This is a genomic window from Arthrobacter sp. 35W (assembly GCF_000482545.1).
Lineage (GTDB): Bacteria > Actinomycetota > Actinomycetes > Actinomycetales > Micrococcaceae > Specibacter.
Genome location: NZ_KI519455.1, coordinates 1,286,553 through 1,400,782 on the forward strand (window position 1 = coordinate 1,286,553; position 114,230 = coordinate 1,400,782).

General features: G+C 66.4%; 107 protein-coding genes (2 of these 107 cut by a window edge). 67 read left to right on the top strand and 40 right to left on the bottom strand.

What is annotated here, in order from left to right:
- A protein-coding gene (locus tag K254_RS0117940; RefSeq protein WP_035750319.1) for an NAD(P)-binding domain-containing protein crosses the window boundary here: on the top strand, nt 1–1,004 show its 3' portion. The gene continues 397 nt to the left of window position 1, outside the view; 1,004 of the gene's 1,401 nt are visible here — the last part of the coding sequence; its start codon lies off the left edge, out of view; it ends in the stop codon at nt 1,002–1,004.
- Nucleotides 1,005–1,147: 143 nt separating this feature from the next.
- Here K254_RS0117940 and K254_RS0117945 read toward each other — a convergent pair whose 3' ends face one another.
- Nucleotides 1,148–2,455 carry a helix-turn-helix transcriptional regulator gene (locus K254_RS0117945; protein ID WP_196811004.1) on the bottom strand — a complete coding sequence of 436 codons (1,308 nt, stop codon included), beginning with the start codon at nt 2,453–2,455 and terminating at the stop codon, nt 1,148–1,150.
- 166 nt (nt 2,456–2,621) lie between these two features.
- On the opposite strand from K254_RS0117945, the gene tkt reads away from it, so the two are divergent.
- From tkt to fbaA, 5 genes are all read left to right on the top strand, one after another.
- Complete coding sequence (tkt, locus tag K254_RS0117950) at nt 2,622–4,778, top strand: transketolase (protein WP_442853061.1); 2,157 nt, start codon at nt 2,622–2,624, stop codon at nt 4,776–4,778.
- A 101-nt stretch (nt 4,779–4,879) separates the two neighbouring features.
- On the top strand, nt 4,880–6,001 hold the full coding sequence (gene tal / locus K254_RS0117955; RefSeq protein ID WP_026556523.1) for a transaldolase: 1,122 nt from the start codon (nt 4,880–4,882) through the stop codon (nt 5,999–6,001).
- A 228-nt stretch (nt 6,002–6,229) separates the two neighbouring features.
- Nucleotides 6,230–6,949, top strand: a complete 720-nt coding sequence (gene rpe / locus K254_RS0117960) for a ribulose-phosphate 3-epimerase (RefSeq protein WP_026556524.1) — start codon at nt 6,230–6,232, stop codon at nt 6,947–6,949.
- Nucleotides 6,950–6,959: 10 nt separating this feature from the next.
- Nucleotides 6,960–7,433 carry a ribose-5-phosphate isomerase gene (locus K254_RS0117965; RefSeq protein ID WP_026556525.1) on the top strand — a complete coding sequence of 158 codons (474 nt, stop codon included), beginning with the start codon at nt 6,960–6,962 and terminating at the stop codon, nt 7,431–7,433.
- A gap of 182 nt (nt 7,434–7,615) precedes the next feature.
- The gene (gene fbaA, locus K254_RS0117970) at nt 7,616–8,653 is read left to right on the top strand and encodes a class II fructose-bisphosphate aldolase (protein ID WP_269209044.1); all 1,038 of its coding nucleotides are present in this window, start codon (nt 7,616–7,618) and stop codon (nt 8,651–8,653) included.
- A 214-nt stretch (nt 8,654–8,867) separates the two neighbouring features.
- Here fbaA and K254_RS0117975 read toward each other — a convergent pair whose 3' ends face one another.
- The 3 genes from K254_RS0117975 to K254_RS0117985 all read right to left on the bottom strand — a co-directional run bounded on the left by K254_RS0117975 (nt 8,868) and on the right by K254_RS0117985 (nt 11,984).
- The gene (locus K254_RS0117975; RefSeq protein WP_026556527.1) at nt 8,868–9,893 is read right to left on the bottom strand and encodes a 6-phosphofructokinase; all 1,026 of its coding nucleotides are present in this window, start codon (nt 9,891–9,893) and stop codon (nt 8,868–8,870) included.
- Between the two features lie 153 nt (nt 9,894–10,046).
- Nucleotides 10,047–10,409 (bottom strand): cupin domain-containing protein, encoded by a 363-nt coding sequence (locus K254_RS0117980; RefSeq protein WP_026556528.1) that lies wholly within the window; start codon nt 10,407–10,409, stop codon nt 10,047–10,049.
- Between the two features lie 87 nt (nt 10,410–10,496).
- A complete protein-coding gene (locus K254_RS0117985; RefSeq protein ID WP_081710337.1) occupies nt 10,497–11,984 on the bottom strand; it encodes a glyceraldehyde-3-phosphate dehydrogenase in 1,488 nt (495 codons plus the stop codon).
- Nucleotides 11,985–12,364: 380 nt separating this feature from the next.
- Between K254_RS0117985 and K254_RS0117990 the strand changes: the two genes are divergently transcribed.
- Nucleotides 12,365–13,354, top strand: coding sequence for an HAD-IIA family hydrolase (locus K254_RS0117990; protein WP_026556530.1), 990 nt, complete (start codon nt 12,365–12,367; stop codon nt 13,352–13,354).
- A gap of 15 nt (nt 13,355–13,369) precedes the next feature.
- Here K254_RS0117990 and K254_RS0117995 read toward each other — a convergent pair whose 3' ends face one another.
- A complete protein-coding gene (locus K254_RS0117995) occupies nt 13,370–14,113 on the bottom strand; it encodes an IclR family transcriptional regulator (RefSeq protein ID WP_026556531.1) in 744 nt (247 codons plus the stop codon).
- Nucleotides 14,110–15,582, bottom strand: coding sequence for an APC family permease (locus K254_RS0118000; protein ID WP_231391900.1), 1,473 nt, complete (start codon nt 15,580–15,582; stop codon nt 14,110–14,112). The genes K254_RS0117995 and K254_RS0118000 overlap by 4 nt, the downstream gene beginning before the upstream one ends.
- A gap of 630 nt (nt 15,583–16,212) precedes the next feature.
- On the opposite strand from K254_RS0118000, the gene K254_RS0118010 reads away from it, so the two are divergent.
- From K254_RS0118010 to K254_RS0118020, 3 genes are all read left to right on the top strand, one after another.
- Nucleotides 16,213–18,150, top strand: a complete 1,938-nt coding sequence (locus K254_RS0118010; protein WP_026556533.1) for a primary-amine oxidase — start codon at nt 16,213–16,215, stop codon at nt 18,148–18,150.
- Between the two features lie 301 nt (nt 18,151–18,451).
- The gene (locus tag K254_RS0118015) at nt 18,452–19,939 is read left to right on the top strand and encodes an APC family permease (protein WP_026556534.1); all 1,488 of its coding nucleotides are present in this window, start codon (nt 18,452–18,454) and stop codon (nt 19,937–19,939) included.
- 91 nt (nt 19,940–20,030) lie between these two features.
- Entirely contained in the window at nt 20,031–20,699 is a 669-nt protein-coding gene (locus K254_RS0118020; protein WP_155848617.1) for a DUF5134 domain-containing protein, read from the top strand.
- Nucleotides 20,700–20,823: 124 nt separating this feature from the next.
- Here K254_RS0118020 and K254_RS24015 read toward each other — a convergent pair whose 3' ends face one another.
- Complete coding sequence (locus tag K254_RS24015; protein ID WP_035750326.1) at nt 20,824–21,504, bottom strand: HAD-IA family hydrolase; 681 nt, start codon at nt 21,502–21,504, stop codon at nt 20,824–20,826.
- Between the two features lie 122 nt (nt 21,505–21,626).
- Nucleotides 21,627–22,016 (bottom strand): DUF5997 family protein, encoded by a 390-nt coding sequence (locus tag K254_RS0118030; protein WP_035750329.1) that lies wholly within the window; start codon nt 22,014–22,016, stop codon nt 21,627–21,629.
- 42 nt (nt 22,017–22,058) lie between these two features.
- Here K254_RS0118030 and K254_RS24020 point away from each other — a divergent pair, with 42 nt between their 5' ends.
- Entirely contained in the window at nt 22,059–22,886 is an 828-nt protein-coding gene (locus K254_RS24020) for a substrate-binding domain-containing protein (RefSeq protein ID WP_155848618.1), read from the top strand.
- 13 nt (nt 22,887–22,899) lie between these two features.
- On the opposite strand, the gene K254_RS0118040 is transcribed toward K254_RS24020, so the two are convergent.
- Nucleotides 22,900–23,358, bottom strand: coding sequence for a hypothetical protein (locus K254_RS0118040; RefSeq protein WP_026556537.1), 459 nt, complete (start codon nt 23,356–23,358; stop codon nt 22,900–22,902).
- 60 nt (nt 23,359–23,418) lie between these two features.
- The gene (locus K254_RS0118045; RefSeq protein ID WP_051389365.1) at nt 23,419–23,895 is read right to left on the bottom strand and encodes a MarR family winged helix-turn-helix transcriptional regulator; all 477 of its coding nucleotides are present in this window, start codon (nt 23,893–23,895) and stop codon (nt 23,419–23,421) included.
- Nucleotides 23,896–23,982: 87 nt separating this feature from the next.
- Here K254_RS0118045 and K254_RS24025 point away from each other — a divergent pair, with 87 nt between their 5' ends.
- The gene (locus K254_RS24025) at nt 23,983–26,220 is read left to right on the top strand and encodes an MMPL family transporter (RefSeq protein WP_081710228.1); all 2,238 of its coding nucleotides are present in this window, start codon (nt 23,983–23,985) and stop codon (nt 26,218–26,220) included.
- Here the strand turns inward: K254_RS24025 and K254_RS0118055 are convergent, their stop codons facing one another.
- The 3 genes from K254_RS0118055 to K254_RS0118065 form a co-directional block, all read right to left on the bottom strand.
- Entirely contained in the window at nt 26,221–26,670 is a 450-nt protein-coding gene (locus K254_RS0118055; RefSeq protein WP_026556539.1) for a Dps family protein, read from the bottom strand. It lies immediately after the preceding gene.
- Nucleotides 26,671–26,711: 41 nt separating this feature from the next.
- A complete protein-coding gene (locus K254_RS0118060) occupies nt 26,712–27,830 on the bottom strand; it encodes a GTP pyrophosphokinase (protein ID WP_026556540.1) in 1,119 nt (372 codons plus the stop codon).
- Between the two features lie 132 nt (nt 27,831–27,962).
- The gene (locus K254_RS0118065) at nt 27,963–29,123 is read right to left on the bottom strand and encodes an ROK family transcriptional regulator (protein WP_026556541.1); all 1,161 of its coding nucleotides are present in this window, start codon (nt 29,121–29,123) and stop codon (nt 27,963–27,965) included.
- A gap of 101 nt (nt 29,124–29,224) precedes the next feature.
- On the opposite strand from K254_RS0118065, the gene K254_RS0118070 reads away from it, so the two are divergent.
- The 7 genes from K254_RS0118070 to K254_RS24985 all read left to right on the top strand — a co-directional run bounded on the left by K254_RS0118070 (nt 29,225) and on the right by K254_RS24985 (nt 35,278).
- The gene (locus K254_RS0118070; protein WP_026556542.1) at nt 29,225–30,016 is read left to right on the top strand and encodes an alpha/beta hydrolase family protein; all 792 of its coding nucleotides are present in this window, start codon (nt 29,225–29,227) and stop codon (nt 30,014–30,016) included.
- A gap of 4 nt (nt 30,017–30,020) precedes the next feature.
- Nucleotides 30,021–31,067 (top strand): carbohydrate kinase family protein, encoded by a 1,047-nt coding sequence (locus K254_RS0118075; protein WP_026556543.1) that lies wholly within the window; start codon nt 30,021–30,023, stop codon nt 31,065–31,067.
- A 43-nt stretch (nt 31,068–31,110) separates the two neighbouring features.
- Nucleotides 31,111–31,635: a YbhB/YbcL family Raf kinase inhibitor-like protein gene (locus K254_RS0118080; RefSeq protein ID WP_026556544.1), complete on the top strand. Its 525-nt coding sequence runs from the start codon at nt 31,111–31,113 to the stop codon at nt 31,633–31,635.
- A gap of 22 nt (nt 31,636–31,657) precedes the next feature.
- Entirely contained in the window at nt 31,658–32,470 is an 813-nt protein-coding gene (locus K254_RS0118085) for an HAD family hydrolase (protein WP_026556545.1), read from the top strand.
- Between the two features lie 37 nt (nt 32,471–32,507).
- Nucleotides 32,508–33,275: a glycerophosphodiester phosphodiesterase gene (locus tag K254_RS0118090; RefSeq protein ID WP_196811005.1), complete on the top strand. Its 768-nt coding sequence runs from the start codon at nt 32,508–32,510 to the stop codon at nt 33,273–33,275.
- A 24-nt stretch (nt 33,276–33,299) separates the two neighbouring features.
- On the top strand, nt 33,300–34,409 hold the full coding sequence (locus K254_RS0118095) for a glycerate kinase (RefSeq protein WP_026556547.1): 1,110 nt from the start codon (nt 33,300–33,302) through the stop codon (nt 34,407–34,409).
- Nucleotides 34,410–34,510: 101 nt separating this feature from the next.
- Nucleotides 34,511–35,278 (top strand): VOC family protein, encoded by a 768-nt coding sequence (locus K254_RS24985; protein ID WP_051389366.1) that lies wholly within the window; start codon nt 34,511–34,513, stop codon nt 35,276–35,278.
- 108 nt (nt 35,279–35,386) lie between these two features.
- On the opposite strand, the gene K254_RS0118105 is transcribed toward K254_RS24985, so the two are convergent.
- Nucleotides 35,387–35,863, bottom strand: a complete 477-nt coding sequence (locus K254_RS0118105; RefSeq protein WP_026556548.1) for a MarR family winged helix-turn-helix transcriptional regulator — start codon at nt 35,861–35,863, stop codon at nt 35,387–35,389.
- A 132-nt stretch (nt 35,864–35,995) separates the two neighbouring features.
- Here K254_RS0118105 and K254_RS0118110 point away from each other — a divergent pair, with 132 nt between their 5' ends.
- The 4 genes from K254_RS0118110 to K254_RS0118125 all read left to right on the top strand — a co-directional run bounded on the left by K254_RS0118110 (nt 35,996) and on the right by K254_RS0118125 (nt 39,197).
- Nucleotides 35,996–36,931, top strand: coding sequence for an SDR family NAD(P)-dependent oxidoreductase (locus K254_RS0118110; RefSeq protein ID WP_026556549.1), 936 nt, complete (start codon nt 35,996–35,998; stop codon nt 36,929–36,931).
- A 61-nt stretch (nt 36,932–36,992) separates the two neighbouring features.
- A complete protein-coding gene (locus K254_RS0118115; protein ID WP_051389501.1) occupies nt 36,993–37,829 on the top strand; it encodes an amidohydrolase family protein in 837 nt (278 codons plus the stop codon).
- Nucleotides 37,830–37,912: 83 nt separating this feature from the next.
- The gene (locus K254_RS0118120) at nt 37,913–38,368 is read left to right on the top strand and encodes a MaoC family dehydratase (protein WP_026556551.1); all 456 of its coding nucleotides are present in this window, start codon (nt 37,913–37,915) and stop codon (nt 38,366–38,368) included.
- 70 nt (nt 38,369–38,438) lie between these two features.
- A complete protein-coding gene (locus tag K254_RS0118125; RefSeq protein ID WP_035750336.1) occupies nt 38,439–39,197 on the top strand; it encodes an SDR family NAD(P)-dependent oxidoreductase in 759 nt (252 codons plus the stop codon).
- Nucleotides 39,198–39,409: 212 nt separating this feature from the next.
- Here K254_RS0118125 and K254_RS24035 read toward each other — a convergent pair whose 3' ends face one another.
- Nucleotides 39,410–40,429, bottom strand: coding sequence for a PaaX family transcriptional regulator (locus tag K254_RS24035; protein ID WP_051389367.1), 1,020 nt, complete (start codon nt 40,427–40,429; stop codon nt 39,410–39,412).
- A 378-nt stretch (nt 40,430–40,807) separates the two neighbouring features.
- Here K254_RS24035 and K254_RS0118135 point away from each other — a divergent pair, with 378 nt between their 5' ends.
- The 14 genes from K254_RS0118135 to K254_RS0118200 all read left to right on the top strand — a co-directional run bounded on the left by K254_RS0118135 (nt 40,808) and on the right by K254_RS0118200 (nt 56,334).
- Nucleotides 40,808–42,349 (top strand): ABC transporter substrate-binding protein, encoded by a 1,542-nt coding sequence (locus K254_RS0118135; protein WP_081710229.1) that lies wholly within the window; start codon nt 40,808–40,810, stop codon nt 42,347–42,349.
- 117 nt (nt 42,350–42,466) lie between these two features.
- Complete coding sequence (locus K254_RS0118140) at nt 42,467–43,501, top strand: ABC transporter permease (protein ID WP_155848620.1); 1,035 nt, start codon at nt 42,467–42,469, stop codon at nt 43,499–43,501.
- Between the two features lie 8 nt (nt 43,502–43,509).
- Nucleotides 43,510–44,385, top strand: coding sequence for an ABC transporter permease (locus K254_RS0118145; protein WP_026556555.1), 876 nt, complete (start codon nt 43,510–43,512; stop codon nt 44,383–44,385).
- Entirely contained in the window at nt 44,382–45,380 is a 999-nt protein-coding gene (locus K254_RS0118150; RefSeq protein ID WP_026556556.1) for an ABC transporter ATP-binding protein, read from the top strand. The genes K254_RS0118145 and K254_RS0118150 overlap by 4 nt, the downstream gene beginning before the upstream one ends.
- Nucleotides 45,377–46,510 (top strand): ABC transporter ATP-binding protein, encoded by a 1,134-nt coding sequence (locus K254_RS24040; RefSeq protein ID WP_081710230.1) that lies wholly within the window; start codon nt 45,377–45,379, stop codon nt 46,508–46,510. Before K254_RS0118150 ends, K254_RS24040 begins: the two co-directional genes overlap by 4 nt.
- On the top strand, nt 46,507–47,808 hold the full coding sequence (locus K254_RS24990) for a 2-hydroxyacyl-CoA dehydratase family protein (protein ID WP_026556557.1): 1,302 nt from the start codon (nt 46,507–46,509) through the stop codon (nt 47,806–47,808). Before K254_RS24040 ends, K254_RS24990 begins: the two co-directional genes overlap by 4 nt.
- Nucleotides 47,809–47,845: 37 nt before the next feature.
- Entirely contained in the window at nt 47,846–49,030 is a 1,185-nt protein-coding gene (locus K254_RS0118165; protein ID WP_026556558.1) for a 2-hydroxyacyl-CoA dehydratase family protein, read from the top strand.
- On the top strand, nt 49,027–50,265 hold the full coding sequence (locus tag K254_RS0118170) for a CaiB/BaiF CoA transferase family protein (protein ID WP_081710232.1): 1,239 nt from the start codon (nt 49,027–49,029) through the stop codon (nt 50,263–50,265). Before K254_RS0118165 ends, K254_RS0118170 begins: the two co-directional genes overlap by 4 nt.
- The gene (locus K254_RS0118175) at nt 50,255–51,505 is read left to right on the top strand and encodes a CaiB/BaiF CoA transferase family protein (protein WP_196811007.1); all 1,251 of its coding nucleotides are present in this window, start codon (nt 50,255–50,257) and stop codon (nt 51,503–51,505) included. Before K254_RS0118170 ends, K254_RS0118175 begins: the two co-directional genes overlap by 11 nt.
- A 40-nt stretch (nt 51,506–51,545) precedes the next feature.
- Nucleotides 51,546–52,352 carry an SDR family NAD(P)-dependent oxidoreductase gene (locus tag K254_RS0118180; protein WP_026556561.1) on the top strand — a complete coding sequence of 269 codons (807 nt, stop codon included), beginning with the start codon at nt 51,546–51,548 and terminating at the stop codon, nt 52,350–52,352.
- Nucleotides 52,353–52,407: 55 nt separating this feature from the next.
- Nucleotides 52,408–53,187, top strand: coding sequence for an SDR family NAD(P)-dependent oxidoreductase (locus K254_RS0118185; protein ID WP_026556562.1), 780 nt, complete (start codon nt 52,408–52,410; stop codon nt 53,185–53,187).
- 31 nt (nt 53,188–53,218) lie between these two features.
- Nucleotides 53,219–53,518: a hypothetical protein gene (locus K254_RS0118190; RefSeq protein ID WP_026556563.1), complete on the top strand. Its 300-nt coding sequence runs from the start codon at nt 53,219–53,221 to the stop codon at nt 53,516–53,518.
- 5 nt (nt 53,519–53,523) lie between these two features.
- Nucleotides 53,524–55,029, top strand: a complete 1,506-nt coding sequence (locus tag K254_RS0118195; RefSeq protein ID WP_026556564.1) for a class I adenylate-forming enzyme family protein — start codon at nt 53,524–53,526, stop codon at nt 55,027–55,029.
- A gap of 60 nt (nt 55,030–55,089) precedes the next feature.
- Nucleotides 55,090–56,334, top strand: coding sequence for an MFS transporter (locus K254_RS0118200; protein WP_081710234.1), 1,245 nt, complete (start codon nt 55,090–55,092; stop codon nt 56,332–56,334).
- 96 nt (nt 56,335–56,430) lie between these two features.
- On the opposite strand, the gene K254_RS0118205 is transcribed toward K254_RS0118200, so the two are convergent.
- Nucleotides 56,431–57,282: an alpha/beta fold hydrolase gene (locus tag K254_RS0118205; RefSeq protein ID WP_026556566.1), complete on the bottom strand. Its 852-nt coding sequence runs from the start codon at nt 57,280–57,282 to the stop codon at nt 56,431–56,433.
- 176 nt (nt 57,283–57,458) lie between these two features.
- Here K254_RS0118205 and K254_RS24050 point away from each other — a divergent pair, with 176 nt between their 5' ends.
- Genes K254_RS24050 through K254_RS0118220 form a run of 3 tightly spaced genes read left to right on the top strand, consistent with a single transcriptional unit; the run spans nt 57,459 to nt 61,074 of the window.
- On the top strand, nt 57,459–58,451 hold the full coding sequence (locus tag K254_RS24050) for an enoyl-CoA hydratase/isomerase family protein (protein ID WP_081710235.1): 993 nt from the start codon (nt 57,459–57,461) through the stop codon (nt 58,449–58,451).
- On the top strand, nt 58,448–59,695 hold the full coding sequence (locus K254_RS24055) for a CoA transferase (protein ID WP_051389370.1): 1,248 nt from the start codon (nt 58,448–58,450) through the stop codon (nt 59,693–59,695). Before K254_RS24050 ends, K254_RS24055 begins: the two co-directional genes overlap by 4 nt.
- Nucleotides 59,692–61,074, top strand: coding sequence for an amidohydrolase family protein (locus K254_RS0118220; protein WP_026556567.1), 1,383 nt, complete (start codon nt 59,692–59,694; stop codon nt 61,072–61,074). The genes K254_RS24055 and K254_RS0118220 overlap by 4 nt, the downstream gene beginning before the upstream one ends.
- Here K254_RS0118220 and K254_RS25495 read toward each other — a convergent pair.
- The 9 genes from K254_RS25495 to K254_RS24070 form a co-directional block, all read right to left on the bottom strand.
- A complete protein-coding gene (locus K254_RS25495; protein ID WP_081710237.1) occupies nt 61,043–61,999 on the bottom strand; it encodes a PaaX family transcriptional regulator in 957 nt (318 codons plus the stop codon). The genes K254_RS0118220 and K254_RS25495 overlap by 32 nt on opposite strands.
- Before the next feature lie 191 nt (nt 62,000–62,190).
- Nucleotides 62,191–63,672, bottom strand: a complete 1,482-nt coding sequence (locus tag K254_RS0118230) for an NAD-dependent succinate-semialdehyde dehydrogenase (RefSeq protein WP_026556568.1) — start codon at nt 63,670–63,672, stop codon at nt 62,191–62,193.
- A 41-nt stretch (nt 63,673–63,713) separates the two neighbouring features.
- On the bottom strand, nt 63,714–64,529 hold the full coding sequence (locus K254_RS0118235; RefSeq protein ID WP_026556569.1) for an aldolase/citrate lyase family protein: 816 nt from the start codon (nt 64,527–64,529) through the stop codon (nt 63,714–63,716).
- Nucleotides 64,514–65,299, bottom strand: coding sequence for a 2-oxo-hept-4-ene-1,7-dioate hydratase (gene hpaH / locus K254_RS0118240; protein WP_026556570.1), 786 nt, complete (start codon nt 65,297–65,299; stop codon nt 64,514–64,516). Before hpaH ends, K254_RS0118235 begins: the two co-directional genes overlap by 16 nt.
- 60 nt (nt 65,300–65,359) lie before the next feature.
- Complete coding sequence (gene hpaD, locus K254_RS0118245; protein WP_026556571.1) at nt 65,360–66,433, bottom strand: 3,4-dihydroxyphenylacetate 2,3-dioxygenase; 1,074 nt, start codon at nt 66,431–66,433, stop codon at nt 65,360–65,362.
- 35 nt (nt 66,434–66,468) lie between these two features.
- On the bottom strand, nt 66,469–67,974 hold the full coding sequence (gene hpaE, locus K254_RS0118250; RefSeq protein ID WP_155848621.1) for a 5-carboxymethyl-2-hydroxymuconate semialdehyde dehydrogenase: 1,506 nt from the start codon (nt 67,972–67,974) through the stop codon (nt 66,469–66,471).
- A gap of 47 nt (nt 67,975–68,021) precedes the next feature.
- A complete protein-coding gene (locus tag K254_RS0118255) occupies nt 68,022–68,708 on the bottom strand; it encodes a GntR family transcriptional regulator (protein ID WP_026556573.1) in 687 nt (228 codons plus the stop codon).
- Entirely contained in the window at nt 68,705–70,261 is a 1,557-nt protein-coding gene (locus tag K254_RS24065; protein WP_051389372.1) for a fumarylacetoacetate hydrolase family protein, read from the bottom strand. Before K254_RS24065 ends, K254_RS0118255 begins: the two co-directional genes overlap by 4 nt.
- A gap of 64 nt (nt 70,262–70,325) precedes the next feature.
- Nucleotides 70,326–71,765 (bottom strand): glycosyltransferase 87 family protein, encoded by a 1,440-nt coding sequence (locus K254_RS24070; protein ID WP_196811009.1) that lies wholly within the window; start codon nt 71,763–71,765, stop codon nt 70,326–70,328.
- 112 nt (nt 71,766–71,877) lie between these two features.
- On the opposite strand from K254_RS24070, the gene K254_RS0118270 reads away from it, so the two are divergent.
- Together K254_RS0118270 and K254_RS25000 are read left to right on the top strand one after the other, a co-directional pair.
- Nucleotides 71,878–73,113, top strand: a complete 1,236-nt coding sequence (locus K254_RS0118270) for a molybdopterin-dependent oxidoreductase (RefSeq protein ID WP_231391902.1) — start codon at nt 71,878–71,880, stop codon at nt 73,111–73,113.
- A complete protein-coding gene (locus K254_RS25000; protein WP_155848622.1) occupies nt 73,113–73,634 on the top strand; it encodes a hypothetical protein in 522 nt (173 codons plus the stop codon). The genes K254_RS0118270 and K254_RS25000 overlap by 1 nt, the downstream gene beginning before the upstream one ends.
- Here the strand turns inward: K254_RS25000 and K254_RS0118280 are convergent.
- Genes K254_RS0118280 through K254_RS24080 form a run of 3 tightly spaced genes read right to left on the bottom strand, consistent with a single transcriptional unit; the run spans nt 73,595 to nt 75,806 of the window.
- Complete coding sequence (locus K254_RS0118280; RefSeq protein ID WP_051389375.1) at nt 73,595–74,308, bottom strand: class I SAM-dependent methyltransferase; 714 nt, start codon at nt 74,306–74,308, stop codon at nt 73,595–73,597. The two genes, K254_RS25000 and K254_RS0118280, sit on opposite strands and share 40 nt — an antisense overlap.
- Complete coding sequence (locus K254_RS0118285) at nt 74,305–74,994, bottom strand: TIGR04282 family arsenosugar biosynthesis glycosyltransferase (protein ID WP_026556576.1); 690 nt, start codon at nt 74,992–74,994, stop codon at nt 74,305–74,307. Before K254_RS0118285 ends, K254_RS0118280 begins: the two co-directional genes overlap by 4 nt.
- The gene (locus K254_RS24080; RefSeq protein WP_442853062.1) at nt 74,991–75,806 is read right to left on the bottom strand and encodes a glycosyltransferase family 2 protein; all 816 of its coding nucleotides are present in this window, start codon (nt 75,804–75,806) and stop codon (nt 74,991–74,993) included. Before K254_RS24080 ends, K254_RS0118285 begins: the two co-directional genes overlap by 4 nt.
- Nucleotides 75,807–75,928: 122 nt before the next feature.
- Here K254_RS24080 and K254_RS24085 point away from each other — a divergent pair, with 122 nt between their 5' ends.
- Together K254_RS24085 and K254_RS24090 are read left to right on the top strand one after the other, a co-directional pair.
- Entirely contained in the window at nt 75,929–76,669 is a 741-nt protein-coding gene (locus K254_RS24085) for a response regulator transcription factor (RefSeq protein WP_035750343.1), read from the top strand.
- Nucleotides 76,662–77,801, top strand: coding sequence for a sensor histidine kinase (locus K254_RS24090; RefSeq protein ID WP_035750345.1), 1,140 nt, complete (start codon nt 76,662–76,664; stop codon nt 77,799–77,801). The genes K254_RS24085 and K254_RS24090 overlap by 8 nt, the downstream gene beginning before the upstream one ends.
- A 5-nt stretch (nt 77,802–77,806) precedes the next feature.
- Here the strand turns inward: K254_RS24090 and K254_RS0118305 are convergent, their stop codons facing one another.
- Both K254_RS0118305 and K254_RS24095 read right to left on the bottom strand, forming a co-directional pair.
- On the bottom strand, nt 77,807–78,871 hold the full coding sequence (locus K254_RS0118305) for an NAD-dependent epimerase/dehydratase family protein (protein WP_026556577.1): 1,065 nt from the start codon (nt 78,869–78,871) through the stop codon (nt 77,807–77,809).
- The gene (locus K254_RS24095; protein WP_051389377.1) at nt 78,868–79,821 is read right to left on the bottom strand and encodes an MTAP family purine nucleoside phosphorylase; all 954 of its coding nucleotides are present in this window, start codon (nt 79,819–79,821) and stop codon (nt 78,868–78,870) included. Before K254_RS24095 ends, K254_RS0118305 begins: the two co-directional genes overlap by 4 nt.
- A gap of 298 nt (nt 79,822–80,119) precedes the next feature.
- Here K254_RS24095 and K254_RS0118315 point away from each other — a divergent pair, with 298 nt between their 5' ends.
- Complete coding sequence (locus K254_RS0118315) at nt 80,120–82,042, top strand: FAD-binding monooxygenase (RefSeq protein ID WP_026556578.1); 1,923 nt, start codon at nt 80,120–80,122, stop codon at nt 82,040–82,042.
- A 36-nt stretch (nt 82,043–82,078) separates the two neighbouring features.
- Here the strand turns inward: K254_RS0118315 and K254_RS0118320 are convergent, their stop codons facing one another.
- On the bottom strand, nt 82,079–82,975 hold the full coding sequence (locus tag K254_RS0118320) for an EamA family transporter (RefSeq protein WP_026556579.1): 897 nt from the start codon (nt 82,973–82,975) through the stop codon (nt 82,079–82,081).
- A gap of 45 nt (nt 82,976–83,020) precedes the next feature.
- Here K254_RS0118320 and K254_RS0118325 point away from each other — a divergent pair, with 45 nt between their 5' ends.
- Nucleotides 83,021–83,521: a MarR family winged helix-turn-helix transcriptional regulator gene (locus K254_RS0118325; protein ID WP_026556580.1), complete on the top strand. Its 501-nt coding sequence runs from the start codon at nt 83,021–83,023 to the stop codon at nt 83,519–83,521.
- 47 nt (nt 83,522–83,568) lie between these two features.
- Here the strand turns inward: K254_RS0118325 and K254_RS24100 are convergent, their stop codons facing one another.
- Nucleotides 83,569–84,873, bottom strand: a complete 1,305-nt coding sequence (locus K254_RS24100) for a uracil-xanthine permease family protein (protein ID WP_051389378.1) — start codon at nt 84,871–84,873, stop codon at nt 83,569–83,571.
- Nucleotides 84,874–85,108: 235 nt separating this feature from the next.
- On the opposite strand from K254_RS24100, the gene K254_RS0118335 reads away from it, so the two are divergent.
- Nucleotides 85,109–86,272 carry an ATP-binding protein gene (locus K254_RS0118335; protein ID WP_026556581.1) on the top strand — a complete coding sequence of 388 codons (1,164 nt, stop codon included), beginning with the start codon at nt 85,109–85,111 and terminating at the stop codon, nt 86,270–86,272.
- A gap of 13 nt (nt 86,273–86,285) precedes the next feature.
- Here K254_RS0118335 and K254_RS0118340 read toward each other — a convergent pair whose 3' ends face one another.
- Entirely contained in the window at nt 86,286–86,594 is a 309-nt protein-coding gene (locus K254_RS0118340) for an ArsR/SmtB family transcription factor (protein WP_026556582.1), read from the bottom strand.
- 53 nt (nt 86,595–86,647) lie between these two features.
- On the opposite strand from K254_RS0118340, the gene K254_RS0118345 reads away from it, so the two are divergent.
- Complete coding sequence (locus K254_RS0118345) at nt 86,648–87,574, top strand: cation diffusion facilitator family transporter (RefSeq protein ID WP_026556583.1); 927 nt, start codon at nt 86,648–86,650, stop codon at nt 87,572–87,574.
- 98 nt (nt 87,575–87,672) lie between these two features.
- Here the strand turns inward: K254_RS0118345 and pgm are convergent, their stop codons facing one another.
- Complete coding sequence (pgm, locus tag K254_RS0118350; protein WP_026556584.1) at nt 87,673–89,334, bottom strand: phosphoglucomutase (alpha-D-glucose-1,6-bisphosphate-dependent); 1,662 nt, start codon at nt 89,332–89,334, stop codon at nt 87,673–87,675.
- Nucleotides 89,335–89,532: 198 nt separating this feature from the next.
- On the opposite strand from pgm, the gene K254_RS25005 reads away from it, so the two are divergent.
- Complete coding sequence (locus K254_RS25005; protein ID WP_051389379.1) at nt 89,533–90,243, top strand: DUF4190 domain-containing protein; 711 nt, start codon at nt 89,533–89,535, stop codon at nt 90,241–90,243.
- 125 nt (nt 90,244–90,368) lie between these two features.
- On the opposite strand, the gene K254_RS0118360 is transcribed toward K254_RS25005, so the two are convergent.
- Complete coding sequence (locus K254_RS0118360) at nt 90,369–91,835, bottom strand: peptide MFS transporter (protein WP_231391903.1); 1,467 nt, start codon at nt 91,833–91,835, stop codon at nt 90,369–90,371.
- Nucleotides 91,836–91,938: 103 nt separating this feature from the next.
- On the opposite strand from K254_RS0118360, the gene K254_RS0118365 reads away from it, so the two are divergent.
- Together K254_RS0118365 and K254_RS25825 are read left to right on the top strand one after the other, a co-directional pair.
- Nucleotides 91,939–92,265, top strand: a complete 327-nt coding sequence (locus tag K254_RS0118365; RefSeq protein ID WP_026556586.1) for a rhodanese-like domain-containing protein — start codon at nt 91,939–91,941, stop codon at nt 92,263–92,265.
- A 154-nt stretch (nt 92,266–92,419) separates the two neighbouring features.
- On the top strand, nt 92,420–92,590 hold the full coding sequence (locus tag K254_RS25825; protein ID WP_155848623.1) for a hypothetical protein: 171 nt from the start codon (nt 92,420–92,422) through the stop codon (nt 92,588–92,590).
- 9 nt (nt 92,591–92,599) lie between these two features.
- On the opposite strand, the gene K254_RS0118375 is transcribed toward K254_RS25825, so the two are convergent.
- Nucleotides 92,600–93,661 carry a diacylglycerol/lipid kinase family protein gene (locus tag K254_RS0118375; protein ID WP_026556587.1) on the bottom strand — a complete coding sequence of 354 codons (1,062 nt, stop codon included), beginning with the start codon at nt 93,659–93,661 and terminating at the stop codon, nt 92,600–92,602.
- 51 nt (nt 93,662–93,712) lie between these two features.
- Between K254_RS0118375 and serS the strand changes: the two genes are divergently transcribed.
- Nucleotides 93,713–95,005 (top strand): serine--tRNA ligase, encoded by a 1,293-nt coding sequence (gene serS / locus K254_RS0118380; protein WP_026556588.1) that lies wholly within the window; start codon nt 93,713–93,715, stop codon nt 95,003–95,005.
- Between the two features lie 89 nt (nt 95,006–95,094).
- On the opposite strand, the gene K254_RS25830 is transcribed toward serS, so the two are convergent.
- Nucleotides 95,095–96,087, bottom strand: a complete 993-nt coding sequence (locus K254_RS25830; protein WP_155848624.1) for a hypothetical protein — start codon at nt 96,085–96,087, stop codon at nt 95,095–95,097.
- A 267-nt stretch (nt 96,088–96,354) separates the two neighbouring features.
- Here K254_RS25830 and K254_RS0118390 point away from each other — a divergent pair, with 267 nt between their 5' ends.
- A complete protein-coding gene (locus K254_RS0118390) occupies nt 96,355–97,206 on the top strand; it encodes an HAD family hydrolase (RefSeq protein ID WP_026556589.1) in 852 nt (283 codons plus the stop codon).
- Nucleotides 97,207–97,278: 72 nt separating this feature from the next.
- On the opposite strand, the gene K254_RS0118395 is transcribed toward K254_RS0118390, so the two are convergent.
- Nucleotides 97,279–97,767, bottom strand: a complete 489-nt coding sequence (locus K254_RS0118395) for an inorganic diphosphatase (protein ID WP_026556590.1) — start codon at nt 97,765–97,767, stop codon at nt 97,279–97,281.
- Between the two features lie 240 nt (nt 97,768–98,007).
- On the opposite strand from K254_RS0118395, the gene dacB reads away from it, so the two are divergent.
- From dacB to panC, 14 genes are all read left to right on the top strand, one after another.
- Nucleotides 98,008–99,426 carry a D-alanyl-D-alanine carboxypeptidase/D-alanyl-D-alanine endopeptidase gene (gene dacB, locus K254_RS24115; protein WP_035750349.1) on the top strand — a complete coding sequence of 473 codons (1,419 nt, stop codon included), beginning with the start codon at nt 98,008–98,010 and terminating at the stop codon, nt 99,424–99,426.
- 87 nt (nt 99,427–99,513) lie between these two features.
- A complete protein-coding gene (locus tag K254_RS0118405) occupies nt 99,514–100,635 on the top strand; it encodes a zinc-dependent metalloprotease (protein ID WP_231391904.1) in 1,122 nt (373 codons plus the stop codon).
- Between the two features lie 129 nt (nt 100,636–100,764).
- Entirely contained in the window at nt 100,765–101,865 is a 1,101-nt protein-coding gene (gene tilS, locus K254_RS24120) for a tRNA lysidine(34) synthetase TilS (RefSeq protein ID WP_081710339.1), read from the top strand.
- Nucleotides 101,866–101,933: 68 nt separating this feature from the next.
- The gene (hpt, locus tag K254_RS0118415) at nt 101,934–102,485 is read left to right on the top strand and encodes a hypoxanthine phosphoribosyltransferase (RefSeq protein WP_026556592.1); all 552 of its coding nucleotides are present in this window, start codon (nt 101,934–101,936) and stop codon (nt 102,483–102,485) included.
- Nucleotides 102,486–102,760: 275 nt separating this feature from the next.
- Nucleotides 102,761–104,845, top strand: a complete 2,085-nt coding sequence (gene ftsH / locus K254_RS0118420; protein ID WP_026556593.1) for an ATP-dependent zinc metalloprotease FtsH — start codon at nt 102,761–102,763, stop codon at nt 104,843–104,845.
- Nucleotides 104,846–104,855: 10 nt separating this feature from the next.
- Nucleotides 104,856–105,479, top strand: a complete 624-nt coding sequence (gene folE / locus K254_RS0118425) for a GTP cyclohydrolase I FolE (RefSeq protein WP_026556594.1) — start codon at nt 104,856–104,858, stop codon at nt 105,477–105,479.
- 9 nt (nt 105,480–105,488) lie between these two features.
- Nucleotides 105,489–106,484, top strand: a complete 996-nt coding sequence (gene folP / locus K254_RS24125) for a dihydropteroate synthase (protein ID WP_081710240.1) — start codon at nt 105,489–105,491, stop codon at nt 106,482–106,484.
- Entirely contained in the window at nt 106,481–106,852 is a 372-nt protein-coding gene (gene folB, locus K254_RS0118435; protein ID WP_026556595.1) for a dihydroneopterin aldolase, read from the top strand. Before folP ends, folB begins: the two co-directional genes overlap by 4 nt.
- Nucleotides 106,849–107,367 (top strand): 2-amino-4-hydroxy-6-hydroxymethyldihydropteridine diphosphokinase, encoded by a 519-nt coding sequence (gene folK / locus K254_RS0118440; RefSeq protein ID WP_026556596.1) that lies wholly within the window; start codon nt 106,849–106,851, stop codon nt 107,365–107,367. The genes folB and folK overlap by 4 nt, the downstream gene beginning before the upstream one ends.
- Nucleotides 107,368–107,442: 75 nt before the next feature.
- Nucleotides 107,443–107,955 carry a DUF3180 domain-containing protein gene (locus K254_RS0118445; RefSeq protein ID WP_035750351.1) on the top strand — a complete coding sequence of 171 codons (513 nt, stop codon included), beginning with the start codon at nt 107,443–107,445 and terminating at the stop codon, nt 107,953–107,955.
- Entirely contained in the window at nt 107,948–108,457 is a 510-nt protein-coding gene (locus tag K254_RS0118450) for a PH domain-containing protein (protein WP_026556598.1), read from the top strand. The genes K254_RS0118445 and K254_RS0118450 overlap by 8 nt, the downstream gene beginning before the upstream one ends.
- Nucleotides 108,454–110,022 (top strand): PH domain-containing protein, encoded by a 1,569-nt coding sequence (locus K254_RS24130; RefSeq protein ID WP_081710241.1) that lies wholly within the window; start codon nt 108,454–108,456, stop codon nt 110,020–110,022. Before K254_RS0118450 ends, K254_RS24130 begins: the two co-directional genes overlap by 4 nt.
- A 141-nt stretch (nt 110,023–110,163) precedes the next feature.
- A complete protein-coding gene (locus K254_RS24135) occupies nt 110,164–111,132 on the top strand; it encodes a Rossmann-like and DUF2520 domain-containing protein (RefSeq protein ID WP_231391905.1) in 969 nt (322 codons plus the stop codon).
- A 16-nt stretch (nt 111,133–111,148) separates the two neighbouring features.
- Nucleotides 111,149–112,039 carry a pantoate--beta-alanine ligase gene (panC, locus tag K254_RS0118465; RefSeq protein WP_026556599.1) on the top strand — a complete coding sequence of 297 codons (891 nt, stop codon included), beginning with the start codon at nt 111,149–111,151 and terminating at the stop codon, nt 112,037–112,039.
- Between the two features lie 106 nt (nt 112,040–112,145).
- Here panC and K254_RS0118470 read toward each other — a convergent pair whose 3' ends face one another.
- Together K254_RS0118470 and uriT are read right to left on the bottom strand one after the other, a co-directional pair.
- Complete coding sequence (locus K254_RS0118470; protein ID WP_026556600.1) at nt 112,146–113,093, bottom strand: ribokinase; 948 nt, start codon at nt 113,091–113,093, stop codon at nt 112,146–112,148.
- A 1-nt stretch (nt 113,094) separates the two neighbouring features.
- Nucleotides 113,095–114,230, bottom strand: the 3' portion of a protein-coding gene (uriT, locus tag K254_RS0118475) for a uridine transporter UriT (RefSeq protein WP_051389502.1). Its footprint extends 235 nt past the window's final position; only the last 1,136 of its 1,371 coding nucleotides appear in the window; its start codon lies beyond the right edge, outside the window; its stop codon occupies nt 113,095–113,097.

A 114,230-nucleotide genomic window follows, 5' to 3' on the forward strand; every position in this document is an offset into this window, starting at 1 on the left:
AGGACACGCAGGAGTTCACGCTGACGGTTGAAAACCTCAAAACGAACATCACCGAGACCCATGTGTTCGACAAGCTCGTGGTCTCCACCGGCCATTTCTCCGTCCCTTCGGTCCCCGAGTTCAAGGGCATCAAAACCTTCCCGGGCGAGGTCATGCACGCCCACGATTTCCGCGGAGCCGAGCGCTTTGACGGCAGGAAGCTGCTCATGATCGGAAGCAGCTATTCCGCTGAGGACATTGGCATGCAGGCCCACAAGATGGGCGCCGAGTCAATCACCTTCAGCTACCGCACCGCCCCGATGGGCTATGAGTGGCCGGCGAACACGGTGGAGCGCCCGCTTGTCACCCACTTCCAGGGCCGCACCGCGTACTTCAGCGATGGCACGCAGGATGACTTTGACGTCGTCGTGCTGTGCACCGGATACCAGCACAAGTACCCGTTCCTGCCCAGCGGACTGTCGCTGAAGTCGCCGAACGTGCTGTACCCGGGCAACCTTTACAAGGGCGTGGTGTGGCAGCAGAACACCAACCTCTTCTACCTGGGCGCCCAGGACCAGTACTACACATTCAACATGTTTGATGCGCAGGCGTGGTTTGCCCGCGACGTGATGACCGGAGTGATTGACCTGCCGTCCCTTGCCGAGCGCGAGGCGGACATTTCGCTCTGGCTCGAGCGCCTGGCTGCGCTCTCGAACCACGATGCGGAGGCCGATTTCCAGTCGGACTACCTGCGGGAGCTCATTGACGCCACGGACTACCCCTCATTCGACCTGGACGCCGTCTCCCAGTTGTTCAAGGACTGGATGCACCACAAGGAGACCGACATCCTGGGGTACCGCGACATGGTCCACCGCTCCGTGGTGACAGGCACCATGGCGGCCAAACACCACACCCGCTGGCTCTACGCCATGGATGACTCCATGGAACGGTACCTGAACGGTCCGTCACAGGAGGTGGACGCCGAGGTGTTTGCCGAGGCCTCCGGCGCCGTGGCCGCCAGGTAGTTCCATCCCCAGAGTTCCGTGGCCTGTCGTCCACGGGAACTGATTAAGAGCTGAAAGGGCGCTCCGAGCCGGAAGAACAGTGGTTGTTGAGACCGCTGTTCCACCGGGCGATGGAGCGCCCTTTCAGCTGTTAAGGCTGCCTGTCACCGGAGTCCGTGGCTGTGTGCCAGGGCGATGGCCTCGGTGCGCGAGCCGACCCCGAGCTTCTTGAACAGGTTCCGCACGTGGAACTTGACCGTGTTCTCGCTGATGCCCATCGTTGAGGCGATGGTGCGGTTGCGGTGGCCGCCGGCAAGGTGCTGGAGCACTTCGAGTTCCCGGGCGGCAAGGTTCCATCCGGCGACATCCCCGGCAGGGCGTGTCGGCAGGTCCAGGGGGAGTGAGACGAAGATGTCGGCCCCCCAGCCTGCCATTACATCCATCCGCAGGTGCCCGGTGAGCGCCTGGACCCGGCGCTCAAGGCCGCTGATGCTCGGCGTATCGGCGGAGAGTGCGCCGCGGCCGTCGTCTCGGACGTTGATCAGCAGGTTTTCGCCGTCGCAGTCCCACTGTGTCCGGATTCTGCTGACGTCTGGTTGTTCCATCATGACCAGCACAAGCCCGCGGACGATGGCCCGTGCCGCGTGGGCGACTTCGCCGGGGAGGTCCCGTCCATTCAGCGGCGGTTCGATGAACTCGACCTCAATGCCGCTGAACCGGGTGAGCGGCCGCAGGTCCTCCCGCAGGCGTTCGAAGGCCTTGGCGACGGGCTCTTTCGCCAGGTCCGTTGTGCGGTCGCTCAGGGTGCGGAGCCCGACCAAGGCCTTGGCGGCGAGGTCGGTGACGGTTGTGCGGGCCGCTGCATCCGCCAAGGAGGACGAGCGCAGGGCCGCCAGGAGGGTCTCCAGGGTCGTGGAGTGCAGATCGGTCAATTCCGCAGTCACGCGGATGCGTTCGGCCGAGGCCGCCCGGGATTCCAGCAGGTACGACGGCGGTGCATCGGTCACCTTCTCCTGGATCCGCCGGGCAGCAAGGCGCCACAAATACGTCACCATGTCCAGCCCATCGTTGTGCCCCGGGCCGGCCGGGCGGGGATCCGTGAGGACGAGGAGGGCATTGCTGGGGGCATACTTCAGGGCCAACACCTGGCGTTGCCGGCCTGCAATCTCGGCCTCCCCGAACCACGGAGTCTCGTCCGCCAGGGCAGCTCGAAGATTGTCCAGCTCGGCGATGGAGACCCGGGAAATGATCTCTTCCTCGCCCGCCTTCTTCTGCGGCCGGCCCGTGCAGTCTTCGGTGAAGATGACCAGCGCGCTGCTTCCCAGATAGGGGAGCGAGGCGTTGCGCAGCTGCTCCGCAATATGGGTCAAGGGCGCGTCGGCCAAAGCTGCTACTGACTGCAAAAGCGGCCAGTGCGGGTCAGGACTAGGCACGGTGGATTCCTGCAGCGATCGGTGGGTGGCTGAGCTCATCGAGGCAGTCTACCGGCGGCGGCCGCATCCGACCAGTCCGAAAGGGTAGTAAGAACCGTCAGAAAACAGTGTTACACCTACCCATTCGTTTCGCGAGGATGGGTATCAGCCAGAAAACATCCGTGCGGCCACTACCGGCCGATGACCGAATCGAAGGGGATTAATCGTGAACCCGACAGCTACCTTGGTGAACGCCTTGTCAGATCCTAATTCAGCAACACTCGACTGGACGCCCGAAGACCAGCGCGCGGTGGACACCGCACGGGTTCTGGCCGCAGATGCGGTCGAGAAGGTCGGCAACGGCCACCCCGGTACGGCCATGAGCCTGGCCCCTGCCGCATATCTGCTCTTCCAGAAGCTGATGCGCCACGACCCCCGCAACCCGGATTGGCTGGGCCGCGACCGGTTCATCCTTTCCCCCGGCCACTCCTCGCTGACGCTGTACATCCAGCTGTTCCTCTCCGGCTACGGCCTGGAGCTGGAGGACCTGCAGGCGCTGCGCACCTGGGGCTCGCTGACCCCCGGCCACCCGGAGTACAAGCACACCAAGGGTGTCGAGATCACCACCGGCCCGCTGGGCCAGGGCCTGGCCTCCTCCGTGGGCTTCGCCTACTCCCAGCGCCGGATGCGCGGCCTGTTCGACGCCGATGCTCCCGCCGGCGAAAGCCCGTTTGACCACACCATCTGGGTCATCGCCTCCGACGGCGACATCCAGGAGGGCGTCACCTCCGAGGCCTCCTCCCTGGCCGGCCACCAGGAACTGGGCAACCTCGTAGTGGTCTACGACGAGAACCACATCTCCATCGAAGATGACACCGACATCGCCTTCACCGAAGACGTCCTCGGCCGCTACGAGTCCTATGGCTGGCACACCCAGCGCGTGGACTGGACCAAGACCGGCGATTACGTCGAAGACGTCGCCGAGCTGTACACGGCGCTGCTGAAGGCCAAGGCCGAGACCTCCAAGCCCTCGATCATCTCGCTGCGCACCATCATCGGCTACCCGGCCCCCAAGAAGCAGAACACCGGCAAGATCCACGGTTCAGCGCTCGGTGCCGACGAAGTCGCAGGCCTGAAGGAGGTCTTGGGCTTCGACCCCGCCAAGTCCTTCGAAGTTGACCCGGCCGTTCTGGCCCACGCCCGCTCCGTCGTCGACCGCGGTGCCGACGCGCGCAGCGCATGGGACGAGTCCTTCACCGCCTGGCAGTCGGCCAACCCCGAGGGTGCCGCCCTGCTGGAGCGGATCGAAGCCAAGAAGCTTCCGGCCGGACTCGATGCCGCCCTGCCCTCCTTCGAAGCGGGCAAGGACGTCTCCACCCGTGCCGCCTCCGGCAAGGTCCTCAATGCGATCGGCCCGGTTCTGCCGGAGCTGTGGGGCGGCTCCTGCGACCTCGCGGAGTCCAACAACACCACGATCGAGGGTTCGCCGTCGTTCATTCCGGCCTCCCGCTCCACGGAATCGTGGAAGGGCAACCCGTACGGCCGTGTGCTGCACTTCGGCATCCGTGAGCACGCCGCGGCCTCCATCGTGAACGGCATCCACCTGGCCGGCCCGACCCGGGCGTTCTCCGGCACGTTCATGATCTTCTCCGACTACCAGCGCCCGGCGATCCGCCTCTCCGCCTTGATGGGCGTTCCGTCCATCTATGTGTGGTCGCACGACTCCATCGGCCTGGGCGAAGACGGCCCCACCCACCAGCCGGTGGAGCAGCTCTCCTCGCTGCGCGCCATCCCGGGTCTGGACGTGGTCCGCCCCGGCGATGCCAACGAGGTGCCCCAGGCGTGGAAGCAGATCCTGGAGAACACCTCCAACCCGGCCGGCATCGTGCTGACCCGCCAGAACATCCCCACGTACGCCCGGTCCGAGGGTGCCGCCACGGCGGAGCTCTTCGGCTCCGCCGCCGGTGTGGCCAAGGGCGGCTACGTGCTGGCCGAGTCCACCGCCGACGGTGCCATCGTTGCACCGCAGGTGTTGCTGATCGCCACCGGTTCCGAGGTCCAGCTGGCCGTCGAGGCCCGCGAGGCCCTGCAGGCCGAGGGCATCGCCACCCGCGTCATCTCGATGCCGTGCGTGGAGTGGTTCAACGCCCAGTCCGCCGAGTACAAGGAATCCGTCCTCCCGGCCGCCGTCAAGGCCCGCGTCTCCGTTGAGGCCGGCCTGGCCCTGGGCTGGCGCGAGTTCGTCGGCGACGCCGGCCGTTCCATCTCCCTGGAGCACTTCGGCGCCTCGGCAGACTACAAGCGCCTCTTCCAGGAGTTCGGCATCACCACCGAGGCCGTCACGGCCGCGGCCAAGGATTCCCTCTCCGCCGCAGGCAACTAACCTCAACCCACTGCACTGCGGCCGGCGCCGCGGGACGGCCCACGGCCGTCCCGCGGCATCGGCGCCAACCGTCATCATTTTCGTAGGAAGAAGCAGAAGCCATGACCAACGCAACACCCACCGCACAGCTTTCCGACGCCGGTGTCTCCATCTGGCTGGACGACCTCTCCCGTGAACGCCTCTCCAGCGGCAGCCTGCAGAGGCTCATCGACGAGAAGAACGTCGTCGGCGTCACCACCAACCCGTCCATCTTCCAGGCCGCGATCACCTCCGGCACGGACTACGACGCGAAGATCGCCGACCTTGCCGCGCAGGGTGCCAGCCTCGAGGAGACGATCTTCGAGATCACCACCGCCGACGTCGCCGACGCTTGCGACCTCTTCGCCTCCATCGCCAAGTCCACCAACGGTGTCGACGGCCGCGTCTCCATCGAGGTGGACCCCCGCAAAGCCTGGGACACCAAGGGCACCATCGCCGAGGCCAAGCAGCTCTACAAGAAGGTCAACAAGGACAATGTCCACATCAAGATCCCTGCGACCCTGGAAGGCCTGGCTGCCATCGCAGAAACCCTGGGCGAAGGCATCAGTGTCAATGTCACGCTGATCTTCTCGCTGGAGCGCTACCGGGCCGTCATCAACGCCTTCCAGACGGGTCTGAAACTGGCCAAGGACAACGGCCACGACCTCTCCACCATCCACTCGGTGGCATCGTTCTTCGTCTCCCGCGTGGACACCGAGATCGACAAGCGTCTGGACGCCATTGGCACCGATGAAGCCAAGGCTCTCAAGGGCAAGGCGGGCGTGGCCAACGCCCGCCTCGCCTACCAGGTCTATGAAGAGCTCTTCTCCACCGAGCGCTGGGCCGTGCTGGCCGCAGCCGGCGCCCGGCCGCAGCGTCCCCTGTGGGCCTCCACCGGTGTGAAGGATCCGGCCCTGCCGGACACCCTGTACGTGACCGGGCTGGCAGCTGCCGACGTCGTGAACACCATGCCGGAAAAGACGCTGGATGCCACCTTCGACCACGGCGTGGTCACCGGTGACACCATCACCGGCACCTACGCCGAGGCACGCGGCGTGCTCAACGCCCTGGAAGGAATCGGCGTCTCCTACGACGACGTCGTTGCACTTCTGGAATCCGAAGGCCTGGAGAAGTTCGTGGCCAGCTGGAAGGAACTGCTGGCCGACGTCGACGGCGCCCTTGCCGCTGCACGGAAGGCAGCCTGACCCACCGAGCCCTCCCTGCTGCGGAGCCATCAATGCTTCGCAGCAGGGAGCACCACCAAGGGTTTTCGCAAAGGACCACACCCTGTGGGTTCCGGTGCTGAATCCGCCATACGTCCCGGCTGCGTGGATACGACCTTGGGGGTCTCCACGCAGCCGGGGTCACCGAGCAGCCGGCGCAGTTCCAGGCCCTGTTCCGCCAGATCCGACCGATACCGAAAGGCAGACACCATGCCCAGTGTGCCCCCGAAGTGCTGCATCAACCCCAGCATCCTCTCGGCCGATTTCGTCAACCTCGAGGCCGAGCTGGCCCGCATCAGCAATGCCGATGCCGTGCATGTGGATGTCATGGACAACCACTTCGTGCCGAACCTGACCATCGGCCTGCCCGTCGTGGAACGGCTGCAAAAGGTCAGCCCCGTGCCGTTGGACGCCCATCTGATGATTTCCAATGTGGACCGCTGGGCGCCGCAGTTCGCCGACGCCGGCCTGAGCTCGGTGACGTTCCACGTGGAGGCGTCCGAGGCCCCGATCAAGCTTGCCCGCGAACTTCGCGCCCGGGGGGCCAAGGCCGGCATGGCGCTGCGCCCGGCGACCCCGGTGGAACCGTACCTGGACATGCTCTCCGAGCTGGACATGCTGTTGATCATGACGGTGGAGCCGGGCTTTGGCGGCCAGGCGTTCCTGGACGTCATGCTGCCCAAGATCCGCCGCGCCCGCGCTGCGGTCGATGGCTCCGGAGTGGACGTGGCCATCCAAGTCGACGGCGGGATCACTGAGGAAACCATCATCCGCGCAGCGGAGGCAGGCGCCAACGTGTTCGTGGCCGGATCGGCCGTGTATGGCAAGCCATCGCCCGCGGACGCCATCGAGTCGCTCCGGGCGAACAGCCAGCTCGCCTTCGCCCCGACGACACTGCAGTTCAATGACATCGCACTCCAACAAGCCTGAAGGACCACTCATGCGCGTTCACATTGCCACCGACCATGCCGGCCTCGAGCTCAGCGCCCACCTCATCACCGCGCTGAGCGCCAAGGGCTACGAGATGGTCGACCACGGGCCCACCGAGTACGACGCCGAGGACGACTACCCGAGCTTCTGCATCAACGCCGCATCCGCCGTCGTGGCTGACCAGGCCGCCGGTGTGGATGCGCTGGGCATCGTGCTGGGCGGCTCCGGCAACGGCGAGCAGATCGCCGCGAACAAGGTGGTTGGCGTCCGTGCAGCCCTGGCCTGGAACCTGAGCACCGCCACCCTGGCCCGCGAGCACAACGATGCGAACGTGGTGGCCGTGGGCGGGCGCCAGCACAGCGTGGAGGAGGCCACCGAAATCATCGAGGCCTTCCTGGCCGAGCCCTTCAGCAACGCCGAGCGCCACGAGCGCCGCATTGGCAAGATCGCCACGTACGAAACCACCGGCGAGGTCGCCGGATAGCCTGGCGCTCCACCAACGGCGTCGGCACGGCCGCCGCCGCAGAGCCACCTACGGTCAAAACCCGTGCCTTATTAACACTATTAACTATTAACACTGCGAAGAAGCCGCCTACCCGTTGGGTGAAACCCAACGGGTAGGCGGAGCATGCCCTGACCGGCTGGGAGGGGCCATGGACAAACCTCATACAAGGAGTCAGCGTGCCCATTGCAACCCCGGAAATCTATGCCGAGATGATCGACCGTGCCAAGGCCGGCGGCTTCGCCTACCCCGCGGTCAACGTCACCTCCTCCCAGACGCTGAGCGCTGCCCTGCGCGGGTTTGCCGATGCCGGGTCCGATGGCATCATCCAGGTCACCACGGGTGGGTCGGCCTACTGGTCCGGTTCCTCGGTGAAGAACATGGTCACCGGTTCCCTGGCGTTCGCGGCGTATGCCCGCGAGGTGGCCAAGCACTATGACATCAACGTGGCCCTGCACACGGACCACTGTCCCAAGGGCCACCTGGCCGACTTCGTCCTGCCCCTGCTGGCGGAGTCCGAGGCTGCGGTCAAGCGTGGTGAGAACCCGATCTTCCAGTCGCACATGTGGGACGGTTCGGCCGAGACGCTGGAGGAGAACCTGCGCATCGCCCGCGAGATGCTGGACCGTGCCGCGGCGGCGAAGATCATCCTGGAGATCGAGATCGGCGCCGTGGGCGGCGAGGAGGATGGGGTGGAGAACGCGATCAACGACAAGCTGTACTCCACGGTGGCCGATGGCATGGCCACGGTTGAGGCCCTGGGTTCGGGGGAGAACGGCCGCTACATCACTGCGCTGACGTTCGGCAATGTGCATGGCGTGTACAAGCCGGGCAATGTGAAGCTGCGTCCGGAGATCCTCAAGGACATCCAGGCCCAGGTGAGTGCGAAGGTGGGCAAGGCGAACCCGTTCGACCTGGTCTTCCATGGCGGCTCGGGCTCGACCGAGCAGGAGATCAAGGATGCGGTGTCCTATGGTGTGATCAAGATGAACATTGACACGGACACGCAGTACGCGTTCACCCGTCCGGTGGCCGGGCACATGCTGGCCAACTACGACGGCGTCCTGAAGGTCGACGGCGAGGTGGGCAACAAGAAGACGTACGACCCGCGCGTGTGGGGTGCCCTGGCCGAGGCCGGCATGGCGGCCCGTGTGGGTGTTGCGGCGCAGGAGCTCGGCTCCGCGGGCAAGACGTTCAAGTAACCACGAGCGGCGGATGGGCCCACGCTTGCCAGGTTCCCGAACAATCGCTGGCGCGATTCTCCGGGAACCTGGCAAGTGGATGGGCCCACGCTTGCCAGGTTCCCGAACAATCGCTGGCGCGATTCTCCGGGAACCTGGCAAGTGGATGGGCCCACAGCTGCGAGGGGCCCGCGGCTGGGGACTTGCGGTCGGACGGGCCGGCAAGTGAGGCCGGTCAGCCGAAGAGGATGGCGGCCTCGTCGTAGCGGTGCTGGGGGACGGTTTTGAGGTTGCCCAGGGCCTCTTCGAAGGGGACGTGTTCGATCTCGGTGCCGTTCAGGGAGACCATGGTGCCCCAGCGCTGTTCCACGACGGAGTCGATGGCGGCCATGCCCAGGCGGGTGGCCAGGACGCGGTCGAAGGCGCTGGGCACGCCGCCGCGCTGGATGTGGCCCAGCACCGTGGCGCGGGTTTCGATGCCGGTCATGGCCTCGATCTGCGGGGCGAGCTGTTCGCCGATGCCGCCCAGGCGGGGGCGGCCGAAGGCGTCCAGGCCGCGTTCGGAGTGCGGGGAGTCCTGGTGGTCCGGGACGAAGCCCTCGGCGACGACGACCAGGGGTGCGCGGCCGCGTTCGTGGGCCTCGTTGACCCAGGTGGCGATCTGTTCCAGGGAGGTGGCCTGTTCGGGGATCAGGATGGCGTGGGCGCCGGTGGCCATGCCGGCGTGCAGGGCGATCCAGCCGACGTGGCGGCCCATGACCTCGGCGACCATGCAGCGGTGGTGGGATTCGCCGGTGGTGCGCAGGCGGTCGATGGCCTCGGTGGCGATCTGCACGGCGGTGTCGAAGCCGAAGGTGTAGTCGGTGGCGTCCAGGTCGTTGTCCACGGTTTTGGGCACGCCGACGATGTTCAGGCCGGCGTCGGTGAGGCGGCGTGCGGCGGCCAGGGTGCCTTCGCCGCCGATGGCGATGATGGCGTCGATGCCGAGGCGGTCCATGTGGGCCTTGATGACTTCGGGGCCGCCGTTGCCTTCGAAGGGGTTGGTGCGGGAGGTGCCCAGGATGGTGCCGCCCTGTTTGGAGATGCCGCGGACGCTTTGGCGGGGCAGGTCCATGATGTCGCCCTCCACCACGCCGCGCCAGCCGTCGCGGAATCCGACGAATTCCTGGCCGTAGACCTTGATGCCCTTCAAGACGGCGCCGCGGATGACGGCGTTGAGTCCGGGGCAGTCGCCGCCGCTGGTGAGAATTCCAAACTTCATGTGTCGGCTCGAATCGTCGAAAGAGGGGTGGTGGGTTCGGCGCGGGTGGGGCTCGACGCCACGGCAGGATGCGTGCCGGACGGGCCCACCCATGCCCGCAACCTGTCAGGCCCGGGGTCCACCCCGGGCCTGACAGGTTGAGCGCATTCGTGGCTAGGCAGCGAAGATCACGAAGAACTTCCTGATCCGTTCCTGGATCTCCCAGGTTCCCTGCCACCCGATGGGGAAGAAGCCGGCGGTTCCAGCCTCCAGAGTGACAGGCTTGCCGCCGTCTTCGGTGACCACCATGCGGCCCTCAAGCACGTGGATCACCTCGCCGCGCTCCAAAAACTCCCACCGGGAGAGGCCGGGTTCGGCCTCCCAGACTCCGGAGAGGATGCGGGAGTCGTCGCTGGTGAAGGGTATGGAGATCCGCGTTTGAATCTCCTCGCCCAGTACTTCGGCGAGGGGAGGGCCGAGCAGGGATTCGTCTAGCTTGCCCTCGAAGAGTTCGGTGGGCTGGAAGGTTTTACTCATTGGATGTACCTTTCTTCGGCTGCCCGCCGGCAAGGTCGCCGGCGGGCTGGTGGTGATGGCCGCGGCTCGACTAAGCAGCGGTTGGACTTATCCCAGGGAGGCAAGCACCGACATCGCCTCTTCGACGACATTCGTGGCGGGGAAGGACGGCCGTTTCACGTTGGCCATCTCTTCCATGACACGGACCACCTGGCAGCTGTAGCCAAACTCGTTGTCGTACCAGACGTAGAGGACCAGCTGGGTGTCATTGGAAATGGTGGCGAGGGCGTCAACGATGCCCGTTCGGCGTGAACCGACGAAGTCCGTGGAGACCACCTCGGGCGAATCGACGAAGTCGATCTGCCTGCGCAGATTCGAGTGCAGCGACATTTCGCGGAGGAAGTTGTTGACCTCGTCCCTGGTGGTTCCGCTGTGGAGGGTGAGGTTCAGGATGGCCAGTGAAACGTCAGGGGTGGGAACGCGGATGGAGCTGCCGCTGAGCTTGCCCAGCAATTCGGGCAGCGCCTTGGCCACTGCCTTCGCGGCCCCGGTCTCGGTGATGACCATGTTCAGTGCTGCGGAGCGGCCGCGCCGGTCGCCCTGGTGGAAGTTGTCGGTCAGGTTCTGGTCATTGGTGAAGGAATGGACGGTCTCCACGTGGCCGTGGACCAGGCCGAACCTGTCATTGATGGCTTTCAGCACCGGGGTGATGGCGTTCGTGGTGCAGGACGCTGCGGAAATGATCCGGTCCGCGCTGGTGATGTCGCCGTGGTTGATGCCGTGCACAATGTTCTTCAACTCGCCCTTGCCGGGTGCCGTCAGCAGCACCCGGGCCACGCCCTTGCTCAACAGGTGCTGGGAGAGGCCCTCCTCGTCACGCCACTTGCCCGTGTTGTCCACCACGAGGGCGTCCTTGATGCCGTAGGCCGTGTAGTCGATGGTGGCGGGGTTGTCCGAATAGATGACCTGGATCTGGACGCCGTTGGCCGTGATGGTGTTGGCGTGCTGGTCCACCTTGATGGTGCCTTCGAAGGGGCCGTGCACCGAGTCGCGGCGCAGGAGGCTGGCACGTTTGGTGAGGTCGTTCTCGGATCCGCGCCGGACCACGATGGCGCGCAGCCGAAGGTCCTGCCCGCCGCCTGTCTTTTCGACCAGGAGGCGGGCCAGGAGCCGGCCGATCCTGCCGAAACCGTAGAGCACGACGTCGGTGCTGGCGCGGCCATCGCCGCCGCGCTTACCCACGAGCTCGGCGAGTTCCGCGCGGAGGAATTGCTCCAAGGTGGCGTTGCCGTCCCTTTCCTTGAATTTTTGGTTCAGGACGGCGATGTCGATTGCGGCCGGACCGAGTTGCAGCCGAGCCAAGGTGTCCAGCAGCGGGGCAGTCTCCTCCAGAAGCAGCTCGTCCATGCTGACGCGGCGGGCAAAGCGGTGCGCCTTCAGGATGCCCATGGGGGACTTGCTGACCAGGTTGCGTCCGTGGATGGAGATGACCACGTTGTTTTCACGGAACAGCCGGCCGATCACCGGAATCATGGCTTCAGCGAGGGCCTCGCGGCCCATCCACGTAGCGAGACAAGAATCTGGGGTTTGTTGCATCGGACTGCCTTTCCAAAACGAGGTGAGCATGGCATCCATCCTCCTGCCCCTTTTGGATAGGGGGAACGCTAATTCAGGATGGTTGTGGCTACCCATTTGAATAGGCTGCTGCGTGGGTGGTCCCGAATGCGGGCACTTAAGCATGGGTGTGCATCGTTTCTTGCGCTGCTGCGGTGGCCTCGGTTCACCTGATTAGGACATCGCCAACGCGGTGTCCTAGGGTGTCACCAACATGAACGTCGGCACAGACGCTCCGCCCGGCACACCAAAGCGCCACCACATGGCGCCAGGGGGTGGCCCGTCTCCTGCTGGCTCCGACGAAGGCACGGTTTCCACAAAAATGCGGACCGGCCAGCACGACCAGCGAAGGTGGGATATCGATGGCTAGACGGCTCATTGACGGTTTTGACGGAGTGCTCGCTGACCTTGACGGTGTCGTGTACACCGGATCGAAGGCGATCGACGGTGCCACCGATGCCCTCGACAGGCTTCAGGGGGAGGGCAAGAGCCTGGCCTACGTCACCAACAACGCGTCGCGCTCTTCCGAGGAGGTTGCCGCCCATCTGCGGGAACTAGGCGCACCTGCCACCGCTGGGCAGGTTTTCGGATCCGCGCTGGCCGGTGCAGAGCTGCTGGCCGGCGAGGTGGCCGCAGGCGCGGCAGTGCTCGTCGTCGGCAGCCAGGTTCTCGCGGACGCCGTCAGGGCGCAGGGGCTCGTCGTCGTTCCCAGCTCGGACAGCCGGCCAGACGCTGTCATTCAAGGGTTTTCCCCTGCCCTCGGCTGGAAGGATCTGGCAGAGGCCGCCTACGCAATCACAGCGGGTGCCACCTGGGTGGCGACGAATCTGGACATGACCCTTCCACAGGAACGGGGGTTTGCCCCCGGCAACGGATCACTGGTGGCAGCGGTTGCCTCTGCCACCGGCAAGTCGCCCCTGGTGGCAGGAAAACCAGAACCAGCCCTCTTTGAGACGGCGGCCCGCCACTGTGGCGTGGAGCGCGCCCTCGTCGTTGGCGACCGACTGGACACCGACATCCTGGGCGGGAATCGCGCGGGCATGGCTACTGTCCTCGTCCTCACGGGCGTGGACTCGGTCCAGACGGCCCTGGCCGCCCATTTGGACGAGCGTCCAAACTACATGGTCCGTTCCCTGGGCGGACTCTACGAGGAGTACCCCGAGATCACGGCCAACGAGGGAGCCTACACCTGTGGTGGCGCCGTGGCCCGGGTGTCGGGGTCGACGGTGAGCGTCAGCGGCCGTGAAGACGACCTTGACAGCTGGCGCGCTGCCTGTGCTGCCTGGTGGGCAGCACACCCGGACATGGCCCCTGAGGCTGCGCCGGAGATCGAGTTCGCGACGGCTGGATAGGGGCCGGGTTCCCCATCAGAACAGGAACGGGGCCAGCCCGGACGCCAGCTGCCGGGCCTCTTCCGCATGTTCACAGACGGTGTCGAACCGTTCAGAGGGGCCCGAGAGGCAGAGGGCTGCGCCCACAGACCCGTTGGGCCGTCTCACGGGAAGGGCCAGTCTGGCTGATCCCTGCTCCAACTCGTTGATCTCCGAGGCCTCGCCCTTAATCCGGATCTCCGCGAGCACCTCTTCCAGCCGCCGCTTGTCGACGATCGTGTGCTCCGTCAGCTTCATCAACGGCCCTTTCGGGAGAGCTGAGGCCGAATCGCCAAGCTCGGCGAGCATCAGTTTCCCTGCGGCGGACGCGTGCGGATACCGCAGCATTTCGGATGCTGATTGGAGCGGGTAGTCCGGATCCTCATCGGCAATTCTGAGGGCGGCGTTGCGGAACATGATCAGGTGCACGGCGAAACGGTTTCCACTCCTGAACGCGTCTATGACGGCGCGGGCGGCGGCGGGAACGGTTGGCGGGGCCGCAGCCGCAATCAGACCCGAAATAGCATGTCCGAGTGCGAATCCACGCAGGTCGGAGGTGCGGGCCAGATACTCGTCCCCGACGAGTGCGTTCAGCACCCGGTAGGCGGTTGCCGGGGGCATCTGCAGAGCGTCGGAGACCTCTTTCGCCGTCGTCCCAGTGCCCAACCTGGCCACGACCTCCAAAATCCTGAGCGGGTTTGACGTGGTGCTGGGACCCCGGTTTTCGTACCTGTAGTTCATGGAATCGGCTCGCCTTGAAACAGGTCCAATTGCCGAGTCTCATCGTAGATGCCCACGGACGCCAAACGCTCGGGCAACCGGAGGCGAAGGTACGTGGCGAAAATGACGCTGGCGAGGAGGACACCGCCGTAGATGAGTGTCTGCAGGTTGCCTGTGTGCAGCGATACCGCCGCAGCTGTCCAGAGCACCGCACCGAGGGCCAGGGAGGTTGCCGCCCCCAGTATCCAGCTGGCATAAGTGTCCTCTCCGATCCTGCGCAGGAAGAACGGCATGGATGCGCTGGCAAAGATATAGGACCCAAGGTAGCCATACGCGCCCAGCGTGAAGAGGTTCGCGAGGCCCTGCACAGGGCTGGTGCCGGAGATGACCATCACGATGGGAACCAGGGCAACAACAGGCATCACGGCCAGGATCGCCGTCGAAGGTGTCCCAAAGGCGGGATGTGTCCGGCCGACAGTTCGTGGGGCAACGCCTTCCCTGCCCATGCAGAAGAATATCCGGGCAAGGGCGTTGACAGATGCAATCGCGCACGCAAACCACGACGCTGCGATTCCCAGGTCAAGGACTGCGGCGAACATGGGGGATGTCTGGGAAAACAGGTCAGACAACGGTGTTGAGCTCCCCGTTATGTCCAACGGCGCCTCTTTGAGGGCTACGTCCTGGGCGGTCGCGGCAAGAAGATAGAGCACGCCCGCGAGGATGGGAGTCCACGTGATGGCCCGTGGAACGCTGACGAAGGGTTTCTGCGCCTCGCCTCCCAGCGTGGTTGGGCTTTCGAAGCCGACAAAGGCGCTGATGGCCACGACGATTCCGATCGATAACAAATCAAAATCTCCGTTCCAGGCAAACACGCTGCCGAGGCCCACCGTCGGCGGGTTGACGGCGAAGTAGACGATCATCAGGACGGCGAGGATTCCAATTGAAATGGATTCCATCAGCAGCGTGGACCACGCGGATACCCGGATCCCCCTGATCATGAGGAAACAGGCGGCACCCGCGGCAGCAAGAATGACGAGGACCGTGAAAATCCTGGGATCCGCGAAGGCGACGCCCAGATTGATCAACAGCTGAACGACATAGGTGCCAACCGCCAGCAGACTGGCCATGGCCACCAGGCCGTACCCAAAGATGGCCGACCAGCCGGCGGTAATTGCTGTCCGTTGGCCAAGTCCCTTGGCTGTGTAGCTGTAGAGGCCGCTGACGGCCGCCATGCGCTTGGCCATCGGTCGCAGGCAGAAGGAAACAAGGATCACGACCGCCATGGCTGCGCCGAATGTCAGCGCAAGGTTCGGCCTGGCGGATCCCAAGACAAGTCCCGGAAAGATCAGGGCCGGAATGACGGACATGGCACCGGCGGGCGCCACGTTGGCTACTGCCTGCGCGACGACCGGCAAGAAGGAAAGCTTCCGGCGGCGAAGGCCCTCCACCGGAGAGTGGGGGGTGATGAAGCGATCACCGTGGGCAGACACTGCGTACCAACTTTCCCTCCGGTGGGCAGGCTCGCCTTGCTTATGAGTGACGCAAGTCATCGACCCGAAGTGCCAAACATTAGCATTCCCGCGGCCGGCGGCGGCATCCGTGAACATGTTTCCGAATGTTTCCAACATGTTAACTGCAATGGGAAAATACGGCGCCGAATTTCTCACGGAAATTTTCAAGAAGCGCTCGCCTAAATGAATTCGCTGACGTAATTTGGTTACATGAAAGGGATGCATGTGATCGGCATCACGTCAGCAGAACTCGGGGACGAGCCCTGCTGACCCTCTAGAAATAGAGGATGTTGAGGTTGCGGACGATCCCCCTGGGACCCACACCCGGGGTTGCCAAGGGGATTTCCAGCGAATTTTCATATGCACCAAAATTGAGCAGTTCCGACAAAGATGAGAATTCCTGGAAATCCAAAGCCCCTTTGTCTTATTGGTCCCGCAACAGCAATGCCGCCCGCCGGACCGAGCACGAGATCCCAGGCTGGGCGTGTGTAGTGCAGCAACCCTTCTGCCTACTCCGTGGCGCCGCGATCCGCTTCTTCAAAGCCGGTTTCCGGAACACTTCGGCTGCCAGGCCAAAGTCACCCCGAATAAAGAACTAAGGAGTAAACCATGACGATCAATACTGAAACCCACACCGTGGTAGGGACAGCACACCCCCTGGATCCGCTCTCCCGCGCCGAGATCTCCCGGGCGGCCGCGATCCTTAAGGACGGCCCGGCCGCGGCGGAGTCCTTCCGCTTCATCAGCGTGGAGCTGCGCGAGCCCGAGAAGGAGTTGCTGCGCACCGGTGCCGCGACGGCGCGTGAAGCAGACGCCGTGCTGGTCAACCGTGCCGAGGGACGCGCCTATGAGGCCGTCGTCGATCTTGATGCGGGCCTCGTGTCGAAGTGGACGCAACTGGCCGCGAACGTCCACCCGCCCTTTATGCTGGACGAGTTTGCCGAGGGTGAAGCGACCTGCCGGCAGAACCCCGAGGTCCAGGCGGCCCTGGCCAAGCGGGGCATCACGGATATGGACCTGGTCTGTTTCGAACCGTGGTCCGTGGGCTACTTCGGTGAAGACAACGAGGGCCGGCGCCTGATGCGCGCCCTGGTCTTTGTCCGTGACGAGGCCGACGACAGCCCGTACGCGCACCCGATCGAGAACTTCATCGTCATCGTGGACCTGAACTCCGGGGAGGTCGTCAAGGTCGAGGACGACCAGGCGATCCCGGTTCCCAGCGCTAGCGGCAACTACCTGCCCAAGTACGTTGGAGAGGCCCGGACCGATCTGAAGCCGATCTCCATCACCCAGCCCGAAGGGGCGTCCTTCACGGTCACCGGCAACCACGTCCAGTGGGCCGACTGGTCCTTCCGTGTCGGCTTCACCCCCCGCGAGGGCCTGGTCCTGCACCAGCTGCGCTTCCGCAACAAGGACACCGAGCGTCCCGTGATCAACCGGGCCTCCCTGTCGGAAATGGTCGTCCCGTACGGAGACACCGCCCCGGTCCAGGCGAAGAAGAACGCCTTCGACTCCGGTGAGTACAACATCGGCAACATGGCCAACTCCCTGACCCTGGGCTGCGACTGCACCGGGGAGATCAAGTACTTCGACGGCATCACCACCGACAGCCACGGCAACCCGATGACCATCGAAAACGCGATCTGCATGCACGAGGAGGACGACAGCATCCTGTGGAAGCACTTCGACTTCCGCGAGGGCACCACCGAGACCCGCCGCAGCCGCAAGCTCGTGATCTCCTTCATCGCCACCGTCGCGAACTACGAGTACGCCTTCTACTGGCACCTGTTCCTGGACGGCAGCATCGAGTTCCTGGTCAAGGCCACCGGCATCCTCTCCACCGCCGGCCAGAAGCCCGGTGAGAAGAGCCCGTACGGGCAGACCCTGAACAACGACGGCCTCTACGCCCCGATCCACCAGCACATGTTCAACGTCCGCATGGACTTTGAAATCGACGGCCCGCGCAACGCCGTCTATGAAGTGGACATGGAAATCCCCGAACACAACCCGACCCACACCGCCTTCATGGCCGTGGACCGGCTGCTGGAAACCGAACAGGCCGCCATCCGCAAGACCGACTCCTCCAAGCACCGCTTCTGGAAGATCGCCAACCGCGACAGCCGCAACATCGTGGACGAACCCGTCGCCTACCGGCTGATCCCCACCGATGGCATCCAGCTGGCCGCCGGAGACGAGTCCTACGTGAGCAAGCGGGCACAGTTCGCCCGCAACAACCTCTGGGTCACCGCCTACGACCGCAGCGAACGCTTCGCTGCCGGCGAGTTCCCCAACCAGGCCACCGGCGCCGATGACGGACTGCACATCTGGACCCAGAAGGACCGCAACATCGTCGATCAGGACCTCGTGGTCTGGTACACGTTCGGCATGCACCACGTCGTGCGTCTGGAGGACTGGCCCATCATGCCCCGCCAGAACATCGGCTTCATGCTCGAGCCCCACGGCTTCTTCGACCAGAACCCGACCCTGAACCTCCCGGCCAGGATCGAAGCCACCACCACCACCGACACCTGCTGCACCAACAACTGACAGTCCTTGGCTGAGGTCACGGGAGCGCCACTGCTCGCTCACGGCGCTCCCGTGACCTCATCGTGAGGTGCAAGTCTGCCCTCGGGGCCATCTGCCTCGACCGGTTCAACAAATGCCCGCGTGGACCAAGACAGCGGCGGGCGGCCCAGGCATGACTTTGGCATCTGCAAACCAGGAAACCCAATTGCACCTCCCTGCGTGCTTGGACGTTCACTTCGGGGTTCCGGCTCATACTCGCCGGCCGCCAGCGGCCTTGGCGCAGTAGAGATCACACGACGTTCAGTTCATCAAAGGAGATGTTATGAGTGAAAAAAATTCGGATGGCGCCGATCACCTGAAAAGGTCGATCGACTGGAAGCAGGGCATGGCCATTGCATTGGGGGTGCCCATGCTGATTCTGCCATCATTGGGCTATCTTCCGATGTATGTTTCCGCCGCAGCAATCGTTGTCTGGGGGCTGTCTGTCCTTCAAGGGTTTATGCAGAACGCTGCCTATGCTGAAATGGCCACCACCTTTCCCAAGGCCTCTGGTCTGCCGGGTTTCGCGCAGCATGTATTCCAGACCGAAAACTACCGGGGCAAGTATGACAAGAGCAAGCTGCTGGGCGGCTTCACCGCCTGGAGCTACTGGTTTGGTTGGAATCCGATCCTGGCGATCTTCGCCATCACGGCCGGCAGCTACCTGCATGGGCTGTTTCCGGTGCTGGGCGAGGCATTTACCGAGTATCAGCTAGCGCTAATCTCAGGTCTGGTGATTTTCGGCGGATTGTTCGTGGTCAACTGGTTCGGCCTCAAGGATGGCGCCAAACTGGGTTACATCCTGGCTGCCATATCTCTGATACCGCTGGTCATCCTGGCCGTGGCGCCGTTTGCCACCGGACACGTAGACCTGGTCAACATCACCGGCAACTGGTGGCCGACCGACTGGGCCTGGGATCTGCACCATATCCTGATGCTCTTTGGCATCTTTGGGATTGCCCAGTGGAGTGCCTGCGCCTGGGAAACGGCGGCCATCTACGGCCCTGAATACAAGAACCCGTCCAAGGATGTCCCCAAGGCTCTGCTTGCCTGCGGCATCATCTGCTTCCTCCTGTACGCACTGCTGCAAGCTGCAGTGATCGGCGTGCTTGGTGTTGAGGGCGTACAGGCCCAGGCCGTGTCGCCCCTGATTCCAGTCGCCCAGGCTGTCTTTGGCCAAGCCGGTTCAATCATCACCATCATCATGTTGATCGCCGCCATGGTCCTCATCATCCAGACGGCTTACCTTGGTGCTTCCCGCGCCATGCACTCCATGGCGACGGAAGGCAACCTTCCCCGCGTTTTCGGTAAAACCAACCGCCAGGGAACCCCCTTTGTTGCCATGCTGGTGATCGGTGCCTTCAACCTGGTGTTGATTTCCATGGGAAACGCCGCGGCAATTCTTGCAGCCTCGGCGATCGGTTACACCTGTGCCAACGGCATCAGCCTGTTTGCCTATGTCAAGGCCAAGAACCACCCGGCCTTTGCTGCTCTGGAAAGGCCCTTCAAAGCCCCCAGGGGCTGGAAAAGGGTCGCCATGGCTTTTGGCCTGTTCAACGTGCCGCTGTGCCTGATCGGCGTTGTCTACCTGAACAGCCTGGAGATCGGCTGGACCTCCACCTGGGTTGGCTTCCTCGTCTTGGCACTCTACCTACCCATCTGGCTGTATTCCCAGCGTGAATCACGGCGTGCCGGCGCCAAAGCAGCCGCTGCCCACTCGTCAGGCCACGTTGTCGAAGATCGGGAAAAGCTTCTGGATCCCACTCGGTAACGTCTGGTCGCCACCAGTTGGTCCCCGGTGCTGCTGTTCACAGCAGCACCGGGGACCATTCCCACACCCACCCCAAAACCCACCAGGGAGCGTGACAGGCGTGTTCAACATCCCCGCAATAACCTGGGCCCTCACGGCCGTGCTGCTGCTCGGCACAGGCCACCACGCCCTGGCGGCAGCACGGTCCCGCCACCTCACCGACACCGTCAACAACAGCCTCCACGCCCTCATGAACGCCCTGATGGCCGCCATGCTGTGGAACCTCGCCGCCTCCACCACCCTGGCCCAGGTCATCCTCCTGGCCGGCGCCGCCCTGTGGTTCATCATCCAGGCCGTCGCCCGCCCCGAATTCACCATCCTGTGCGCCGGCAGCCAGGGCCGGCTCAAATGCGGCTACCACGCCCTCACCATGGCCGGCGCCGCCCTCATGGTCGCCATGATGGCCCACCTGGGCACCCCCGGGGCCGGCGCCCCGGCCGGCGGGGCACCCATGGCCCACACCCACCACGCCATGGCCGCCGCACCCCCCACCACGGGCGGAGGTGCCGCACCCCTGGCCGGGTCCCCGGCCCTGGCCATCGCACTGACGGTCCTCTTCGGCGCCGCAGCACTGCTGTTCGCCATCCTGCTCCTGCGGCCCCGGGCGCCGAAAACCACCGGGCATGCGGGAGCCCGGAAGCGCTCCGTCCGCGCAGGCCATGCACTGGAGGCCCTGGGCGCCGCGGCCATGGCCGCCATGTTCGCCACCATGGCCACCTGAACCCACCGGGCCCACCCCCTGCACGGGAACCGGAAAGCCTTCCACACACAAACCGCGTCCGCCCCCACCCCTTTGACAGGGCGGGAACGGACGCGGTTTTCGTTGGGCCGCGGGGTGGGCGGTGCTAGAGGCGGATGGAAATGGTCCTGGCTCCGGTGGCGTCCGTTTCCACCGTGGCCTGGACGGAGCTGTAGTCGTCGATGCGCAATACGCCCTCGGGCAGCGGGCCGGTGTTCGCACCGACAGCCACCGTGCGGATGCCCGCAGCCAGGGCTGCCGCGATCCCGGCAGGAGCGTCCTCGAAGACCAGGGCGTCCGCAGGATCCACACTCAGCAGTTCGGCCGCCAGCAGATACCCCTCTGGATGCGGTTTGCCGCGGGTGATCAGGTCGGCCGTGACGGCTGTCGCGGGCATGGCCAGCCCGGCGGCGTCCATTCGGAGGTCCGCCAGGACCCGGTCGGCCGACGTCACCAGGGCAACGGCGTCGCCGGGAAGGCTGCGCAGAAGATCGCCGGCCCCGGGCAGTGGCATGATCCCCTCTGTCCGGGCACGTTCCATGGCCCCGAGTTCGGCCGCAAGGGCCAGGACGTCGGCGCCTGCCGGGGCGAACCGGCGGACTGTGTCAAGCGCCTGGACGCCATGGGACGTACGTAGGATTTCGGCATAGTCCAGGTCGTAACGGAGCGCGAACTCGCTCCAGACCTGTTCCACGACGGGTGTGGAATCGACAAGTGTGCCGTCCATGTCGAAGAAGACAGCACGGCAGATATGCGTGCGGGGAACAGCGTATGCAGAGGTGTCCATGCATCCATCATGGCCTGATGCGCCAATGGGCCGGCGAGTGTGACGACGCTCCGCCCCCAACTATGGGGGCGGAGCGTCCTGGGGGCCGCCGCCATCCGGCTGTCCGCGTTGGGCGGCGCGCCTTAGCTCTTGGGGCGGCGTGCGGCCTCGCGGGTCTTGGCCAGCTGGGCCTCGGTGCGGGCCTTGGCGAGGGAAGCGCGGGCCTCCACCAGCCAGGCCGGCTTGGCTTCCAGCAGTGCGGTGATCTCCGCCGAGGTCAGAGCCTCGGTGATGCCGGCACGGGTCAGGCCGGCGATGGAGACGTTCAGCTTCTGGGCGACAACGGGGCGCGGGTGCGGTCCGTTGCGGCGCAGCTCCTCCAGCCAGGCCGGGGGGTTTTCGGTCAGAGTCTTGAACTCTTCGCGGGAGATCGCCTTCTCCTGGAACTCCGCGGGGGCGGCCGGAAGGTAGATGCCCAGCTTCTTGGCGGCGGTGGCGGACTTCATGGTTTGTGCGAAAGGTTCGGTGCTCATACTTCAAGGGTACCGGCAGGGTGGGTGCGCTAGGGTTGTGAGGTGTCAGAACCCCGTGTGCTCAAGATTTCCTTTGTCCCCGGCGTCACCCCCGGCAAGTGGATGCGCCGCTGGGAGGAACGCATGCGTTCGGTGCCGCTCGAGGTGGTCAAGGTGGACGAGCCCGGGCAGCTGGACGCCCTGCGCGCGCTCGAGGTGGATCTGGCGTTTGTGCGCCTGCCCGTGGACAAATCCGGGCTGAATGTGATCCCGCTGTACACCGAGGTCCCCGTGGTGGTGGCACCCAAGGACCATGAAATCGCCGTCTTCGACGAGGTCCCCGTGGTGGAACTGGCCGCCGAGTACCTGCTCCAGGACCCGGAGCTGTTCCCCGAGTGGCGCGACATCTCGGATGAAATCCGCGAAGGGACCCGCAAGCCGCTGCCGCCGATGGCCACTGTGGAGGAAGCGTTGGATCTGGTGGCGGCCGGATTGGGCATTCTGATCCTGCCGATGTCGGTGGCACGGCACTACAACCGCAAGGACCTGCGCTACCGCCCGGTGACTGGTGTGGCCGAATCCCAGGTGGGGGTTGCCTGGCTGCGGCCCGACGGCCCCATGGCCGACGGCGACGGTGATCCGGTCATCGAGGAGTTCATCGGCGTGGTCCGCGGCCGCAGCGCCCAGAGCTCGCGCCAGCCCTCCATCCAGGCCAAGCAGGATGCGGCCCCGAAGAAGGGCCGCGCCCCCAAGGCGCCCGCCACCGGTGGTGGCAAGGGTGCCGCCAAGGGAGGGCGTCCGACGTCGGGCCGTCCCGGTGGTGCCAAGGGCCGCGGCGGCGCCCCCAAGGGCAAGGGCGGGAAGGGCTCCGGGGGCAAGGGCCGCCGCTAGTCCCTATGCCCCGTTAGTTCTTTACCCTTCTGGCGTGTGCGGGCGCGTACGTCTTCGCCAGCCGGGCCAGAGCGACGGCGGCCACCAGCAGGCCGACATCGCGCAGTGCCACATCGAAGAAGCCCGGGTAGCTGAGCAGGTTGATGATGATCCCCGCCAGCCACAGGGCCACCACATAGGCGGCGATGCGGGGGCTCAGGGCGACCATCACGCCCGCGCCCACCTCCACGACGCCGATGACCAGCATCATGGTGTGGGCGCTGAAGGGTGACACACTGACCATCCAGGGGGCCAGGTAGGCCTCCCAGTTGGTGAGGACGTTGAAGAATTTGTCCAGCCCAAAGATGAGCGGGATGAGGATGAATCCGACCCACAACATCAGGTACGCGCCGTACGCCGGCTCCACCCGGGCCCGGTGCAGGGCCTGGCTGGCGAAGTGCGGCGCCGAAGCTGGTGCAGCATTGGCGGACATGGTGGCCTCCTTCTAAAAACGTAGATTATGTTTTTAGAATCCGCCCGCGCTGGTTCGATGTCAAGGGGCTGGCGCCGGCGGGATGTCGGCACGTGCGGCCGCCGTCGCCGCCAGCATGTCGGTGAGAAAGCGCTGCGCCAGCTCCAGCTCCGCCTCGGTGTAGCCCTCCATGGCGGCGCCCAGATGGCTTGCCAGCGGGGCAAACAGCGTGCGGCCCACGGCGCGCGCGTGGTCCGTCATGGCCAGGTGGACCTGCCGGCGGTCCGTTCCGCTGCGCTCGCGGGTCACGTGTCCCGCCCGGTCCAGACGGTCCACGAGCGCCGTCGTCGCCGGCGAACTGAGGTTCAGGGCCTCGCCCAGCCGCCCCGGTGTAACTGCCGCATGGCCGAAGCCGGCCTGCACCAGGAAGGCCAGGGCGTTCATGTCAGTGCGGTGCAGTCCGTGCGTGCTGCTGATCTGCTCCACATAGCGGTCCGTCTCCACGGTGAATTCCCGCAGCAGTGCCAGGAGTGCGGCATGTGGCATCTGTGCTGTCATGGGATCAATCTTCCGCTATTTGGTCCGTTCGGGCATCAATTTTATCTCCGCACTGGAATATCTCCATGATCGAAGTATTATGGGGCCATGGAGACCAAGGACTGGATGCCCCAACGCTGGCTTCGCATCATGCTGCCTACCCTGCTGATCCTTCTCTGGCTGGCGGTGGCCGGTCTGGGTGGGCCAACCTTCGGCAAGATCTCCTCCGTCTCCAGCAACGACCAAGCCAGCTTCCTGCCGGCCAGTGCCGAATCGACGCTGGCGCGCCAATGGCAGCAGAAGTTCCTTGACTCCAAGAGCATTCCGGCCATCGTGCTGCTGGTCTCCGAGTCGAAGATCGACGACGCCGGGCTCGGGGCCTATGCGTCCCTGGCCGGCACGCTGGGGGCCGTCCCCGGCGTGGAAGCCCCCGTGCCGCCGGCTCCCAGCAGCATTGCCGGACCCATCCCCTCCGAAGACCGCAAGGCCGTGGAGTTCATCGTGCCGATCTCCGACACGGGGAACGTGAAGACGGTGGTCGCGGACCTGCGGGAGGCTGTGGCAGCCAACCTGCCTCCGGGCGCCACCGCCTACGTCACGGGCCCCGCGGGGCTGACGGCGGATCTCGTCAATGCCTTTGGCGGCATTGACGGCATCCTGCTGCTGGTGGCCCTCGTGGCGGTGTTTGTGATCCTGCTGGTGGTCTACCGCTCCGTGGTGCTCCCCGTGCTGGTGCTCCTGACCTCCGTCTTTGCCCTCTGCGCCTCCATTCTGGTTGTATATGCCCTGGCGAGCATGGATTGGATCACGCTCAGCGGCCAGAGCCAGGGCATCCTGAGCATCCTGGTGATTGGCGCGGCCACCGACTACTCACTGCTGCTGGTGGCCCGGTACCGGGAGGCCCTGCACGCCGTGGATTCAAAATGGGCCGCTCTGGGGCGGGCGCTGCGCGGCGCCTGGGAGCCGATTGCCGCCTCGGGGGCCACGGTGATCATCGCCCTGCTGTGCCTGCTGGTTTCGGACCTGAACTCGAACCGCAGTCTGGGGCCGATCGCCGCCATCGGCATCGCGTTCTCGCTGCTCTCCGCCCTGACGTTCCTGCCGGCCCTGCTGGTGCTTTTCGGCCGCGGCGCCTTCTGGCCTTTCCGCCCCAAAGTGGTCAAACTGCACCGCCACAGTTCCTCTGGTGACGCCGGCGCCCCTGCCGGTCTGGCGGGCATCACTGGACTGTGGCGCCGGGTGGGCCTGCTGATTGCCGCCCGGCCGCGCACCACCTGGATTGCCACCCTGATCCTCCTGGCTGCCGCCAGCACCGGCGTGCTCCAGCTGCAGGCCAACGGCGTCTCGCAGACCCAGATCATCCTGGCGCCGAGCAACGCCGTCGACGGCCAGAAGGCGTTGGGTGAGCATTTCGACGCCGGCAGCGGCAGCCCGGTGGTGGTCATCGCCACCGAGGACCGGGCCGCAGCGGTGCGGGAGGCTGTCGCCGCCCAGCCGGGCGTCTCCGACGTCGCCCTCTACTCGGGGAGCGGCCGTCCGGTTCCCGGGGCGCCCGCCGTCGTGGAGGATGGGCGCGTGCTGATCAACGCCACGCTGGTGGAGCCGGCTGACTCGCAGGCCGCCGAACAGGTGGTGCGGGAGCTGCGGGCGGCACTGCCCGCCGTGGATGCGGACGTGCTGGTGGGTGGCGTGACGGCCATTGCGCTGGACACCAATGAGACTGCCCAGCGGGACCTGTGGAAGATTGTGCCGCTGGTGCTGGTGGTCATTCTGCTGGTGTTGATGGTGCTGCTGCGCTCGGTGGTGGCCCCACTGGTCCTGATGGGATCGGTGGTGCTCTCGTACACGGCGGCCATGGGCGTCTCGGCGCTGGTGTTCAACCACGTATTCGGCTTCCCGGGGGCCGATGCCACGGTGCCGCTGTTTGGCTTCGTGTTCCTGGTGGCGTTGGGCGTGGACTACAACATCTTCCTGATGACGCGCGTGCGGGAGGAATCGGCGCTGATCGGCACCCGGCCGGGCGTGCTCCGGGGGCTGGGAGTGACAGGCGGCGTGATCACCTCCGCCGGTGTGGTGCTGGCGGCAACCTTCGCTGCACTCGGTGTCATTCCGCTGCTGTTCCTGGCCCAGCTGGCCTTCATTGTGGCGTTCGGCGTGCTGCTGGACACCGTGGTGGTGCGCTCGCTGCTGGTGCCGGCGCTCGTCTACGACCTCGGCAAGGTGGTGTGGTGGCCGTCCCGGCTGTGGCGCGACGGGTCTTCTTCGGGCTCCGCCCACGGGGTTTCGGCAGGCTCAACCACCGTGGCGGCCGAGCCCGCAAGGACGGGCCCAGCCGCGCGCAGGTGATCAGGCCTTTTGGTTCTCCGCACCGATCATCCAGGCGAACTGCTCGAGCTTTTCAATGAACGCGTGCAGCAGATCCGCGGTGGTGGGATCCTCCTCATCCACGGCGTCGTGGACATCGCGCATGGTGGCCACGGCCTCCTTCAGCCGCACGACCACCAGATCCACGGCGTCCTTGGTGTTGACCAGGCCGTCCGGGAACTGTGTCAGCGTGGTCTTGGACGTGACGGTGCTGCTGCGGCCGTCCGGGACGGCCTCCAGGGCGCGCATGCGCTCGGCGGTGACGTCGGAGAACTCGCGGACGGCGTCCACCACCTCATCCAACTGAAGGTGCAGATCGCGGAAGTTGGGCCCAACAATGTTCCAATGCGCCTGCTTGCCCTGCAGATGGAGCTCGATCAAATCAACAAGCACTGCCTGCAGGTTGGCTGTCAGCGTGGGTGATGCCTTCATGGTGTCCTCCGAGCGTTGTGATCCGTGCCAGTTCCCTTGGTCTAGGAACCGGCCTGTTTCTGGTTCGCTTCGCGGTACCGGCGCATCTGCTGGTATCGGCGCTGCAAACTCTCCCGCCGCGGCTTGCTGTCTTCCGACGCAGCCTCGGCGGTGAGGTCTATGTGCGACTGTCCGTAGTTCCAGAGCAGGAGGTCGTCCAGCAGCCGGTCCGGGCCCGGCGAGTACCTGTGGTCCAGAGCCTTGCGCACGTCGCTGATGGCGGAGGATTGGAGCAGTTCCGCCAATTGGATGGTCTTGGTCAACCCATGCGCCGCCAGCAGCTCCGCCGCCCAGCCCCAGTCGTCGTCGGACTTCCTGTCCACATGGGGGAGCAGGGTCTGCCAGATCTCCTTGATCCGGTTCGGCGTCAGCGCCTCGGCGCCCTCGCCGTCCGCGTCCCAGAAGTTGGTGACGGTTTCGTAGCGCTCGTGCAGCTCGGAGAAGGCAGATTCCACCGTTTCCAGCATGGCCGCCGTCGCGGTGAATTGGCGGTCGAAGTAGGGGCTCCAGGCGCGGCGGTCCTGGGACTTGAAGCGGATGTCGTGCTCGATCTCGCTCCAGGCATGGGCAAAGATGGTGCGGATCTGGCATTCGAAGAAGTAGCTGCCATTGGGCTTGGTGGCCGGATCCAGCACCTCCTGGTACTCCTTGACGACGTCGTTCTGGATGCTGCGCAGAATCAGATGCCGGCTGGAATAGCCGTAGGTGCCGGACTCGATGGAGCCGATGTCCTTTTCCCTGTCGCCGCGGCAGTCGAAGATGCTGCGCTGGCGCTTGATCAGGTTGGCTGCGACGGCGTTCTCGCCGGGGAGGGTGGTGATGACCCGCACGCCCACCATGTCCGTCAGGTTCCGCAGCGGGTCCGGGAACTGCAGGGCCGGCGCGGCGCCGGGAAGCTGTTCCACCATGCGGGAGGCCTTTTCGCGGAAGGATTCCACCGTCTTGGTGCGGCTGGTGACGAAGAGCGGCTGCGTTTCCGCATCGGCAAAGATGTCCCGGATCCGGCGTTCCATTTCCGCCGTGACCCGCTCCAGGGCAGGGCGGACGCGCTCGTACTCGGCCACGCTTGCGGCCACAACCGGCCGCAAAGAATCGTCGAGTCGGTCCCAGTGAAGGCTCATGGTCCGAGCCTAGACGGAGCCACTGACGTTCGTCGAGCGGACCACGCCAGCCCCGCCCCCTCAACCCAAGTAGGTGACAGTTATCGCACACTCCGGGCAGGATTTTGTGGGATAACTGTCACCCAGTTGGGGCTAGAAGAGGTCGGGGGCGGCGAGGAGGTCCCGGAAGACGAGTTCGCCGGCGCCGGCCAGGATCAGGTCCGAGCCCATGGGGGCGCTTTGGATGCGCAGCTCCGTGGGGCTGACGGTGAAGGACTCCGCGGTCAGCGTCTGGATCTCCTCCTCGCTGAGCGAGGCAAACATGGCGCCGATGAAGCCGCCGAGCAGCACCTGGGAGGGGTTGAAGATGTTCACCAAGGTCCGCAGCGCCAGGGCCACCCACTCCATCTGGCGCAGCGCCTCCTCGTGCAGCGCCGTGTTCCTGGTGTCCGCGAGGGCAAGCTCCAGGGCCCGCGCGTCGTGGCTTTCAAGACCGGCCCGGCGCAGCAGCCGCACGGCCTGGACCTCGGTTTCCAGGCAGCCGCGGGCCCCGCAGGCGCAGCGGTGGCCCAGCGGCGCAACGGGGATATGCCCCAGCTCCGTGGCATAGCCGGTGGCGCCGTTGAGCAGGTGGCCGCCGGTGACGACGCCGCCGCCGATGCCGGAGGAGCCGCCGTAGACATAGACGACGTCGTCCCCGCCCAGGCCGCCGCCAAAGGTGGTGGCAGCGGTGATGCCCAGCGTCGCATCGTTGCCCACCCAGGTGGGCAGCCCAGTGGCTTCGGCCACCAGGGTGCCCAGCGGAGCATCGCGCCAGCCCAGGTTTGCCGCATGGCCCACAATGCCGCGTTCCTTGCCCACCTGGCCGGGGACGCCAATGCCGATGCCCACGAGCCGGAAACCGTCGGGAGCCTGGGCGCGCAGCTCCGCCAGCAGCGAGGCGATGATGCCGCTGGCCTCCTCGGGGGTCGGGACGCTGTCCAGCTCGCGGTGTGCCGCCGGTCCGGTGCGCTGCCCCAGGCCCAGCAGGCAGGCCTCGATGCGGTTGGCCTCGATGCTGACGGCCATCGCCGCCACATCATCGGAGGCGGTGATGTGCGACACCGGGCGGCCGGGGCCCACCGCCTTGTGTCCGGCGGACTCCCGGATCAGCCCCAACTTGTCCAGCTCGGCGGCCAGCATGCCCACCGTGGCGCGGGAGAGCCCGGTGGCTGCCGCCAGCTCAAACCGGGTGGCCGGACCATGGCTGTGCACATGGCCCAGCACCGCGCTCAAATTCTGCCGCCTGATGCGGTCGTTGGCTGATCCCTGCATGCTCAAGAAAATCCTGCTCCGTTTCGGTAGTCACGATGAATATACCCGCCCCTTCAATAGGTGGGTCGTCCCATCTACACTCTGGGTGGCACACTCGATCCATGACCGTCCCGAACACGCCCGCACCCCAGTCCTACGCCTACGGACGCCATGCCGACCAGTGGGCGCAGCTGCACCTGCCCGCGGAGGCCACGCACCGGGGCGTGGTGGTGGTCATCCACGGGGGATATTGGCGTTCGACGTACGGCGCCGAGCTGGGCGATCCACTGGCCCGGGATCTGGCCGCCCACGGCATCGCTGCCTGGAATCTGGAGTACCGCCGGGCGGGAAACGGCGGCGGCTGGCCGGAGACCTTCCAGGACGTGGCAGACGGCATCGACGCCCTGGCCTCAGCGGCGGCGGAGCACGGCCTGGATCTGGAGCATGTGGTGGCGCTGGGCCATTCGGCGGGCGGACATCTGGCGGTCTGGGCGGCGGGACGGGCGCAGCTGCCGGACGGCGCCCCGGGTGCCCATCCCGCGGTGGAGCTGTCCGGCGTCGTGAGCCAGTCGGGACTGCTGGACCTGGCCGAGGCCGCCCGGCTGGGCCTGAGCAACCACGCCGTGGCCAATCTGCTGGGTGCCGCACGGGACGTGGAACCGGGCCGCTACGCGCTTGCGGATCCGATGGCCGCCGTCCCGCTGTCCGTCCCCGTCTACGCCGTCCAGGCCGAGCACGACGACGACGTTCCGCCCACCCAATCGCGGGTCTACGTGGACGCCGCCCGGGCGGCCGGCGCCGAGGCCCATCTGGTGATGGTGCCGGGGGACCACTACGGGCTGATCGATGTGCGTCATCGGGCGTACCGCAGCTGCCGGGATCTGGTTGCCGGGCTGCTGCCGGCCGTAGGCTGAGAGCATGTTGACTGTCATTGGCGAGGCCCTGATTGATGAGGTGGTGCACCCGGGTGCGCAGCCCGTTCCCCACGTGGGCGGCAGCCCCCTGAACGTGGCCGTCGGCCTCGCGCGGCTGGGCCATCCGGTGCAGTTCCTGGGCCGCTACGGGCAGGATGCCTATGGGGTGCTGGTCTCCTCGCATCTGCATGACAACCACGTGCTGGTGCCGCTGGCCCCGGATGCCAAGCCCACCTCGGTGGCCCGTGCCGTGCTCGACGGCGACGGCGCCGCCAGCTACGAGTTCGCCCTGGACTGGGAGCTTCCGGCGCTCGCCGCCGACGCTGGTGCAGCCTCCGGCACGGCCGGCGCAGCCGGCAGTGCAACAGCCGCACGGCCGCATTTCATGCTGGCCTCCAGCACCCTTGTGCACACGGGATCCATCGCCGCCATGCTGGCACCGGGTGCCGACCAGGTGCTCGCCGCCGTCCGGGCGGCCCATCCGCACGCCACCATCTCCTACGATCCCAATGCCCGCCCGAGCATCATCACGGACGTGGACTACGCCCGGGAGCAGGCCGAGAAATTCGTCCGGCTGGCCGATGTGGTCAAGGCTTCCGATGAGGACCTCGCCTGGCTGTACCCGGGAGTGGACCCGCTGGATTCCGCCCGGCGCTGGCTGGACATCAATGGCGCACCCTCCGCCGGCTCCTCCCGCCCCGGCACCGTCCGGGACACGGGCCGCGCCGGCGGACCCGCCGTCGTCGTCGTCACCCGGGGCAGCGGCGGTCCCTGGGCCGTCTGCGCGGCGGGGGAGGTGCAGTGCCAGGTGCCGGCCACCGAGGTGGTGGACACCGTGGGGGCGGGGGATTCCTTCATGGCCGCGCTGCTGTCTGCGGTGGTGGACCGGGAGCTGGACGGTGCCCAGCGCCGCGAGGAGCTGCGCGCCATCAGTGCCGAAGAACTTGGCACCGTGCTGCGGTACGCCGCCCGCGCCGCCGCCATCACCGTCTCCCGCGCCGGGGCCAACCCGCCCTCGCGCACCGAACTGCACACCGCACCCACGTCATAGGCGCGCCCGCCGCCGGGCACGCCGCGAGCAGCCAGGAGCAGCCATGGCCAGCGATCCGTTCGACATCGGCCCCGCGGTGCCCGCATTTGAGCTCGCCAGCACCTCCTTCGCGCCAGGGGGCACGCTGCCGCAGGCGCAGCTGGGGTCCGGTGCCGGCGGCCGGGACCTTTCCCCGCAGTTGTCCTGGCACGGGCAGCCGGCCGCCACGCGCAGCTTCGCCGTGACCATGTTCGACCCCGACGCCCCGGGACCGCACGGCTTTTGGCACTGGGCGGTCGCCAACATCCCCGCCTCCATGGGGTCGCTGCCGGAGGGTGCGGCAACGGCCGGCTCCTGGCCGGGGCTGCCGGCGGACGCCGTCGTGCTGAAGAACGACGGCGGCTTCCGCGGCTACATGGGCGCGGCACCGCCGCGGGGGCACGGCCGGCACCGCTACCTGGTGGTGGTCCACGCCGTCGATGTTGAGGATCTGGGAGTCCCGGCGGATGCCACGCCCGCGGCCCTCGCCGCCGCGCTGAACGCCCACACCCTGGCCCGCGGCCGGCTGGTGGGCGTCTACGAGCGGTAGCCGGCACGCGATAGCCTTGGGTATGCGCCTCATTGCCAGTGACATCGACGGAACCATCCTGGGCCACGACGGGACCATCAGCCCCCGCACCGTGGCCGCCTTCGCCGCCGCCGCACGCGCCGGGGTGGACATCGTCTTCGTCACGGGCCGCCCGCCGCGCTGGCTCGAGCCGCTGCGCCGCCAGATCGGCCACACTGGCACGGTGATCTGCTCCAACGGCGCCGTGGTCTACGATCTGGCCACCGAAAGCGTCGTCTCCTCCCACCTTCTGCCCTGGGAAACCGTGGCCGGCGCCCGCAAGATCATCCGCTCCCTGGTGCCGGAGTCGCACTTCGCCGCCGAGAGCCTGGACGGCTTCCACCTGGAGCCGGGCTTCCTGAGGCCCGGCGGGGCCCCTGCCCTGGACGGCATCGTCCCGGCCCCGCTGGAGGAGACGGTCAAGGACGGTGCGGGGATCGTGAAGTTCCTGGCCATTGCCCACACCGGCACCGCCGATGCCTTCCTGGCCGCCGTCCGGCCGGGGCTGGAGGGGCTGCTCTCTGTCACGCACTCCGCTCCGGACATGGCCCTGCTGGAAATGGGTCCGTTCGGCGTCAACAAGGCCGTGACCCTGGCGGAGTACGCGGCCTCCCGCGGCATTGACGCGGCGGATGTGGTGGCCTTCGGCGACATGCCCAACGACATCGAGATGCTGCGCTGGGCCGGTTCGGGCTATGCCATGGCGTCCGGCCACGCCGAGGCGCGCTCCGCCACGGATCTGCAGGCGCCGCACTTTGACGACGACGGCGTTGCCCAGGTGATCGAAGAACGGCTGGCCGCGCTCCGGGGCAGCTAGACGCCCGCGCGCCACGCCGATCCAGTACCGTGGAGCCGTGACGCAGCTGCCGTACCTCGACTCACCGGTGCCACTGGCCTTTGCCCACCGGGGGTTCTCCCGCACCGGGCTGGAAAACTCGCTGCCGGCCTTTGCCGCCGCGGCCCAGCTGGGCTTCACGCATGTGGAAACCGACGTCCACACCACCTCCGACGGCGTGGTGGTCATCTTCCATGACTCCACCCTGGACCGGGTGAGTACAGGAGCGGGGCGGATCAACGAGCTGCCCGCCGCCGTCGTCGGCCGGGCCCTGATCGGCGGCACCGAACCCATTCCCACGCTGGCCGCCCTGGTGGAGGCGTTCCCGGACCTGCGCTTCAATCTGGACGTCAAGGACGAGGCCTCCGTGGCACCGCTGGCGGCCCTGATCGAGGAGCACGGGCTGCACGACCGCGTCTGCGTGGCCTCCTTCTCCGACAAGCGCCGCCGGGCCGTGCTGAAACGGCTCACCCGGCGCACAGCGAGCTCCGCCGGCGTGCGGACCATCGCTCTCTTCACGTTCCTGGGCTGGCTGCCGGATCCGCTGCTGCGCCGCCTCCTGCGGGGAACGGACGTGTTGCAGATCCCCGTCCGCATGTACGGCCTGGCACTGGTCACGGCACGCTCCGTGGCCCGGGCGCACCGGCTCGGTTTGACGATGCATGTGTGGACCATCGACGATCCGGCACAGATGCACGAACTCTTTGATCTGGGCGTGGACGGCATCATGACGGACCGGGCGGATCTGCTGGCCGACGTCATGCAGCTACGCGGCTATTGGCCCTGAGCCGCCAACTGGCAGGATGGAGCCATGCGAATTCTGATTGCTCCGGACAAGTTCAAGGGCACGCTGACGGCTGTCGAGGCGGCCGCGGCCATGGCCGAAGGCGCGCTGCGTGTGTACCCCGAGGCCGTGGTGACGGCCTTCCCCATCGCCGACGGCGGCGAGGGCACCCTGGAGGCGGCCGTTGCCGCCGGCTATGAGGAGCGGATCAACGCCGTTGTTGGCCCCATCCTCAAGCCCGTGGGCGCCGCCTGGGCCATCAAGGGCACGACGGCGGTGGTGGAGACGGCGCAGGCCAGCGGCTATCTGCTGTGCGAGCCGACCAGTGAGAACTCCCTGCGCGCGCACTCCTATGGCTCCGGCCAGCTCATCCAGGCCGCACTGAACGCCGGCGCCACCGAAATCATGGTGGGCCTGGGCGGCTCGGCCATGACCGACGGCGGCACCGGCGCCCTGCGTGCGCTGGGCCTGAAGCTGCTCGACGCCGAGGGCAATCTGGTGCCCCTGGGCGGCGGATCGCTGGTGGATGTGGTGTCCATCGACGCCTCCGAGCTGGACCCGCGCCTCGCCGGGGTGGCCATCCGACTGGCCGTGGACGTGGACAACCCGCTGTACGGGCCCAACGGCGCCGCCCACATCTTCGGACCGCAGAAGGGCGCGACCGACGCCGATGTTGCGCAGTTGGATGCCGGCCTGAAGAACCTGGCCGCCGTGGTGCAGGCGGCCACGGGCGTGGACATCGACGTCCCCGGCGCCGGTGCTGCCGGCGGCTTCCCGTCCATCTTCCTGGCCTATGCCAAGGCCCGCATTGAGCGTGGCTTCGATCTGGTGGCCGAGCTGACGGACCTTCACGGCGCCCTTGCGGCTGCGGATCTCGTCATCACCGGCGAGGGGTCCATGGACTCCCAGTCGCTCTCCGGCAAGGCCCCCATCGGTGTCGCCGACGCCGCGCACGCCCTCGGGCTGCCCGTCGTCGTCGTCGCCGGGCGCATCGCCGTCAGCGAGGCGGAGCTGGCCGCCCACGGCGTGGTGTCTGCCGTCAGTGCTGCCGACGTCGCGCGCTCCCCAGAGGCCGCCATGGCCGAGGCCGCCAGGTACGTCACGATGGCCACCTCCGAGGCCCTCAACGGCATCTGATCCGCGTTGAGATGGACGTTCTTTTCACTTAGACGCGTTCTAAATGAAAAGAACGTCCATCTCAGCGTGCAGGATTTCCCTCCGCACGAAGGAGCAGTCGCATGATCTACGAACTCAACCACTTTGGCATCTTGGTCGAAGACATCGAAGCGTCCCTGGACTTCTACCAGAAGCTGGATGCCAAGATCGTCTTCGACCACACCATTGACGGTCTACAGGTCCGGATTGTCTACCTCCAGCTCGCCGGCGGCATGATCGAACTCATTTTCGTTCCCGTCCCCAGCGAGGCGACCAGGTTTGGCATCGACCATCTGGCGTTCATGACGGACGACCTGGAAGGCGACTACGAGCGTCTGGTCAGGGCCGGCTGCTCGGGCGACCAAGCCCCGAAGAAGGCCGGCACCGGAAACGGGACGCTGGCGTTCCTGCGGCGTCCCGATGGTGCCCGGTTGGAACTCCTGGAACGGGACGTCGATTTCCGCGTCCCCGATGCCGGGACGGGCCTCGTCACGAGGTTTGACCACTATGCGTACCGGGTGGATGACCTTGCGGAAGCCCACGAATTCTTCACCAAGACCATCGGCATGGCGGCGCTTGAGGACATGTCGACGGCGGAGGGGTCCTTTTACAACATCGGCTACGACGTCCTCAGCCTGCGGACCTCGGCGGAGGAGCCCGATGCCTTTGAGCACTTTGGGCTTCGCGTCGACGACGTCGACAGGGCACTGGCGACGCTCGCCGAACGGGGCGTACAGCCCATCGCGCCGGCCGCGGAGACACCATCCGGCCACGGCCGGAACGCATTCCTCGCCGACCCCGACGGCGTCCGGATTGAACTGCTCGAGCGGCCCGAATCCAGCCACCCCTAGCAATCGGGCCGCGATGGCCCCACGAAGGAGGCGCCATCGACGGAAATGGCACTGTTTCGCCCACGGCAAATGCAGCAAGAGCGCAGAGTGGCGGCGACGGTCTGAGGTTTAGCCAATTCCGGCACCCCACAACGCTTTTCGGAGGAGCGCCTGGAGAGTCGCAGCTTCGTCCTGTTCGAGGGCATCCAGTGCCACGGACTCGGCCCGAAGTGCCGCTTGCCGGGCAGTTGCGAAAAGTCGGGACCCCTCGGCAGTCGTCGTAACCGTCTTGGCCCGCCGGTCCTGCTGGCCGGGAACCCGGGTCACGAGTCCGCGTTTTTCAAGTTCATCGATGAGGGCGACAATCTGGCTGGGATCCAGACTCAGGAACTCTGCCATCTCGCGCTGGGTGGGCTCCAACCCGCTGTGGGCAAGAGCCAGCACCGAGTATGAGCGTTCCTTGAGGTCGAATTCGGCCAGGGCCCGGTTGTTCACAATCGAACTGGCAGCGTGCAGCTTGGCCAGCAGGAAACCTATGTCCCGGCTGATTGAAGCGGCGACGAGCTTCCCCACCGCCTCGGTCAGCTGCTCACCATGGTTTTCCATGCGTCATCCCATTTCAAAATAGTTGCCAGAATATATCATTGACAATTACAACAATCTATATTCTCATGAATACAGAACAGCATCCCATGCCGGACGGCGGGATGTACAAGTTCAGCTAGCAAAGGAGCAGCCATGAGCCTGTCAGGAAAAGTAGCAATCGTTACCGGGAGCGGCCGGGGCCTCGGCCTGGCCTACGCTCGGGAACTCGCCCGCCAGGGCGCCGCCGTCGTGATCAACGACGTCGACGCCGAGGTGGCCGCTGACGCGGTCCGAACCATTGAGGCCGACGGCGGCCGCGCCGTCGCAGTAGTCGCCCCGGTGGGCAGCGCCGAATCCGCCCAGCAACTGGTGCGGACAGCCGTGGAGGTCTTCGGCCGGCTGGACATTCTGGTCACCAACGCCGGTATCCTGCGGGACAAGTCCCTGTTGAAGATGACGGATGAGGACTTCGACCTGGTCATCAACGTCCACCTCCGCGGCACCTTTACCTGTGCCCGCGAAGTGTTCGCGTACTTCAAGGAGAGCGGCATCGCCGGGCGCATCATCACGATCGGCTCGCCCACCGGGCAGCGCGGCAACTTCGGCCAGAGCAACTACGCTGCGGCCAAGGCCGGAATTGTCGGCATGGTGCGCACCTGGGCCCTGGAAATGAAGAAGGCCGGCGTCACTGCCAACGCCGTCATCCCTGTGGCCGCCACCGCCATGACCAAGACTGTCCCCTACTTCCAGAAGGCCGTTGAAGCGGACGAGCGCGGCGAGGCCATGCCGGCATTCTTCCGGCATGAGCTGGGCTTCGGCACCGCTGGCGACGTCGCAGGGCTCATCGCCTTCCTCGCCTCCGACGCCGCCGCCGGGATCACCGGCCAGGCCATCGGCGCCGGCGGGGACCGCCTGCAGCTCTGGACCCATCCCGAGGCCGCCGCCACTGAATACCGCGAGGGTGGCTGGTGCTATGCGGACCTCGTGGAGAACTTCGGCCAGCTCTTCGGTGACAAGCTCCAAAGCGTCGGCGAGGAATTCCTCCCGCTGCCCGAAGACCTCAAGCCCGAACCGGCAGAGGTCCGCTGACGTGGCCGCCCCCCAGCGCTACGAACTTGGCATCGACGCCGCGACGATCGATGCGATCGACATGCACGTCCACCTCGAAGTAGACGGCCACGGCCACGAATCTCTGCCGCCGGCCCTGACCGAGGCCTCCGCGAAGTACTTCAAGGCCGAGGACCGCACCCCGTCGCTGGACCGCATCGCCGAGGTCTACCGGGAACTGAACATGGCCGCCGTCGTGTTCACCGTGGACGCCCGGACCCAGCTCAAGCACGAGCCGAACAGCATCGAGGACCTCATCGCCGGGGCGGCCCGGAACAACGACGTGCTGATCCCGTTCGGCAGCGTCGACCCCCGGACCGGTACGGACGCCATCGCCGATGCCAGGCGTCAGGCCGTGCAGCTGGGCGCGCGCGGGTTCAAATTCCACCCGTCCCTGCAGGGCTTCGACCCGTCCAGCGAGCAGTTCTACCCGCTCTGGGAAGCCCTCCAAGAACTGGGCCTGCCGGCCATCTTCCACACCGGGCAGAACGGCATGGGCGCCGGCCTGCCCGGCGGGTACGGCATCAAACTGGCGTACTCCAACCCGCTGCTGCTGGACGCCGTCGCGGCGGACTTCCCCGGGCTGCAGATCATCATGGCCCACCCCTCGGTGCCGTGGCAGGACGAGGCCAACTCCATCGCCACCCACAAGTCCAACGTGTTCATCGACCTCTCCGGCTGGTCCCCGAAGTACTTCCCGGAGTCCCTCGTGAAGATGTCCAACTCGGCGCTGCAGGACAAGGTGCTCTTCGGCACCGACTTCCCGCTCATCACGCCGCAGAAGTGGCTGGCCGCCTTCGCGGACCTCCCGCTCAAGGACGAAGTCCGGCCCAAGATCCTCAAGGGCAATGCCGTCCGGCTGCTCGGACTGGACCGCTAGGAGGGCTCCGAGCACATCTCGACACCTATGGGGCACCCACCGCTCCGCCTGCCCACAGCAGAACACCAACTCAGGAGACAAAGATGCCCAACCTCGTCGTCGATTTCGACAAACTGCTGACCCTCGCCGGCACCGATCTCGGACTCACGGAATATCGTGAAATAACCCAGGAACAGATCAACAAGTTTGCCGATGCCACCGGCGACGACCAGTGGATCCACGTTGACCCGGAACGTGCCAAGGACGGCCCGTTCGGTGCACCGATCGCCCACGGCTTCCTCACCCTCTCGCTCATCATCCCGTTCTGGAGCGAACTGTTCGACGTCGATGGCGTCGCCACCAAGGTGAATTACGGGCTCGACAAGGTCCGCTTCACTTCCCCGGTCAAGGTCGGCTCCCGCATCCGCATGCAGTCCACCATCGCCGAAGTCACCGAGGTCAAGGGTGGCGCCCAAATTAAGGTGGCCAACACCATCGAGATCGAGGGGCAGGAACGCCCTGCCGTCGTCGCCGAATTCCTCGCCCGTTTCTACAAGTAATGGAAAGCGCGGCGGTAGGCCGAGGCCGAAACTGGACTCGGCCTGCCCTTCGAAGAAGGAATTGAAGAATATGGACCTTGGACTTGAAGGACGTGTTGCTCTCGTTACTGGTGCTGGCAGCGGAATAGGTCGCGCGGTGGCCGTCGGGCTCGCTCGTGAGGGTGCGGATGTCATTGTCGTAGACATCGACCCAGCGCGCTCGGACGATACCGCGCAAGCGATCGAGGAGGCGGGAGGAACTGCTCGCGCGATTGCCTGTGACACAACGAGCGAAGAGCAGGTCATGGCGTGCGCCCGCGAGGCTGCGGAATGGCGCGGGCCGGTCACAGCATTGTGTCTTGCGGCGGGTATCGGAGCGAGCGGCTCCATTGAGGATATGGACCTCACAACGTGGCGCAAGGTCATGTCGGTCAACCTGGACGGGCATTTTCTCACCCTCAAACACTTTGTCCGGCCCATGGTGGATGCTGGCGGAGGGTCGATTGTGACGATCGGATCGACCGGTGCACTCATTTCGCGGCATCCAGATTCGGCGGCAGTCTACGGCGCTTCCAAGGCAGGTTTGGTCCAGTTCACTCGCCACGTCGCGGCGCGTTATGGCAGCCAAGGTGTGCGCGCCAACTGCGTCCATCCCGGATCGACGATGACGAATTTCGGTGACAGCATATTGGGAGTGAAGGCGATGGGGCATCAGCCGGTCACCGCACCGCTCGGGCGCCGCGCAGATCCAGACGAGATCGCTGGCCCCGTCATTTTCTTGCTCTCCGGAAGGGCATCCTTCATTACCGGGCAGGCCATCGCCGTCGATGGTGGTCTTACAGCAGTCTGAGCCGGAATAGACCTGTGACAGCTGCAACCGGAGGCCAGCGCGCTCAGGGGTTGGGAAGAGCAACCCAAGAGGCGGGTCTATCCTGGCAGAACTGGGCTGGAAACGTTCGTGCGCACCCGTGAATCAGCGTATGAGCGGCGGTGGATAAGCGCGCCGAACCTGCCGTCATCCATCGCCACGGTCTCGGCGAACTCCACCGTCAGTTGGTGTGTTCATTCGTTCAATGCCGCCACTGGCGGCTCTTCCTCGTCCCACCCAGCGTTGGCCCATTCGTCGAAGTGGACGCAATTCCGGCAGGTGCGGACGCACTGGTCGCTCTCCTCAAAATTTGCTGTGGTGTGAGTGTGTACGAAGCCGGCGAGCTCCATGGACAGTTCTCCCACGACCTGTCGAACCCGCAGCGCCGCCAGCGCCGCCAGGCCGTCATACGACGACCTGAACAGTTCCCGTACACGCGCCCTTGGCCACGCTCCTGGCAGCACTTCATTGGGCAGGCCGGGATCGAGCTTGAGGAAGCGGCGATAGCTATCCGTCATGAGTGTCCGGACCCTAAAGGCGTCCTTGGGGGAAATCAGGCCGCCCTCCAGCACCTCGGGCACCCATGACCATTCACGGAGAAAATGATCATAGTTCTCCCGCAGTTCATCGAGCTTCCACGCAGAGCTGATTCCGGCGCGGCCAGCCGTCTGATGTTCCACGGAGGTAAACACGGAACCGTCATCCACCTCCAGTTCTTCCAAGACCGAAGCGGCACTCTCGATCTGCTCAAGTGGGGAGGCCCAGACGCCGTCGTACACCGGGGCGAAACCCAGCATCTTGAGGCGCATCCGCACGCGGTTGCGGGTTTCCCGCCGGCTTTCCGGCAACGAAAACATGCATAGGGTCCATTGGCCAGACCAGGGACGCTCTGCCCCGAACGCCATAATTGCAGAACCAACGTCCACCGCGTCGCGGGCCACCGGGTCGGCGAGGCGGTAATACGTACGCCGTCCTTGCTTCCTTGACGTCGTGACGCCTCGGCGCGTAAGGCGCCTAAGGGAGGCCCGCGCACTCGGCACACTCACGTCAAGATCCTCCAGCAGGCGGATCAGGGCCGAGGAGGGCAGGAACTCCGGCCGTGCAAGCCAGAAGTCCCCCAAGATTGTCACGATCAGATGCTGGGGATTCCGTCCCGACTGCCACCTGGGGAATCCGGGGGACTGGCCGGCAGGCTCGTCTGTGGACAATTGCATGGTCAAGTACTCCAGCGTCTGTGATGAGTGGGGGCAGGCACTGCCTTGTTTCAGTCGAGTGTAGCTTGAAAGAAATACAAATTTATGAGCGATCTATGCAGAAATGCATTACTAAAAGAAGCGGCCCCTTCCCCCGTCGCCCGCCAATGGACGTAGTCGTCGCCCCATGGCCCTTCGCGGTTCAGCTATTTGTAGGCGTTTGCTGGCAAGGAAGCCTTCGTGCGAGCCGGCTCCAGAGGATCAGGCCTCTATGGAGGGGGTGACGCGGGGCACTTGACGTGATTTACGCAACATGCGACAGTTAGCTAAGCGATCGTCTCAAATGAGTCGACATGGGTGTGACTCCGGTCGCCAGGAAGCCAATCACGAAGGAGTGAAATGAGAGCTCGCATGTTGCTCGGCGGCGCAGCAGGGATCACGGCAGTATTGCTGGCCGGTTGCAGCGCTTCGCCAGTGGACTCCGCGTCCCCCGATGCTCAGGTAAATCGCGATGCCACCATCAAAGTCGGCGTCACCAACCTGCAGTCATCGTGGGACGTGGCCAAGACCGCCGGATCGCTGGAAGTCCCGATCCAGAAGATGGTCTATGACGGACTCACGGGCCTGGATGAAAAGAACAACGTCATTCCGTCCCTTGCTGAATCCTGGAGCACTCCCGACGGCGGCAAGACTTACGACTTTGCACTTCGCGCAGGTGTCACGTTCAGCAACGGTGACGCCTTCGATGCGACCAGTGCCAAAGCAACCATCGACCACTACCTCACGGCTCCAGGCTCGACGGTTGCTGGCCAATTGTCCAACGTCCAGGAGGTGGACATTGTCAGCCCCACTCAGCTCCGGTTCGTCCAGAAGCAAGTGGATGTTTCGCTCCCTGCCGTCCTGAGCGACCGTGCCGGCATCATGATGGATGCCAAGGTTATTGGCGCCGGCGACTTTACGAAGCCGGTGGGCACCGGCCCGTTCACGCTCGAGAGCGCCCAGCCGGGCGTGTCCATCACCCTCTCCGCACAGCCGAAATACTGGATGCCCGACGCGGTGCGCGTCGCCGGCGTCACGATCACCCAGATCCAGGACCCGGTTGCCATGGCGAACGCGATCCGATCAGGCAGCGTTGACATGGGCATTGTTGGTGCGGCGCAGGCCGTGGATCTTAAGTCCGCTGCTGACATCCTCAGCACCTACCCCATCAAGGGGCGGCAGCTCAGCGGCATCACCTGGAACCCGGACCTGTACAAGCCCCTTGCCGACCAGCGGGTCCGCGACGCCCTGAATATGGCGATCGACCGTGAGGGCATCGTCAAGGGCGTGTTCCTTGGCCAGGGCGAGGCCGCTTCCCAGTTCCGCCTCGACGGCCTGCCCGGATTCAGCAGCACGGCGAAGCCGATTTCCTATGACCCTGAGAAGGCCAAGAAGCTCCTCGCCGAGGCAGGCTACGCGGACGGACTGTCCTTTACCTTCGTTGCTCCGGTGAAATTTGCCAAGGAAGCAGAGGCGATCCAGGCCAACTGGGCCACGATCGGCGTCAAGATCCAAGTCGTCAACCCTCCGGGCTCAGGACCCGCCGAAGCCCTGTGGTACAAGCCCAGCGCCGCCGCCGGGCTCTGGTCATTCGACGGGAAAAACGACCTGTCCAACGCCTACCAGCAGATGCTGCTTCCGACCGCAGCCTACAACCCGGGCAAGGTTGTTGACCCGAAGGTCACCGACCTGATCCAGCAGTCGGCGGGCACCGCGGATCCGGCCGCACGTGCGAAGGTTTTTGACCAGCTCGCCGAGATCACCTCGACATCGACCCAGGCGAACACGCCCGTCGCATGGGTCTACCAAGTAGTGGCCTACTCCAAATCCCTGGTGGGCGTGAAGCCGTGGGCGAGCGGATTCCCCATTCTCACCGGTGTGGGCGTAGCAGCGAGTAAGTAACGGCAGCCGGCCCGGGGAAGCACATTCGAAACGCGTGTTCCGAGCGGTCCCGGGCCGACAAACCGCATCCATGAAGAGAGATTGCCGTGATCAAGATCGAGAAGTGGTGCTGACGCCATGACGCCGACAACAGACCTATCCGTAAGCCCGGCCCTACGGGAGCCGAAAAAGCAGCCAACACCTGCCAAGCGCCGCATACCCGTTGCGGGCCTGCTGCGCAGCCTGGGTTCCCGCCTCCTGCGGTCGTTGCTCCTGTTTGGCGCTGTCACGCTTACCGTGTTCGGATTGTCTGCCCTTATCCCGGGCGACCCGGCCGTTTCCCTCGCCGGAGAAGGCGCGACGCCGGAATCGATCGCGGCCATCCGTGAGCAGCTGGGGCTCAGCAAGCCCTGGTTCGAACAGTATTTCTCTTGGATGAACGGAGTGGTTCACGGCGATCTCGGAACCTCGTTCTTTTACCACACGCCGGTCTCCGGGCTTTTGATGGGCAGACTCCCCGTGACCCTGTCCCTCGCGCTCTTCGCCATCATCGCCGCTGTCCTCTTCGGCATCCTTGCCGGAATGTTGGCGGCCACCCGGCGCGGCAGGCTCGCTGATAAGATCACCACCGTTTTGTCGACGGTGGGGATCGCAACGCCAAACTTCTGGGTCGGAATGATCCTGCTGATCCTCTTCTCCCTGAACTGGCGCGTATTTCCGGCGGTCGGCTACACGCCGATCACCACCAACGCCGTTGCATGGTTTATGCATCTGGTCCTTCCGGGTGTGGCGCTGGCTGCGGCCGCCGGCGCCGAGCTGCAGCGCCAGACTCGGAGCAGCGTCTCGGAAATCCTCTCGCAGGACTACATCCGCACGGCCAGAGCGCAAGGCCTGACCCGGCGGAGGGTCCTCTGGCAGAGGGCACTGAAGAACGGCGCGCCTCCGTTGGCCACCGTGGTTGGTCTTCAGGCGGCAGTCCTCCTCGGCGGAAGCGTGGTGGTGGAGAAAGTATTCAGCATCCCGGGCCTCGGAACGTTGGCCATCGATTCGGTCACGCTGAAGGACCTGCCCGTTCTCCAGGGCGTGGTACTCCTCAACGCCTGCTTCGTGATCATCATCAACTTTGCGACGGACATCATATACACCGTCCTCAACCCAAAGGTGCGTGTCTAGTGAGCGTCATGGCGCAAAGTGCAGTGCGGAAGTCGCCGCGCCGCGTGAACCCCAACCGCTTCTCAGCCCGCCTGAAGAAGCAGCCGATCGCGATGGCCGGCCTGGTGGCCCTGTGCATCCTGGCCACGGTCGCCCTCATCGCCCCGTGGGTCACTCCGTACGATCCCTACGCCCCGGACCTCAACGCGGTGCTGCTTCCCCCCGGATCGCCAGGGCATCTGTTCGGAACCGATGAACTGGGCCGCGACGTGGCCAGCCGCCTCCTCATAGGTGGGCGGGTGTCCTTGATCGCAGCACTCCAAGGCACCGGTATTGCCTTGGTCGTTGGCGTGCCGCTGGGTCTGGTGGCCGGTTTCTTTGGCGCCTGGATCGATAAAGTCATCATGTTTTTCACCGACGCCGTCATGAGCTTCCCGGCCCTGTTGCTCGCCATGGCGATTGCGGGAATCCTCGGCCCAAACCTGACGAACGCGATGGTGGCCATCGGCCTCAGCACCGCACCAAGGGCCATCCGGTTGGTGCGCGGATCGGTGCTCAGCATCCGCGAAGAGACCTACATTGAAGCCGCGCGGAGCATCGGCACTCCGTCATATCAGATTGTTTTCCGCCACATCATGCCCAATGTCCTGGCACCACTGGTGGTCTTCGCCGCCATCCTCGCCGGCACTGTCATGTTGATCGAAGCCGGACTGAGCTTCATCGGTCTGGGAGTCCAGCCTCCGGAGGCAAGCTGGGGTGCGATGCTGGGCAGCGCCTTCAATTACATTTCCCAGTCGCCTTGGTTGGCGGTCTTCCCCGGTGTCTGCATCGCGATTAGCGTTCTGGCACTGAATGTCCTGGGCGATGGTGTCCGGGATTCGATTGGAAAGAAGGTACGTCGATGACCGACGCAAAGGACGCGCTGCTGAGCGTCGAGAACCTCCGGCTTGAAATCGACTTCAACGGCGCATGGACGCCCGTGGTTGACAACGTCTCCTTCTCGGTCCGGCCCGGGGAGACCCTGGGCCTCGTCGGTGAATCCGGCTCCGGGAAAAGCGTATCGGCCATGTCGCTCATGGGATTTCTGGGGCGGCAGCGTGGCCAGCGCGTTTCCGGCACGGCGATGTTCCAGGGGAGGGATCTCCTCCGCCTCACCGACCGCCAACTGGAAAGCATGCGCGGGAACGACATCGCAATGGTGTTCCAGGAACCCATGACCAGCCTCGACCCTGCTTTCAAAGTGGGCCACCAGATTGCGGCCGGCATCCGCGTCCACCAGGATGTGACTGCTGCGCAGGCCAAGGAACTGGCCATCGAGGCCATGGACAAGGTGCGGATCCCCAACGCACGCGTCCGGGCTGAAAGCTACCCGCATGAATTCTCCGGCGGCATGCGCCAGCGCGTCTTGATCGCCATGGCCATAGCAAACAACCCGTCGATGCTCATTGCCGACGAGCCCACCACAGCCCTCGACGTCAGCGTTCAGGCGCAAATCCTGGCCCTTCTGACCGAGATGAAGGAGGACCTGGGGCTTGCGATGATCTTCATTACCCACAACATGGGCGTGGTTGCCGATGTCTGTGATCGCCTGGCCGTGATGTATGCAGGGCAGATCGTCGAAGAAGGGGATGTCTTCGAGACTTTTGCGGCCCCCCAGCACCCCTACACCAACCGCCTGTTGGCAGCCATGCCGAGCATCACCAGCCGGCGAGGGAGCCTCGAATGGATCCCGGGGTCTCCGCCACGGCCCACGGATTTCGTTACCGGGTGCAGGTTTGCACCGCGCTGCCGGCACCGCCTCGAGTCGTGCGAACTGCCGACAACCCTGCTGGAGATCTCACCGGGGCGTTCGAATCGTTGTTTGCGGGGAAATACCTGGATGCAGGAGAACGAATCATGAGCACGGACAAAATAGTGTTGCAGGCCGAAGACCTCAAGGTCTCCTTCCCGGTCCGCCGGGCCGGCCACTCCACCACAGTGCAGGCGGTCCGCGGGGTGGACATTAGACTTCGCGCCGGTGAGACGCTCGGCCTGGTGGGGGAGTCGGGCTCCGGAAAATCGACGCTGGCACGCGCCCTGATGCGGCTCATCCCGTCAGAAGGGACCGTGAAGTTCGATGGCCTGGACGTCTCGCACCTGAAGTCCGGCGCATTCCGCAAGGAGCGCAAGCGGATCCAGATGGTGTTCCAGGACCCCTATTCATCGCTCAACCCTTCGCTGACGGTGGGGGCGAGCATCGCCGAACCGCTGAAGGTCCACACGAAGTTGAGCAGCGCGGAGCGTGCCCAACGGATCAGTGAGGTGCTCACCCTGGTGGGCCTGAACGCCGATTACGCAGACCGCTACCCGGACGAGTTCTCCGGAGGCCAACGGCAGAGAATAGCCATCGCCCGGGCGATTGTGCTCAATCCCGAGGTGTTGGTGTGCGACGAAGCAGTCAGCGCCCTAGACGTATCGACCCAGAACCAGGTCATCAACCTGCTGGAGGAACTCCGGGACAAGATCGGTTTGTCCTACCTGTTCATCTCGCACGATCTGGCAGTCGTTCGCCACATTTCGGACTACGTCGCTGTCATGTACCTCGGCGAGATCGTGGAGGAAGGACCGGTGGATCGAATCTTTGAAGCCGCTGCTCACCCCTATACGCAGGTCCTGCTGAACGCTGTTCCCGTACCGGATCCCGTGGCGCAGCGGGCGACGACGAAGCTCCTCCTGCGAGGCGACATTCCCGATCCCACAAACCCGCCCAGCGGATGTGCCTTCCACCAGCGGTGCCCGTTCGCCATGGCCATCTGCGCACAGACGGCGCCGCCGAAGGTGGAGATCCCCGGCGGCGGCGCCGCCAAGTGCCACCTGCATACCAGCGGGCCGGTCCTGGCCGGCCGGCCGATCAATTCCTTGACGGAGGCCGAGATAACAGCTGAAACTGCCACCGGGAAAGATGGTTCGGCGGGGGAATCCCTGGCAGCAGCCAGTATGCCCGCGCCCAGCCGCGTGACGGTGCCGGGCCGCCCGGAGTCGTCGCTGTGACCGGCCTGCAGTCGGTTCCCCTCGCCGAGGCGAAGGCCGCCCCGGCATGGAAGGGTGCGCGCAGCAAGAAGCGACTCGCGTCCTCGGCCGAGGCCACGGCCCTGAACCGGGCGTACACCGCCCGGATGTGGCAGGACATCGCCAACGGTGAGTCGTTTGTCTTCGGCTACGGTCCCATGGAGCTGTTCAATGCGATGGACCTCTATCTGGTGCTGCCCGTCCAATATGGATCGGTCATGGCAGCCAAGCAGCTTTTTGAGCACTACCAGGGAGCCATCGATGACCGGGGCTACTTCCGGTCCCTCGCCAACTACGAGAGCCTGCCGCTGGGCTACTGCTTCAATCCTGATCCTGAGACCGCACCCTACGGCGGACTGCCCAAGCCTTCTGCCATCGTGGGCGGCTACATGACCGAGCCGGCTATCTACGAGCTGTACGCGCGGGAATTCGGCTCGCCCATTTACCTGATGGATGACCCGCACCGCCAAGCTTCGGTTCCTCCGCGGTGGTGGGAGGGCCGCGACTGGCGCAATGAGGACATGATCAACTTCAACGTGCGCGAGTTTGAAGGCTGCGTCCGGTTCCTCGAGTCGGTCACGGGCAAGCCCTACAGCGAGACGCGCCTGCGTGAATACCTCCGGCGCGCCGACGAGATGGCCGAGTACTACTGGAAAATCACGGACCTTGCCTACAAATCGGCTGGCCCGGCGCCGTTCACCGCATCCGAGGCCTATACGGAGGTGGGCATCTTCGAGACCCACTTCGGACACGAGTGGGCACTGGACCACGTCAAGGGCATGTACCGGGAGGTCAAGGATAAGGTCGAGAATCGCGAGGCAGCCGTCGAGGGAGAGCGGATTCGTCTCCTCTGGGGCGGAACCCCGCTCTGGTTCAACCTGGGTTTCTACAACGCCTGGGAGGAAAGCCACGGCGCGATTTTCGTCGAAACGATGTACCTTCCCCGGGCGCAGCGCATGATGCAGCCGGACCGCAGCAATGCCCTCCGCGCGGCATACCTGCGCCGCCACATGAAGTACACCGGCCCGAGCCCAAAGTCAGCGGCAGAGCTCGTGGTGGCCCAATCGCGCGATTACCGCATCGACGGCGTCGTGCTCCCCGCCAGGGGCGCTACCCGCGAAAGTTCAGCGAGTTCGCGATTCATGGCCGAGGCCCTCCGCCGTGAGGGCATCCCCGCCCTGTTCTTGGACTACTCGCCGTTCGACAATGCGGCCTGGGACGAGGAAGCGATGCGCGCCCAGGTCACCGAATTCATTGAGCAGATCGAGGGGTCCCGATGAAAAAGGCCGTTGCCCTCCCAGAATTGGAGCTGATTCCGTGACTGTCCTCAGTCTTTTCCGGCAGGTCGTGGAGAACCGGTTTGATCCGGACGCGCTCGATTCACTGGTCTCTTTCGGGGGCCGTCCGGTGATCGGCTTCCTTGACACCGGCTTCCCCGAAGAGCTGGCCATCGCGGCCGGCTTCCAGCCCATGCTGCTGACCGGCGACCCCCGGTCGGGCACTGGCACCGCCGATCCCTACCTTGACCTCTCGGCCCCGGACCGCGTGCGCCACCTCATCGAGGCGATGGTCACCGGCCGCTACGACTCCGTCGATGTGCTCTGCGTGACAGGTGGCGACCGCTGGCTGGCGAACACGCACGGGTTCCTTGAGGCTTACCGGCAGATCTCCGCCACCCCGGACTTTGGCGACGTGTACTACCTCGAGCGTGTGCGCGGCACCTACCGGGAGCACCGAGACTACAACCTGCACCTCCAGCGGGAGTTCCGGTCCTATCTCCAGGACCGCTCAGGCGCTGCGATCGACGACGACGCCCTCGCGGCTGCGATCACACTCACCAACGAGACCCGGTCGCTGCTGCGTGCGGTCTCCGCGCTTCGCAAGCAGGACGCCCCCCGGATCTCCGGCACGGACGCGCACACCATCACCGTGGCGTCGATGCTCATGCCGAAGCCGGACTTCAACGATGCGCTCCGGCAGTTCCTGGCCAGCGAGGTGCCCACGGCCGCGGCGCAGTCCCCGGGCTTGAAGCGGGTCTTCCTGTCTGGCAGCTCGCTGGACCACGGAAGGCTCCACGAAATCGTGGAGGCGCTGCCTGCCGTCGTGGTGGGCGAGGACACCGAGTTCGGCGACCGCTACGCCCAGGCGCCGGTGGACCCGTCCATCGATCCGATGGAGGCGATCGCGGACCGCTACACCTTCAAATTCCCTGAGCCGTGGGCCTTTGGGGTGAAGCGGAGGGTCGGATTCAGGACCGATGCTGCAGTTGCCGCACGCGCCGACTGCGAGGTCTTCCTGCACTTGGCGAACGACACGTCGGTCGGGTGGGACTTCCCCGACCAACGGCGGGCACTCCAGGAACGGGGCATCCCCGTTCTTGCCCTGGCCGATCAGGACTATGCGTTCGCCGACGCGCAGGCCATCTCCGAAAAGGTCGCGGAGTTCCTCTCCCGGCTCCACGGAGAACACAACACCATGAGGAAGGCAGAGGCAGAGGCATGAATAAGGGACTTCTGAGCGGAGCCCGGGCTCTTGATTTGACGGATGAGACTGGTTTCATCTGCGGCAAGGTTCTTGGCGAGCTTGGCATTGATGTGGTCAAGGTTGAGCGGCCCGGAGGTGACGCCTCCCGGTTGATCCCGCCGTTCCACCAGGATGTGCCCGGGGTGGAGCGCAGTCTTTATTGGAAGGCGTTCAACACCGGCAAGCGCGGCATCACGCTCGACATCGAGAACCCCAAGGGGGCGGAAGTTTTCCGCGAGCTGGTGAGCCGGGTCGACTTTGTCATTGAGTCCTTCGAACCCGGCTACCTCCAGCGGATAGGCCTCGGCTACGAAGCACTCCGCGCCATCAATCCGAAGATCGTGATTGTCTCCATCACACCCTTCGGCCAGAAGGGTCCCTACAGTCACTACAGGAGCTCTGAACTGATCGCGATCGCAATGAGCGGGGTCCTGAACAACACCGGAGACCCCGACCGGCCCCCGGTGAAGGAATCGCTGGACTCGGGCCTCTTCCACGCTGGGGTCTCGGGAGCGTTGGGGGGCGTGATGGCGTATTACCATTCGATGATCGCCGGCGAGGGGCAGCAGGTCGATGTCTCCGTCCAGGAGGTGGCCGCCAGCCGTCTGACGTCCTCGATTCTGGCCTGGGACCTTGAACGGGTATCCCTGGCTCGTGATGGCCACAAGTCGCAGATGGGCCCGACCTCGACCGACTGGTTCTGGGCATGCAAGGACGGCCACCTGTTCTGGCACATGCTCGGCGGGGCGTTCGGCGCCCCCGCGAACCAGGCGCTCTCGGACTGGATGGACGAGTACCTTGACGAGAATCCGCTGCGCGAGGTCCGGGACTGGATGAAGTTCGACAAGGCCGGCATTGCGCAGGAGCAGTGGAACCGCTTCGCTTCCGCGATCGGACCATTCTTCCTGAGATTCACCAAGGACGAGATCCGTGAACAGAACCTGAAGCGTGGCACGAACGCCACCGTGGCCAACGACCCCCACGATCTGCTCGAGAGCGAGCAGCTGCGCGGACGCGGCTACTGGACCCACCTGGACGACCCGGTGCTCGGCGACCTGAAGTTCCCGAAATACTTCTTCCAGTCCCGCGACACCGAGAACTTTAGCCTCACGGCGGCCCCCCAGCTTGGGGCGGACAACGAGGAAATCTACCGGAACGAACTCGGCCTGACGTCCGAGCAGATCGATGAACTAAGGAATGCACATGCCATCTGAACCCACTTCTCAGGCACCGTCGGCCATGGGAGCGCTTGCTGGAGTCAAGGTGCTCGACTTCGGCTGGGCGATCGTGGGATCGCTGACTGGCAAGTTCCTGGCCGATCACGGGGCCGAGGTGATCCGCGTTGAGTCCGCCTCCCGCCCTGACATGACCCGTGTGGACCGCCGCTACTCGAAATCTTCACAATCCAGCCTCGATGACAAGCCGTGGTTCGCGCACTTCAACACCTCCAAGCACAGCCTGTCGCTGGACCTGAAGAACCCCCGCTCGCGTGAGCTGCTCGACCGCCTGATCGCCTGGGCCGACGTCGTGAACGAGAACTTCACTCCGGGAACTTTGCAACGGCTCGGACTGGACTATGACTACATGAAGACCATAAACCCGGACATCATCTTCATCAGCGGCAGCCTCTTCGGCCAGACCGGCCCGCTCGCGGAGGAGTGGGGCATCGACGGCACCGGTGCGGCCATTTCGGGACGCCTCAACCTGACCGGCTGGCCGGACCGCGTGCCCGTCACCCCGAGCTCGGGCATCTATGGCGACTACGTTGTGCCGCTGATGAACGCCACGGCGGTGGTCGCGGCGCTGGCGCACCGTGAGAAGACGGGGTTGGGCCAGTATATGGAAGCGAGCATGTTCGAAGTCACGGCACAGGAGATCACACCCGCCGTGCTCGACTGGCAGTCCAACGGCCGCCTCGCGGGGCGCACCGGCAACCGCGTGTCGAACGCGTCCCCACACGGCGTGTTCCCTTGCGCCGGCGATGACCGTTGGTGTGCGATCGCTGTGTTCTCAGACCAGGACTGGAACGATTTCGTGGCCGCCATCGGCGGCCCGGACTGGGCCGCAGACAGCCGGTTCGCCACATTCGAGGCCCGGAAGGCAAACGAGGACGAGCTCGAGCGCCTTGTTGCGGAATGGACCTCCCCCCGCGACCCCCACGAGGTGATGGCGTACCTGCAGGAGCGCGGTGTCCGCGCCGCCGCTGTCCAAGGCCCGGCAGACATTATCGACAACGACCCGCAACTGCGGGAGCGGGGATTCCTGCAGACCGTCGAACATTCGGTCCTGGGGCCATTCGGCCACCAGATGCCCCCGTTCAGGCTCAGCGCGACGCCGGCCCAGCTGCGCCCGGCCCCGAACATGGGCGAGCACAACGAGTACATCTGCACCGAACTGCTCGGCATGTCCGACCCCGAGTACATCGAGCTGCTGCTTGAGGACGTGTTCCGCTGACGCGGAGCCCACAAATTTCGTTGATGAAGGGAAACAAGACATGGATCGTCTAACTGGCAAAACCAGTATCGTGACCGGCGCCGGGGAGGGCATCGGGCGCGCAATCGCCCGGATGTTCGCACGCGAAGGAGCTCAAGTTGTCGTCGCCAACCGCAACGAGGCGAATGGCAAAGAGACCGTCGAACTCATCAAGGACGAGGGCGGTGAAGCCACCTTCATCCGCACGGATGTCACCGACACCGATGATGTGAAGCGGCTGGTCGAACAGACCGTGGCCGTCTATGGCAAGCTCGACGTGCTCTGCAACAACCACGGTGTCTATGGCCTGGACACACGCGAGATCAGTGACCTGCCCGAAGAGGACTGGGACCTGATGATGGACACCAACGCCAAGGGCGTATTCCTCACCACCAAGTACGCCGTCCCGGCGATGCGCGAGGCAGGTGGAGGCTCCATTATCAACATCTCCTCGATTGCGGCCCTCGCCAAGTCCGCGCAGCCGGCCTATGCAGCTTCCAAGGGAGCGGTGAATGCCTTCACCAAGGGCGTCGCCACGCAGGTGGCCGAGTTCAATATCCGTGCGAATGTGATCTCGCCGAGCTCCATCGAGACCGACCGCCGCACGGAGGTGGCCGACTCCGCCAAGTACAAAAACGATTTCCAGGCCCATACCTCCGAGGACGAAGCGGCCGGGCACGTTGAGATCATCAACCGCGTGCTGCCCGGCTTCGGCGAGCCGGATGACATCGCCTACGCCGCGGTGTACCTCGCGTCGGACGAGTCCTCCTATGTCACCGCCACCGTCATCCCCGTCGACGGCGGCACCACCCGGACCCGCACGGACTAGTGCGGCGGCAGGTTTGTCCAAGTTTGTGCAGCAACAGAGCTAAGTGAGGGATTGAATGAACAGGCTCCAGGGAAAAGTCAGCATCATCACCGGCGCCGGCAGCGGCATTGGTCGTGGCATCGCGCAGAAATTCGCCGAGGAGGGCTCCGCCGTCGTCGTCGCGGATGCGTCGCCCGCCGGCGGGGAAGAGACCGTCGAACTCATCCGGGAAGCCGGCGGCACTGCCAACTTCCAGCAGGTGGACGTCACCAATGCCGAGGATGTGGAGCGCCTCGCCCAGGACACGATCGGGCGCTACGGGGAGATTTCGGTGTTGGTGAACAATGCCGGCATCTCCGCAGGGGACACCCTGCGGATCCACGAGGTCACCGAGGAGGTCTGGGACCGCATCATGAATGTGAACCTCAAGGGCGTCTTCTTCTGCTGCAAGTACGTGCTCCCGGCCATGCTGGAGCGCGGCGGCGGCTCGATCGTCAACATCGCCTCGGCGGCGGCGCTTGGAATGGGCCCCCGCGCTGCATACGCGGCGTCCAAGGGCGGCGTGGCTTCGCTGACCCGCAGCATCGCCTTCCAATACGGCGAATACAACATCCGTGCCAACGCCATCTGCCCCGGCCCAGTGGATACCCCCATGAGCCGTGCAGCGCGCGCAAATGGCACTTACAAGCAGGCGCCGATCGTCGACCTCGCGATTGACCGCAGGGGCCAGCCCGAGGATATCGCCTACGCTGCCCTGTACCTGGCATCGGATGAGTCAAAGTACGTCACCTCGGACATGATCCTCGTCGACGGCGGCGCCATGCGCCTCCGCGCCGAGCAGTTCCGCAACAACTGAATCCCCTACCAAGAATTGAGCAAGGAAAATCATGTCCACCATCAGCATCACCCCCGGACAGCGGCTGTACAGCGCCGTTTCGACGGCAGAGATCATCGTTGTCAAGGCCGCGTCAGTTGAGCTTGCCTGCACGGGCGAGTCCATGCTCGCTGCCCGGCCAGAGTCAACAACCTCGGCAGAGTCCGATGTTGCTGTCCAGCTCGGCAAACGATACTCCGACGAGGAGAGCGGTTTGCTGGTGTTGTGCACCAAGGGAGGTCCCGGTCCGTTGACGGCCGACGGGCGCGTGATGAACGAACTCCAGACCGCGGCCCTTCCCTCCTCGGACTGACGACCATGAACATTTCCGTCCTTCTCTCCATCGTTGCCGAAACCGTGCCCGACCGGGTGGCCGTGCGGGATGTCAACACCCAGCTGAGGTACGGCCAGCTGAACCGTGCCTCGTCGGCCCTGGGGGCGCAGCTTAAGGCCTCGGGCTTCGAGAACGTGTCCATGATCGATACCAACTCGGCAGCCTTCCCGCTGCTGTTCTTCGCGGCAGCCAAGGCGGGCATTCCGTTCGTCCCCTTGAACTACCGTCTCGCCGACGAGCAGTTGCGCCGCCAGGTGGAACGCCTTGACAACACGCTGGTGGTGACGGATCCGGTCGGCGCGGCGCGTCTGGCGGGGCTCACCAATGCGACGATCCGCCTGCGCAGCGAGCTCCTGAAGTCCGCGCTGGAGCCCGCCACCGACGTCGTCGTCGACAGTGATGATGACCAGAGCGGCACGGCCGCAGCCTGGCTCTTCACGAGCGGCACCACAGGGGAGCCTAAAATCGTGGTTCTCAAACACGATAGCCTGGCTTCGTACGTGCTCGGCACCGTGGATGCCGTCTCGGCCAGCGAAGCTGAAGCCGTTCTCGTCAGCGTCCCGCCGTACCATATCGCCGGCATGGCATCTGTGCTTACCTCGATGTTCGCTGGCCGCAAGATGGTCTACCTCGAGTCCTTCGACGCGGATACCTGGGTTGATGCCGCGGCCTGTGATGGCGTCACCCAGGCGATGGTGGTTCCAACGATGCTCCAGCGCATTCTCTCCGTTCTTGCGCAGCGGGGCGAGGCCCTTCCCCAGCTGCGCAACCTCTCCTACGGAGGAGGACGCATGCCGATCGAGCTGATCGAGGCTGCGATGGCGCAAATACCGCACGTCGGATTCACCAATGCCTATGGGCTCACCGAGACCAGCTCCACCATCACCTTGCTTGGTCCGGACGACCACCGTGCCGCGCTGGCGAGCAGCGATCCCGCTGTGCGGGCCAGGCTCGGCTCGGTGGGCCGTCCGATTCCGGGCCTCGAACTTGAGGTCCGCGACGCCGAAGGAGCTCCAGCGGGTACCCGCGTCCAAGGCGAGATTTGGGTGCGCGGCCCCCAGATCTCCGGCGAATACAAGGGTAAGGGCTCGCAGCTGCAGGACGGATGGTTCTGCACCCGCGACGAAGGCTGGCTCGACGAGGAGGGCTACCTGTTCCTGCTGGGACGGGTCGACGACGTGATCGTTAGGGGAGGGGAGAACATCTCGCCCGGAGAGATCGAGGATGTGCTCCGCACCGACCCCGGTGTTGCCGACGTCGCCGTCGTCGCCGACCCGGACGATACCTGGGGGGAGGTTCCCGTAGCGGTGATCGTCACGGCGGAGGGGGCCACGCCCGATCACGAGGCGCTCAAGACCCTGGTACGCAGCAAGCTCCGCTCTTCGCGGGTGCCCGCACGCATTATCGAAGTGGACCAGCTGCCTTACAGCGAGATCGGCAAACTGCTGAGGATCTCCGTACGGGAATTGCTGCGGGAGCCTACGTCCTGAGAATCACACAAGCACAGGATGCACAGGGGCGCACTGCTTTTTGGGCAGGTGTGAGCGCCAATGAAGGCACCCTGGGGCGTTGTCCGGTTCCTCGGCAATGAGGGACCGGACATGATTCCAGAAAATGCGGCCGGGCCCGCACGGATTTGGACGCGGCAATTCGTCTTGGCGAGCGCCGTGTCCTTTTTCGCGGGCCTGGTTTTTTACCTATCGCTGACGATGATGTCCGTCTATGCCGTCGAACGGTTTCGGGCGAGCGACGCAACGGCGGGGTTCGCAGCCAGCTCCTTCATCCTCAGCGCGGTGGGTGCCAGGTTCGGCAGTGGGCCCCTGATCAGCGCCTTCGGGCGGCGTCGCATTGTGCTCACCGGCGTGGTCATCTACGTCGTGGTGTCGGCGCTGTATCTCGCCGCGGACGATATTGCCCTGCTGATCTCGCTGCGCTTCGTCCATGGGTTCGCCTTTGGCGCGGTGACGACCACCATTACGTCCGGTGTGATGACAATTTTGCCCGTGAACCGGCGGGGAGAGGGGGTCGGGTACTACGGGATATCGTCGACATTGGGCACCGCTGTCGGTCCAATGCTCGCCGTCCTCCTTGTCGGCGCCTGGGGTTTCGACGCGCTCTTCATAGGTTGCGTGGCCTCGTCCAGCGCAGCATTCTTCGCTGCGCTCTTCCTGCGCCTTCCGGAAGGAAGAGCTGTGCGCGGCAAGCGACCCGGGCCGCGTCGGGCGAAGCTGACTGACGTCTTCGACGTGGCGGTGCTGCCCGTCGCTGCCGTCGTCGGCTTGGCGGGAATCGCCTACGCAGGGGTTCTCGCCTATCTCGCCCCCTACGCGCAGCAATTAGGGGCTGGTTGGAGCGTCGGCGTGTTCTACGTCGTGTACTCCATCGTCGTCCTTGCCGGGCGCTTGACGCTGGGTCGGGTGCAGGATGCCCGTGGCGACAACGCGATCATGTACCCGGTGCTCGCGGTGTTTGCGCTCGGCTTGGTCTTGCTTGGCTGCGCCAGATCCGGGCCGATGGTCGTGCTGAGCGCTATTTTTGTCGGCTTTGGTTTCGGCATGCTCATGCCGACCATGCAGGTCATCGCCGTCAACCTCGTACCGTCGGCCCGCATCAACACCGCGGTGGCCACCGTCTACATCCTCCTCGACGCGGGCACGGGACTGGCGCCGCTTCTGCTCGGGTTCTTGATTCTGGTGGCCGGGTACTCGGGCATGTACCTGATCTTGGCAGGTGTGCTGCTGCTCGCGCTGTTGCTCTATGCCCTCGTGCATGGACGTCACCGCGGTCGATGCTGATGCATTTCCAGGGAACCAGCATGTGGTTTCCCGGCAAGAGCCTGCGCGGGAGGGCCGGGGTCCGGCAGGCGCTGGATGCGCCGCCTGGGCACGCAGCTACACGGCAGTAAGGGCCAAAAGCCGGTCTGCGACCCAGGCCGCAGCGTCCGTGTGCACATTGTGGCCGCTCTTGGGGGCGATTTCGACAGTGGCGTGGGGGGCGTACCGCAGGAATTCGCGGGTCATTTCATCAGTGACGAGCCTTGAGCGCTCGCCCCGGATCAGTGTGATGGGTAGGTCAAGTGAAGCCAAAGCGCTCCATACCTCAGGCTTTTCAGCGCCCCGCAGGCGGGCGGAGCCGCGGAATTTTGGATCCCACCGCCATTCCATCAGACCGTCGCTGCGCTCCCGCACGTTCATGGAGACTCCACGGATCAGGGACTTCCGGTCCCGGTGCGGGACCCTCACATGTACGGCGTCCACCAGTTCGTCGAAGGTTCCAACCTGGCGCACCTCAGGGTCCCCCGCCGACCCGCCAAGTCCGTGGGGCGTCGCATCCAGCAGCACCAGCCGATCCACCGGCACCCCGTGGCGGGCAGCGAGGACAACGGACACCATCGCACCCAGCGAGTGTCCCACCAGCGTGAAGTCCTGCTGTACGTCAAGGCGGACTGCTTGTGCAATGAGCCCAGCCATGTTGGAAATGGTGTAGCCATCCGGTGCAAGACGCGGGGAACGCCCGTGGCCCGGAAGATCATATGCGACTGCAGGTTTGCCGAGCCGAAGCAGGACGCCGTTCCAGGTGTGGGCGTTCAAGGAAGCGCCATGCAGAAAAACGAAGCGGGGGTCGGTTCCCCAGTGAAGGGCGCTGAGACTGTCCGCGTTCCCGGGCTGGGGCCGCCTTTCAACCGCGGGCATGGCGAGCCCCAGTGCATGCGCGTGATCGGTGACATGGGAGATTTCATTCATGAACCAACCGCCTGAGTTCTCGTGCCATGTCCGCCATTGATGGAAGACAATTATCTATTCGAGAGTATCAATGTTCGTCAAGTACATACGGTGTATTGCCCGTTTGGCCCTCAATGGTCGAGTGCCACCAAGAATAAACCTAGACACTTTGCCAAACGAACCATATTATTTATGTCATGGATGTGTCTGAGGTTCCCGTGCTCGATCTTCGAACTCTGTTGTGCCACGACGCCGTGGGAGAGCTGCGGAACATCGGACCCATTGTTGAAATCCGCTCTGGCCCGGACGCAGAGACGACGGAACCTGTGGCAGTCAGGGAACTCGAGGCGCTGAGGCACTTGCCGCTGATCACCATGATGGTTGAACCGGATCCCTCGCTCCCAAAATCGTCTCTCCACGAATCCATGGACCTTCTGGTGCCGGCGGAATTGCGCGGACAGGTCATTGCACGGGTGATGGAGAATCCCCAGGCAGCCATGGTCCTGGCCCGGCTGCTTCGGGCAACTGAGTTCCTGCCCGTACTGAACGCCATAGAGTTGGAGTCCTTTGCGTATGCAACTCTTCAGTCAGGATCCGAGTTTTCCCGGTGGCTGTCCACGCGGGCTGTGCGCCAGCAGGCGCCGCCAAGCAGGGCGCCGCTTGCCGTCACGGACGCTGGCGCAAACGTTACGTTGACACTGAACCGGCCGGAGTCTGCCAATGCCCTCAATGCCGTGCTGCGGGCCGAGTTGGTCTCGTCACTGTCAGCATTGGCTCTGACAGACTCTGCGATCGAACTCGCAGGCAGGGGGCCGCACTTTTGCGCCGGCGGCGATCTTCGGGAGTTTGGCTTGGCGGAGAATCCCGCCATGGCGCATATGACCCGCATGCGGCAGAACCTGCCGGCAGCCATGGCGCGTGTGTCCACCAGGCTTACTGCCCGGGTGCATGGATCCTGCGTAGGAGCGGGGATGGAGATGGCTTCGTTTGCCGGGCGGGTCGTGGCGGCACCCGGTACGACGTGGCGCTTGCCGGAAGTGTCCATGGGTTTGCTGCCAGGCTGCGGCGGCACTGTGAGCATTCCGCGGCGGATAGGCCGCCAGCGCACTCTGCTGCTCGCGCTCGCTGACCTGAAAATTGGGGTCCACACCGCGCTCAGCTGGGGGTTGATCGATGCGGTGGATGGATGAACCCCAGACCGAGCGTTCCGGCAGCCAGCCCAGCCGACCTCCTGCACCGCGTCGGCTGGGACGAATTGGCCGATGGCTGCCTTGAATCGCTGGAGAACCGTGACCAACTGCACCTGACAGCAGCGGACCGCTGGGCCCGGAGCGGCGCCCAGCGGCTCACGGCATTTCAGGGGCGCCCGCCCGGTGACGTCGCAGGACGGATGTCAGCAGCCGCGTTGGCGTTGGAGACGATTACCAAACACCACGCGCGCACCATAGCACTGGATGGAGCAGGGTTGCTCGGCGAACGTGCAGCTCTATCCGACGGCAGGTACCAACCCCATCCGGGGCGTACACTCCGCGGCGCGGGCTTGATGCTGAGAACCATCGACGGCTGGATCGCGGCGAACCTTCCCCGCGACTGCGACCGGATGATGATTCCAGCGCTGACCGACGGGGACGTGGCGGAAGGGGACATCACGGGTCTTTCGCACTGGACGAAGACCCGGCGGATCGAGCCTGTTTTGGAGCGCGCCCGGCTCCTTGGCGTGGCCCTGGCCGAAGTCTCCAGACCAAGCCGGGCCCCGAACCTTCCCGTGGCGCCGTGGAGCACATCGAATTTGTTGCGACGTGCGCCACGACCTTTCGCCGAGACCACGGTCCTTGACCTGTCGGGCCTGTGGGCGGGCCCGCTGGCAGCGTCCCTCCTCGGCGAAGCGGGTGCCAGCGTGGTGAGGCTCGACAGCGAATCCCGCCCGGCGCCGAACCCTCCACCGGATGAAGAATTCGACCGGCTGCTGAACGGGCGGAAGGAAAATCTCCGGATCGACTTCGACGATCGGGAACTGCTGCATGCAACTGTGGCCCAGGCCGACGTCGTCATCATGTCTTCGCGCCGGAGGGCGATCGAAAATCTGGGGCTCCGTCCCAGGGCCGGCCAACTGTGGCTGTCCATTACCGCGCACGGCAACCAGGGAACTGCTGCCGAACGCATCGGCTTCGGCGACGACGCCGCCGCGTCGGCCGGCGCAGTCTTCTGGCACGAGGGGAAGCCGAATTATTGCGGGGACGCCTTGGCAGATCCGATTACCGGACTGCTGGCTTCCGTCGCGTGCGCAGGGCTCCTGGCGCGAGGGGTCAGCGGCCAAATCGAGATCTCCCTGGCGGGCGCTTCCCGATGGGCAATCGCCGATGTGGCCGATTCACCGGCCGCCGGAACCGAGCCGGCGTCGCCGCCCCGCGCCCGCAACAGGGCGTGGCCGTGACGTCCATAGCCATTGTGAATGCCAGCGTCGGGCTCCATGACGACCAAACCGTGCTCATAGACCGCGGTGTCGTAGTGGGCATCTTCGATGGCCACATTCTTCCGAAGGCAACCACAACGATCGACGCGCTAGGGGGAGCGGTCCTTCCCGGACTATGGGACCATCACGTCCACCTCCACGCTTCGGCTGCGAGGAAGCGTTCCGTAGACGTCAGTGGTGTTCGCGACATCCGGGATTTCGCTGAGGTCCTGTTAAAGGCAGCGGGCGAGGTACGCCCCGGCGAATGGGTGCGCGTTGTTGGCTACAACGATGGAAAGTTGGGGGAGCTAGAATCCCGGCGCCTCCACGAACTGGTCCCGACTGAGATTCCGATGCGTGTCCAACATCGGGGAGGCCACCAGTGGGTGCTCAACCCCGCCGGGGCAAGGGTGCTGGCCGAAGCTGCGGGACGCGAGGTCCCGGCGGACGGCGTCTTGTGGGAGGACGACACATTGCTGCACCTGTTGGCAGGATCCCGTCCTTCGGCCGCGGAGTTGAAGGCGGAGGTGCGACACTTGGTCCAACAGGGATGCGTAGGCGCAACGGACATGACCGCCACTACCGGCTCCGAGGCAGCAGAGGCCCTTCTGTGCGCAGCGCAAGACGTTCTCAATTTGCAGTTGTTTGGTTCCCCGGATCCTGAGGGCTGGCGCAGCAAGGCTCCAGCGTGGCTGAACGGGGCCAAGATTGTCATCTCTGACCACAAGTTGCCTCCACCCGAAGGCCTGCAGAACCAGATCCTGGCCAGTCGTCCTCTACCCGTTGCCGTGCATGCCGTGACTGCCTCTGCCCTCGCCCTCGCGGCGTGGGCATTTAGCGGAGAAGTGCGCGTCGGGGACAGAATCGAGCACGCATTCTTGGCGTCAAGCGGACTGATCGGAGAATTGGCGCAGCGTGGACTTTTCATCGGCGCCCATCCAGGTTTCATTTGGTCACAAGGGGACCGCCTCCTGCAGCAACTTGAAGAAGACGAAATTCCCGACTACCAGAAATTACGGACCTGGCATCGGGCTGGGACGCGTCTGCTGGGCGGCACTGACATGCCATTCGCCACGGAGAACCTGTGGCGTGCGATGCAAAGCGCCGTCGATCGGCGCACTTCCGGCGGCCGGCTCATCAACGCCCAAGAGGCCCTGTCCCCGGAGGAGGCTTTCGCCATGTTCACAAAGGACGGGCTCCATGGCCGCGCCAAGGCCCCGGTGCTCGGCCTTGGCGATGTCGCGGACCTCTGCGTGATCGACAGGCCATGGCGTCAGGCGAGAAAGGACCTCGCTACGGTCCGGGCGAAGGCTACGATCCACTCCGGCGTCATACGCTGGCGGTCCAGCGGTTGGGACTAATCTGTCCGAGTTCGCTGAAGGGAGTGGCCGTGATCTTTCCCATTCGCTCCGCGAGTTCAGGGTCATAGCGGTGCAGCACCTGCCTGACCCTGATCGAGGCAACCGCTGCCATCTCATCGAAGGCCCGAACAAACGCCTTCCTTGCCTCAATCCGGGGCCAGCCATCAGGCATCATATCCATCGGCAGTTCGGGATCAAGACGCACTACCCTGCGGAAGCTGACCAACAGTTCCGTCCGTTGCCGAAGCGCCGAAACAGGATTCAGGTCCCCACGCATAGCAAGTTCGTAGAGGAGGTCCGACCGGTCCTTGAGTTCGGCGTATCGGTGGCCCACCGGCTCCAAATTCCAAGCGTCCAAAGGTTTTCGGCCCGCAATGACCATGCCGGTGTCGGGCATGGTGAAGACCGCAGCATTGTCGACGCCGAGGGCTCGTATCTCCCCCAAAATTCCATCTGCGCGGCGACCAGGTGCTATCCACATCGCATCGTAAAACGGGGCGAAACCCTCAAACCGCAGCCGTGTCCGAAAAGTAGTGCGAATTTCGCGGTGCTCTTCGGGTATGGAAAACGCCACGATGGTCCAATGGCCATCCCAAGTATCAGAAGCGCCGAAGGACAACACTCGGCGGGTACCGGACTCAACGCGAGCAACTGTCTGGTCGCTAATACGGTATGAGGTATTGCGTCCGGACTTGCTCAGTTCCAGGAGTCCGTCTTTTGTCATACGGCTTAGGGTTGCCCTAGCATTTGCGGAGCCGATGCCGAAACCATCCATCAATTCCACCAGCGCCCCAGAAGGCAAGTAGGAATCTTGGTTCCGCCACACAAATCCAAACATCGTGACCATAAGATCACGCGCAGTATGGGCAGAATCTGCGTCATCCAACTTGGAGGGCGCGTTCTGGACGGAACCCGGAATCACCATGCTCTACACATTACCTCCCTACGACTGTCGAGTCTGTCACGAAACGTTGGACGCCTCATGGGCCCGCATACGGAAACGTCGCTCTGCACTGGGCGCTGCTGTTGCCAAGAACTGCGACGGCACTGCCCCCGCAGTTGATGGCTGGACAGGCCTCGGGATAAGAACGCTGCCAACGGCATTCAATGGAGAGCCTAGACCTCGTACGGGTCGGCGATGCCGATGTACTGGGTGGTGGTGTACTCCGCGATGCCCTCGGCGCCGCCCTCGCGGCCCAGGCCGGAGTGCTTGACGCCGCCAAAGGGCGCCGCGGCGTTGGAGATGACGCCGGCGTTGAAGCCCACCATGCCAAACTCCAGCTTCTCGCTCATGCGCAGGAGCCTGGAGAAGTCGCGGCTGTACAGGTAGGAAGCCAGGCCGTATTCGGTGGCATTGGCGATGCGGGCGGCGTCGTCCTCGTCGGTGAAGGTGGTGACAGGGGCGACGGGCCCGAAGATCTCCTGGCCAAGGATGTCGGCGTCGTTGGGCACATTGGCCAGCACCGTGGGCTGGTAGAACCAGCCCGGACCCTCCACCGGTGCGCCGCCGGCCAGCACCGTGGCGCCGGCGTCGACGGCGGCGGTGACCAGCGTGTGGATGCCGGCCCGGGCCTTCTCGTCGATCATCGGACCCACCTGGGCGCCGGCCTCGGTGCCGCGGCCGGTGGCCAGGGCGCCCATCTTCACGGCAAATTTCGCGGTGAATTCGGCCGCGATGGACTCCTGCACCAGGAAGCGGTTGGCCGCGGTGCAGGCCTCGCCCATGTTGCGCATCTTGGCGGCCATGGCGCCGTCGACGGCCTTGTCCAGGTCCGCGTCGGCAAAGACGATGAACGGGGCGTTGCCGCCGAGCTCCATGGAGGTGCGCAGCACGTTGTCCGTGGCATCCTTCATCAGGCGCTTGCCCACCTCGGTGGAGCCGGTGAAGGAGACCTTGCGCAGCCGGGAATCGGCCAGGATCGGAGCGGAAATGGCGGCGGCGCTGGAGCCGGAGACCACGTTGAGCACGCCGGCGGGCAGCCCGGCCTCCATCATGGTCGCGGCGAAGAGCTGGGAGGTCAGCGGGGTCAGCTTGGCGGGCTTGAGCACCATGGTGCAGCCGGCGGCAATGGCCGGGCCCACCTTGCGCGTGGCCATCGCCAGCGGGAAGTTCCAAGGTGTGATCAGCAGGCACGGGCCCACCGGCTTGCGCTGGACCAGGATCTTGTTCTTGCCCTCGGGGCTGGTCAGGTACCGGCCGTAGTCGCGGACGGTCTCCTCCGAGTACCAGCGCAGGAACTCGGCGCCGTAGGCCACCTCGCCGCGGGCCTCGGCCAGCGGCTTGCCCATTTCCAGCGTCATCAGCAGGGCGAAGTCCTCGGCCCGGGCGGTCACCAGCTCGAAGGCCTTGCGTAGGATTTCGGCCCGCACCCGTGGGGCCGTGCGGGCCCAGCCGGCCTGTGCGGCGGCCGCGGAATCCAGGGCGGCCAGCGCGTCCTCGCTGCCGCCGTCGGCGATGGAGAGCAGCACCTCGCCCGTGGCGGGGTCGTGGACCTCCATGGTCCGGCCGCTAGCGGCATCGCGCCACTGCCCGTTGATCAGCAGTCCGGTGGGGACGGAGGCCAGCAACGCTGCTTCGCGCTCGGGGGAAATGGTCATGAATGTACTCCTTGTGATGTGGGGCTCCGAGCGGCCGGGGACTAATAGCTGGCGGGGGTGCCGGGGCGGGTGGATGGAACGGGAAGGTAGGTGGCGGCCAGGGCTTCGCTGCCGCGGGCCAGCAGTGCGACGTCGGCCCCCACCAGGATGAAATCGACGCCGGCATCGAGATAGCGGCGCGCGGTGGCCTCGGCGAAGGCATTGACGCCCACGGGTTTTCCGGCCGCCTTGACCGCACAGATGGTCCGCTCGACGGCGGCGACGACGTCGGGGTGGTCCTGCTGACCGAGCAGCCCCATCGAGGCGGCCAGGTCCGAGGGGCCGACGAAGACGGCGTCGATGCCCGCCGTGCCGGCGATGGCCGCGGCGTTCGCCACGGCCTCCACCGATTCGATCTGCACCATCACGGTGATGGTCTCCGAGGCCCGCGCCAGGTAGTCCGGGATGCGGTTCCACCGGGCGGAGCGGGCCAGGGCCGAGCCCACGCCGCGGACCCCGAGCGGCGGGTAGTGCGCCGCGGCCACGGCGGCAGCGGCGTCGGAGGCCGTGTGGACCATGGGGATGAGCAGCGACTGCACGCCCAGGTCCAGGTACTGCTTGATCAGCACGGCGTCGTTCACCGGCGGACGGACGACGGCGGTGGCCGGGTAGCCACGGACGGCCTGCAGCTGGGCCAGGATGGACTCGAGCCCGTTGGGGCTGTGTTCGGCGTCGATCAGCAGCCAGTCCAGGCCCGCGCCGGCGCAGATCTCGGCCACCAGCGGGCTCGCGGAGCAGACCCACATGCCGGCCAGCGGCCGGTCCGCCGCGGCCAGGGCGTCCTTGAACGAGGGGTCCGGATCTACTCGAAACGGCATGTGATGGTCCCCAGCTTTCCGTAGTCGGCAAACACCGTGTCCCCGGGATTGACCCACATGGGCCGGGTGAAGGAGCCTGCCAGGATGATCTCCCCGGCCTTGAGGATGTCCCCGTGCGGGGCGATCTTGTTGGCCAGCCAGTGGACGCCGGCGGCGGGGTGGTTCAGCACCCCGGCCGCTACTCCGGTTTCCTCCACCACCTGGTTCTTGTAGAGGATGGCGGCCACCCAGCGCAGGTCGATGTCATCGGGGCGGACGGGGTTGCCGCCCACCACCATGGCGCCCATCGCGGCGTTGTCCGCAATGGTGTCCACGATGGTGCGGCCCTCCATCTCGATCCGCGAATCCAGGATCTCCAGCGCGGGCGTGACGTATTCGGTGGCTCGCAGGACGTCGAAGAGCGTGGCGCCGGGTCCGGCGATGTCCTCCTTGAGCAGGAAGGCCAGCTCCACCTCGACCCGCGGATGAGTGTACCGATCCCACTGGAGCGTGGCGCCGTTCTCCAGAATCATGTCCTCGAAGATGAGCCCGTAGTCCGGCTCCGTGATGCCCGTGGCATACTGCATCGCCTTGGACGTCAGCCCGATCTTGCGCCCCGCCAGCCGCCGCCCCTCCGCCTCGCAGCGCTGCCGCCAGAGGTTCTGCACGCGGTAGGAATCCTCCACCGTCATCTCCGGATACCGCGCCGTGAGCCGCTTCACCGGCGTCCGGGTCTGACCCGCCTCCACCAGCTCGTCGGCAATGCTTTCAATGGTCTTCGGGTCCAGCATCGTTGTCCTCCTGTAAGTCCTTTGCCGTGAGCCGGTGCGGCGATGGCGGGTATGCGGGTCTTAGAGCTGGTTGCCCATCTTGAAGCCGCGCTCCTCGCCCGGCTCGCGGGTGTAGGAGAAGCCGTCGGCGCCCACGGTCACTGCCATCTCGGACGATTCGGTGCGCTTGATGACGGGCTGGGGGTTGCCGTCCAGGTCCAGGACCAGGGAGGCCTCGGTGTACCAGGACGGGACAACGGGGTTGCCCCACCAGTCACGGCGCTGGTTGTCGTGCACGTCCCAGGTGATGATGGGGTTGTCCGGGTCGCCGGTGTAGTAGTCCTGGGTGTAGATCTCCACGCGGTGGTTGTCCGGGTCCAGGATGTACAGGTAGAACGCGTTGGAGACGCCGTGGCGGCCGGGGCCGCGCTCGATCCGGTCGGAGATGCGCAGGGCGCCCATCTTGTCGCAGATCTGGATGATGTTGTGCTTCTCGTGCGTGGCAAAGGCGACGTGGTGCATGCGGGGTCCGTCGCCGCCGGTCAGGGCGGTGTCGTGCACGGTCTGCTTGCGGTGCATCCAGGCGGCGTAGGTGACGCCGTCGGAGTCCTTGATGTCCTCCGAGACGCGGAAGCCCAGGTCCTCCAGGTACTTCCGGCCCTTGGGCACGTCGGGGGTGACCTGGTTGAAGTGGTCCAGGCGGACCAGCTCGCCGGCGTTGTAGAGGTCGTAGCGCTGGGTCAGGCGCTCCACGTGCTCGGTCTCGTAGAAGAATTCGTAGGGGAAGCCCAGCGGGTCCTCCACGCGCACGGCATCGCCGATGCCCTTGACGAAGCCGTCCTTGCGGCGCTCGGTGCGGCAGCCCAGCTCCTTGTAGTAGGCCTCGGCGGCGTCCACCTCGGCCGGGGATTTCACGCGAAACGCGGCGACGGCGACGGCGGCCACGGGGCCCTTGCGCAGCACCAGGTTGTGGTGGATGAACTCCTCCAGGGAGCGCAGGTAGATGGTGTCCCCGTCCTCCTCGGTGACATGCAGGCCGAGGACATCCACGTAGAACTCGCGGGAATTGGACAGGTCGGTGACCACCAGCTCCATGTAGGCGCAGCGGACGATGTCCGGTGCCGGAACGGTGGGGGTGGGGATGAAGTTGGTCATGGTGGGGTTCTCCTTCAACGGTGAAGTGATGTCAGCTAGCGGGTGGCGGAGGCGCCGAATTTGGGGGTGTGCACGGTGCCCAGGGTGATGTGGACGGCCTGCTGGTCGGTGTAGAAATCGATGGAGCGGTAGCCGCCCTCGTGGCCCAGCCCGGAGGCCTTGACGCCGCCGAAGGGCGTGCGCAGGTCGCGGACGTTGTGGCTGTTCAGCCAGACCATGCCGGCCTCGACGTCCTGGGCGAAGTTGTGCGCGCGGGTCAGGTCCTGGGTCCAGATGTAGGCGGCCAGGCCGTACTTGACGCCGTTGGCCAGGGCCAGCGCCTCCTCATCGGAGTCGAAGGGGGTGATCGCGACGACGGGGCCGAAGATCTCCTCCTGGAAGATCCGCGCGTCGGGCTTCACATCGGCAAACACGGTGGGGGCGACGTAGTTGCCGGTCTCCAGCCCCTCCGGGCGCCCGCCGCCGGCCAGCAGCCGGCCCTCGGACTTGCCGATCTCCACGTAGGACATCACCTTGTCGTAGTGCTCCGGGTGGACCAGCGCACCCACCTCGGTGGCCGGGTCGTGGGGATCGCCGACAATGATGTTCTTCGCCCGGGCGGCGTACTTCTCGCAGAATTCGTCGTAGATGCCGCGCTCCACCAGGATCCGGGAGCCCGCGGTGCAGCGCTCGCCGTTGAGCGAGAAAACGCCGAACAGGGCCGAGTCGATGGCGGCGTCCAGATCGGCGTCGGCGAACACGACGCAGGGGCTCTTGCCGCCGAGCTCCATGGACAGGCCCTTGAGGTTGGCCGCGGCGTTGCGGAAGATGGTCTGCCCCGTGGTGGTCTCGCCGGTGAAGGAGATCAGCGGCACGTCGGGGTGCTTGACCAGGGCGTCGCCGGCCTCCTCACCCAGGCCGTTGACCAGGTTGAAGACGCCGTCGGGCAGGCCGGCCTCCTTGAAGATGGTGGCCCAGAGGGAGGCCGAGAGCGGGGTGAACTCGGCGGGCTTGAGCACCACGGTGTTGCCGGTAGCCAGCGCCGGGGCCAGCTTCCAGGATTCCAGCATGAACGGAGTGTTCCACGGCGTGATCAGGCCGGCGACGCCGATCGGCTTGCGGTTGACGTAGTTGATCTGCGCGCCGGGGACCTTCATGGCGTCGTCGAACTGGGCCACGATCAGGTCCGCGAAGAAGCGGAAGTTCTCCGCCGCGCGCAGCGCCTGGCCGCGGGCCTGGGTGATCGGCAGGCCGGAATCGAAGGTCTCCAGCTCGGCCAGCCGCGCCTCCTGGGCCTCGACGGCGTCGGCGATCCTGTTCAGCACGCGGGCCCGTTCGCGCGGCTTCATCCGCGGCCAGGGGCCCTTGGTGAAGGCCTCGCGGGCGGCGGCCACGGCGAGGTCGATGTCCTCTTTCTGGCCGGCGGCCGCGGTGGCATAGGTGGTGTTGGAGACCGGATCCAGCACGTCGAAGGTTTTGCCGCTGACGGAATCGACAAACTTGCCGTTGATGTAGTGCTGGATCCGGGTGGGGAGGTTTTCGGGAATGTAATGCTCAGCCATGGAAGAAGTCCTTTGCATCGAAAGCGGAAGGGAATCGTGGGAGGGGTCTAGTTGAGTCCGGCCAGGGAGGCCGGGGCGTCGTGGCGGCTGTGCGCCAGATAGGCCTCGAGGGTGGCGGCGCGGTGGGCACGGGCGGCGCGTTCTACGTCGTCGGCCGGGGCGTGGTTTTCCAGCAGGACCAGCAGCGCCTCGTGTTCGGCCACCGATTCCCTGGCCCGGCCGGGCACATAGGAGAAGGTGGAGGAGCGCAGGGCCTTGAGCCGGTTCCAGCCGCGGTGCACCAGGTCCAGGATGTGCGGGTTGGGGCAGCTTTCGAAGAGCACGCTGTGGAACGCCGCGTTGAGTTCGGTGAACCGGACGGGGTCGAAGTCCACCAGGCACTCGCGCATCCGGGTGTTGATGGCCCGGGCCCGCTCGATGTCTGCCGCGCCGATCAACGGGGCAGCCAGCGCCGTCGCGGCGCCCTCCACAATGCTCAACGTCTGCATGGTGTAGAGGTACTCGGTGGGGTCGATGCCTGCCACTGTGGCGCCCACATTGCGCTCGAAGGTGACAAAGCTTTCGGCCTCCAGCCGGCGGATGGCCTCGCGGACCGGCACCACGCTGAAGCCCAGGTCATCGGCCAGTTTGGCCAGCACCAGGCGGTAGCCGGGGGAGTAGTCCCCGTTGAGGATCTTGTCCTTGATGGCCGCGTAGGCCTGCTCGGACTTGCTGGCGGCGCCTTGGATGCTCATGGCCGGGCCTCTTCCGCAGGGTCGTTTGCGTAGTCGGGCAGCGGGTGGATGGTGGCCCACTCCCTGTACTTCTCGGCCCAGGCGGCGTTCATCGGGTAGAGCCCGTCCACGCTGTGCCCGGCGGCCACCATCTCGGCGATGTACGTTTCCTCATGCTCCTGGGCGATGGAATCGTTGGCCAGCTCGTCCGCCATGGCCGGCGGGATCACGAGGATGCCGTCGGCGTCGGCCACGATGATGTCCCCGGGTTGGACGGTGGTGCCGCCGCAGGCGATGGTCAGGTCCACGTCCCAGGGGATGTGGCGCCGGCCCAGCACGGCGGGGTGGGCGTTGGCGAAGTAGGTGGGCATCTCCAGGCCGGCGACGGCGGTGAGGTCGCGGACGCCGCCGTCGGTGATGATCGCCGCCGCACCCTTGACCTGGGCGCGCAGGGCGAGGATATCGCCCACGGTGCCGGTTCCCTTTTCGCCGCGGGCCTCCATCACCAGGATCTCGCCCTCGTTCAGCGAGTCGATGGCGCGCTTTTGGGCGTTGAAGCCGCCGCCGCGGGTCTTGAACAGGTCCTCGCGGTTGGGCACATAGCGCAGGGTGCGGGCCAGGCCCACCACGGAGCGGTCCGGGCGGGTGGACTGCAGGCCGTCGATGCTGACGTTGTCCAGGCCGCGCTTGCGCAGCTGGGCGCTGAGCGTGGCGGTGGCGACGCCGGCCAGCCTGGCCTTCAGGGCAGGGTCCAGGGTGCCGTCGGCCGTCAGCCACTGCGCCTGCGGCGCTGCCGGGGCCAAGACGCCGTTGTTCAGTGCACCTGCGGCGCGCGCAACCTCCTCGGAACCGTAGGCATCCACGACGTCGGCCTCGGTGGAGCGGGGGACGTTGCCGAACTCCGCCATCTCGATGGTGCCCTGCGTGACGGTGGTCCGCAGCCGTCCGGTGGCCAGGCCCGCGGCCGGGGAATCCACCTCGACCTCGACAACGTCGCCGGGGACGGCCACGGAGGATCCGGCCGGGGTGCCGGTGAGGATGACGTCGCCGGGTTCCAGGGTCATCAGCTGGGACAGGTCCGCAATGATCTGGGCGAACGGAAAGATCAGGCCACCGGTGGTGTCGTCCTGGACCAGCGAGCCATTGATCCAGGTCCGCACGCGCAGGGCATCCGGGGCCACCTGGGCGGCCGGGATCAGGGCCGGGCCCAGGGGGGTGAAGCCGTCGCCGCCCTTGGACCGGACGTTTGAGCCCTTGTCCGCGTACTTGAGGTCGTAGACGCCCAAGTCATTGCTGGCGGTCACGAAGCCCACATAGCTCCAGGCATCCTCCGGGCTGACCCGGCGGGCGGCGGTGCCGATCACCAGGGCCACCTCGCCCTCGAAGGCCAGCAGCTCGCAGCCGGCCGGCCGTTCCACGGTTCCACCGCTCAGGCTCAAGGAGGAGGAGGGCTTGAGGAAGTAGGAGGGCAGAGCGGGCGTGCGGCCGCGCTGGTCGGCCCGGCTCCAGTAGGCCACGTGGACGGCCAGGACCTTGCCGGCGGCGCCGATGGTGCCTTCATCAACCTGTTGCATGCGTCTCTCCTGAATCACGTACGAAATCGTATACGATCAGTATGTGAGCTGACGCACTGGGGTGTCAAGGGGTCCCCGGCCGGGCCCAACCCGGGGTGCTCCGCCGTCGGAAGATCGCGGCAAAAGCTATGAGCACGACGGCGGCGCCCAGACCCAGCCGCGCCACCAGCTGACCGTACGGCTCGGCGCCGGTGAAGTACATCATGGCCAGCACCGGGGCGATGGCGGTGAACTCATAGCGCCGGCCCAGCACCACGAACGGCAGGAGCAGCAGGGCATACCAGGGGTAGCTGGGTGAGACGATCAGCAGCGTCCCGCCAACCATCAGCACCTGCCCGTCCCAAGGCCGGGCGGCGTCGGTGGTCCGCCAAACGTACAGGGCCAGGCAGAGCAGCAGCACCACTGCCGCCGGTGCCGCCCAGCTGGTGGGGAGCACCAGTTTCAGCAGCGTGAACCGCGGGCTGTCAGCGCCGTCGTACCCCTCCGACTTGAGATACGTCGGCAGATAGCCCAGCACGGCCCAGCCACTGGCCAGGACGTACGGAACATACGACACGGCAAAGGTGGCCACGGCCGCAGCCACAAAGCGGACGGGCCGGCGGTGCAGCAGGGCCGGGGCGCTGATCACTGGGATCAGTTTGGTGGCCACCGCGGCACCGAACGCCATCCCGGACACGAGCACCCGGCCTTGGACCAGCAGCAGTGCCGCGGCCAGCGCCAGAGCCGCTCCCAGGGCGTCCACATGGGCGCCGTTGATGGCTTCAAGGGCCACCAGCGGAGACCATGCCCACCACACTGCCTGGTGTGCCGGCCGCCCGGTGCGGCGCAGGAACGCCAGCAGTGCCACAGTGACGGCCAGACTCAGCAGCAGCCCGGCCAACTGGAAGGCGATGAACCCCACGTCGGCACCGGAGAGCAGACGGACGGCCAGGAAGTAGAGCTCCGCCACGGCCGGGTAGACCGTGGGCACGGTGGGCCTGTTGATGGCCGTGCACAGGGTGCCGCCGCCGCGCATGTTGGTGGTGGCCTCGGTGCCGGTAGGGAAGGGATTGGTGTTGCAGGTGCCGTCCGCCCCCGCATCCTGGAACAGCCACGCCGGCCGCAGCTGCCGCAGCGCCTCGTCCGCCGGAACGTGGGCGTAGGGGGAAATGCCTGCCTTCTGCACGATGCCGTCCCATGCATAGCGGGCGGAGTCGTTGCTGGTTGCGGGAGGAGCCGAGATGGCCGCGGTTCCCAGCAGCAGCGAGCCCAGCAGTACGACGGCGGCCGCATGCCGGGCAGGAATCCTCCGCGCCGCCAGCGCCGCGGGGAGGAAGAGGGCCCAGGCGGCAAGTGTTCCGATGGGGGAGATCCACTCCGCCGACGGATCGTTGGAGACCATCCACCAGATGACACCCGCCAGCACTGCCACAAGGGCCAGCGCCGACACCGTGGCTGCGCCACCCCCGTGCTCCGGCCCGGGCAGCCTGCGTCGATGCGCGGGGTCTGGTGTTGAATCGCTCACCCCTTGATCCTGCACCAGAAGACCGGCCCTGGGGGCGGAAAATCCTGGATGGTTCACCTTTCGTAAGGTCTGGCCCGGGACTGCGCGCACGCCCAGGTGGTCTGATCTGGGTATGGACAGATTGACCATTCTTCTCCAACAGCAGATGGACTCGGTGAGTGAGCGTTTCGCCTCGCCACTGCGCAGCAAACGGTTGACGGTGGTGCTGGGCCGCTGGCTCGCCCTTGCCTTCACGGTGTGCTTCGCCACGGGGCTGTTCAGCCACCTTTTGCAGGATCCGCCCGGGTGGATGCTGTTCCTTACGCGCCCCGAATGGCTGTATGGAGCCACGCAGGGCATCCACGTCACCACCGGGATTGCGTCCATCCCGCTCCTGGCAGCCAAGCTGTGGTCCGTGTTCCCCGAACTGCTGCGCTGGCCGCCGTTGAAATCCGTGGTGCACGGCTTGGAGCGGGCCTCGATCGCACTCTTTGTGGCCGCCTCCCTGGTGGAGGTAGCCATCGGACTGCTCAACACCTTCCAGTGGTATCCGTGGACCTTTGGTTTCAAAGATGTCCACTATTGGCTGGCCTGGGTCGTCATTGGCTCGTTGGCGCTGCACATTGCCGTCAAACTGCCCCTGATCGCGGCGCATTGGAGCCGCAGGCAGGAAGCTGCCACCGCGGGCACCGCCAACGCGGGCACGGCCGCCCCGGGCGAAACGGCAGTGGACGGCGCAACGGTTTCGGCTGCCGTGCAGTCTCCACTGGGGCGTGGCTGGAGCCGCCGGGGCTTCCTGGCCGCGCTCGCCGCCGGCACTGGCGTCGTCGTGCTGACCATGGCCGGGCAGTCCTTCAACTGGCTGGCAGGCCTGAACCTCTTCGCCCCCCGCCGCATGGACACCGGTCCGCAGGGTGTGCCTGTCAATAGGACGGCAGCCCAGGCCGGTGTGGCGCAGGCCGCGATGGACCCGGACTGGGTGCTGACAGTGGCCTCGGGAGCGGTGCAGAAGACGTTCACGCTGGCGCAGCTGGCCGCATTGCCCCAGTTCAGCTATGGGCTGCCCATCGCCTGTGTGGAGGGGTGGAGCCAGGGCGCCCAGTGGCGCGGTGTCCGGATCCGGGACCTGATGGCCACGGTGGGTGCACCGGCGGACGCCGAACTGCAGATTTCCAGCCTGGAGAAGGGCGGCGTCTACGGCCGATCCTTCATGCCGGCCGCGTACAGCCAAGACGATCAAACACTGCTGGCGCTGGAACTCAACGGGGCGCCGTTGGACCTTGACCACGGCTTTCCGGCACGGATCATCGCGCCCGGCCGCCCGGGCGTGCTGCAGACCAAATGGGTGCACAAAGTGGAGGTCATCTGATGCGATTGCCAGTGATGCTCCCGCCGGCGACGGCGGAGCGTGGAACCATGTGGTGGGTGCGGGCGGCCCTGGGGGCCTCGGGCACGGCCGCCCTTGGCTATGCGGTGTTTGGGTTCCTGGTCCACGTGCCCCTCGTCCAATTGCTAGGCCTGGCGGCCTGGCTTGCCGCGGCGCTGGTGGTCCACGACGGCGTGCTGGTGCCGTTGACAACGCTGGCCGGTGGCGGATTGTCGCGGCTGACGTACGGCCTGCGCCCCCTCCAGCAATGGATTGTGCGTGCATCGCTCCTGATCGGGGCGCTGATGACCCTGGTGGCGGCACCACTGATCCGGGCCCAGCAGGTGCTCCAGCCGGACGGCCCGGAGAGCGGGCCCAACGACACCGTCCTGCAGGGAGGCTATGCGCAGGCCCTGGGCATTTTTTGGCTCGTTCTGGTGGTGGCGGCCGCTGTGGCCGTGGCCGCCGTGGCCGCCGTCGGGCTCTACGCCCGGCGTTCCAGCGTCAGAAAAACCCGGCCCTGAACCCTGCGCGTGGCGACGGCGGCAAGATCCGCCCGGGCTGCGTGGGCAGCCAGGGCCGCTGCACCTGCACGGGCCCAGGGAAAGGCGTCGCTGCGGTGTCCGGAGGAATCCTCCAGGACGGCCAGGTAGGCCACATCGAGGAAGTCGGGTGTTTCGGCCTCCGCAAGCAAACGTCCGCCCGGTGCCAGCAGTGACGCGACACGCTCCAGCAACACCCGGATGTTGCCACCGATGCCGATGTTGCCGTCCAGCAGAAGTGCGGAGCCCCAGCCGCCCTCGTGCGGGAGCGGATCAAAGATGGAGCCGTGGATGGCCGTGCCGCCACGGCCGACGGCCAGCCGCACGGCAGGTGCGCTCGTGTCGACGCCCAGCGAAGCCAATCCCAGGTCCCGGGCCGCGGCCAGCATCCGGCCTGGGCCGCAGCCCACATCAAGAACCGGCCCACGCAGGGTGCCCAGGAGCCCGCGCTCAACGGCGGTGGCCGGGGCGGAGAAGCCGAGCATGTTGAAATGGACGGGCCCGATGTCGTCAGGCCCGACGGCATCCGGCCGCAGCGTCAGGCGCCCCAGACCGTGGGACAGGCTGCCGGCGTATGGCTCGTGCCTGCCTTGGCCAAACAAGGCAACTGTGCCGTCTGCCCGGACTGTGCCGGATGGGGCCGTCTGGATGCTCACCGCCGGACCTCCCGCCGTGTGGACGCCGCATCAGACCGGGCCCAGGCAGGCATGCCGCCCGCGGCCAGGGCATCCACCGCGCGGGCAAACGGCGTCCCGGTGCACTCCCGGGCGGCGGCCAGCGCATCGGCAAAGTGGTCCACATCCGTCAGGATGGGCAGCAGCCCCACGGACAGGCCGGCGGCGGACAACCTGAGGAACTGGTCGCCTCCGGTCCGCGGGGTGGACATTTCCACGCCGCGGACCAGCCTGCCATCGGGGCTGTGCAGGGCCAGGGCCCAAAAGCCGCCGTCCGACGCCGGGCCGAGCCAGGCGCCGTGTCGCGGCCCGGGAGAGGACCAGTCCGCCAGCAGCGGAGCCAGCAGGCCCGGGGACAGCTGGGGCGTATCCATACCGAGGATCAGCAGCGGGCCGTCCACCAGCGGACAAATGGCTGCCAGCCGTTCATCCAGCCCGCCGGCACTCTGGGCAACCACCTCAAAGCCCGCGGCATCCCGGCTGTGCGGCACCCCGTCGAACACCAGCAAACGCCTGGCCGCCGGAAGGGACCGCACCGTCCCCAGCGTCTGGCTGAGGCTGGTTTGGGCCAGGTCTGCGGCCTGCGCCGGAGTGAGCGGCGGGGTGAGGCGGGTCTTGGCTCGGCCCGGAAGGCACTCCTTGGCGATGACGGCGATGGTGAGGTTCATTGTGCTGCCCCGCGTGCCTGGGATCCGGTTCCGGCCGCCGCCCCATCGGACCCTGCCTTCGGCGCCCAGCGGGAGGCGGCGTCCAACTGCGCCCGCATGTCCTTCACCGCGGTGAGGGTGCCGCGCAGCGTGCCCGTCACCTTGGACTTCCCCACGCGTGGTGCATAGGCCACAGGGATCTCTGCCACGCGCCAGCCGGCACGGTGGGCCTTGAGGAACATTTCCAGTGGATAGCCGCTGCGCCGGTCGGTGAGGTCCAGACCCAGCAGTGCGCTGCGCCGGGCCAGCCGGAGCGGGCCAAGGTCGGTGACGGGGATCCCCGTCAGGCGGCGCAGCCGCCAGCCCAGGACGGTGTTGGCCAGCCGTGCGTGGAGCGGCCAGGCGCCGCGCACGGGGCGCCTGGCACCGAGCACCAGATCGGCACTCCCGCTGCGGACCAGCTTCAGCATCGGGGCCAGCCCGGCCGGGTCCAGCGACCCATCGCAATCGCAGAAGGCCACATACTCCGCCGTGGCGGCCAGCAGCCCTGCATGGGCAGCCGCGCCAAAGCCGCGCCTCGGTTCAAGGACGACGACGGCGCCCAGGGCGGCCGCCAGCGGGCCGGAGCCGTCGGTGGATCCGTTGTCCACCACAATCGCGCGGTATCCCGGCGGCAGGGATGCCAGCACCTGGGGCAGCGCCGCACGCTCATTGAGGCAGGGCAGGACTACATCCACCAGCATGGCCGGCGCGCCAGCGGCGTCGCCGGGCGGTGGGCTGCGGCGCTTGGCCGTCCCGGATCCTGGATGCGAATTGCTCGGCTGTTTCTCCACCCTTCGACGGTAGAATCCCCGGGGGCGCAGCGGCAGGCGGAAATCCTTACGGAACCAGGACGCTTGCCCTGCGGGACCCCGCAACCGGCCCACGGCGGCGCGCGCGAACCTATGCTGGGAGCGTGAACAATGTCCATCCCGACGCTGACGCCGGGGAGATTGGCAACAGGCGCATCCTGCTTGTTGAAGACGAGGCAACCATCGCCCAGGTGGTGCATGACTATCTGGTGCTGGCAGGCTTCCAAGTGGACCTCGCTGGGGATGGTTTCAGTGCCCTGCATCTGGCCCAGACGCACAACCCCGACCTGATCATCCTGGACCGCATGCTGCCCGGGCTGGACGGCGTAGAGGTGTGCCGGAGGATCCGCCTGACGCAGACCATGCCCATCATCATGCTCACCGCACTGGGCACCGAGGACGACCGCATCCTTGGTCTGGAAATGGGAGCCGACGACTACGTCACCAAACCCTTTTCGCCCCGCGAACTGGTGCTGCGGGTGAAGTCGGTGCTGCGCCGCAGCATCAAGGAGTACACCCCGGAGCAGCCGGTGGAGCTGGCCGGTTTCTTCCTCAACCCGGCCTCGCGCATCGTTCGGTACCGCGGTGGGAACCTCACGCTGACGGCGCGGGAATTCGACCTGCTGGCGTTCTTTCTGCGCCGCCCCAACCAGGTCTTCAGCCGCGACGTCCTGATCAAGGCCGTCTGGGGCTGGGACTTTGGCGACCTTTCCACCGTGACGGTGCACGTGCGCAGGTTGCGCGAGAAGATCGAGGACAACCCCACCACACCCCTGCTGTTGAAAACGGTGTGGGGCGTGGGCTACAGATTCGACGACGGAACGGGGGTGGCCGGCCATGACTAGCGGCGATCTGGCCACCATTGCCGCCGTCGTGCTGGCCTGGGCGCTGGCCATCGGTGCAGTGACGGTGGTGCTGCAGCGCCTGCTCCGCTCGGCGTCGATCGTCGTGCAGATCCTGCTTGTTGTGCTGGCGACCATGGCCATTCTGGTCGCTGGGGTGGTGAGTGCCTTCAACGCCATGTTCATCACCGCGGAGGACCTCCAAGTGATGTGGTTCATCCTGGCGATTGCCTCGGTCCTGGCCGTGGTGGTCGCCGTGCTGCTGGGCCTCGGCCTGGCCAGAAACACGAAGCGGTTGGCAGGCGACGCGGCCAGGATCGGCCGCGGCGAGAGCCTGGCCCCGCAACGGAAAATGACCTCTGAGCTCTCCGCCCTCGCCGCGGAATTGGCCGCCACCAGCCGCAATCTGGAGGAATCCAGGCAGCGGGAGCTGGCGGTGGAGAATGCGAGGCGCGAACTGGTGGCCTGGGTGTCCCACGACCTGCGCACTCCGCTGGCCAGCATGCGCGCCATGGCCGAGGCGCTGGAGGACGGCGTTGCCGAGGACGTGTCCGCCTACCACCAACGCATCATCACCCAGGCAGACCAGATGGCCGTGCTGGTCAATGACCTGTTGGAGTTGTCCAAGATCCAGGCCGGCACCATGGTGTTGAAGAGTCAGCAGCTGGACCTTTACGACGTCGTCAGCGACGCGATTGCCGATCTTGCCCCCGTCGCCGCCAGCCGGGCCATAGCCATCAATGGTGGCGCCGTCGCCCCGACCATGGTGGCGGCCGATGGAGCCTCATTGTCGCGGGCCATCCGCAATGTTGTCCTCAACGGCATCTTGTACAGCGCACAGGGCAGCACTGTGTCCATTGCTGTGACGTCTACGGCCAGCGAGGCGGTGGTGGAGGTGAGCGATGGCTGCGGCGGCATCCCGGAAGAGGATCTGCCCCGTATGCTCACTGCGGGCTGGCAGAAGGACTCCGGCCGGACCAAATCTCGCTACAGCGGTGCCGGCATCGGCCTGAGCATGGTCCACGGCATCATCCAAGCCCACCACGGCACCCTGGAAGTTGCCAACATCGAGGGCGGCTGCCGGTTCCGTCTGCGGATTCCTGCCGGAGCGGAGAACCTGCGGCCGGTGGTCTGAGCCCCTTAGTCCACGGCTCCGCGCAGTGGCGCAGTGGCGAATTCACGCATGCCGTCGTCGAAGCTGTGCCGGGGCGCCCAGCCTAGTTCCGCCTGGATCCGGGCCGAGCTGGCCGTGATGTGGCGGACGTCGCCGAGGCGGAATTCACCGGTGACCACAGGCTCCGGGCCTCCGCTCTGGGCGCTCAGGACCGCCGCCATGTGTCCAATGGTGTGGACCTCGCCAGCGCCCACGTTGTAGGCGCGGAATCCTCCGGGGTGGAGGGAGCCGCCGGACAGGGCCTCGGCGCTGCGCAGATTGGCCTGGGCCACATCTGCCACATGGATGAAGCTGCGTCGTTGGCCGCCGTCCTCAAAGACCCGTGGCGCCTCACCACGGGCCAGGGCCGAACGGAACAGGCTGGCCACACCTGCGTAGGGGGTGTTCCGGGGCATCCCGGGCCCGTAGACGTTGTGGTAGCGCAGCGCAACAGCCATGCCGCCCGTGGAGCGTGCCCATGCCGATGCCAGATTCTCCTGGGCCAGCTTGGAGGCGGCGTAGACGTTCCGGGGATCCAGCGCCGCGTCTTCGGTGACCAGCGCGGGCAGCAGGATCCGGCCGGTGGCCGGGTCCCGTGGATCGAAAATTCCGTTCTGCAGATCCTCCACACGGCGCGGTCCGGGGCGCACCAGCCGGCCGGCCGGGTCAGTGTAGGCGCCCTCGCCATAGACCACCATGGAGGAGGCCAGCACCAGCCTGTCCGTACCGGCCGCGGCCATGCCCGCCAGCAGCACGGCCGTGCCGAGGTCGTTGTTGCGGATGTAGTCGGGCGCATCGGAGAAGTCCACGCCCAGCCCCACCTTGGCGCTCTGGTGTACGACGACGTCGATCCCGGCCAGCGCCGCGGCGACGGCTCCGGCGTCGCAGACATCGCCCACCAGCAGTCCGGCGGCCTGATTGGTCCGCGGCGGGCCGGGGTGGATCCCAGGGTCCAGCGAATCCAGGATCCGGACCTCCCAGCCGCGCGCCAGTGCGGCCTCGACGATGTGGCCGCCAATGAACCCGGCGCCGCCCGTGACCAGGATCCTCACGGTGCCGCACCCTCGCGGCGCGGCGCGGCACCCATCACGGCGGCCACGGCGGCGGCCGGCATCGGCCCGGCCCCCGCGGCTCCTGTGCCCACGGCCCCGGTGTCGACGCTGCCGCCGTCGCCGCTGGACGGACGCGAGGAGGCCAGCCACTGCGCCGCCAGGCCGACGGCGGTGGACAGCGCTGCCAGGATGCGCGGCTGCGCGGCCGCCAACCGGCCGAGCACCAGCTCCGCCGTCACGGGCTCGGATCCGTCGTGGCCGGTGTCGGCATCGGTGATGAACGCCAGTGCAGCGAACGCCATGTTCAGCTCCGCCGCCAGCACCGGCTCGGGGTATTGGGTCATGCTGACCAGATGGGCCCCAGCCTGGACCAGAGCGGCGGATTCGGCTCTGGTGGAGAACCGGGGACCCCTGATGACTGCCACGGTGGCCGCAGGCTGGAAGGACTCGCCGCGCTCGTGGAGTGCTGCTGCCAGCAGGGCACGGAGCGCAGGGCTGAACGGCTCGGCGGCGGGCAGATGCTGCACACCCGTGGGCAGCGATCCGTCGTAAAAGGTGTCCGCCCGGCCCCAGGTCTTGTCCAGCACCTGGTCCGGCACGGCAAAGGTGCCCGTGGCATGCCCTGGCACCAGGGAGCCGACGGCGGCTGACGAGAGGACTGCGGCGACCCCCAGGCTCTTGAGTGCCCAGAGGTTGGCACGGTAGTTGATCTGCTGCGGCGCCACGTCGTGGCCGCGGCCGTGCCGGCTGAGGAATGCAACGGCGGCACCGTCCGCCACCCCGCCGCCGTCCGCCGCGGCCAGCCGGGCAATCGTGATGGGACTGGAGGGCGGGCCGAATGGCGTGGCCACATCCAGCGTCTGCAGAACGGTGGCGCCCGGCAGCCGGTACAGGCCAGTGCCGCCAATGACGCCGATGCGCGGTTCCAGCAATGGTTCGGAGGAGGTCATGCACCCATCATGCCAACGGCAGCCCCGGCGCCGCGGGCGGAATCCTTACGAGTCCCGAACGCACCCCGGGATGGACGATTCGTCCTTTGTCTGCACACCCCTCCCCATCGAGTATGGAATCGTATACGATGCTCGTGAAATGGAAACCGGGAGGTGCCAACCCTTGGCGAGGGGGACCTTTCCATGCATCTATGGCGCGCACCGCAGCTGCTCGCCAGTATTGAATCAACGATCCATCGCTGCCATCGGCAATACGCCGGTGGCGGCGGGCCACGACACAACGAAGTGAGGACAGCCCGTGCAGTTCCACCACCACGGTTACGTATCCGGTGACCCGCGCGTCCAGCCGGCCGCCGGCGTCGGCATCGACCGGCCCGCGGAGCTCCCCGACGAGGTTGACGTGCTCATTGTGGGCACCGGGCCGGCCGGGATGCTCACGGCGGCGCAGCTGTCCCAATTCCCCAACGTCACCACGCGGATTGTCGAGCGCCGCGGCGGGCGGCTCGCCATCGGCCAGGCCGATGGCATCCAGGCCCGCAGTGTGGAGACCTTCCAAGCTTTTGGTTTCGCCGAAAGGATCATCGCCGAGGCGTACCGCATCACCGAGATGGCCTTCTGGAAGCCGGACCACCAGGACCACACCCGCATTGTCCGCGCCGCCCGCCCCGTGGATGATCCGACAGGCATCAGCGAGTTTCCGCACCTCATCGTGAACCAGGCGCGGGTGCTGGACTACTTCGCAGAATTCATGGCGGATGCGCCCACCCGCATGTCGCCCGACTACGGCCTGGAGTTCCACTCGCTTGAGGTCGACGGCGAGGGGGAGCACCCCGTCACCGTGACCCTCCTGCACACCGCCGGCCCCGATGAGGGCCAGCTGCGCACGGTCCGGGCGAAGTATGTGGTGGGGGCCGACGGCGCCCGGAGCAAGGTGCGCGAGGCCATTGGCTGCACAATGGCCGGAGACCAGGCCAACCATGCCTGGGGGGTCATGGATGTCCTCGCCGTCACGGACTTCCCCGACATCCGCACGAAGTGCGCCATCCAGTCCGGCGAAGGCGGCAGCATCCTGTTGATCCCGCGCGAGGGCGGCCACCTTTTCCGCATGTATGTCGACCTGGGCGAGGTCGACCCGCAGAACCATCATGCCGTGCGCAGCACCACCCTCGAGGAGATCATCGACAAGGCGAACAAGATCATGCATCCCTACACGCTTGACGTGCGCAACGTCCCCTGGCATAGCGTGTACGAGGTGGGGCACCGTCTCACCGACAGGTTCGACGACGTCCGCCCCGAAGAGCTGGGCATCCGGACACCGCGCGTCTTCATCGCAGGCGATGCCTGCCACACTCACAGTGCCAAGGCCGGCCAGGGCATGAACGTCTCCATGCAGGATGGCTTCAATCTGGGCTGGAAGCTGGGGCATGTGCTCGAGGGCCGCAGTCCGGAGAGCCTGCTCTCGACGTATTCGGCCGAGCGGCAGGTGGTCGCGAAGAACCTCATCGATTTCGACAAGGAGTGGTCGACGATGATGGCGAAGAAGCCGGAGGAATTCAACAGCCCCTCCGAGCTGGAGGACTTCTACGTCAGCACCGCTGAGTTCCCGGCCGGATTCATGACCCAGTACGCCCCATCCATGATCATCGCCGGGCCCACGCACCAGGATCTGGCCACCGGCTTCCCGATCGGCAAGCGCTTCAAGTCAGCGCCTGTCGTGCGGGTGTGCGACGCCAACCCGGTCCATCTGGGCCACCATGCGACGGCGGATGGCCGCTGGCGCATCTATGTATTCGCCGACGGGGCGGCGCCTGCAACTGCGCAGCCCCAGACCGTGCAGCCCCAAGCGCCGTCGGCCGTTGAAGAACTTGCCGAGTGGCTCGCCGCCGCACCGGATTCGCCCCTCGCCGCAACTCCCGAGGGGATCGATCCGAATGCGTGGTTCGACGTGTTGGTCATCTACCAGCAGGACCACACGAACATCGACATCGGGGCCGTCTCCGCCGTGTTCAAACCGCAGGTCGGCCCGTTCCAGCTCACCGACTACGAGCGGGTCTACGCCATGGACCCGGCGGCGGACATCTTCGACCTGCGCGGACTGGACCGCGGCGGCGTCGTCGTCGTTGTCCGGCCGGACCAGTACGTGGCCAATGTGCTGCCACTGGCCGCGACGGCGGAGCTCGGCGCGTTTTTCGCGGGCCTGCTGAACGGCAGCGGGCACTAGCGGGCGCTGCCGCCGGCCCAACCGGGGCTGGTGGAATCACGTGCGGCCCGCGGCCTGCGGCTCCTTCGCTGGGGCCCTCTGGCGCTGGGGCGCGAGCACTGAGGCCAGCGCCCCAAGGATGATGGCAGCCCCGAGCACTTGGCTCCATGAGAGCGCCTGTCCGAGCGCGGCCCAGCCGAGCAGCACCGCAACGAGCGGGCTGAGCAGGCCCAGGAACGACGTCGAGCCGACGGGCAGCAGGGCGATCCCGCGGAACCACAGGGCGTAGGCCAGGGCCGTGCCGACGACGGCGAGGTAGGCGAAGCCTGCAAGGTTGGCTAGTGTGGGCGGCTCGGCGGGCAGTCCCTCGACCAGCAGGAGCGCGGGCAGCAGCAGGATCCCGCCACTGGTCAGCTGCCATGCGGTCAGGGCCAGCGGCGACTCCGGCCGCCCCCATTTCTTGCTCAGCACCACGCCCGCTGCCATCGATGCCGCGCCGCCCAGTGCGGCCAGCACCCCCATCGCATCCAGGCGGGCCTGGGCCCCGAGCACGAGGATGCCGACGCCGGCCACGCCCGCAGCCCCCGCCAGAATCTGCCGGCTGCGCAGCCGCTCGCCCAGGAACCGGCTGGCCAGCACCGTGAGGATCAATGGCTGCACGGCGCCCACGGTGGCGGCCACCCCGCCGGGCAGCAGGTAGGCGGCCACGAAGAGCAGGGCGAAGAAGGCTCCGATGTTCAGCAGGCCCAACACGGCCGATTTCCACCACCATGCCCCATGCGGCAGCTTCCGGGTGATGGCCAGCAGGATCAGTCCGGCGGGAAGGGCGCGGGCCGCGGCGTCGAGCAGGGGCGTGCCGGGTGGCAGGAATTGGCTGGTGACGATGTAGGTCGATCCCCAGGTGATGGGCGCGACGGCGGTTGCTGCGAGGATGAGGACTCTTTTGCTAAGCACTTAGCGATAATAGCTAAGTGCTTAGCAAATTGCTAGAGTGGCACCATGACCGATGCAGTCGATAGGATTCTTGGCCAGTGGCACCGCGAGCGGCCCGATCTGGATGTTTCGCCCATGGCCATCATTGGCCGGATGACCCGCACCATGAACGCTGCGGAGGCGCAGCTGGCCGGCACCTTCGCCCGGCATGGGCTCGACTCCGGATCGTTCGATGTGCTGGCCACGCTGCTGCGCTCGGGCAGCCCCTATGCGCTGAACCCGGCGGCCCTGGCGTCGTCGGCGATGGTCACCTCCAGCGCCATCGCCCAGCGGCTGAACAAGCTGGCCGACCGCGGCCTGGTGGCCCGGTCCAAGGACCCCGGTGACAAGCGCGGCACGGTGGTGACCCTGACGGCCGAGGGCAAAGCTCTGGTGGAGCGTGTTCTTCCGGACCATTTGGCCACGGAGCGGTCCCTCATTGCGGGGCTGGATGCCACGGAACAGGAGCAGTTCATTGAGCTGCTGGGCCGCATCGAGGCCAACGCAACCAACGCAACCAACGCCTAGGCCGCGCGTTCGCCCTTAAACGCCGGTTGGGATCGACATGGGCGGAGCTAGTGCGCGGCGGGTTCGGTTTCCGGCACCTCGGCGCCGACGGCGGTGCCGCGCCACTTCGCCAGGGCGTTCATGCCGTGGTAGATCACCAGGGCCGCGGCGGTGCCCAGGGCGATGCCGGCAAACTGCAGCTGGCCGATGGTCCAGGTGTAGTCGGCGATGCCGATGATCAGTGCGACGGCGGCGGTGGTCAGGTTGACCTGGTTGGAGAAGCTGACCTTGTTCTGCACCCAGATGCGCACACCCAGCACGCCGATCATGCCGTAGAGCAGCGTTGCGGCGCCGCCCAGCACGCCCGGCGGCACGGTGGCGATCAGCGCACCGAACTTGGGGGAGAAGCTCAGCACCAGGGCTGCGATGGCTGCCACCCAGTAGGCGGCGGTGGAGTAGACCTTGGTGGCGGCCATGACGCCGATGTTCTCCGCGTAGGTGGTGGTGCCGGAGCCGCCGCCAAACCCGGCCAGCGTGGTGGCAATGCCGTCGGAGATGAGGGCGCGGCCGGCGTACGGGTCAAGGTTCTTGCCGGTCATCAGCGCCACGGACTTCACGTGGCCGATGTTTTCTGCGACAAGCACCAGCACTACAGGGACAAAGAGGCCGACGACGGCGATGTGGAACGTGGGCGTCTGGAACTGCGGCAAGCCGATCCATGCGGCGGCGTCAATGGTGGAGAAGTCCACCTCGCCGCGCAGCAGGGCCACCAGGTAGCCCACCACGACGCCCACCAGGATGGACAACCGGCCCAGAATGCCGCGGAACAGCACGCTGACCAGGATGATGACCACCAGCGTGATGGCCGCCGTCACGGGCGCCGCTACAAAGTTGTTCTTGGCCGCCGGCGCCAGGTTCAGGCCGATGAGGGCCACGATGGTGCCGGTGACGGCCGGGGGCATGAGCTTGTTGATCCAGCCCGCGCCGAACTTCTGCACCACCAGGCCGATGATGGCCAGGACGACGCCGGCCATCACCACGCCGCCGAGGGCGCCGCTGACGCCGAACTCCTGCTGCGAGGCCATGATGGGGGCGATGAAGGCGAAGCTGGAGCCCAGGTAGCTGGGGACCTTGCCGCGCGTCAGCACCAGGAACAGGAGGGTGCCGATGCCGGAGAAGAACAAGGTGGTGGCCGGCGGCATGCCGGTGATGATCGGCACCAGGAAGGTGGCGCCGAACATGGCCACCACATGCTGCAGGCCGATGCCGATGGTGCGCGGCCAGCTCAGGCGCTCGCCGGGGGAGACCACTTCGCCGGGGTGGATGGTTTTGCCGTCCCCGTGGACGGTCCAATTGGTTCCCAACAAGCTCATATGTCTCTGCCTCTCATGTGCCGCGCAAGGTGCAGGGCCACGGACAAGAATATCGGTCGTCAGATGTTCGATAGGCGGCAACTGCGGGCAGCCAAGCGCGCGGGACTGCCGATGGCACGTCCCGACATGGTCCGGGAACGCTGGAGAAATCACTCCTGTTGCAATGTCTACAGAAATCTAAGTATATGTAGTAAATTGCTATACCCAGGCAGATTTTGCTAGATCAGGAGGCCCGATGGATCCCGTGCACAACCCATATTCGCCAGGGGCAGGCCGCAAGCCCGCTGCACTCGTCGGGCGAGACCAGCCCCGGGCGAATTGGAAGGTTGCCCTGGACAGGGTGGAAATTGGCAAGTCGGCCCAGCCGTTCGTGCTGTACGGACTCCGGGGTGTCGGCAAGACGGTGCTGTTGTCCGATTTCCGAAGGGCAGCAACCCGACGCGATTGGATTGTCGCGCAAGTTGAGGCGGGAGCGGGGAAGTCGCTGCGGGAGGCGCTCGGCGAAGCCCTGCACGCTTCGCTGGCCGACCTTGCGCGCCCATCCGCGGGGCGGCGTCTTATGAAGGCGCTCAAGACGGCGGTCAGTTTCAAAGCATCCTACGATTCGACTGGAACCTGGAACTTCGGTGTCGACCTGGCAGGTGCCTCCGGCGGGGGTGCGGACACCGGAGTTCTTGAGACTGACCTTCGCAAACTCATCCACGACTTGGCCGCGGCGGCCCAGGAGGAAGGGGTTGGCCTGGCCATCCTGATCGATGAAGCACAAGACCTCAACCACTCGGAATTGGTGGCCATTTGTGCAATCGCGCACGCTGCGGCCCAGGACGAATGGAGCGTGCTCTTTGCCCTCGCCGGCCTGCCGAGCCTGCCCCGGGTGCTTGCGGAAGCAAAGTCCTACGCCGAGCGGTTCAACTACGAAAAGATCGAAGAGCTCCGCGGCGCCGTCGCCTCAGAGGCGTTGACCAAGCCTGCGGCCGAAGAGGATGTCATCTGGGACGATGCGGCCGTGGGGCTCATCGTCAAGGAAAGTGCAGGGTATCCGTATTTCTTGCAGCAATATGGCCAGGATGCGTGGAATGCTGCTGCCGGCTCCAAAATAACCTATGACGATGCTCGGGTCGGTGCGGCCAGCGGTAGGGCAGCGTTGGATAGTGGGTTCTTTCGAGCCCGCTGGGACCGCGCCACAAGAGCCGAACAGAGCTATCTTCGCGCGATGGCCGAAGACGGTGACGCTGGGAGTTCCTCGGGGGAAATCGCCGCGCGGCTTGGTCGGAGCTCGGCCAGTTTTGGTCCTGCACGTGCCAACCTGATTGCCAAAGGCCTTGTCTACGCGCCCGAGCATGGGGTTATCGCCTTCACAGTGCCTGGGATGGCGGGATTCATCACGCGGCAGAGCTGAACATTTCCTGCCGTCAGTGCGGCTGGTGGCCCTCGCTGGCCTGCAGTGCCAAGCCCAGCAGATCGTGCAATGCGTGCGCCAGGCCGGGGTGGGCCAGCTCGTAGCGCGAGCGGCGCCCCTCCGGAGCCACGCAGACCAGGCCGCAGTCGCGCAGGCAGGCCAAGTGGTTGGACATGCTCTGGCGTGAGACGGCGAACTTCTCCGCAAGCGCGGCCGGGTAGTTGGGGGCCTCGGCAAGATCGATCAGGATCTGGGCCCGCGTCGGATCCGACAGGGCGTAGCCAAAGCGGGCCAGCACGGCGGCGTTGCTAATGGTCTCCATTCTCAATATGGTACACCTGTCGCTGGATTCAGCTTTGGATGTACTATTGACCCATGGCCGGACATGACCACTCACACAGCCATGCGCATGGCGCAGACTCGCACAAGGGCCGCCTTGCCGTGGCCCTTGGCATCACGCTGGCGGTGTTTGTGCTGCAGTTGGTGGGTTCGCTGCTGACCGGCTCCCTGGCCCTGCTGTTCGACTCGGCCCATGTGCTGACCGACGCCGGCGGGCTGGCCATGGCCCTGGTGGCCGCCCGGTTGATGGGCCGCCCGGCCACGGACCGCCGCACCTGGGGCTTTGCGCGGGCCGAGGTGCTGGCCGCCACCGCCCAGGCCGCGGTGCTGCTGGCCGTGGGCCTGGTGGTGCTGGTGGAGGGCGTCCAGCGGCTGTTCCATCCGACCGAGATTGCCTCCACTGAGATGGCCGTCTTCGGCGCCATCGGCCTGCTGGGCAACGTCATCTCCTTGGTGGTGCTATCCGGCGGGCGCGGCAGCAACTTCAATATGCGGGCGGCATTCCTCGAGGTGCTCAACGATGCTCTGGGCTCCGTTGCCGTCATCGTGGCCGCCGCCGTCATCTACTTCACCGGCTGGCTGCAGGCCGACGCCATCGTCGCCATGCTGATCGGCGTGCTGATCCTGCCGCGCACGGTCAAACTGCTGCTGGAAACCATTAACGTGCTGCTGGAATCCACACCCAAGGGGCTGGACCTGGCCTCCATCCGCGAACACATCCTCGGCGTCGACCATGTCCGCGGCGTGCACGATCTGCACGTCAGCCAGATTGCCACCGGGCTGCCGGTGTTGACCGCCCACGTGGTGGTGGATCTGGAATGCTTCCACGACGGGCACGCGCCGCAGATGCTCGACGCGCTGCAGAAATGCGTGGCGGGGCACTTTGCCCTGAGCATCGAGCACTCGACGTTCCAACTCGAACCCGCCGGACACACCGACCACGAGCACGGCCTGCACCACTAGGGCCCGGTGGTCGACGGCGGTGGCCGGGGACGCGGCCGTCTCGCCGGATTTCGGCTCCGCAGGCTCCGCTCAACCAGCGAAGCCTGCGGAGACCCGCGCTAGGAAATGACGCCGTCGACGAGGGCCTTGGCCTCGGCCTGCACCAGCTTGAGGTGCTCGGCGCCCTTGAAGGACTCGGCGTAGATCTTGTAGACGTCCTCGGTGCCGGAGGGGCGCGCGGCAAACCAGGCGCTTTCCGTGGTCACCTTCAGCCCGCCGATGGACGCGCCGTTGCCCGGAGCCTCCGTCAGCTTGGCGGTGATCGGCTCCCCGGCCAGGGAGGTGGCGGTGACGTCGGCGGCGGAAAGCTTGCCCAGAGCCGCCTTCTGCTCCCGGGTGGCGGCGGCGTCGATGCGCGCGTACGACGGAGCTCCGAAGCGGTCGGTCAGCGCTGAGTAGTGCTGCGAGGGGGTCTTGCCGGTGACGGCGGTGATCTCCGAGGCCAGCAGGGCCAGCAGAATGCCGTCCTTGTCGGTGGTCCACACGGAGCCGTCGCGCTTCACGAACGAAGCGCCAGCGGATTCCTCCCCGCCGAAGACGCCCTCACCGGAGAGCAGCCCGGGTACGAACCACTTGAAGCCCACCGGGACCTCCACCAGCGTGCGGCCCAGGTCCGCTGCCACCCGGTCGATGATGGAGGATGACACCAGCGTCTTGCCGACACCCGCCGTCGTCGGCCACTGGCTGCGGTGCGTGTAGAGGTACTGGATGGCCACGGCCAGATAGTGGTTCGGGTTCATCAGCCCGCCGTCGGGGGTCACGATGCCGTGGCGGTCCGCATCGGCGTCGTTGCCGGTGGCGATGTCGTAGGCCGCCGAGCCGTCGGCGCCGGGTGCCAGCTTGGCGATGAGCGAGGCCATCGCGAAGGGGGAGGAGCAGTCCATGCGGATCTTCTCGTCCCAGTCCAGGGTCATGAAGGCCCACTGCGGGTCGATGGTCGGGTTGACCACCGTCAGGTCCAGATGGTGGCGTTCGCCGATCTCGCCCCAGTAGTCCACGGAGGCGCCGCCCATCGGGTCCGCACCAATGCGCAGGCCGGAGCCGCGGATGGCATCCAGATCCAGCACGGAGGGGAGGTCGTCCACATAGCCGGAGAGGAAATCGAACTTGCCGGTGGTGCCGGCGGCCATCGCCTCGGCCAGCGGCACACGCCGCACGCCGCGCAGGCCGTCGGCCAGCAGCTCGTTGGCGCGGTCCGCGATCCAGCCGGTGGCGTCGGAGTCGGCCGGGCCGCCGTGCGGCGGGTTGTACTTGAAGCCGCCGTCGCCGGGCGGGTTGTGCGAGGGCGTGACGACGATGCCGTCCGCCTGGCCATTGCCTTCGACGCGGCCCCTGTTGTAGCTGAGGATGGCGTGCGAGACGGCAGGGGTGGGGGTGTAGCCGTGGCGTGCGTCGATCATCACGTGCACGCCGTTGCCGGCCAGCACCTCCAGGGCGGTGTTCTGTGCCGGCTCGCTGAGGGCGTGGGTGTCCTTGCCCATGAAGAGCGGGCCGGTGATGCCCTGCCCGTTGCGGTACTCGATGATCGCCTGGGTGATGGCGGCGATGTGCCCCTCGTTGAAGGAGGATTTCAGGCTGGATCCACGGTGCCCGGAGGTGCCGAAGGCCACGCGCTGGGCGGGGTCATCCAGATCCGGCGTGATGTCGTAGTACGCATCCAACAGTGCAGTGAGGTCAACAAGGTCCTGGGGAAGGGCAATAGTGCCCGCGCGGCTAGCCATGCCTCCAGCATGACAGAGCGGGCCCGCTGTTGGCAGCGGGCACCCACAGTGTGGACCTCCATGACGAACGACGTCGTTTGCCGCGGACGTTTCCGGCCCACCCATGCGCCTGAATTCCGTTGCGCTGGGTACGGTGCGGCCGTGGCCTGCTGGCCTAGGATTGAAGTGAAACGCGATTTCATCTATGGGGAGCAGTCAATGACGTACCAGCCAGAACAGCCGGATCCGAACTTGCCGAAGGTTCCGCCGCCCTTTGCCCCGCCGGGCCCGACGCCGGGCCCGACGCCGGAACCCACTCAAGCGCCCACGCCCGGCCAGTCCGCTGGACCGTTCTTCGGCGATGCGCCCACCGACCCCTATGCCAAGCCGGCCTACGACGCTCCGGTCCCGCCGGCCAATCCGTATGGCGCCCCGGAGGCATCGGCCCAGCCGCCTGTGGACCCCTACGGACAGCAGCCCTATGGGCAGCAGCCCGCCGATCCGCAGGCACCGTATGGCCAGCAGCCCTATGGGCAGCCCGGCCAGCCCGGTCCCTACGGACAGCAGCCGTATGCACAGCAGCCCGCACCGTACGGACAGCAGCCCTATGCGCAGCAGCCGTACGGCCAGCCGGCCTACTACGCCCCTGCCTCCACCGGCCCCAAGGCCCTGAGCATCACCTCGATGGTGCTGGGTCTGGCCTCTCTGGTGCTGGGCTTCGGCTTCCTCATCCTGCCCCAGATCGCCGGCATCATCACCGGCCACATGGCGATGAAGAAGGAGGCGCCGCAGGGCAAGGCCTTCTATCTCACCGGCCTGATCAGCAGCTACCTGGCCCTGGTGGGCTATGTGCTGGTCTGGGTGCTGATCATCGTCAGCCTCGCCATCGCTGCCGAACACGGCTACAGCGAGTACACCTACAAGTACTAACCACGCCCAAAGCAAACGGCGGCCCCCACCTCAAAGGTGGGGGCCGCCGTCGTTCAAGGGTGGGCCCACGCTTGCCAGGTTCCCGGAAAATCGCGCCAGCGATTGTCTGGGCCGGCGAGTGGGGACTAGTGGACGCCCGCCATCAGCTTCTTGATGGGCTTGGCGGCCAGCGCCAGCACCACACCGAGGGCGATTGCGACCAGGCCGATGACCGTGAAGTACGGGGCGTCATTGGCCGAGTCGTAGTACGCGGCGAAGACGCCGGACAGTGCCGTGCCGAGCGAGACCGAGAGGAAGAACAGCGCCACCATCTGGGTCTTGAAGGCCTCGGGGGCCAGCTTCGTGGCCAGCGACAGCCCCACCGGGGACAGCATGAGCTCGGCGATGGTGAAGAGCAGCAGGATGCCGGCCAGGGCCATCAGGGGCACGGCGGCCATGCCGGACAGCGGGATGAAGGCCAGGTAGGCCAGGCCCATGACCACCAGGGCGGTGGCGAACTTGTAAGGCGTGATCGGCTGGCGCGAGCCCAGCTTGGTCCACAGGGCGGCGAATGCACCGGCCAGCAGAATGATGAAGATGGGGTTGATCGACTGGACCCAGGTGGGCGGCATTTCCCAGCCGAAGATCGTCCGGTCCAGGCGCTGGTCCGCATACACGGCCAGCACGGTGAACTGCTGCTGGAACAGCGACCAGAACGCGGCGCTGGCGATGAACAGCGGAATGAAGGAGAACACCCGGCTGCGCTCGGGGCCCTGGAGCTTCTTCGAGGACAGGATCACCACGAAGTAGGCGATGGTGGCGGCCACGACGAAGCCCACGATGACCCACTTGAGGTTCGCTGCCGTGATCAGGCCGGTGGCCACTGCCAGCACAATGAGCACGACGGCGGCGGCGGCAATGGTGCCGACCAGCGTGAACTTGCTGCGGGGGAGCGGGTTGGGCACGTGGTGGGCCGATTCCGGCAGGTTCTTGCGGGTCAGCGCGTACTGGGTCAGGCCCAGTGCCATGCCGACGGCGGCGGCACCGAAGCCGATGTGGAAGCCGAAGTTGACCTGCAGCCAGCCGGTCACCAGCGGGCCGATCAGGCCACCGATGTTGATGCCCATGTAGAAAATGGAGAAGCCCGCATCGCGGCGGTCGTCATTTTCCTTGTAGAGCGTTCCCACCAGGGACGTGGCGTTGGCCTTGAGGCCACCGGAGCCGATGCCCACCAGGATCAGACCGGCGGCGAGTCCCGCAGCGCCGGGCAGGACGGCGAGGGCAATGTGGCCGGCCATGATCAGGATGGCGCTGTAGAACAGCACGCGCTCCGAGCCGAGCAGCCGGTCGGCAACCCAGGCGCCCAGGATGGTGGACAGATACACACCACCGCCGTACGCGCCAACGATGCCCAGAGCGACGGTTTCGTCGATGCCCAGACCGCCCTGCGTGGCGGTGTAGTACATGTAGTAGGCCAGAATGCCCTGCATGCCGTAGAACGAGAAACGCTCCCACAGCTCAACACTGAAGAGGTTCAGGAGCATCTTGGGTTGGCCGAAGAACGACCTGTCTTGGGTTTCTGGGGACTCTTGCCCCGCGATTGTAGGCTTCACAGGCCCAATTTTCGCATCATTACCCGGCTGCGTCACATTTGGGGAAAGGGGCTGGCGATATTCTTAAGGTTCCACCACCGAAAAAACAGGAGAAGTGCACGCCGTGTCCGAGGTTATGAACGTCACCGTAGAGCAGCTGGGCGAAGGCGCCCTGATCCTTGATGTCCGCGAGGACTACGAATGGGAGGCCGGGCATGTTGACGGCGCCCTGCACATCCCCCTGGAGCAACTGCCGGCACGCCTGGAGGAGCTGGACCCCGACGTCGATGTGAACGTCATCTGCCGCACCGGCGGCCGCTCCTTCCGCGCCACCACCTGGCTGACGGAGAACGGCTACAGCGCCTTCAACGTCACGGGCGGCATGGGTGCGTGGCAGGACGCCGAGTTCCCCATGGTTTCCGACAACGGCCAGGCCCCCCGCGTCCTCTAGGACCCCTGCACTGCAACGCCGCGCCCGCTCCCGGAACAGGGGGTGGGCGCAGCTGTTTAATTGGCCCGTCCATCCTCTGTTCGGCGCGGTGCGGCGTGCGTATGCTGTGCATACCCCATGGCGGGGCGGTGGCTCATAGGAAAGGGGATGCGCGATGCCTGCCAACAAGGTAAACGACAGCAATGATGATGGCACCATCGTCAATCCTGGCGCCCAATATGTGCGCGACGATTCGGTGGGGGATTCTGCGGACGAGGCCAATGATCTGCGCTTCGGCGAAGAAGAGACCCTGATCCGCGAACAGAGCCACCACCGGGACGCCTGAGGCCTGCGCCTATTCGGTGGGCGCGGGGACGCGGACCAGCAGGGCCGCCGGCTCCACCGTGACAGTCACATCCGTCGCCTGGCCGGCCGGATCGCCGTCGAGCTGGGTTTCAACAGGCATGGTCGTGCGCACCGTCACCGACTTGGACCGGTAGAAATCGATCACCGGCGGGCCGCCCTTGTGCTGGAACAGGATCTTTCCGCCCATGGCCATCCAGCCTAGGGCGCTGCGGGGGCTGACCACCACCACGTCCAGGACGCCGTCGTCGATCAACGCATTGGGGATGAAGTCGATGCCGCCGGGCAGCAGTCCGCAATTGGCAAACATCACCGAGCGGACCTTGCGCTGCTGGGCCGGGGCGTCGTCCATGGCAATGCTGACCTTCCGTCGGCGACCCACCATGTGGCGCATGCCTGCCTCGGAATATGCCAGCCAGCCAACATGCTTCTTCAGCTGGTCGTTGGTGTCGCCCATGACCTCGGCATCCATGCCCAGACCGGCAATCACCAAAAAGGCATGTTTGCTGGCGGCGCCGGTGACGGCGTTCTCCGTTTCCATCAGGGCGGTGTCGATCCGGCGCTGGTGGCCAAAGAGTGCAGTTTGGACGTTGGAATGGATGTCATTGACGTCCAGGCCGATGTTGCGGGCCAGCAGGTTGCCGGTGCCCAGCGGGATGAGGCCGAGCGGAACGTCGGTGTGCCGCAGCACCTCGCCCACGGCGCGGACGGTGCCATCGCCGCCGCCGGCGATGACGACGTCGGCCCCGTACTCCAGAGCCTGGCGCGCCTGGGCATAGCCGGGGTCCTCGGCGGTGGTTTCAAGGAAGAGCGGCTCGGCCCAGCCGGCCAGCGACGCCGAACGGGTGATGAAGACGCGGGCATCGGCGGCACCGGCCTTGACCGGGTTCAGGATGACGGCGACCTTCTGGCGGCCGAGGTGGACCTTGTGCGGGGACTGGGCGACGGCGCTGCGCGTGTGGCGCTGGGCCAGCTTGCGGACGCCCCACCAACTGAACAGCACGAACAACACGCAGGCGAGCACAATGATGAGGACAACGACCTGAGTTGGCATGGTTCCACCACAATAGCCTGTGCCCGCTGTGCAATTGGATACCCTTAGACGGTGATCGATGTCAGAGACCTCAGCGAAAACCCCGACCGTTACCGAGCCAGCCAGCGTTTGCGCGGCGCCGATGAGTCGGTGGTGGACGCGATCATCTCCGCTGATGCCTCCCGCAAGAGCTCCATCACCGCCTACGAGGCCCTGCGTGCCGAGCAGAATGCATTCGGCAAGAAGGTTGCCGCCGCCAAGGGCGAGGAGAAGCAGGCCCTGCTGGCCGAGGTGAAGGAACTGGCCATCGCGGTCAAGGCCGCCTCCGCCGCCGCCGATGCCGCCGCCGCCGAGCAGGACGCCCTGGTGCGCGCCCTGCCGAACCTCGTGGCCGACGGCGTTCCCGAGGGTGGCGAGGACGACTACGTGGTCCTGAAGACCGTGGGCACGCCCCGCGAATTCCCCGATTTTGAACCGCGCGACCACCTGGAGATCGGCGAGCTCATCGGCGCCATCGACATGGAGCGCGGTGCCAAGGTTTCCGGATCCCGCTTCTACTTCCTCAAGGGCGTTGGCGCGCGCCTGGAGATGGCCCTGCTGCAGCTGGCCATGGACCAGGCCATTGCCGCCGGCTTCACGCCCATGATCACCCCGACGCTGGTGCGCCCGGAGACCATGGCCGGCACCGGCTTCGACGTCAAGCACGACGCCGAGATCTACCGCCTGGCCGAGGACGACCTGTACCTGGTGGGCACCTCCGAGGTGGCCCTGGCCGGCTACCACGGCGATGAAATCATCGATGTGGCCGACGCCCCCATCCGCTACGCCGGCTGGTCCTCCTGCTACCGCCGCGAGGCCGGTTCGCACGGCAAGGACACCCGCGGCATCATCCGCGTGCACCAGTTCAACAAGGTGGAGATGTTCACCTACACCACCGTTGAAGAGGCCGCCGCCGAGCACGATCGCCTGCTGGCCTGGGAAGAAGAGATGCTGGCCAAGGTGGAGCTGCCGTACCGCGTCATCGACACCGCTGCCGGCGATCTGGGCAACTCCGCATCCCGCAAGTTCGACTGCGAGGCGTGGGTCCCCACCCAGGGCGCATACCGCGAGCTGACCTCCACCTCCAACTGCACCACCTACCAGGCGCGCCGCCTGAACATCCGCGAACGCCAGAACGCCGACGAAGGAGGAAAGCCGGGCGGCAAGGGCACCACCCGCGCCGTTGCCACCCTGAACGGCACGCTGGCCACCACGCGCTGGATCGTGGCGATCCTCGAGCACCACCAGAATGCCGACGGCTCGGTCAACGTCCCCGTTGCCCTGCGCAAGTACCTCGGCGGCCTGGAAGTCTTCCCGGTCCTCTAAAGTTCCAAAATCGCGCCTGTTCGTCATTTTCGCGCCCGGTCACCCGGCGCGAAAATGACGAACAGGCGCGATTTTCTTGGGTTGTGGGGTCATTCTGGACGTAGGCCGGCCCTGCGCAGGCGGCGGGAGAGAGCCTCGAGGTCCTTGGCCACGTCCCAATCCCACCGGACAACGCCATAGCCCAGGGCGCGGATCCTGTCCTCCCGATCCTTCTCCGTCACAACTGCCTCTGCCGGGGTGCGTCCGTTGAGAAGTTCGCTGCGCAGATACTTGCCGCGGCCATCGAATTCTCCGACCAGGTTCAAATGCGGCCAATAGAAGTCGGCCCGGGCAGTGAAGCCTCGCCTGTCGGTGATGTCGAATTGCAGTACGGGAGGCGGAAACCCGAGCGCATGGATGTTGGCCCGTGACAGCGATTCACCGGCAGATTCACTCAACGGGTTGGCGAACTCCAAGGCCTCTCCCACCCTCATGCGGCGGCATTTCGGCTTGAAGATGCGGGCGGTGTCCCGAACGTTTTCCATGAATCCGGCCCGTTGCTCCTCCGGAAGCTGGCGCAGGGCGTGGTCGGCGGCAGCAATCGCCTGGGCCCACTCTTCATAGCCAAGCACGTCGGCCAACGTCCGTGCCAGCGATGTTACAGGCGTCCCCGCCAATATTTCCCAGTGGCCGGTGGGAAGGTCTTTCCGCTGCACATGCAGCCCAAACCCATTCCGCCCGCCAAGTCCGCCGCCGTTGCCCGCAGTGGCCACCGTGGCTTTGGACCCACTTCGTTCTGTACGAGATCCCGGGCCCGTGCCATAGGCGAAGATTTCCTGCGGCAGGGACAGCACTGGCAGACCCCACAGGTGCGCCGCCGTCAGCCGTGACAACGCGATCGCAGGATGCGTCAACAGGAGAGCCTCTGCACTGAGGCGGTACCTATTCCACGGGGATGCCGACTGCCAGTCGGCGACGGCGGCGTAAACTCCGCGCTGGAGGCGGACCAGGGATCCGCCGTCGTACTGCCTGTTCAGAACCTTTTCGTTCGCGTGCGCGGCGATCAGGAGGCGAGTCGTTGAAAGCTGTGGAAGTGGGGACATGGACAGCATCGTGGCCCATCCGTATGGCTTAAAACGGGCCAGAACCGCGAATGTGGATAAGCATGGTGAAAATCGCGCCTGTTGATAAGAATCGCGGCCGCGCACCGGGCGCGAAAATGACGAACGGGCGCGGATTTCCAAGGGCCGCGGCGGGGGTTGTGGATAGTTACCCACAGTGGGGAGAAGCTGTGAGTATTTACCCGGTGTTCACCCAGGCTGTGTTCCGGGCTACAGCGCTCTGCCGGGGCCATCTGGTTCACTTGAACCATGACAACTTTGACTGAAAACTCAGTCTCTGGCATCGATGACCAGAGGAACAACACGAACACGACCCACCTGGTGGCCCTGGATGTCGACGGCACGCTGGTGGACCACGACGGCCACATGAGCGAGGCCGTCCGCGAGGCCGCGCGCCGTACGGTGGCCGCCGGACACCATGTCATCATCGCCACCGGGCGCTCGCTGGGCGCCATGCTGCCGGTGATCGAGCAGATCGGTTTGGAGCGCGGCTACGGCGTCTGCTCCAACGGCGGCGTGACCATCCGCCTGGACCCCAGCCTGGACCTTGGCTACGAGGTCATTGACCGTGAAACCTTCGACCCGGCCCCGGCCCTGGCCACGCTGCGGGACCGCGTCCCGGGCGCACGCTACGCGCTGGAGGACGAGGACGGGAACTTCCTGTCCACCGAACGCTTCCAGGACTCCAGCTTTGGCATCGAGGCGCAGGGCGTGGACTTCCACCAGCTGATGAACACCCGGGCCGTCCGCGTGGTGGTCAACAGCGTCGACGCGAGCACCGAGGAATTCACCGCGGCAGTGGCCAACTGCGGCCTGCAGGGCGTGGCCTACTCGGTGGGTTGGACCGCGTGGCTGGACATCGCCGCCGCCGGCGTCACCAAGGCCACGGCCCTGGAAAAGCTGCGCCAGCGCCTGGACGTCCACCCGTACCTGACGGTGGCCGTGGGCGACGGCGGCAACGACCTTGAGATGCTGGCCTGGGCCGGCCGCGGCGTGGCCATGGGCCAGGCCGACGACTACGTGAAGGCCGCGGCCAACGAGGTCACCGCCTCGGTGTACGACGACGGTGCCGCGCACGTGCTGCGCAGCCTGCTGCCCTAGCTTCCCAGCCCTCAGCACGACGGCGGCCCCCACCAAAAGGTGGGGGCCGCCGTCGTCGTACCCGGAAAGAGACTAGTGCTTGGTGTCTCCGAAGCGCTTGATGGAGGCTTCCAGCTCGGCCTCTGCGGCGGCGCGGTCGGCCCAGCCCTCGGCCTTGACCCACTTGCCGGGCTCCAGGTCCTTGTAGCGGGTGAAGAAGTGCTCGATTTCCTTGATCAGGAACTCATCCACGTCGGAGATTTCCTGGATGTGGTCGAAGCGCTTGTCGTCAACGACGCACAGCACCTTGGCGTCTCCACCGCCGTCATCGGTCATGTTGAAGACGCCGATCGGACGGGCCTCCACCACAACGCCGGGGTGCAGGTCGAAGTCCTGCAGCAGCACCAGGGCGTCCAGCGGATCGCCGTCTTCGCCCAGGGTGTTGTCGAAGAAGCCGTAGTGCGTGGGGTACTGCATGGACGTGAACAGCACGCGGTCCAGGCGGACGCGGCCGGTCTCGTGGTCGACTTCGTACTTGACGCGGGATCCGCGCGGGATCTCGATGGTGACGTCGTGCTTCATAACTGCTCCTAAGCTGGGGATCGGCCTGGTGCCGGATCCTAAACGAGGCGGCTGGGATGCGTGCCGGCGCCGGCCGGGCGCGGGCGCGGCAAACGGGCGCGGCGGCATTCCGTCTAGTATGAGGATATAGGCGCGCGCTTGCTGCGCCGAAACCTGCCCCTGTCACATCCAGCGGGCCGCCTGGGCCGTTTCGCACCGGCCTGCCCTTAAATTGAGCCGACCGCAAGGATTGCCACACCCATGAGCCGTACGTCCAAGACCGTGACGGGCGTGGTGCTGGCCGCTGTGATTGGTGCCCTGGCCGTTCCCGTGGGGCTGAACCTCGCCCCGGCCTTCCTGGACGGTGTCACAAGTGCCTCCGTCCAGACCTCCGTGCCGGCGCAGCAGCAGCTGCCAACGGCGCTGGCCACGGTGGGTGGCATCGCCGATTTGTCGCAGAACGCGCCGCTGCCTTCCGCCGATTCGCTGGCCAAGGCACTTGACGCCGCCCTGGCCACGGACAAGGGGACCTTCACGGCCTACGTCCAGGACGGTGCCACCGGGGCCGAGCTGTACAACCGCAATGCCTCCGCCGGCCGCATCCCCGCCTCGAATCTGAAACTTGTCACGGCATTGGCGGCGTTGAAGACCCTCGGCGCCGACACCACGCTTCCCACCACCGTGCTGGCCGGCTCCACGCCGGCCACCGTGGTGATCCGCGGCGGCGGCGACTCCCTGCTGGGCCCCGGGACGAGCGACAGCACCAGCGTGGTGGGCCGCGCCGGCCTGGCCACCCTGGCCCAGCAGACGGCCGCCGCGCTCAAGACCGCGGGCACGCAGGGCCCCGTCACCATCGCCGTCGACGACACGCTGTTCTCCGGCCCGGCGCTGAACCCCAATTGGCTCCAGGGCGACATCGACGCCGGCGAGATCGCCCCCATCTTCCCGCTGGCCCTGGATGCGGCCCGGCCATACCCTGCCGGTTCCACAGGCGCGCGCCCGGAGGACTCGGCCATGACCGTGGGCCAGGCCTTCGCCGACGCGCTGGCCGCCGCCGGAGTGCAGGTGGCCCCCGGGGTGTCCCGTGGAACCGCCGGCGACGGCGCCGCGACGCTGGGCAGCGTCTCCTCGGCGAGTGTGGGCGAGCAGGTCCAATACCTGCTCCAGCAGTCCGACAACTATGTGGCCGAGGTGCTGGGCCGGCTGGTGGCCGTGGCCGCCGGCAAGCCGGGCTCCTCCACCGCGGCCTCGGAGGCCATCCGCAGCGCCGTGGCCACGGTGGGGCTGGACATCAAGGGTCTGGTGCTGGACGACAGCTCCGGGCTGGCCGCCGGCAACCGGGTGAGCGCCCGCCAGATGACGGCGGCCGTCACGTTGATGGCCGAGGACCCGAATCCGGATCTGCGCCAGGGCCTGGGCGGACTGCCCATCGCCGGCCTCAGCGGCACGCTGAACAACCGCTACCAGGACGTGGACACGGTGGCCGGGGCCGGGCTGGTCCGGGCCAAGACCGGCACCTTGAACGAGGTCCTCTCGCTCTCCGGCTACGTCGTTGATGCCGATGGGCGCCTGCTGGTGTTCTCCTTCATCGGCAATTCATTCACCGAGGGCAGCTCCGCTGCCAAGCCATTGGTGGATGCGGCGGCCACGGTGCTGGCCGGCTGCGGCTGCAAGGGCTGAGCGCAGCCAGCCCCGGCTGGCGGCGTCCGCTGTCGGCTGACACCAAGCGGCACCGGCCTGTCAGCCTAGTGTGGTGTGATGGAGGGCATGGACTCGAAGAGCACCCCAGCGGGCCCGCGCGGCTCCGACCTGATCAATTGGGAGTTGGCCGCCCGCACGGCCGCCACCCTGGCCCCTGCCGGACCGCTGCTGAGCGGATCCGAGATCGGCGCTGCGGTGGACAACCTGCGCACCATGGCGGACCGCAGCGTGCCGTACGTCCACGACATCACTGGGCTCGATGCGGCCAAGGACCTGCGGGATTCCCAGGTTCTGGTGGTGGACCGCGCCTCGTGGGCCAAGGCCAACACCCAAAGCTTTGCCGTGATGATGGGCCCCGTGCTCGATGCGCTGGCGCAGAAGCAGACCTCCACGTCAAAGCCACTCAACACGGCGCTCAGCGGCACCGTCACGGGCGCCCAGCTGGGCGCCGTCCTGGCCTTCCTCTCCTCCAAGGTCCTGGGCCAGTACGATCCCTTCTCCGCCGGCACGGGCACCGGGCTCAGCGGTGGGCGCCTGCTGCTGGTGGCCCCGAACATCATCACCGTGGAGCGCGAGCTCACCGTGGACCCGTCCGATTTCCGGCTCTGGGTCTGCCTGCATGAACAAACCCACCGGGTGCAGTTCGCGGCGGCGCCGTGGCTGCGTGGCCACATGCTCTCAGAGATCGAGAAACTCGGTTCGCTGCTGGTGGGCGACACCGAGACCCTCGGCGAGCGGCTGGGCGCCGCCCTGAAGTCCATCGGGAACCGCCCGGAGGCGGACACCGCGCCCGAGAACGCCAGCCGCGGCGGCGTGCTGGACCTCTTGCAGGATCCGGAGCAGAAGGCGGCACTGTCGCATGTGACGGCCGTGATGAGCCTGCTGGAGGGCCACGCCAATGTGGTGATGGACGCCGTCGACGCCAGCATCGTGCCCACCGTCAAGACCATCCGCCAACGCTTCAATGCCCGGGGCAGGGACCGCGGCGCGGTGGAGAAGTTCATCCGCCACCTGCTGGGCCTGGACGCCAAGATGCGCCAGTACAGCGACGGCGCCCGCTTTGTGCGCTCCGTCGTCGCCTTGGTGGGCATGGAGGGCTTCAACCACGTCTGGACCAGCGCGGAGCACCTGCCCACCGAAGCCGAGATCCACAATGCCCGCCTTTGGGTGGACCGGATGGGCCTCTAGGTGGTGCCAGCATCTGCCGAAGGCACAACACCTCCGGCAGTGCCCGCGCCGGCTCCAGTGCCGGCGTACCCGGCCGGGCAGAAGTCTCCGCGGCCCCGGCTGGATCCGGTGGTGGCCAAGGCCCGCAACATGGTTGCGGCCCTGCTGGGCATTTCCAGCACCGGGCGGATCCGGCCAGCGGCCGAGCCGCCGCTGGTGCTGGTGGCCTGCAGCGGCGGCCCGGACTCCCTGGCCCTGGCGGCGGTGGCGGCGTTCTTTGTGCACCGCGGCGAGGTCCGCGTGGGGGCCGTGGTGGTGGACCACCAGCTGCAGCCCGGCAGCGCCGAGGTGGCGGCCGGGGCCGCTGCGGCGCTGCGTGGACTGGGGCTGGACCCTGTGCAGATCCGCACCGTGGACGTGGCGCACGACGGCGATGGCCCGGAGGCCTCGGCCCGCACCGCCCGCTACGGCGCCCTGGACGAGGCCGCCCGGGAGCTGGGTGCCTCGGAGGTCCTGCTCGGCCACACCCTGGACGACCAGGCCGAATCCGTGCTGCTGGGCCTGGTCCGGGGCTCGGGGACCCGCTCGCTGGCCGGCATTCCCCAGCGTAGGGGGATCTACCTGCGTCCACTGCTGGGGCTGCGCCGCGAAGAAACTCTGGAGATTTGCGACACTCTCGGATTGGATCCCTGGCACGATCCGACCAATGCCGATCCGGCGTTCATGCGCTCCCGGGTGCGCACCGTAGTGCTGCCCTTCCTTGCGGAGCAGCTGGGTGCCGGAATCGCGCCCTCGCTCTACCGCTCCGCCCGGATCCTGGCCGCCGATGCGGACTATCTTGATGAGCTGGCGGGGGCGGAATTCGCCCGCCTTGCCGAGCAGCTGCCCGCCCCCGCCGGGGACGAGGATAAGAACAACGACGACGGCGCCCCGGCCTGGGCCGCGGATGCCACGGCGCCACAACGGCTGCTACAAGAACTGCCGCAGGAAGTGCGCCTGCCCGAGGACGCGCTGCGGGCGCTGGCCCCGGCCCTGCGCCAGCGGGTCCTGGCCCTCGCCGTCGTCGCCCTTGGTGGCAGCCAGCCCAGCTACGAACGACTGCTGGCGGCCCAGTCGCTGCTGGAGCGGCGGGGCTCCGCGGGACCGGTGGAGCTGGCGGGGAAAGTCAGTGTGAGCCGGATCCCGCGCAGCCAGGGGAGTCCCCATGAGGGTTCCGGCTATGGGAAACTAGTGTTTAGACGCAATGCCTAAGACCACCGCCGGCGCATGAAGCCGGGGGCGGCGCACAAACTAAAGCCCTTCAACACCAGGAGCCATTGGTGGATTCACAAGACGTCCAAGCCGATCTCAAGCACGTTCTCTACACCAAGGAACAGATCCAGGACCGCGTAGCAGAGCTCGCAGCCCAGATTGATGCAGACTACGAAGGCCGCGACGTCCTGCTGGTGGGCGTACTCAAGGGCGCCGTCATGATCATGGCCGATCTGGCCCGTGCCCTGCACAGCCACGTGACCATGGACTGGATGGCAGTGTCCTCCTACGGTTCCGGCACCCAGTCCTCCGGCGTCGTGCGCATCCTCAAGGACCTCGAAACGGACCTGATGGGCAAGCACGTGCTGATCGTTGAGGACATCATCGATTCCGGCCTGACCCTGTCCTGGCTCAAGGCCAACCTGGTCTCCCGCGGCCCGGCCTCGGTGGAAATCTGCACCCTGCTGCGCAAGCCCGATGCCGCCAAGGTCGAGATCGACGTCAAGTACGTCGGCTACGACATCCCCAGCGAATTCGTCGTCGGCTACGGCCTGGACTTCGCCGAGCGGTACCGAAATCTGGACTTCATCGGCACGCTGGCTCCGCACATCTACGAGTAGAGCCCCCAGCTCCACCACAATCGCGCCTGTTCGTCATTTCCGCGCCCGCCACCCGGGCGCGGAAATGAGGAAGAGGCGCGATTTTCGTTGGGGGCCGCGGTGAAAATCCGGTTATGCCCACAGGGAACTATTGCCGTTCCCCGCACGTGTTCCATAGCGAACGGTGTAAAGCTAGTAGCGTGGGCGTGCCTTGGCACAGCCGACGCACAATGAGTATCAAAACTCTGTCATGTAGTGAACGTTGATCGGGAGGGACGAGGCACGGCCTCGAGCACATGAACTTCAAGAATATCTTCAAGGGTCCGATCATTTGGATCGTTGCAGTGGTGGCGCTCCTCCTGATTGCCTTCGCCCTGCTGTCCGGCGGCGGGTCCGCCCGGATCAACACCTCCGACGCGCTGGACCTGCTGTCCAAGAAGGAAGTGGCCTCGGCCAAGGTCTTCGGCTCAGAGGGCCGCGTCGACATGGTGCTCAAGAACGACTACACCACCCCCGACGGCCACGCCGTGGGCAAGAACGTGCAGTTCTACTTCGGCAGCTACCGCGCGGACACGATGGTCACCGCCATCGACAACGCGAACCTGACGGACTTTGACGACCAGCCCGTCCAGAGCAACTTCCTCTCCAGCCTCCTCAGCCTGATCCTGCCGATCGTGATCCTGGGTGCCATCTTCTGGTTCCTGCTCTCGCGCATGCAGGGCGGCGGATCCAAGGTGATGCAGTTCGGCAAGTCCAAGGCGAAGCTGATCACCAAGGACCACCCGCAGGTGACGTTCGTGGATGTTGCAGGCGCCGACGAGGCCGTCGAGGAACTGCACGAAATCAAGGACTTCCTGCAGAATCCCGCCAAATTCCAGGCCGTGGGCGCCAAGATCCCCAAGGGCGTGCTGCTCTACGGTCCTCCCGGAACCGGTAAGACGCTGCTGGCGCGCGCCGTGGCCGGCGAGGCTGGCGTGCCCTTCTACTCGATCTCCGGTTCGGACTTCGTGGAGATGTTTGTCGGTGTGGGTGCCTCCCGTGTCCGCGACCTCTTCGAGCAGGCCAAGGCCAACTCCCCGGCCATCATCTTCGTTGACGAGATCGACGCCGTCGGACGCCACCGTGGTGCCGGCATCGGCGGCGGCAATGACGAGCGCGAGCAGACCCTCAACCAGCTGCTGGTGGAGATGGACGGCTTCGACGTCAAGACCAACGTCATCCTGATCGCCGCCACCAACCGCCCCGATGTGCTGGACCCGGCCCTGCTGCGTCCGGGCCGCTTCGACCGCCAGATCCCGGTGGAGGCCCCCGACCGGCTGGGCCGCCAGCAGATCCTGCAGGTCCATGCCAAGGGCAAGCCGATGGCTCCCGGCGTGGACTTGAACGCCGTCGCCAAGAAGACCCCGGGCTACACCGGCGCCGACCTGGCCAACGTCCTCAACGAGGCCGCGCTGCTGACCGCCCGCTCCAACGCCCAGCTCATCGACGACCGCGCCCTGGACGAGGCCATCGACCGCGTCATGGCCGGCCCGCAGAAGCGCACCCGCGTCATGAAGGAGCTGGAGCGCAAGATCACCGCGTACCACGAGGGTGGACACGCCCTGGTGGCCGCGGCCATGCACCACACGGCACCCGTCACCAAGATCACCATCCTGCCCCGCGGCCGCGCCCTGGGCTACACCATGGTGGTTCCGGAGGACGACAAGTACTCGGTGACCCGCAATGAGCTGCTGGACCAGATGGCCTACGCCATGGGTGGCCGCGTGGCCGAGGAGATCGTGTTCCACGACCCCTCCACCGGTGCCTCCAACGACATCGAAAAGGCCACCGGCACCGCCCGGAAGATGGTCACGCAGTACGGCATGAGCGAGCGCATCGGCGCCGTGAAGCTGGGCACCGGCGGCGGCGAGCCCTTCCTGGGCCGCGACGCCGGGCACGACCGCGACTACTCCGAGTCCGTGGCATCCATCATCGATGAAGAGGTCCGCCGCCTCATCGACCAGGCCCACGACGAGGCCTACGCCGTGCTGATCGAGAACCGCGATGTGCTGGACCGGCTGGCGCTGGAACTGCTGGAGCGCGAAACCCTGAACCAGGGCGAGATTGCCGCCATCTTCCACGATCTGCGCAAACACGAACCGCGTGAAGTGTGGCTGTCCAAGGACTCCCGCCCCGTCTCCTCCATTCCGCCCGTGGTGACGGACAAGGAGCGCAGGGATGCCCTCGAGGCAGGCGAGCCCAACCCTGACATGGTGCTGCCGCAGGACCAGCTGGCCAAGGCCCACCTGCAGGGTGCCATCGACGTCTCCGGCCCCATGCCGGGTGCCACACCAGGTCATGAAGGCGGGGAGCAGCTCCCGCCGCACACCCACGGCGGATAGGATCGCATCCGTGACCTATTACGACGAAGACCAGCCCGACGCCGCCGACAGTGCCGCTTCCGGGGCCGGCTCTGTGGATCTGCCGCGCATCGAGAAGGCTGTGCGGGAGATCCTGCTGGCCATCGGTGAGGACCCGGAGCGCAGCGGCCTGCAGGATACGCCCAAGCGTGTCGCCAAGGCCTACGCAGAGGTGTTCTCCGGGCTCCACCAGGACCCGGCGGACATCCTCTCCACCACCTTTGACATTGCCCATGAGGAAATGGTGCTGGTGAAGGACATCCCCTTCTACTCCACCTGTGAGCACCACCTGGTGCCGTTCCACGGCTTTGCGCACGTTGGCTACATCCCGTCCCTGGACGGGCGCGTCACCGGGCTGAGCAAGCTGGCCCGGCTGGTGGATGTCTTCGCCAAACGCCCCCAGGTGCAGGAGCGGCTGACCACGCAGATTGTGGAGGCGCTGGTCAACCACCTCAAGCCCCGCGGCGCCATTGTGGTGGTGGAGTGCGAGCACATGTGCATGTCCATGCGCGGCGTGCGCAAGCCCGGCGCCAAGACCGTCACCAGTGCGGTGCGCGGTCTGCTTCATGAGCCGGCCACACGCGCCGAAGCCATGAGCCTGATCCTCGGAAGGTAACAAATTTCAATGGACTCCCTCGCAGCAGCGCCCGGCACAGGCCCGGCCACCTCCCCCCTGCCCGTGATCCGCGGAACGCGGAAGGTGGCCAGGTTCGAGGACCTCCCGACCGACCGCACGGTGGTCATGGGCATTCTGAACTGCACTCCGGATTCCTTCAGCGACGGCGGGGAGTACACCTCGCTGGACACCGCCATCGCCCACGGCCTGCGCATGTACTACGGCGGCGCGGACATCATCGACGTCGGCGGCGAGTCCACCCGGCCCGGTGCCGAAGATGTGGACGAGGTGGAGGAGCAGAAGCGCATTCTGCCCGTCATCGAGACGCTGGTGAAGGCCGGCGCCCTGGTGTCGGTGGACACCCGCCATGCCTCCACAGCCGCCCTGGCGATCGACGCCGGTGCCGGACTGATCAACGATGTATCAGGCATGCATGTCCATGAGGACATGGTGGCCCTGATCGCCGAGCGCAAGGTCCCGTATGTGCTGATGCACTCCCGCGGAGATTCGCGGGCGATGGATTCGCTCACCCAGTACGGCGACGTCGTTGAGGACGTGCTGCGCGAGCTGCGCGATGTGCGCGAACGCTTCTACGCCGCCGGCGTCGCGCCGGAACAGATCATCCTGGATCCGGGCATCGGTTTCTCCAAGAATGCGGACCAGAACTGGGAGCTGCTGGCCAATCTGGACCGGCTGCACGAGTTGGGCAACCGCATCCTGGTGGGCACCTCCCGCAAGCGCTTCCTGGGCTCGCTGCTGACCAGCGCCGGCAAGGCCGCCGCCCCGAAGGAGCGCGACAACGCCACCTCCGCCACCACCGCGCTGGCCGCAGTGCAGGGCGTGTGGGGTGTGCGGGTGCACGATGTCTCCGCCAGCCTGGACGCCGCCAAGGTTGCCTCCCGCCAGCGCCGCGCCCTGCACAGGCCCGCCGTGGCTGCCGCCCAGGAGTTGGGCGCAGCCCCGGCTGCCGAAGCGCAGATCTCCGCAGGCCAGGGCGGGCTGTGAGCCTTCGCGACCGGATCACCCTCACCGGGGTGAGCGCCACCGGCTACCACGGAGTTTTTGAGCACGAAAAGCGCGACGGCCAGCCCTTTGTGGTCGATGCCGTGCTGTACACGGACATCTCGGCCGCTGCGGCGACTGACGATCTGAAGAAGACGGCCCACTACGGCGAGGTGGCCGAGGCGATCGTTGAGCTGATCACCGGCGAGCCCTTCGACCTGATCGAGACGCTGACCGAGCGCCTTGCCGCCAAGATCCTGGACGGCTTCCCCGTGGTGGCCGCCGTCGACGTCACGGTGCACAAGCCCAAGGCGCCCATCACCGTGGCCTTTGGCGATGTCACCATCAGCATCCACCGGGAGCGGGCGTGAGCGCATCCGCACCACTGGTGCGGGCCGTTCTGGCCCTGGGCAGCAACCTGGGCGAGCGGGAGGACACGCTGTCCTCCGCCGTCGCCGAGCTCACGGCGCCGGACTCCGTGCGCCTGCTGCGCTCCTCGCCGGTGGTCGCCACCAAGCCCGTGGGCGGTCCGGGCGGACAGCCGGACTTTTTGAACATGGTCATTGAGGTCGAGACCTCGCTGGACCCCTACGCCCTGCTGGCGCACTGCCACAGCGTGGAGCACAGCCACCAGCGCGTCCGCGAGGTCCGCTGGGGTGCCCGCACTCTGGACGTGGACATCATCACCTACGGTGATCTGGTGAACGACGACGAGACGCTGACGGTGCCGCACCCGCGGGCCGCACAGCGCGCGTTTGTGCTGCACCCGTGGCGGCTGATGGACCCGGCGGCAACGTTGGGCGGCGTCGCCGTTGCGGAGCTGGCCGAGCAGGCTGCCGACATGGCGGACATCAGAGAGCTGGCGGGCCCGCCGGAGACGGACTAGCTGTACCGGCAGTGATTGCCGGCGAACGGTTGTACGGTTGAATCAAGAATTGCGAGCAGGTGGGGTGAGGGACGGATGAAGAGCACGCTTCGGACCATCAGGCCCGCATGGCTGGCCGTGGTGGCCCTCGTGTCGGGGGCTGTCGGCTGGGTGGCCACGGTGCTGGCCAACCGGGCCAGCCTTGCCACCCCCGTTCTGCCGTGGAGTTCACTGCTGACCATGGGCGTCATCGTGGTGCTGACGGTGTCGCTGGGCATGCGGGTCCGCGCCTGGCGCAATGGCGACCGCAAGCGCATGCTCAACCCGATTCTGGCCGCCCGCACCCTGGTGCTCGCGCAGGCCTGCGCCTACGCCGGCGCGCTGCTCTTTGGCTGGCATACCGGCATTTTTGCGGACCAGATCCCCACCCTGGGCATGCGGGGAAACCTGGACATCGTCTGGCAGAACCTGGCCCTGATTGGTGGGAGCATCGTCATGGTCGCCACCGGGCTGATCGTGGAGCGCTTCTGCAAGCTGCCGCCGGAGGATTCCGAGCCGAAGGACGCCGCCCCCAAGCCCAAGCCGGCCGGTGAGGGCGAGTATGCGTAGCCAGCTGGCTCCGCAGGGAGTGGAATTCACCCGCGTCTCGGAAAACCTCATCACGGCCCGCCGGATCGCCCGCGGCATCACCTTTGTGGTGCTCGTGGCCGCGGCGGCGATGCCGCTGCTGCTGCGGTCGCTGGGCGCCTGGAGCGGCTACCCGGCATGGCTGGCGTGGCTGCTGCCGGCCGCCACGCTGGCGGCCGTCGTCTGGGCCTTTGCGCTGATTCCCCGCCAGGTGCGGGCCATTGGCTATGCCGAGCGCAATGACGATCTGCTGATCCGCCAGGGCATCTACTTTGAACGCCTGATGGTGGTGCCCTACGGCCGCATGCAGTACGTGGACGTCACCGTGGGCCCGCTGGAGCGCGCCCTGGGGCTGAGCAGCCTCAAGCTGCACACCGCCTCACCCTCCACCAACGCGGCGCTTCCCGGGCTGCCCGCCACCGAGGCCGCCCGGCTGCGCGAGCAGCTCACCGCCCGCGGTGAGGCCAAGCTGGCCGGACTGTGAGCCAGCCCGACGACGCAGCGGCGGGGTTTGGAACGGACGGCCCCGAGACGTGGCACCACGTGCACCCGGTGTCGCCCTTCGTGCGCGGCTGGGTGGCGGTGCTGGCCGTCCTGTTCATCTTTGGCCGCAACGGCATGGAGGATCTGTTCCGCGGGTTGGCCAACGGCGGCGACTACGCCCCCAACACGGCACCCGTCTGGGTGATTCTGAGCATCGTGGGCGCCGCCGTCGTCGTCTTCGGTATCTCCTTCTACCTGTCTTGGCGCTTCACCCGCTACCAGGTCACTGACGAGTACGTGCACATCAACTCCGGCGTCGTGTTCCGCCAGCAACGCAAGGCCCGCATCGAGCGCGTGCAGGCGATCGACGTCGTGCAGCCGCTGCTGGCCCGCGTCTTTGGGCTGGCCGAACTGAAGTTTGACGTCGCCGACGGCGGGAAGTCGGCCATGAAGCTGGCCTTCCTCAAGCTGGACGAGGCCAGGCGGCTGCGCAGCGCCATACTGGCCCGTGCCGCGGGGCTGCCAGCGGATCCGCAGGGCCCCGCCGTCGTGGTGGAGGCGCCCGAGCAGGTGGTGCTGGCCCTGACCCCCGGGCGTGTGGTGGGCTCCGTGCTGCTCTCCGGGATCACTGTCATGGCCCTGGTGCTCAGCGCCGGCGTGGCCCTGCTGGTGGTGCGGACGGGATCCGTGGCGGTGCTGGCTGCCTTCATTCCGATGGTCCTGGGTGTGGTGGCGGCCTACTGGCAGCGCTTCACCACTGACTTCAACTTCCGCGTGGCCGTCTCGCCCGATGGTGTGCGGCTGCACTACGGGATGCTGGAAACGCGGTCGCAGACCATCCCGCCGGGCCGCGTGCAGGCCGTGGGCCTCAGCCAGGGTCCGGTGTGGCGCATGCTGGGCTGGTACAAGATCCATGTGAATGTGGCCGGCTACGGGGCCGACGCCCGCGAGGGCGGCACGCGCACGGTGGTGCTGCCGGTGGGCACCCAGGCGGAGGCCATGGTGGTGCTGGGGCTGCTGTTCCCGGATCCGGGTGTGGACAATCCCCACGAGGTCTTCGCCGCCGGACTGAATGGCACGGGGGACGCGCAGGGGTTCATCCACTCGCCGCCCGCCGCACGCTGGATCGACCCGCTGGCGTGGCGCCGGACCGCCTACCGGGCCACGGCCACCGCGCTGCTGTGCCGCCACGGCATCCTGTACCGGCGCCTGCAGGTGGTGCCGCACGAGCGTACGCAGTCGCTGAGCCTGTACCAGGGTCCAATCATGCGGGCGCTGGGTCTGGTGGACTTCGAGCTGCATTCCACGGCTGGCCCGGTGCGTCCGGTGGTGCACCATATGGACCTTGCTGCGGCCCACCAGCTGTTCGACGAGCAGGCCGCCCGCGCCGCCGTCGCCCGCCGCATCCACCGCAGCGAACGCTGGATGGAAGCTGCGCCCGCTCCGCTGGTCGAGCTTGTCGAGACCGCCTCTTCCGCTCCGGCGGCTAGCGCTGCCCCGGTGGCCGAGCTTGTCGAGACCAAGGTGCCGGGGAGCGAGACCAAGGACGCCGGGTCCGCCCCATGACTGGCAATTGCATCCGGGACGCCGTTTCCCGTTTGGGACGCGGCAACTACTGCGTCCTGGACGGGAAACGGCGTCGCGGGCGGCCGGGGACCGGGATGAAGGCGCAGCAGAACGATTTGGACGATGCACAGGAGATGGAACGTGGCCGTTAAGCCGGGCCGGTTGGGCGTGGGGATCATTGGTGCCGGGAAGGTGGGCGCCGTGCTGGGGGCTGCGCTGCGCGCGGCGGGACACGCCGTCGTCGGCGTCTCTGCCGTGTCCGAGGAGTCCCGGGACAGGGCGGAGAACCTGCTGCCCGGTGTCCCCGTGCTGGAAATCCCGGAAATTGTGGAACGTTCCGAGCTGGTGCTGCTGGCCGTCCCCGACGACGCGCTCCCGGCCCTCGTGGACGGGCTGGCGAAGACCGGTGCGTGGCAGGCGGGGCAGCTGGTGGCGCACACTTCGGGCCGGTTCGGCACCTCCGTGCTGGCGCCCGCGAAGGCCGCCGGGGCCATCGCCCTGGCCCTGCACCCCGCCATGACCTTCACCGGCATGAGCCTGGACCTGGCGCGGCTGGCCGATTGCAGCTTCGGCGTCACGGCAGATCCGGCCATGCTGCCGATCGCCCAGGCGCTCGTGGTGGAGATGGGCGCCGAGCCCGTGGTCATCGCCGAGGCGGACCGCGTGCTCTACCACGCGGCCCTGGCCCATTCCTCAAACCATTTGGTGACGCTGGTGGCGCAGGCCGCGCAGCTGCTGGGCGACATCGGCGTCGAGGCGCCGAGCCGCCTGCTGGGCCCGCTGCTGCGGGCCTCGCTGGAGAATGCCCTGGCCTCGGGGGAGTCGGCCCTCACCGGTCCCGTGGCCCGCGGCGACGCCGGGACCGTGGCCGCCCACGCCGCCACGCTGCGCGAGCATGCCCTGGACACCGGGAACGGGGACATCCTTGAGTCCTATCTGGCCATGAGCACGGCCACCGCCGCCCGCGCCGCCCGCCGCGGTCTGCTGGGGCCGGAGCGCTATCTGGCCGTCCAGGCCGCGCTGTCCTCGGACGACACAGCAGCCGACGCCGCTGCCAATGACGCTGCCAATGACGCAGACAACACCGACACCGGCAACAGCCAGAACTAGAAGGACAACGGCAGTCATGACCATCACTCTTGCCACCACCATCGCCGAGCTCAAGGCCTCCGCAGCCGCGCTGCTGGCCGCCAAGGCTGCCCCCGGGACGGCCGGCAGCCTTGGCCTGGTGCCCACCATGGGCGCCCTGCACGCCGGGCACGCCGAACTGGCGCGGACGGCCGTGGCCGCGAACGACGTCGTCGTCGCCACCATCTTCGTGAACCCGCTGCAATTCGGCGACGCCGTCGATCTGGAGCGCTACCCGCGCACCCTGGAGGCCGACATGGCCCTGCTTGACGGCGTGGGCGTTGACCTGGTGTTCGCCCCCTCGGTGGAGGAGATGTACCCCGGCGGCGAGCCGATGGTGCGCATCACCGCAGGAGAGCTGGGCGGGAAGTTCGAGGGTGCCTCGCGTCCGGGGCACTTCGACGGCGCCCTGACGGTGGTCTCCAAGCTTCTGCACCTGGGCATGGGCCCGCAGGCAGCGTACCGGGCCTATTTTGGCCAAAAGGACGCCCAGCAGGTGGCCCTGGTGCAGCGCATGGTGGTTGATATGAACTTCCCGGTGGAGATTGCCGCCGTGCCGATCGTGCGCGACGCCGACGGCCTGGCGCTGTCCAGCCGGAACCGCTTCCTCTCCGACGACGAGCGCCAGGCGGCGCTGGTGCTCTCGCGGGCGCTGCGCCTGCTCAAGGAGCGCGCGGACGCCCACGAACCCCTGGACCTCGAGTCCGCCGAGGCGCTGGTGCGCAGCGCCCCCGGTGTGGAGCTGGACTACTTTGAGGTGGTGGACCCCGGCACGCTTGCGCCGCGCGCGGAGAACTGCCGCGAGACGCCGTTCACCGGCCAGGCGCTGGCCCTGGTCGCCGCCGCCGTCGGCCCCGTCCGCCTGATCGACAACATGCTGCTCGGCTAAAGGCCCGTTGAACGCCGTTGAGCCGTGGGATATGGCCCGTTAGACGTCGTCTAATGGGCCATATCCCACGGCTCAACGAGGGGGATTCCCTGCGGAAGCGAAGGTCCTAGCGGAAGTCCGCCACTTCGGCGGCGGAGGGGTAGGCCGTCTGCGTGCCCTTGCGGGTCGCGGCCATGGCCGCCGCCACGGAGGCGTAGCGGGCCGCATCCACCAGCGTGTCGCCGGCCGCCAGGCGCGCGGCCACGGCACCGGTGAAGGCATCGCCGGCACCCGTGGTGTCCACGGCGTCCACCTTCGTGGGGGCAATGCGGACCACCGGGGTGCTGGTGCGCGAATCCAGCACCACGGAACCCTGCGAGCCGAGGGTCACCAGCACCTGGGCCAGTCCGTGCCCGGCAAAGCGCTCTACGGCCGGCTCCCACTCGGCCTCGGGGGCGTCGGGGGAGGGCATCTCGAAGCCGCCCAGGAACTGGGACGCCTCGTGGGCATTGACCAGCAGGACGTCCGTCAGCGTGGCCAGTGCGGCCGGGATCTGGGCGTACGGCGAGAGGTTCAGCAGCACCCGCGCCCCGCCGTCGTGCCCGGCCTGGGCAGCGGCCTGGACCGTCTCCAGCGGCACCTCAAGGCAGAGGCCGACGACGGCGGCGCCGTCGAACGCTTCGGCGCCCACATGCTCCGGAGCCAGCGTTCCGTTGGCCCCGGCGGCGATGATGATGGAGTTTTCCCCCGCGGCATCGACGGAGATCACGGCGACGCCGGTGGGCTCCGCGGTGCGCCGGACACGGGTAACGTCCACGCCGGCACCGGCCGTGGAGGCCAGCAGCATGGCGCCGTTCGCGTCCTCGCCCACAGCGCCGATCAGGGTGACGTGGCCGCCCAGGCGGGCCGCGGCCACGGCCTGGTTGGCGCTCTTGCCGCCGGGGTTCACGGCAAAGCCGTTGCCGTGCAGCGTCTCGCCGGGCAGCGGGAGCCGCTCGGTGTAGATGGTCAGGTCCGCGTTCAGCGAGCCGACCACCACGATGCGGCCGGTTGCGGGGTTCTCGGTGGTGGTCATGCTAGGCGTGCACCTCGGCGTCGACGGGCTTGGGGATCAGCATCGAGGCGGCCAGCGCCAGCGCCGTCACCACGAGGGACACGACCACGGTGGCCAGGTAGGAACCCGTGCCGCCCATGGACCCGGCGGCCACGAGCACGGCCGGCAGCACCAGGAAGCTCAGCCCGGCGCCCAGGTTGAAGGCGCCGGCGTTCATGCCCGGCAGGAAGCCCGGGTTGCCCTTGGGGGAGAGGACGACGCCGAGGCCGTTGAGCATGATGTTCACGGTGCCGGCGTACATGATGCCCAGCAGCACGGTGCCGGTGATCATCAGCGGCAGGCTGTGCAGGCCGAAGAAGCCGATGATGGCTAGGGCCACCAGCGAGCCCACCAGTCCGATGCGCAGCACCTTGGTGTAGCCCAGCGTGGGGGCGAGGCGGCCGCTCAGCGGGCCGATGACCCAGCCCAGCAGGGCGTAGGGGGTGAGGATCAGCAGGGACATCTCCGTGGCGCCGATGCCGAAGCCCGGGTCGGCGGCCTGGACGAAGGCGGGAACGATGCCATTGATGACGGCGAAGATGCCCGTCATGGTCAGCGTGGTGGTCAGCAGCGGGGCCCAGGTGGCGCGCTGGCGCAGGTGCACCGTCTCCACCATGGGGTGCTTGGAGCGCTTTTCCGTGTTCCAGAACAGGGCGAACGCGATGACGGCGACGGCGGCCAGCCCCAGGGACCAGGCCAGCGTCTCGCCGGAGAAGCCGCCCAGCAGGCCGGAGGCCTGGTTGAGCGCAATCAGCAGGGCGCCGACGGCGATGACGATGAAGAACACGCCCGCCCAGTCCATCTTGGTGCCCGCGCCGGGCTTGCTCTCGGTGGCCAGCCAGATGATCAGTGCGGTGGCGACGACGGCCAGGGCCACCATCAGCCAGAAGATGCTGCGGAAGCCGTAGTGCTCGGCGAAGTAGCCGCCCACGAAGGAGTCGACGCCGGCGATGCCGCCATTGACAGCGGTGATGAGGCCCATCAGCACGCCGTACTTCTTCGGCTCGCTCACGGCGGAGCGGAGCATGATCAGGCACAGCGGCACGGTGGGGCCGCTGACGCCCTGGATGATGCGGCCCACGAAAAGCCAGGTGACATCCGGTGCCAGCGCGGAGATGA

Excerpts from the sequence above, each read along its gene's own strand:
- K254_RS0117945 (WP_196811004.1), bottom strand. The coding sequence starts at position 2,455 with ATGAGCTCAGCCACCCACCGATCGCTGCAGGAATCCACCGTGCCTAGT.
- tal (WP_026556523.1), top strand. The coding sequence starts at position 4,880 with ATGACCAACGCAACACCCACCGCACAGCTTTCCGACGCCGGTGTCTCC.
- rpe (WP_026556524.1), top strand. The coding sequence starts at position 6,230 with ATGCCCAGTGTGCCCCCGAAGTGCTGCATCAACCCCAGCATCCTCTCG.
- K254_RS0117965 (WP_026556525.1), top strand. The coding sequence starts at position 6,960 with ATGCGCGTTCACATTGCCACCGACCATGCCGGCCTCGAGCTCAGCGCC.
- K254_RS0117975 (WP_026556527.1), bottom strand. The coding sequence starts at position 9,893 with ATGAAGTTTGGAATTCTCACCAGCGGCGGCGACTGCCCCGGACTCAAC.
- K254_RS0117980 (WP_026556528.1), bottom strand. The coding sequence starts at position 10,409 with ATGAGTAAAACCTTCCAGCCCACCGAACTCTTCGAGGGCAAGCTAGAC.
- K254_RS0117985 (WP_081710337.1), bottom strand. The coding sequence starts at position 11,984 with ATGCAACAAACCCCAGATTCTTGTCTCGCTACGTGGATGGGCCGCGAG.
- K254_RS0117990 (WP_026556530.1), top strand. The coding sequence starts at position 12,365 with ATGGCTAGACGGCTCATTGACGGTTTTGACGGAGTGCTCGCTGACCTT.
- K254_RS0117995 (WP_026556531.1), bottom strand. The coding sequence starts at position 14,113 with ATGAACTACAGGTACGAAAACCGGGGTCCCAGCACCACGTCAAACCCG.
- K254_RS0118010 (WP_026556533.1), top strand. The coding sequence starts at position 16,213 with ATGACGATCAATACTGAAACCCACACCGTGGTAGGGACAGCACACCCC.
- K254_RS0118015 (WP_026556534.1), top strand. The coding sequence starts at position 18,452 with ATGAGTGAAAAAAATTCGGATGGCGCCGATCACCTGAAAAGGTCGATC.
- K254_RS24015 (WP_035750326.1), bottom strand. The coding sequence starts at position 21,504 with ATGGACACCTCTGCATACGCTGTTCCCCGCACGCATATCTGCCGTGCT.
- K254_RS0118030 (WP_035750329.1), bottom strand. The coding sequence starts at position 22,016 with ATGAGCACCGAACCTTTCGCACAAACCATGAAGTCCGCCACCGCCGCC.
- K254_RS0118040 (WP_026556537.1), bottom strand. The coding sequence starts at position 23,358 with ATGTCCGCCAATGCTGCACCAGCTTCGGCGCCGCACTTCGCCAGCCAG.
- K254_RS0118045 (WP_051389365.1), bottom strand. The coding sequence starts at position 23,895 with ATGACAGCACAGATGCCACATGCCGCACTCCTGGCACTGCTGCGGGAA.
- K254_RS24025 (WP_081710228.1), top strand. The coding sequence starts at position 23,983 with ATGGAGACCAAGGACTGGATGCCCCAACGCTGGCTTCGCATCATGCTG.
- K254_RS0118055 (WP_026556539.1), bottom strand. The coding sequence starts at position 26,670 with ATGAAGGCATCACCCACGCTGACAGCCAACCTGCAGGCAGTGCTTGTT.
- K254_RS0118060 (WP_026556540.1), bottom strand. The coding sequence starts at position 27,830 with ATGAGCCTTCACTGGGACCGACTCGACGATTCTTTGCGGCCGGTTGTG.
- K254_RS0118065 (WP_026556541.1), bottom strand. The coding sequence starts at position 29,123 with ATGCAGGGATCAGCCAACGACCGCATCAGGCGGCAGAATTTGAGCGCG.
- K254_RS0118070 (WP_026556542.1), top strand. The coding sequence starts at position 29,225 with ATGACCGTCCCGAACACGCCCGCACCCCAGTCCTACGCCTACGGACGC.
- K254_RS0118075 (WP_026556543.1), top strand. The coding sequence starts at position 30,021 with ATGTTGACTGTCATTGGCGAGGCCCTGATTGATGAGGTGGTGCACCCG.
- K254_RS0118080 (WP_026556544.1), top strand. The coding sequence starts at position 31,111 with ATGGCCAGCGATCCGTTCGACATCGGCCCCGCGGTGCCCGCATTTGAG.
- K254_RS0118085 (WP_026556545.1), top strand. The coding sequence starts at position 31,658 with ATGCGCCTCATTGCCAGTGACATCGACGGAACCATCCTGGGCCACGAC.
- K254_RS0118095 (WP_026556547.1), top strand. The coding sequence starts at position 33,300 with ATGCGAATTCTGATTGCTCCGGACAAGTTCAAGGGCACGCTGACGGCT.
- K254_RS24985 (WP_051389366.1), top strand. The coding sequence starts at position 34,511 with ATGATCTACGAACTCAACCACTTTGGCATCTTGGTCGAAGACATCGAA.
- K254_RS0118105 (WP_026556548.1), bottom strand. The coding sequence starts at position 35,863 with ATGGAAAACCATGGTGAGCAGCTGACCGAGGCGGTGGGGAAGCTCGTC.
- K254_RS0118110 (WP_026556549.1), top strand. The coding sequence starts at position 35,996 with ATGAGCCTGTCAGGAAAAGTAGCAATCGTTACCGGGAGCGGCCGGGGC.
- K254_RS0118115 (WP_051389501.1), top strand. The coding sequence starts at position 36,993 with ATGCACGTCCACCTCGAAGTAGACGGCCACGGCCACGAATCTCTGCCG.
- K254_RS0118120 (WP_026556551.1), top strand. The coding sequence starts at position 37,913 with ATGCCCAACCTCGTCGTCGATTTCGACAAACTGCTGACCCTCGCCGGC.
- K254_RS0118125 (WP_035750336.1), top strand. The coding sequence starts at position 38,439 with ATGGACCTTGGACTTGAAGGACGTGTTGCTCTCGTTACTGGTGCTGGC.
- K254_RS24035 (WP_051389367.1), bottom strand. The coding sequence starts at position 40,429 with ATGCAATTGTCCACAGACGAGCCTGCCGGCCAGTCCCCCGGATTCCCC.
- K254_RS0118135 (WP_081710229.1), top strand. The coding sequence starts at position 40,808 with ATGAGAGCTCGCATGTTGCTCGGCGGCGCAGCAGGGATCACGGCAGTA.
- K254_RS0118140 (WP_155848620.1), top strand. The coding sequence starts at position 42,467 with ATGACGCCGACAACAGACCTATCCGTAAGCCCGGCCCTACGGGAGCCG.
- K254_RS0118145 (WP_026556555.1), top strand. The coding sequence starts at position 43,510 with ATGGCGCAAAGTGCAGTGCGGAAGTCGCCGCGCCGCGTGAACCCCAAC.
- K254_RS0118150 (WP_026556556.1), top strand. The coding sequence starts at position 44,382 with ATGACCGACGCAAAGGACGCGCTGCTGAGCGTCGAGAACCTCCGGCTT.
- K254_RS24040 (WP_081710230.1), top strand. The coding sequence starts at position 45,377 with ATGAGCACGGACAAAATAGTGTTGCAGGCCGAAGACCTCAAGGTCTCC.
- K254_RS0118170 (WP_081710232.1), top strand. The coding sequence starts at position 49,027 with ATGAATAAGGGACTTCTGAGCGGAGCCCGGGCTCTTGATTTGACGGAT.
- K254_RS0118175 (WP_196811007.1), top strand. The coding sequence starts at position 50,255 with ATGCCATCTGAACCCACTTCTCAGGCACCGTCGGCCATGGGAGCGCTT.
- K254_RS0118180 (WP_026556561.1), top strand. The coding sequence starts at position 51,546 with ATGGATCGTCTAACTGGCAAAACCAGTATCGTGACCGGCGCCGGGGAG.
- K254_RS0118185 (WP_026556562.1), top strand. The coding sequence starts at position 52,408 with ATGAACAGGCTCCAGGGAAAAGTCAGCATCATCACCGGCGCCGGCAGC.
- K254_RS0118190 (WP_026556563.1), top strand. The coding sequence starts at position 53,219 with ATGTCCACCATCAGCATCACCCCCGGACAGCGGCTGTACAGCGCCGTT.
- K254_RS0118195 (WP_026556564.1), top strand. The coding sequence starts at position 53,524 with ATGAACATTTCCGTCCTTCTCTCCATCGTTGCCGAAACCGTGCCCGAC.
- K254_RS0118200 (WP_081710234.1), top strand. The coding sequence starts at position 55,090 with ATGAAGGCACCCTGGGGCGTTGTCCGGTTCCTCGGCAATGAGGGACCG.
- K254_RS0118205 (WP_026556566.1), bottom strand. The coding sequence starts at position 57,282 with ATGAATGAAATCTCCCATGTCACCGATCACGCGCATGCACTGGGGCTC.
- K254_RS24050 (WP_081710235.1), top strand. The coding sequence starts at position 57,459 with ATGGATGTGTCTGAGGTTCCCGTGCTCGATCTTCGAACTCTGTTGTGC.
- K254_RS24055 (WP_051389370.1), top strand. The coding sequence starts at position 58,448 with ATGAACCCCAGACCGAGCGTTCCGGCAGCCAGCCCAGCCGACCTCCTG.
- K254_RS25495 (WP_081710237.1), bottom strand. The coding sequence starts at position 61,999 with ATGGTGATTCCGGGTTCCGTCCAGAACGCGCCCTCCAAGTTGGATGAC.
- K254_RS0118230 (WP_026556568.1), bottom strand. The coding sequence starts at position 63,672 with ATGACCATTTCCCCCGAGCGCGAAGCAGCGTTGCTGGCCTCCGTCCCC.
- K254_RS0118235 (WP_026556569.1), bottom strand. The coding sequence starts at position 64,529 with ATGCCGTTTCGAGTAGATCCGGACCCCTCGTTCAAGGACGCCCTGGCC.
- hpaH (WP_026556570.1), bottom strand. The coding sequence starts at position 65,299 with ATGCTGGACCCGAAGACCATTGAAAGCATTGCCGACGAGCTGGTGGAG.
- hpaD (WP_026556571.1), bottom strand. The coding sequence starts at position 66,433 with ATGACCAACTTCATCCCCACCCCCACCGTTCCGGCACCGGACATCGTC.
- hpaE (WP_155848621.1), bottom strand. The coding sequence starts at position 67,974 with ATGGCTGAGCATTACATTCCCGAAAACCTCCCCACCCGGATCCAGCAC.
- K254_RS0118255 (WP_026556573.1), bottom strand. The coding sequence starts at position 68,708 with ATGAGCATCCAAGGCGCCGCCAGCAAGTCCGAGCAGGCCTACGCGGCC.
- K254_RS24065 (WP_051389372.1), bottom strand. The coding sequence starts at position 70,261 with ATGCAACAGGTTGATGAAGGCACCATCGGCGCCGCCGGCAAGGTCCTG.
- K254_RS0118270 (WP_231391902.1), top strand. The coding sequence starts at position 71,878 with ATGGACAGATTGACCATTCTTCTCCAACAGCAGATGGACTCGGTGAGT.
- K254_RS25000 (WP_155848622.1), top strand. The coding sequence starts at position 73,113 with ATGCGATTGCCAGTGATGCTCCCGCCGGCGACGGCGGAGCGTGGAACC.
- K254_RS0118285 (WP_026556576.1), bottom strand. The coding sequence starts at position 74,994 with ATGAACCTCACCATCGCCGTCATCGCCAAGGAGTGCCTTCCGGGCCGA.
- K254_RS24090 (WP_035750345.1), top strand. The coding sequence starts at position 76,662 with ATGACTAGCGGCGATCTGGCCACCATTGCCGCCGTCGTGCTGGCCTGG.
- K254_RS24095 (WP_051389377.1), bottom strand. The coding sequence starts at position 79,821 with ATGACCTCCTCCGAACCATTGCTGGAACCGCGCATCGGCGTCATTGGC.
- K254_RS0118325 (WP_026556580.1), top strand. The coding sequence starts at position 83,021 with ATGACCGATGCAGTCGATAGGATTCTTGGCCAGTGGCACCGCGAGCGG.
- K254_RS24100 (WP_051389378.1), bottom strand. The coding sequence starts at position 84,873 with ATGAGCTTGTTGGGAACCAATTGGACCGTCCACGGGGACGGCAAAACC.
- K254_RS0118335 (WP_026556581.1), top strand. The coding sequence starts at position 85,109 with ATGGATCCCGTGCACAACCCATATTCGCCAGGGGCAGGCCGCAAGCCC.
- K254_RS0118340 (WP_026556582.1), bottom strand. The coding sequence starts at position 86,594 with ATGGAGACCATTAGCAACGCCGCCGTGCTGGCCCGCTTTGGCTACGCC.
- K254_RS0118345 (WP_026556583.1), top strand. The coding sequence starts at position 86,648 with ATGGCCGGACATGACCACTCACACAGCCATGCGCATGGCGCAGACTCG.
- pgm (WP_026556584.1), bottom strand. The coding sequence starts at position 89,334 with ATGGCTAGCCGCGCGGGCACTATTGCCCTTCCCCAGGACCTTGTTGAC.
- K254_RS25005 (WP_051389379.1), top strand. The coding sequence starts at position 89,533 with ATGACGTACCAGCCAGAACAGCCGGATCCGAACTTGCCGAAGGTTCCG.
- K254_RS25825 (WP_155848623.1), top strand. The coding sequence starts at position 92,420 with ATGCCTGCCAACAAGGTAAACGACAGCAATGATGATGGCACCATCGTC.
- K254_RS0118375 (WP_026556587.1), bottom strand. The coding sequence starts at position 93,661 with ATGCCAACTCAGGTCGTTGTCCTCATCATTGTGCTCGCCTGCGTGTTG.
- K254_RS25830 (WP_155848624.1), bottom strand. The coding sequence starts at position 96,087 with ATGTCCCCACTTCCACAGCTTTCAACGACTCGCCTCCTGATCGCCGCG.
- K254_RS0118390 (WP_026556589.1), top strand. The coding sequence starts at position 96,355 with ATGACAACTTTGACTGAAAACTCAGTCTCTGGCATCGATGACCAGAGG.
- K254_RS0118395 (WP_026556590.1), bottom strand. The coding sequence starts at position 97,767 with ATGAAGCACGACGTCACCATCGAGATCCCGCGCGGATCCCGCGTCAAG.
- dacB (WP_035750349.1), top strand. The coding sequence starts at position 98,008 with ATGAGCCGTACGTCCAAGACCGTGACGGGCGTGGTGCTGGCCGCTGTG.
- K254_RS0118405 (WP_231391904.1), top strand. The coding sequence starts at position 99,514 with ATGGACTCGAAGAGCACCCCAGCGGGCCCGCGCGGCTCCGACCTGATC.
- tilS (WP_081710339.1), top strand. The coding sequence starts at position 100,765 with ATGGTTGCGGCCCTGCTGGGCATTTCCAGCACCGGGCGGATCCGGCCA.
- ftsH (WP_026556593.1), top strand. The coding sequence starts at position 102,761 with ATGAACTTCAAGAATATCTTCAAGGGTCCGATCATTTGGATCGTTGCA.
- folP (WP_081710240.1), top strand. The coding sequence starts at position 105,489 with ATGGACTCCCTCGCAGCAGCGCCCGGCACAGGCCCGGCCACCTCCCCC.
- K254_RS0118445 (WP_035750351.1), top strand. The coding sequence starts at position 107,443 with ATGAAGAGCACGCTTCGGACCATCAGGCCCGCATGGCTGGCCGTGGTG.
- K254_RS0118450 (WP_026556598.1), top strand. The coding sequence starts at position 107,948 with ATGCGTAGCCAGCTGGCTCCGCAGGGAGTGGAATTCACCCGCGTCTCG.
- panC (WP_026556599.1), top strand. The coding sequence starts at position 111,149 with ATGACCATCACTCTTGCCACCACCATCGCCGAGCTCAAGGCCTCCGCA.
- K254_RS0118470 (WP_026556600.1), bottom strand. The coding sequence starts at position 113,093 with ATGACCACCACCGAGAACCCCGCAACCGGCCGCATCGTGGTGGTCGGC.